The organism is Azospirillum sp. CT11-132 (assembly GCF_047302835.1).
In the GTDB taxonomy this organism is placed as follows: domain Bacteria; phylum Pseudomonadota; class Alphaproteobacteria; order Azospirillales; family Azospirillaceae; genus Azospirillum.
This window is the reverse complement of the sequence record NZ_JBGLZA010000008.1, coordinates 206,069-318,793: the sequence shown is the minus strand read 5'-3', so window position 1 is coordinate 318,793 and position 112,725 is coordinate 206,069. Positions and strand designations below refer to the sequence as shown.

The following is a 112,725-nucleotide window of genomic DNA, read 5'->3' as shown; positions in this document are numbered from 1 at the left end:
CCTGAATCTGCGAATGGGTCTGGGTGGCTGCGGCGCTGCCGTTCTTCTGCGTGCTCTGCTGGCCGGTGGACGACTGCGCGAAAGCCGGCGTGCCGGCGGTCAGGGCGAGGCCGATGACGGGAATGAGCATTGCGATACGCATGGCATGTCCTTTTGTGTTTGCGTTTCCTGCAGGGCGTGCCTGCGCAGGGCCAACTCCCGCCGCCGGATCTGCTCCCGCCGCCGGGGTCCGCGCATTGGTGGAAGACTGCCTATTTCTGCGGCGGCACCAGAATCCGGAACTCGTGCTGGGGATTTCGGGGAAACGGACCCTGACCAAGATGAACGCCTGCGCCGCCTGTTCGTCCGTCCAATCGGCGGGCAGGCGCACCTCCGCACCGTAGCTCGCCCAATTGCGGGTGGAGGCGCCGGTGGTGTGGCCGGCCCGCGCCAGATCGAGCGTGTCGGGAAAGAACGGCAGGTCATCGAAGCGGATCTCCGCCGACAGGCCCGACCCGCGGCAATCTCCAGCATATGGCCGAGCAGGCCGTACCCCGTCACGCTGGACGGCATGCACCCCGTCCAGCGTGGCCAGCGCCCCGCCGGCGACCGGGACGCCTACGGCGGCGCAGGCGGATTGCCCGCCTTCCAATCACACGGGAGGTGCGGGGACGCACCGTCGCTTGTGGTTCCGCCGTCCGGATCGGAAAGGTCATGACGGTGATCGGGACCGGGCAACTGATCTGTCGGTGGAGGTCCCGACGGGGCTCTACGTCGAAAGCGGATAGCCCCCTGATGAAGTGCTGTTCCAATGGCTTGGCCGCATGGTGCCAAGCGCCCGGAGCAGTCGGGCTAGCCCGACCGAAGCCATGGAACCGGATCGCGGATGGGGGACTTGTACGGATGAACGCCAACCCCGATGCCGTTCCCTCGCCCCGTTCCTCGTCCCGGTCGAGCCCACACGATGCCGGGCCGGAAAATAGGGAGACACAGCCATGGACCGACGCCGCTTCTTCAAAGCGGCCGCAGCAGCCGGACTGGTGGCTGCCGCAGGACCGACGCGCATCGCGCAACCTGTCGAAAATCTCTGGGAACTGCCGGCGTGACGGGGGATTGAACCGTGCCGGGAGTCTTCAGCCCCACCGCCAACATCGCGACCAAGCTGGTGCTCTACACGCTGCTGGCCGGACTGGTCACGCTGGTCGGCGGCGCGTGGTTCTTCCCCAGCACCACCTATGCGACACGGCAGGGCATCGTGCAGCCGCAGCCGGTGCCCTTCAGCCACGAGCATCATGTCGGCGGTCTGGGGCTGGACTGCCGCTATTGCCACACCTCGGTGGAGGAGTCGCCCAGCGCCGGGCTGCCGCCGACCCACACCTGCATGACCTGCCATTCGCAGATCTGGACCAACGCGGAGCTGCTGGCCCCGGTCCGCCAAAGCCTCGCCACCGGCACGCCGATCCGCTGGAACCGCGTCAACACGCTGCCCGACTACGTCTTCTTCAACCACAGCATCCATGTCGCCAAGGGCGTGGCCTGCACCACCTGCCATGGGCCGGTGGACACCATGCCCCTGACCTGGAAGGGAGCGAGCCTGCAGATGAGCTGGTGCCTGGACTGCCACCGCGACCCTGCCCCGAACCTGCGCCCGAAGGAGGCGGTCTTCGACACCGACTGGAAGCGGACTGCGGCGACGCCGTCCGGCAAGCAGTTGATGGCGCGCTACCACATTCATCCCGAAACCCTGTCCGACTGCTCGGTGTGCCACCGATGACGGAGCGGCGGGAGGAGCTGGCCCGGCGGATCGAGGGCCGATTGGCCGGGCGGAGCGGCCGGGCGCTGTGGCGCAGCCTGGAGGAGCTGTCGCGCGAGCCGGCGGTGGTGGAGTTGCTGCGCGCCGAGTTCCCCGGCCTGCCGGATCTTGCGGAGGCGCGGGTCGGCCGCCGCCGGCTGCTGGAACTGATGGGCGCCTCCTTCGCGCTGGCCGGGCTGTCTGGCTGCGGGCCGGGAGAGGCGGCGGGAGATGCCACGGATCAGGCAATTCCCTATGTAGCGATGCCGCCCGGTCTCGTTCCCGGCGTCGCCCGCCATTTCGCCACCGCCGTCACACGCGGCGGCTATGCCGACGGTGTGCTGGCCATCCACCAGATGGGGCGCCCGGTCCAGCTGGAGGGCAATCCGGAGCATCCCGCCAGCCTCGGCGCGCTTGACCCAATCATCCAGGCCAGCATCCTCGACCTCTACGACCCCGACCGCTCGCGCACGGTGCTGACCGCCGGCCGGGCGGCCAGCGTCAATGGACTGGTCAAGGCGCTGGTCGACCGCTTGCCCGCTCTGGGCGCGCGCGGCGGCGACGGGCTGCGGCTGCTAACCGGCACCGTCACCTCTCCCACGCTCGCCGGGCAGATCGCCGCGTTGAAGCAGCGCTTTCCAGCGCTGCAATGGCACCGCTGGGAAGCGGACGGGCGTGACACGGTGCGGGCCGGGGCGATGCTGGCGTTCGGGCGACCGGCGGATACGGTTCTGCACCTCGACCAGGCGAAGACGATCCTGGCGGTGGAAAGCGATTTTCTTGACAGCGCGCCCGGCCATCTGCGCTACGCCCGCGACTTCGCCCGTCGCCGCCGGGCAGCCGAGGAGGGGCGGCCGGAGGAAATGAGCCGCCTCTATGCGGTGGAAAGCGTGCCGACCCTGGCCGGCGCCCGCGCCGACCATCGCTTCGCCGCCCGCCCGGACGAGGTGGAGGCGGTGGTGCGCGCGCTCGCCGCCGAGCTTGGCGTCGGGCCAGCAGAGTGGCGCCAGGGGATCCCCGGCTGGCTCGGCGCCGTCGCCCGCGACCTATCCGCCAACCGCGGCGCGGCGCTGGTCCATGCCGGGCCGGCGCAATCTGCGGCGGTCCATGCGTTGGTCCACGCCATCAACGGAGCGCTTGGCGCACCCGGCCATACGGTGAGCTATATCGAGCCGGTGGAGGCCGATCCGGTCCACCATGGCGAGTCGCTGAAAGGACTGGTCGCCGACATGGCGGCCGGACGGGTCGACACATTGCTGATCCTGGGCAGCAACCCTGTCTTCACCGCGCCCGTCGACCTCGATTTCGCCGGGGCGTTGGGAAAGGTCCCGTTGTCTGTCCATCTCGGCACCGCGGTGGACGAGACCGCCATGCTCTGCACATGGCATGTGCCGGAGGCGCATGAGTTGGAACGCTGGGGCGACGCGCGGGCCTTCGACGGCACCGTCACCATCCAGCAGCCGCAGATCAAGCCCTTATGGGGCGGCTGGTCGCCACACGAGCTGTTGGCGGTCTTCACCGGCGAGACGCGGCCCGATGGTTACGCCATCCTGCGCGCTGCCTGGATCGAAAGATTCCAGGGCAAAGGCGATGGGGAGCGGCTGTGGGCCGACGCCCTGCGCACCGGCGTGGTGCCGGACAGCGCCGCTGCACCGGTTTCCGTTTCGCCTGCGTCCGATCTCGCAACCCGGCTGCCGCCGGCGCCGGCACGACCGGACGGCGGGACGCTGACCGCTCTGTTCCGGCCGGATCCGTGGCTGCGCGACGGGCGGTACGCCAATCTCGGCTGGCTGCAGGAGCTGCCGCGCCCCTTCACCACCTTGACCTGGGACAACGCCCTGCTGATGGCGCCGGCAACCGCGGAGCGGCTGGGCCTGCAGAATGAGGATGTGGTGGAGGTGCGCACCGCCGCCGGCCAACTCCGCGCGCCGGTCTGGCGGGTGACCAATCATGCCCCCGACTGCGTCACCCTGCCCTTCGGCTTCGGCCGCAAGGTGGTGGGCCGGGTCGGGCGCGGCGTCGGCTTCGGCTTCGACGCCTTCCGGCTGCGACCGCTCGACCATCTCTGGCAACTGCCGGGGGTGGAGCTGCGCAAGACCGGCGAGACCTACCGGCTGGCCGCCACCCAGCACCACCAGTTGATCGACAGCCCCGACGTGGTCCGTCACGCCACGCTGGACGAGTTCCGCCAGGATCCCGGCTTCGCCAAGCGCAAGGAGCCGGAACACTCGCTCTATCCCGATTACGAGTATCCGCGGAACGCCTGGGGCATGGCGATCAACCTTAACTCCTGCATCGGCTGCAGCGCCTGCACCGCCGCCTGCCAGGGGGAGAACAACATCGCCGTCGTCGGCAAGGAGCAGGTGCTGCGGAACCGCCAATTGCACTGGATCCGCATCGACACTTGGTACGAGGGCGAGGCGGAGGCGCCGGATCAGACCTATTTCCAGCCGATGCCCTGCATGCATTGCGAAAACGCGCCCTGCGAGGTGGTCTGCCCGGTCGGGGCGACCATGCATGACGCCGACGGTCTGAACGTGATGGTCTACAACCGCTGCGTCGGCACCCGGTTCTGCTCCAACAACTGTCCCTACAAAGTCCGGCGCTTCAACTACTTCAACTATTCGGCGGACGACAACCGGCTGTCGCAATCCTGGAATCCCGACGTTTCCGTGCGGGCGCGCGGCGTCATGGAGAAATGCACCTATTGCATCCAGCGAATCCGCAACGCCCGCATCACCGCCGACCGCGAGGACCGGCCGATCCGCGACGGCGACGTGAAGACCGCCTGCCAGCAGGCCTGCCCGGCCGAGGCCATCGTCTTCGGCGACCTGAACGACAAGGACAGCGCGGTCAATCGCCGCAAGGCGAGCCCGCTGGACTATGGCGTGCTGACGGAGTTGAACACCAAGCCACGCACGACCTACGAGGCGCGGCTGCGTAACCCCAACCCGGAAATCCAGGAGGTGTGAGGCGGTGAGCGCATCTCCCGAAACCGAGCAGGAGCTGAACAGGGTGGTCGAACCCGGCGTGACCGCCCTGTCGGTGACCGTCCATGTCAGTGACCTCGTGCTGGAACGCCGCACGCCCCTGTGGTGGTGGGTCGGCTTCGGGCTGTCGCTCGGGCTGCTCGGCCTGTTCGTGGTGGCACTCGGCTGGCTGTTCATCCGCGGCGTCGGTATCTGGGGCATCGACTGGCCGGTCGCCTGGGGATTCGCCATCGGCAATTATGTCTGGTGGGTCGGTATGGCCAGCGGCGGGACGCTGATTTCCGCCCTGTTCTTCCTGACCCGGTCGGAGTGGCGCAGCGCCACCAGCCGCATCGCCGAGACCATGACGGTGTTCTGCGTCGCCTGCGCCGGAATCATGCCGATCATCCATCTCGGGCGCTGGTGGTATTTCTACTGGCTGTTCCCCTATCCCAACACGATGGCGCTGTGGCCGCAGTTCCGCAGCCCGCTGCATTGGGATTTCGTCGCCATCCTGGTCTATGTCGCCGGATCGATGCTGTTCTGGTATGTCGGGCTGCTGCCCGACCTCGCCACCCTGCGCGACCGGGCGCGGCGGCGCTGGCAGCGGGTGCTGTATGGGCTGCTGGCGCTGGGCTGGCAGGGATCGTCGCGGCACTGGCGCCAGTTCAAGATCCTGTACGGCCTGTTCGCGGCATTGATGGCGCCGCTGGTCTGTTCCATCCACAGCATCGTCGGGCTGGATTTTGCCGGCGGCCTGACGCCGGGATGGCACGAGACGCAGTTCCCGCCCTATTTCGTCTTCGGCGCCGCGCTGTCCGGCTTCGCCGTGGTGCTGATGCTGGTCATTCCGCTGCGCCGGGCGCTGGATCTCACCGGCGTCATCACGTTGCGCCACATCGACGTGCTGGCGCGGCTGATGCTGACTGCCAGCCTGCTGCTGTCCTACTGCTATCTGATGGAGGTGTTCATGCCCTTCTACCGGGGGGAGGAGCACGAGATCACGGTGGTGATGTCGGAACTCGGCGGCTATTACGCACCCTGGTACTGGGCGAAGATCATCCTGAACGGTGTCGTGCCGCAACTGCTGTGGATCCGGCCGCTGCGGCTGAACCGGCCGCTGCTGTTCCTGATCGCGCTGTGCGTGGTGGTCGGCATGTGGATCGAACGCTACGTCATCGTCGTCGGCGGCCTGCACCGGAACTACACGGAATCGAGCTGGTTCGTCTTCATGCCGACCTTCTGGGACTGGGCGACGCTGGCCGGGTCGGTCGGGCTGTTCCTGACCGGCTTCTTCCTGGCGCTGCGCTTCATCCCGATGGTGTCGATGTTCGAACTGCGCGAACTCCTCCACAAGAAGAAGGCGGAGGGCGGGCGATGAGCGCGCATCGCGGCACCGGCCACACAATCCGCGGCACACTGGCCGCCTTCGACAGCCCCGATGCGATGCTGGAAGCCCTGCGCCGCCTGCGGCAGGAGGGGTTCACCGGGCTGGAGGTCTACAGCCCCTATGCGGTGGAGGAGGTGGACGAGTTGCTGGGCCGCAAACCACGGGCCTTGCCGCTGATCATCGTGGCGGCCGGCGTGGTGGGTGCGGTCGGCGGCTTCCTCCTGCAATATTGGGGCATGGTGCTGAGCTATCCGCTGAACATCGGCGGACGGCCGCTGAACAGCTGGCCAGCCTTCAGCACCACGACGTTCGAACTGGCGGCGCTGGCCATCCTGCTGGTCGGCTTTTTTGCCTTCTGCAAGTTCTGCCGACTGCCGCGCCTCTACGATCCGATCTTCGATGCGCCCGGGTTCGAACATGCCTCGCAGGACCGGTTCCTGATCTGGATCGCGGAGCGGGAGGGGCGCGACGACAGCGACCTGTTGCAACGGCTGCTGCCCCATGGCGAAGGCGTAAAGATCGACGGGGTGCCGGCATGATCCGGCTGTTTCCCCTCGCCCTTCTGCTGAGCGCAGCGGCACTGCTGGGGGCCTGCGATAACATGGCAAAGCAGCCGCGCGACAAGACCTGGACGCCCGCCAATGCCAACTCAGGCAGCCGGGCTTGGCCGCCGGAGCCGGCGCCCAACACCGTCGCGCGCGAGGACCGGCCGCAACCGGCCCCGGCATTGACGGCGGCCCTGCTCGACCGTGGCAAAGAGCGCTACGAGATCTATTGCACGCCCTGCCACGGCTATCTCGGCGACGGCAACGGCATGATCGTCCAGCGCGGCTTCCCGCATCCGCCCTCCTTCCACAGCGAGGCGTTGCGCAACGCCCCAACCCGGCATTTCTACGACGTCGCCACCAACGGCTGGGGAGCGATGTATTCCTATGCCGACCGCGTCACTCCTGACGACCGCTGGGCCATCGCCGCCTATATCCGGGCGCTGCAGGCAAGCCAGAACACCGCCGCGGCAGAGTTGCCGGACGATGTGCGGGGGACGCTGCGATGAGCCGGCGCCCGCTTTCCGCCGCCATCGGCACGGCTCTGGCCGGTGGTGCGGTCTGCGCCATCGGCGCTCTGGTCGATCCGCAGGCCGTGCTGCGGGGCTGGCTGGCGTCCTTCGCCTTCTGGATCGGGCTGCCGCTGGGCGCCATGATGATGCTGTTCGCCTATGACCTGACCGGCGGACGCTGGGGTTCGGTCGTGGTGCCGCCCCTGCGGGCGATGGTCGCCGTGCTGCCGCTGGCGCTGCTGCTTCTGGTGCCGGTGCTGATCCTGCTGCCGGAGCTGTACCCCTGGGCAAAGGCGGCGGAGGCCGCGCATCTGAAGAACCGCTTTTACTTGAACACCCCCTTCTTCTACGGGCGGGCGGCGGTCTATGCCGTGGTCTGGCTCGGGCTGGCCCTGGCGACGCTGCTGCGCTCCGGCCGGGGCCGCAACCCGCTGGCGGCGCCGGGGCTGATCCTGCTGGGGCTGACCGTCACCTTCGCCTCCTTCGACTGGTTCATGTCGGTGGAGCCCGATTGGGGGTCCAGCATCTACGGGATGATGATCGTCAGCGGTCAACTTCTTGGTGCCCTGGCGTTGGCGACGCTGGCGGCAATCCTGGGCGGACGGACGGACGCGGGGCAGAGGAGGGATCTTGGCAGCCTGCTGATCGCCGCCATTCTGCTGTGGTTCTACCTGTCCTTCATGCAGTTCCTGATCGTCTGGCAGGAGAATCTGCCGCACGAGATCACGTGGTACGTCGCACGCCTGTCCGGCGGCTGGGGCTGGATCGCGGTGCTCGGCGCGCTGGCGCAGGGAGCATTGCCGTTCGCGGCCCTGATCTGGTGGCCGGTGAAGCGCAGCCGGGGCGGCTTGGCGGCCATCTGCCTGCTGCTGCTGGCCGCGCATCTGCTGGAATGCTGGTGGCTGATCCTGCCGGGGCTGGAGGGCGGCTTCACCTGGTTCGCCCCCGCCGCGACACTGGCGATGGGTGGCGCCGGCATGGCGGTGTTCCTGTGGCGCTTGGGCGCCGACCGGCGACACTCGGGCCGGAGCGGGCACGTCACCCGCGCCGACGACCTGATGGCGGAAGGCGTTCGCCATGGATAAGGCCACACGCTTCAACCGGCCCGGCATCGCCGGGACCGCGGCGGCGATGTTGTTGGGCTGGACGCGGCTGGGACGCGGCCGTTCGCCGAAGCGGCCTGACCCGGAGGGCCGCAATCCCGACACGCGCTTCGAGAAGCGGGACACGCCGCCCTGGCTGTTCGTCCTGCTCGGCGCGCTGGCGGCCGGCCTGATCGGGACGGTCGTGGTCTCGCTGATGCTGATCTTCCCCGATGCGACCACCGACCGGAACCGCGGCCTGACGACGCCGATGCCGGAACCACGCCTGCAGACCGATCCACCCGCCGACTTCAAGCTCTACAAGGAGCGATCTTTGGAACGGCTGACCGGCTATGGCTGGGCCGACCGAGAGCGCGGCATCGCCCACATTCCTATCGACGAGGCGATGCGCCGCGTCGCCGAGCACGGAATTCCCGACTGGCCGGCGGACGCAAGGCAGGAGGGGCAGCGATGAGACGGCTCGCCATCGCCACCCTGATCGGCCTTCTGCTGGCTCTGCCCGTGACAGGTGCGCACGCCTCTCCGACGGCCCTGCTGCCGTCCAGCTTCAAGGATTTCGCCTTCGACCAGCATCTGGGAACGCAGTTGCCGCGCGACATCCGGCTGCGCGACGAGGCCGGCAAAGCCGTCACCACCGCGGCGCTGTTCGACAAGGGGAAGCCGCTGGTTCTGGTCTTCGACTATTTCCGCTGCACGACGCTGTGCGGCGTGGTGCTGGGCGATCTGTCGGCGGCACTCAAACAGGTGCCGCTGACGCCGGGCAAGGATTACGCGGTGATGGCGGTCAGCATCGATCCAAATGACAGCCCGGCTGACGCGGCGGCGATGAAGGCACGGCATTTCGAACGCGATCCGGCACTGGCCGGCGCCATCCACGCGCTGGTCGGCGACCCGGCCGATCAGGGGCGAGACGTGCGCCGCCTCGCCACCGCAGCCGGCTTCCCCTACAAGCTGGACGAGGCCAGCGGGCAATATGCTCATCCCGCCGGCGTGGTGCTGGTCTCGCCGGGCGGGACGGTCTCCCGCTACATCCTGGGAATCGGCTACGACCCCACCGACCTGCGGCTCGGGCTGGTCGACGCCTCAAAGGGGGCCGTCGGTTCGGTGGCCGACCATCTGCTGCTGCTCTGCTACGGCTACGACCCGGCGCAGGGCAAATACAACGCCGAGGTGGGCCGCCTGATGCAGGCGACCGGCGCCGTCTCGGTCCTGGGCGTCGGGCTGCTGGTGTGGCGCGCCACCCGCCGGCCGGGAAAGGGGTGAGGCCGGCCATGGGAAGCATGCAACTCCTCCCCCCCACCGCTTCCGCCCATGCCGCCGACATGGATTGGCTGTTTGCCGCCCTGATCGGCACCAGCGCCTTCATCCTGCTGCTGGTCTTCGGGCTGATGATCGGTTTCTGCGTCCGTTACCGGAAGGGCAGCAAGGTGGAGCGCGGCAACCGGCTGGGCCGCACCTGGAGGGTTGAGACCGCCTGGACGGTCGCCACCTTCATCGGTTTTCTCGGCCTCTATTTCTGGGGAGCGGACCTCTATGTCGGCATCCACAGCCCGCCCAAGGACGCCACCGACATCTATGTCGTCGGCAAGCAGTGGATGTGGAAGATCGAACATCCCGGCGGCCAGCGCGAGATCGACACGCTGCATGTCCCGGTCGGCAAGCCGGTGCGGCTGGTGCTGACCTCGCAGGACGTGATCCACGACTTCGCCATCCCCGCCTTCCGCGTGCGTCAGGACGCCGTCCCCGGCCGGTACGAGGCGCTGTGGTTCACGCCGACGAAGGTCGGCGAGTACCGCCTGTTCTGCGCGGAGTTCTGCGGCACCTGGCATGCCCGGATGGGCGGCAGCGTCGTCGTCATGGAGCCGTCCGACTTTCAGCGCTGGCTGGACAGCCAGGACCCCGGCCCCAGCCTCGCCCAGGAAGGGGAGGCGCTGTTCCGCAGCTATGGCTGCAGCGGCTGCCACGGCACCGCCAGCACCGTCCACGCGCCAAAGCTGGAAGGGCTGTTCGGCCGCCCGGTGCCGCTGGAGGACGGCCGCACCGTCATCGCCGACGACCGCTATATCCGCGATTCGATCCTGAAACCGAAGTCGGAGATCGCCGCCGGCTATCCACCGGTCATGCCCTCCTTCGCCGGGCAGATCGGCGAGGACGATCTGCTGAAGCTGGTCGCCTACATCAAATCCCTGGCCGACAAGACGGCTGAAAACTCCCAAACCGGCCAATCGGCCGGTAGCGCGGAAAGGCCCGCCCAATGACCACCGCGACCGTGACCGGAAAGCCGGACGAGCCCGTCGTCGCCACCAGGAACTACCTGACGGAGGAAGGCGTCACCCTGCGCTCATGGCTGCTGACCAAGGACCACAAGCGGATCGCCATCCTCTACACCCTGTCGATCACCTTCTTCTTCTTCGTCGGCGGGCTGGCGGCGACGCTGATCCGGCTGAATCTGGTGACGCCGGCCGGCATCTTCACGCCGGACATCTACAACCGCCTGTTCACGCTCCACGGCATCGTGATGGTCTGGTTCTTCCTGATCCCATCGATCCCCAACACCATGGGCAACTTCCTGATCCCGCTGATGATCGGCGCCAAGGATCTGGCGTTCCCGCGCCTGAACCTGCTGAGCTGGTACCTGTATATGGGAGCAGGCTTCCTGGCGCTGTTCGCCATCCTGATCGGCGGGGTCGATACCGGCTGGACCTTCTACACGCCGTTTTCCTCGCTCTATTCCAACGGCTATGTGGTGCTGGCGCTGGCCGCCGTGTTTGCCGTCGGCTTCTCCTCCATCCTGACCGGGCTGAACTTCATCGTCACCACCCACCGGATGCGGGCGCCGGGGATGACGTGGTACCGGCTGCCGGTGTTCGTCTGGTCGAACTACGCCACCTCCGTCATCATGGTGCTGGCGACGCCGGTGCTGGCGATCACGCTGGTGCTGGTGGCGGTGGAACGGCTGCTGCGGGTCGGCATCTTCGACCCGGCGCTGGGCGGCGATCCGCTGCTGTTCCAGCACCTGTTCTGGTTCTACTCCCACCCCGCGGTCTACATCATGATCCTGCCGGGCTTCGGCGTGATCAGCGAGATCGTGCCCTGCTTCGCCCGCAAGCCGCTGTTCGGCTACAAGTTCGTGGTGTGGTCGAGCATCACCATCGCGATCATCGGCTTCTTCGTGTGGGCGCACCACATGTTCGTCGCCGGCATCTCGCTCTATGCCGGGCTGGTCTTCTCGCTGCTCAGCTACGTCATCGCGGTGCCGTCGGCGATCAAGGTGTTCAACTGGACCGCCACGCTGCACAAGGGCTGGATCAGCTTCGACGCGCCGATGCTCTATGCCCTGGGCTTCATCGGGCTGTTCACCATCGGCGGGCTGACCGGGCTGTTCGTCGCCAACCTCGCCTTCGACGTCCATGTCACCGACACCTATTTCGTCGTGGCGCATTTCCACTACATCATGGTCGGCGGCATGGTCAGCGCCTATTTCGGCGGGCTGCATTACTGGTGGCCCAAGGTGACGGGGCGGCTTTATCCGGAATGGTGGGCGCGCATCGCGGCGCTGCTGATCTTCTTCGGCTTCAACCTGACCTTCTTCCCGCAATTCATCCTGGGCTATCTGGGGATGGAGCGGCGTTACTATTCCTATCCGCCGGAATTCCAGGTCTGGAACATCTTTTCGTCCGCCGGCGCGTCGGTGCTGGCGGTCGGCTATGCACTGCCCTTCTTTTATCTCGGCTGGTCGCTGTTCCGCGGCAAGCGGGCAGGATCCAACCCGTGGGCGGCGACCGGGCTGGAATGGCAGACCTCCTCCCCGCCGCCCGCCCACAATTTCGACAAGACGCCCACCGTCACCCGCCCGCCCTACCAGTACCGGCCGGAACCGGAGCCGCAGGATGTCTGACGCACCCGTCATCCCACAGCCCGAACCGCAATACGCGACGGCGGAACAGCAGGCGGAGACCGCAACCTTCGGTATGTGGGTGTTCCTGGCGACGGAGATCCTGTTCTTCGGCGGAATGCTGCTGGCCTACACATGGCTGCGCACCACCTACCCGGAAGGCGTGGCGGAGGCCGGGCGCCATACCAAAATCGTCATCGGCTCCGTCAACACCCTGGTGCTGCTGACCAGCAGCTTCACCATGGCCTGGGCCGTCCATGCGGCGGAGCATGGCCGGCGCCGAATGTTGACCCGGCTGCTGGCTGTCACGGCCCTGCTCGGGCTGCTGTTCCTCGGGCTGAAGGGCTACGAATACCACAAGGAATGGACCGAACATCTGGTGCCGGGGCTGAATTTCCACGAGGACAGCGTGCATGCCCAGACGATCGAGCTGTTCTATTTCCTCTATTTCCTGCTGACGGGAATCCACGGCATCCACGTCACCATCGGCATCGGTCTAATCGCGGTGATGGCGGTGCGGGCGCGGCGCGGCGCCTTCTCCTCCCGCCATTACACGCCGGTGGAGGTGACGGGGCTGTACTGGCACTTCGTCGACATCGTCTGGATATTCCTCTACCCGCTGATCTATCTGGTCGGACGGAGCGGACCATGAAGGCGCCTCCCCTCCCGCTGCTGTTGACCTGGGCGGCGCTGCTGGCTTTGCTGGCGGCGACGCTGGCACTTGCCTATGTGCCGATGCCGGGGCCGATGAACGTCGTCGTCGCACTCGGCATCTCGGTGGCGAAGGCGCTTCTGGTGCTGGCGCTGTTCATGAAGCTGTTCCGCGCTCCGGCGCTGACCCGCGCAGCGGCGGCGGCGGGCCTGTTCTGGCTGGCGGTCCTGTTCGCGCTGTCGGCGACGGACTACCTGACCCGCAAAGTGGAGCATGCGGGCGACCTGCCGGCGCCCACGGGACGCGAACACCAGCCGGGCAACCGCTGATCCGGCAAAGGAGGAGGCAGACGCGATGCATTCAGACGCCACCAGCCGGCTGGTCGATGCCGTGGTCCGCACCCGCCACATGCTGGACGCCGCACGGCGCGAGGCCATCGAACATTTCGGCGAAGGCCCGCGCGACAGCCGCAAGGTGACGGTGCTGAAGGACATCCGCGACCTGCACGACCGCATCATCCGGCCCATTACCGACTCCCGGCAGCCGATCGTCCGCGAGGTCGGCACGGTGTGGTTCCAGGAGGACATCGACCTCGTCCACGAGATGCCGCGCGCCATCGTCCATTTCACCTCGCTCGACACTGGGATGGATGCCCCGCGCGCCTATATGACCTTCCATGTCGGAGAGGACGGCACGACCTCGGTGTCCGAGAATTTCCTGACGCCGGTGAAGACGACAGACGTGCTGACCTGCCGGCTGGACGATCTCGACAGCGAGACCGTCGCCGGGATGATCGACAGATTCCTGGCCAAGGCGATACAGGGATGAAGAGCGACATGACCCTGCCCGCAATGCGCAAGCTGCCGTAGACGCTCCCCGCCGCGACGATCTGCAGTCCCGGGTGTTCACACAAAGTTGGTTTTCCATAAACCATGCGCCTTGACTCCGGCGCTGGATTTGTGTGCAGTGCAACATAATTCCCCGTGCATGAACCTGGACGGCCGCCGTCGAATCAAGGCGCCCAACCGAGGTCGCCCCAACATCCATGACGGCTGGAGATGTCATGATCGAGTTGTTCCTCGTGGTCTGCCTCGTTTCCGATCCCGACCGCTGCACTGTCGAACGCCCCGCATTCCAGGAACCGTTCGTCAATGTGATGGCCTGTTCGCGCAACGGTATGTTCCGGGCCGCCGAATGGGCGGAACAGCACCCGAAATACACAGTCCGTCGCTGGAAATGCGGACAGCGCCAGATCTGATACGGGTGAGCCGGCAAGGGGCGGGTGGTTTTCGGTGCGTCCGCAATGCGCCCGGGCATGATGCCGCGCGGCCACCCCGAAAGACACCCACTCCTTTTGAGTGGCCCAATTCCATCCGCATCCGTGATTGTTATATAGAGCAATCATTGCTGAACCATGGGACCGTCCTCCCCGGCACGCGCCCATGGGTAAGATGGGAGAATTCCGGCCATGTCTGTTCGCATCGCGTTTGTCCTCGCGGCGGCCCTGCTGTCGGCGGGTTCTGCCGCCGCCAGCCCGGCGAACGACTATCCAACGGCGGCGCGGGCCGATTATGTGATCGCCTGCATGGCGTCCAACGGGCAGTCGCACATCGTCATGGAGAAATGCGCCTGCAGCATCGACGCCATCGCCGACCGCATCAGCTATGACGACTACACGGCCATCGAGACGGTGAAGGTGATGGCCGACCAACCGGGCGAGCGCGCCGGAATTTTCCGCAGCGCGGGCTGGGCCAAGGACCTGATGGACCGCTTCCGCCAGGCCCAGGTCGCCGCCGACCGCCAGTGCTTCTGACCAATGCTTCCGAAAGGATCGCGGCCGGCGGCTAAAGCGCCGGCTCATCCTTGCGGCTTCCGGCCGTCAGGGGAACGGTACGGGTGAAGGTGGCACCCTTGGTGTCGTGGGCGACCACCTCCAGGCTCCCGCCCTCCACCGGAACGAAACTGAAGCGGAGGTTCGGGTCTTCGCTGATGGAGATGTCGGTGTCCGCCTCCAGCACCGTCTGCCCGCCGACCCGGATGGCGATGGATTGGACATAATGGGCCGGGATATAGGTACGGCTGACCTGATCGAACTGCAGACCGCTGCTGTTGGGATGGCTGATCATGACTTGGGCCGTCGCCGGGCTGCCGGGAGTCAACGTCTCCGGCAGTTTCACCTTGATGCGGCCGAGGCGCGCCATCGCCTCCTGCGGGTCCTTGACGGCGGGGGCGGAACAACCGCCGGCCGCCTTGACGTAGGCTTCGGTCATCAGCAGCCGGCCGTCCTGGGTCTCCCCCACCGCGCGGACATTGGTGTATTCGTTGACGCGCACACGGGTCTCGATGCCGCCGCCGGCACTGGCCGGGCCGAAACGGAAGGTGGCGGCCAGCGGCACCGGGTTCTTGTCGACCAGCAGCGACAGCGTCTTCAGGCGAAGCGACGATTCGACCTCGACCCGCACCGGAACCAGCGCAGCGTCATAGGCGCGGGCCGGCGCGTCGATGCGGATGCGGTCGCCGGCCTCCTCGATCGGGCGGTCCTTGAAGTACATGTCGTGCAGCACGTCCCAGCGCGCCGAGTCGTCAGCCGCATCCCCGGCGGCGAGCACAGGCGTGGACAAGACGACCAAAAGCCCCATCAGTGGCCCCGATAGCGGATATCGCGTCATCGCTCCCTCCCTGGATTTGTCCCGTGGCGTCCGCTCCTATTCCCATTCCAGCTCGGCGAAGGTCGCCGTGACGTTGCGCGGGTTGTATGCATCGAACAACAGCCAGCGGTCGCGTTCGTCCTCCGCCACGCTTGCAACGGCATCCTGGATGCTGCCGCCGGCCTTCAGCACCCGCCGCACCCCTTCCACCAGCACAGTCAGGTAACGCCGTTCGGCGTCCAGCGCGCCCGGCCAATCGACGACCGCAGGACCATGGCCGGGAACGGCACGCACCGCCGGCACCCGCTCCAGACTGTCGATCACCCGCAGCCAGCCAAGCGCGTTGCCGTCCACCGCCGGAAGATGATCGACGAACAGCAGGTCGCCGGCGAACAGCGTCCCGGTCTTGCGGTCGAAGACGGTCAGGTCGTTGTTGGTGTGCGCCGTGGGATAGGCCGTCAACACGACGATGCGGTTGCCGAGGTCGATCCGCACCTCCTCGGCAACCGGCCGGTCGACCCGGACCGGGGCGATGCCGGCAGCCGCATCCTCCCCCAACTCGTCGGCCAGACGCTGCCGATAGACCTCCTGCCGGGCAGCCAGCGCATCCCGGAGATTGGCATGGCCGGTGATCGGCACGTCGGAGAAGGCGGCGTTGCCGAAGACATGGTCGGGGTGCATGTGGGTGTTGATGACGACCACCGGCTTTCTGTCGGTGCGGGCGGCGATGGCCTCGCGCAGGCGCCGCCCCAGTTCCGGCGTGCCGCCGGTGTCGATGACCGCCACCCCGCTGTCGCCGACGATGAAGCCCATGTTGGCGGTATCGCCGTGGTTGTCCGGCGCCGGTTCGGCGATGACGCCCTGGTGGACGAAGACGCCGGGCGCCACTTCCGTCACCGCCAACGGCTCCGCCGATGCGGACGCGGTTGCCACCATGAGGCACAGCGCGGCGGCCAGCGTCTGGCGACGGCCGATGTCGAGACCAGCGGTCATGCCCGTGTTCCTGTGTGGGCGTCTTCCCGTTTCTCCAGCCAATGGGCGAAGAGGCTGGCGACGGTGAGGTCGGCGGAGGTGCCGGGGTTGATGCCCTGCCATTTCAGTCGCGCATCGAAAACGAACAGATGCTCGCGCCGAAGGGCTGCCGACGATGCCGCCACCTGCCTGCGCACATCGCGGGCTTCGGTCAGCACGGCCACGGCAATCACCTCCCCATGCTTGCGCAGGATGTGGCTGTCGGGGAAGGAGGTCAGGAATTCCAGGTAAACGGCTTCGGCCAGCGACACCGCATCGGCGTCCGCCGCCGACCTGCTCGCCAGCGACCGGGCGCAGGCGACACCGATGTCGAAAACGTCGCGGTAGCCGTCGGCATATTGGGCGGCGATACGGTCGCGCGACCGGGCGGCTGCCATCGCCTCGCGCAGGTCCACCGTCGCCGGGCCGGCGACGTCATGCTCCGGCGCTTGGCCCAGCCCGCCGGGCGAAGCAAGGCGGATCGCCGCGAACGCAGCCTCGGCATCCTCCACAGTCAGCGTTCCCAGCACATCGCCCACCCGATCCCGCAGAGGGCGCACGGCCGGCATCTCGGCGGCGTAGGCCAGCGGGGCGCACAGCAGCAGGATGCCAAGGTTGGTGTTGCAGCCCACCACCGCCCGGGTCGCCTGCACCGCCCGCAGGATGCGTTCGCCGACCGGGGCATGCGCCCGTGCGATCTCCGGCGCGGCGGCCTCCGCCGACCGCAGGAAGTCCTCCACCGTCATGCCATGGCCGGCGGCATGCACATGGACGTTGCCGGGCTTCAGCGCCATCACCTCCGTCCGGCAGACGGCCATGAACAGCTCTGCCACCGCGGCGCTCATCCTCCTGCCCCTTTGGCCCCCGCCCCTCCTGCCCCCGTCCCGCTGAAGGAGCGGTCGAGCATGTCCGGCGCAAGGCGTCCGCCGTGGAAACTGCGCCCACTGTCGAGCGCCGTCACCACCACGCGGGCCGGCGCGAACAGCAGCGGATCGATGGCGTAGAAATCCTTGTTCACCGCCGCGAACACCTCGGCGAAAGGACGCCCGTAGTCGCGGGATTCCATGCTGGGCAGGCGTTGCGCCAGATCGGCGGCGGCATCCTCCGGCCCGGTGACGAAAAGCTGAACGGTACCGCCGAACAGGATGGCGTCATTGGTCCTCCCCATCGCCTCGACGAAGCCCTTGCCGGGCGGCGGCAGGGGGGCCACGCCGATGCCGTCGGCGACATGCTCCAGCGGGAAGCCCAGCGCGTGCACCTTGTGCAGCGCCACCTCCAGCACGCGGGCGACGATCTGCACCGTGCCGGCAAGGCTTGCCGTCGGCGTCAGCACCAGCGTCAGCCGCTCCGGCGCCACCCCGCAGTCGGCCGCGATCCGCTCGACCAGCGCTGCCGGCGGGACGGTTCCGCTTTCGAGCACCAGTACGGCATGGTCGCCGCTGTCGCCATAGCCAAGCTCGTCGAACAGCGTCTCCTTGCGGGACAGCGCGCGGCCGGGACCGGAGCCGAGCGCGAAGAAGGAGCAGCCCTCGTCCTTGTGCGACAGGCTCCAGCCGGCATATTGGCTGCCCAGGCAGGCGAGCACCGGATCGGTGCTGTGCACCGCCACCTGGAAAGGCCAGCGGCCGGACTGGGTGTCGGCCTGGAGCGTCACCCGGCCCAGACCGCCCATGCACAGCTCGGCGATACGCCGCCCGGCCTCCAGACCGCCGGAGCGGGCGATTCCGCCATCGACGATCGTCGCGCCGGCCAAACTGTCGATGCCGAGCCGCAACTGTGCCGCATCGGCGACCAGGGCGGCGGCGAGCGGGCCGGCAAGGGCCGACAGGCTGGGGCGCTGCTGCATCACTTGGCCTTTCCCGCAATGGTCCGCGCCGCGTCCATCGCGTCCTGGAAATCGAAGGCGACGGCGGTGCCGCCGGTCTGCATCCGCTCCAGCAGATGGTGCTGGACCTTGAACTTGACGTTGCCGACGGTGAGCGCGCCGATGCCGACGGCCCCGGAATGGCCGGGCAAGGGCACACCGTCATCCTGCACGCCGACTCCTTCCACCCCGGCCGGCGGCACGGCGTTGACATCGGCAGCGACGCGCAGGCGCTTGGCCGCGCGCAGATCGTCGGCCGTCAGCACCGTGACCCCGGCCTTGCCGCAGGCCAGCACGACCTCCGCCCGGTCCATCAGCGCCGCCTTGCCGCCCGTGGACGTGTCGGCGCAGGACAGCGTGACGCCATAGCGCCGGCCGAACTCCTCCGCCTTGCCCTGCACGGCCGAAACGCCGCGATGGCTGACCAGGGTGACGTTGCCGCCGGCCTGTGCGGCGATCAGCCCGGCGATGCCGCCGACCACGCCGGTGGCGCCATAGACCTGGACATCCAGCCCGGTTAGGCCATCCACCCCCGACCGCCGCAGGGCGCGCTCGACCACCGCGACCATGGCGGCGGCGGTTGTGAAGGCGCCGGACGGGTCGGCGAAGACCGAGATTTGGAAAGGCGGGAACATCGCCTTGCGCGCGACGTCGAGCATGTCCAGCGCCATCGCCGCGTCGCGCCCGCCGATGAACAGGCCGGTGCGCGCCGCGTTCTTCGGATCGCGGGAGAACATGGCGTCCTGGGTCAGCGCCTCGACCTGGGCGGTCTCGATGCCGGTATAGGGGACCACCGTGTCGATGCCGGCATCCACCGCCATGTTGACGTCGAACGGGCTGACATTCGCCAGCGGCGTGATCATGTGCAGCACGTAAGGGGCGCCCATGCCTGCCTCCATTTCAGTCGTTCACCGGCCAATTGTCGGCCAATTGTTCAACAGCGCGCTCATTCACCCGCGGCGCGCCGGATCGGGAGCGCCGGTTCCGCATCGGCCGACAGGTTCCGTACCGTCGCGCCGACATTCCGCCCGCGGCAGACCATCACCTCCAGCGGCGAACCGGCCCAACGCACGCGCATCTCGCTGGCAAGCCTTTCCGCCAGCGCCGCATCGCCGACGATGGCGAAGCAGGTCGGCCCCCAAGAGCTTTGCCCGACTCCGGCGATCCCCTGCGCCTCCAGCCATGCCAACGCCTCGGCCACCAAGGGGCTGGTGAAGCGCCCACCCTGGGCCGGGGCGAAATGGTCGCCGACCGTGCGCTGAAGCTCGCCGATGGCCTGTCCGAACCGATCCACATCGCGTTCGGCCAGCGCCGGCAGCGCGACCATCAGCATCAGCCGGCAAAGATGGGCCGCGGCGTCGGGCGGAAAGGGCGGCAGCCGGCGGAAGGCTTCGACTTCCGGTGCGCCGTGCAAGCCGTGGCCGCCGCGATGGAGCAGCAGCAGGATGCGCCAATCGTCGGGGAAGGGCGCCCGCGCGATCACCGGCGGTGCGGCGTCCAGCCCGCCCCGGCCACCGTCCAGCAGCACCCCGCCCTGCTCGAAGGCAGCCAGCCCAATGCCGGAGCGTGCCCCCCGCTCTAAGGCGCGGGCCAGATCGCGGGCGGCGGTGCCCCGCCCCTCCAGGCAGGTGAGCGCCGTAGCGACCGCGAGATCCGTTTGAGTGCCGGAGCCCAAGCCAACATGGGGCGGAATCTCCTCCTCCACCATCACGTCGACGGCATCCGGCAGGCCTGCTTCCCGGCCCAGCCGTTCGATGCTGCGGCGGACGCGGTCGGCCGATGGCCCGCTGACCGTCAGCCTGTCGGCCGGGCGGGCGCGCAGGACGATGGCCGGCCGGTCGATGGCGATGCCAAGACTGCCGAAGCGGCGTCCCAACCCGCCATTGAGATCGACGAAGCCGGCATGCAGGCGTGCAGGCGCACGGACCCATACCTCTCCTATCCGATTGCGCTGGTGGCTCATCTGCATTCCCTTTGCGCGGGTCACCGCACAATGTTAGCGTTACGAACAAAATTGTCCGTAGCGCGAACGAGTATCCACGCGCGGTAACCCAAACGGGGCACGGAAACACAGGGAGGAAAACGGGCATGACCGGACCGCTCTGCCTGCCGATGATCGACCATGGCCGAATATTGTCGACTCTATTCCGGGCCTTGTGCTTGAGCGCCCCCTGGCGAAGACCGCCACTCTTCTCGAACTAGTCGGATTGACTGCGTTTTTCTGCAAAAGCGACTTTCCGCTCAGCCGAATTGGGGGCCATGACCTTCCACCCCGACATTCTCTGTCCGTTCTGCGGCCTCGGCTGCGGTGACATCGGAATCGACCAGGACGATTCCGGCATCGCTCCCCGGCCCAGCGGCTGTCCGCAAGCCGACCGGCTGTTCCGCCGATCCGCGGCGGTGCCGACGGACGCCCGCATGGCCGGAGCCGCCGTTTCCATCGACGATGCCGTTGCCGAGGCAGCCCGGCTGCTGGGCGCCAGCCGCGCACCGCTGATCGCCGGGCTGGCGACCGATGTGGATGGCGTGCTTTCCGCCCTGACTCTGGCCGAACGCATCGGCGCGACGGTGGACCATGAGCGGTCCGACGCGCTGTTCCGCAATCTGGCGGTCCTGCGCCGCTTCGGCTGGTCGACCACCACGCTGGCAGAGCTGCGCAACCGCTGCGACCTCGTCCTCGTCATTGGCCCGGACCCAGCCGCCGCCTTTCCCCGCCTGTGGGAGCGCTGGGTGGTCCCGGAACCGGCCTTCGTGCCCAACGGAGCGCGGAGCGTCGTTTTCCTGGGTGGGAAGCCCATGCCGGAGACGGCGCAACTCCTGGGCGGGCAAATCGAAACGATCGATCCGGGGGCCGCGGATCTCGCCACGCTGGTCGCCGGGCTGCGGACGGCCCTGGCCGGCAGGGCGGCGGCTGGCGACCCGATGACCGGACTGGCGGCCCGGCTGCGCGCTGCCCGCTATGCGGTGGTGGTCTGGGCGGCGGGTCTGTTCCAGGGGCCGCAGCCGGACATGGTCGTGGAAGGGTTGGTCCGGCTGATCCGTACCGTGGACGGCACCACCCGCTGCGCCGGGCTTCCGCTGTCCGGTGCCGACAACGTGATCGGCGCCAATCAGGCCTCCGGCTGGCGCACCGGCTTTCCCTTGCGCACCGGCTTCGACGGCGGCGTGCCGACGCACGATCCGGAACGATTCGACTGGCGCCGCCGCCTGCAGGATGCCGACGTGACGCTATGGATTTCCGCCTTCCGCCCGGAGATGCCGGAATTCAGCACCAACGGCGCCGTCATCATGCTGGCGCCGCCGGAAATGGCCATGACTCCCGAACCGGCGCTGTTTATCCCGGTGGGAACGCCGGGCATCGATCATGCCGGCGACGTGTTCCGCGCCGACAGCGTGGTGGCGCTGCATGCCGGAATGCTGATCGACCGCGGCCTGCCCAGCGTTGCCGACGTGATCGGCCGCATCCTGGCAGCGCTGGACCAGACCGCCACAGTCAAGGAGACCGCCGGATGCTGACCAAGCTTGCCGGCGGGCGCGTGTTCGACCCGGCCAACGGCCGCCACGGCGAGGTCGCCGACCTCTGGCTGCGCGACGACCGCGTCACCGCCGATCCGGGGCCGGGCGCCACGCCCGACGCGGTGTATGACGTGACCGGCAAAGTGGTGATGGCCGGCGCCATCGACATCCACAGCCACATCGCCGGCGGCAAGGTCAACCTCGCCCGCATGCTGATGGGCGAGGAGCACGACCGACACCGCTTCGCCGGCAGCGCCTGCGGCTGCGACAGGATTGGAGGCGGCAGCGGCATCGCCACCCCCTCCACCCACACCACCGGCGCCCGCTATATCGAGATGGGATTCACCGCCGCCTTCGAGCCGGCGATGCTGGGGTCCAACGCCCGGCATGCGCATCTGGAGATGAGCGACATCCCCTATATCGACACCGGCGGCTATCTGGTGCTGGGAAACGACGATTTCCTGCTGGACCTGATCGCCACCAACGCCGGGCAGGCGGCGGTCAACGACTATGTCGCCTGGATGCTGACGGCGACACAGAGCCTTGCCGTCAAGGTCGTCAATCCCGGCGGCATCAACGCCTTCAAGTTCAACGCCCGCAAGCTCGACCTCGACGAGGCCGGGCCGCACTACGGCGTCACGCCGCGCACCGTCCTGACCGTGCTGGCCCGCGCCGTGTACGAATTGGGGCTGCCCCACCCGCTGCATGTCCATGGCTGCAACCTGGGCATTCCCGGCAACGTGGCGACGACACTCGACACCATCCAGGCGGCGTCGGGCCTGCCCATGCACATGACGCACATCCAGTTCCACAGCTATGACACGGCGGGCGACCGCAAGTTTTCCTCCGGCGCCGCGGCGCTGGCGGAGGCGGTGAACCGGACGCCGACGCTGTCGGTGGACATCGGGCAGGTGATGTTCGGCCAAACGGTAACCGCGTCGGCCGATACCATGGCGCAGCGCCACACCGCCCCGCTTGCCCATCCCCGCAAATGGCTGGCGATGGACATCGAATGCGAGGCGGGATGCGGCGTGGTGCCCTTCCGCTATCGCGATAATTCCTATGTCAACGCGCTGCAATGGGCGATCGGGCTGGAGCTGTTCCTGCTGCTCGACGATCCATGGCGGGTGTTCCTGACCACCGACCATCCGAATGGCGCACCCTTCACCTTCTATCCGGAGCTGATCCGGCTGTTGATGGACCGCGATTACCGTCTGGCGAAGCTGGCGGAGATCCATCCCGACGCGCCGGCCCACACCACGCTGGGCTCCATCACCCGCGAATACACGCTCCCCGAGATCGCCATCATGACCCGCGCCGCGCCGGCCCGCATCCTGGGGCTCGCCGACCGCGGCCACCTGGCGCCGGGTGCGTCGGCCGACGTTACGGTCTACAGCGATCTGCCCGACCGCCGTGCCATGTTCGAGCGCCCCGATCTGGTCTTCAAGAGCGGCCGGCTGGTGGTGCGGGACGGGGCGTTGGTGGCGATGGCGCAGGGCTGCACCCATGTCGTCCGTCCCGGCTTTGACGATTTGATCGAGCGCCGCATCGCCCGCTATTTCGACGAGCGCATCGGCCTGCCGATCAAGCATTTCCGCATCCAGGACGCGGAGATCCGCCACGGAGCCGGTCCGCAGCTTCACCCCTGCCGGCGGCGGGAGGTGCCGTGATGGCGGAGATGCAGATCAACGGCGTACGCATCGAGGACACCTTCGCCGAGGCGTTCCCGATGACCTACACACGGCTGGTCATCACCGCCGACACGCCCGCCTGGGTCGATGCGGCAACCTCCAGCCTGACCGGCTTCGCCACCTCGGTCATCGGTTGCGGCTGCGAGGCGGCGGTGGAACGCCTGCTGACACCGGAGGAGACGCCGGACAGCCGGCCGGGGGCCGCGGTGATGATCTTCGGCATGTCCACCGGTGACCTCGCCAAGCTTGTCGTCAACCGCGTCGGGCAATGCATCATGACCTCGCCGGGGTCGGCCTGCTATGCCGGGCTTCTCCAGGGGACCAAGCGCATCCCGCTCGGCAATGGACTGCGCTACTTCGGCGACGGGCACCAGATCTCCAAGAAGTTCGGCGACCGCCGCTTCTGGCGCCTGCCGGTGATGGACGGAGAGTTCGTCTGCGAAGACAGCGTCGCCGTGGCCAAGGGGATCGGCGGCGGCAACTTCCTGATCCTGGCCGCCAGCCACCGCCAGTGCCTCGTCGCGGCGGAAGCGGCGGTCGCGGCGATCCGGTCGCTGCCGGGCGTCATCCTGCCCTTCCCCGGCGGCGTGGTGCGCTCAGGCTCCAAGGTCGGATCGAAATACAAGGCGCTGATCGCCTCCACCAACACGCGCTTCTGCCCGACCCTGCGGGCAGTCGAGCCTGAAACCCTGCTCTCCCCGGACGTCGAGGCCGTGCTGGAACTGGTGCTGGACGGCACAGACGAGGCGGCGATCCGCGCCGGCATGCGGGCCGGCATCGCAGCCGCCGCAGCCGGCGGCACGGCGGCCGGCGTGCTGGCGATCACCGCTGGGAATTATGGCGGGAAACTCGGGCCGCACCACTTCCACCTCCACGAGGTGATGGCATGAGCGGCCTAACCCTGACCTTCCGCGGCGATGCCGGAACGATTGTGGACATGTCCTCCCTGCTGCCGGAACGGCTGGCCGGCCAGACGGCGGAGGACATCGCCGGACTGCCGCTTCCCTGTGGTGGGGGAGTGACGATGCTCGGCGAGATGTTCGAGCTTTCAGCCGGCGATGCGGCCGAAGCGATGCTGATCCGGCCGGGGGAGGCCGTTCTGCAACGGGTCGGTGCCGGCATGGCGTCCGGCCGCATCCTGGTCGAGGGCGATGTCGGAAGCCACGCCGGGGCCGGGATGAGCGGCGGCCTGCTGCGCATTACGGGCAATGCCGGCGACGCGCTGGGCGGTGCCCTGCCCGGCCTGCCGCTTGGGATGCGGGGCGGGCTGATCAGCGTCGGCGGCAGCGCCGGGGACCGCACGGCCGAGCGGATGAGGCGGGGGATCGTCGTCGTCGACGGCACGGTCGGCGCCTATGCCGCCGGCTTCATGGTGGCCGGAACGCTGGCAGCCGGAGGGGGATGCGGCCCGCATCCGGGCTTCGGCATGCGGCGCGGCACGCTTCTGCTGGGTCGGCGGCAGGATGCGGTGCCCGATGGCTTCGCCGATGGCGGTACGCGTGACTGGCTGTTCCTGCATCTGCTGCGGCGTGGATTGGAGGGGACCGGAAGCTGGTTCGAGCGTGCGGGAACCACCCGCGCCCATCGGTTCATCGGCGACCTTGCGGAAGGAGGGCATGGTGAAATTCTGGCGATGGCCTGAACGACGATCCCGCTTATCGATGTGCCGCCTTGCGGCTGTGGTTCTGCCGGCCATCGGCTTGCTTGCCCTTGCATCGCCGGCCATGGCCCAGGGGACCGGTCGGCAGGACGCCGGCACGAAGGTGATGCTGATCGGCTATCTCGCCCGCCAGGAGGACCCGCGCACGCCGCTGAGCTTCCTGGAGCCGGTCGCCACCGACGAGGGGCTTCAGGGCGCACGGCTGGCGCTGGCCGACAACAACACCACGGGCCAGTTCCTCAACCAGAGCTACCGGCTGGTGGAACAGGTGCTGCCGCAGGATGGCGACATCTCCGCCGGGGTGAAGGCGCTGGCCGACGAAGGGGTGCGGTTCGTCGTTGCCGACCTGCCGGCTGACGCGCTGCTCGCCGCCGCCGACCGGCCGGAAGCGAAGTCCATGCTGTTGTTCAACGCGCGCGCCACCGACGACGCGCTGCGCAACGACCAGTGCCGGGCCAACATCCTGCACACCGCCCCCAGCCGGCGCATGCTGGCCGACGCGCTGGCGCAATATCTCGCCTGGAAGAAATGGACGCGGTGGAGCCTGCTGACCGGCCGCGATCCCGGCGATGCGCTCTATGCCGAGGCCGTCCGCCGCGCGGCCAAGCGCTTCGGCGGCCGGATCACCGACGAGAAATCCTGGACCTTCGACACCGGAAACCGGCGCACCGACACGGGCGTCACCACCATCCAGTCGGACATCCCGCTCGCGACCCAGGGGCCGGACTATGACGTGCTGATCGTCGCCGACGAGGCGGGCGATTTCGGCGACTATCTCGACGGCCGCACCTGGTATCCGCGCCCGGTCGCCGGCACCCAGGGGCTGACCGCCACCGCTTGGTCGCGGGTGAACGAGCAGTGGGGCGCCACCCAGTTGCAAAACCGCTTCGAAAAGCTGGCCGGCCGCTGGATGACGCCACGTGACTATGCCGCCTGGCTCGCCGTGCGCAGCATCGGGGAGGCCGCCGCCCGCACCAACGCCACCAGCTTCGACGACCTGACCGCCTATCTGCACAGCCCCGATTTCGAACTGGCCGGCTTCAAGGGCGAGGCCCTCTCCTTCCGCGCCTGGAACGGGCAGATGCGCCAGCCCATCCTGATCGCCGGGCCGCGGATGCTGGTTTCGGTGTCACCACAGGAGGGATTTCTGCACCCCGTGACACCTCTCGATACGCTCGGCGACGATGCGCCGGAAAGCAAATGCCGTCTCAACCGATAGGGCGGGCCACTCCATGCGATTCCTGCTGTCCTACACCCTGCTTCTTCTCGCCGGTCCGGTCATGTTGGCCGAGCCCGTGTTCGCCGAAACCATCTTCGTGTCCAACGAGAAGGACAACCAGATCGCCGTGGTCGACGGCGACAGCCTGCAAATCAAGAACAAGATCAAGGTCGGCCGCCGACCACGTGGCATCACGCTGAGCGCCGATGGGACGCAGCTCTTTGTCTGTGTCGGCGACGACAATCGCATCGACGTGGTGGACATCGCCAGCGGCAAGGTCGTCCACACCCTGCCCTCCGGGCCGGATCCGGAGCTGTTCGTGCTGTCTCCGGACGGCAAGAAGCTCTATGTCGCCAACGAGAACGACAACATGGTGACGGTCATCGACGTCGCCGACCGGAAGGCCATCGGCAACATCCAGGTCGGCGTCGAGCCGGAGGGAATGGGGATCAGCCCGGACGGCAAGATCCTGGTCAACACCTCCGAAACCACCAACATGGCGCACTTCATCGACACGGAGAAACACAACGTCATCGGCAATGTGCTGGTGGACAGCCGGCCGCGCGTCGCCCGTTTCACCGACGACGGCAAACAGGTTTGGGTGTCGAGCGAGATCGGCGGCACGGTCAGCGTGATCGATCCGGCGGCGCTCAAGGTGATCAAGAAGATCAAGTTCGAGGTCACCGGCGTCCGGCGCGAAGCCATCCAGGCGGTGGGCATCCAGATGACCAAGGACGGCAAGCGCGCCTTCGTGGCGCTGGGACCGGCCAACCGGATCGCCGAGATCGACACCGGCAGCTTCGAGGTGAAACGCTATTTCCTGGTCGGGCAGCGTGTCTGGAACCTCGCCTTCTCCCCCGACGAGAAGCGGCTCTACACCACCAACGGCATCAGCAACGACCTGTCGGTGATAGACCTGGAGCGCAACAAGGTGATCAAGAGCATTCCGGTCGGCGGCGCGCCCTGGGGCATCGTTGTCAAGCCGTGAGCTGACGGAACCCGGAACCGGAACGCCCGGTTGATGGGGGATGGCCGGGTGCGTCGGCGACCTTGGCCGACGGCCCGACGCGGCGCGCGGCAGGGACCTACGGGTCCTGATCCGCCGTGCCGGAACCGTCCATTCCCGGAGACATGCGATGAAGCACTTCACGACCCTGCCCCTGACCGGCCTTGCGTTGGCTGCCGGCCTCGCCATTGCCGCAATGCCCGCTTCGGCCCAGACCGGCAGCAACTCGAACGACAACTCCACTGGCACCACCACCCAGAACGCTCCGGCCGGGACCAGCGGACAGCTGCCGCCCGACTCCCTGCCCGGCAAGCGCCAGGGCGCCATCGGTGGTGCGCCGGTGTCGCAGGGCAGTTCCGGCTCCTCGACCGAAGGCACCACCTCGCCGACCGGAAAGCTGCCAGACGATTCCCTGCTGAAGGAGCGTCAGGGGACGATCAGCGGGCATCCGGTCACCCAGGGCGGCTCGGGCCAATCGGATGACAAGAAGGACGAGCAATAGCCGGCACCTCTCGCCCGGCTTCGTGACGTGATCGCGGCCGCTGCCACCGAAGATGGGGTAGCACTGTCCGAAAGGCCGTGCCATCCCGGTCAGGACCAGCGAAGCGGGAAGGCGGCGGCTGCGATTTCAAGTTACTCCGAACCTCTTTTGAGAGTTTGTTAGCAAAACAAACAAGATGCCATAATGGCTGCCGTGACCGACGCCGTGCCCGCAGGTATCCAGTGAACAGTCATGCTGGATCCGTGTGGCCGGCGTGCCCCGCATGACCTGCGGCGGTCCTCCAATGATTTCAAAATGCATGGGAGAAAGCGGCGATGGGCATGTGGCAGGGGTCATCCCCGAAAATCAATCGTGTGCTGGTGGGCGAATCGCTGGTCGGCGACGGCAATGAGGTCGCGCATATCGACCTGATCATGGGGCCGCGCGGCAGTGCCGCCGAAACCGCCTTCTGCAATGCGCTGACCAACAACAAGGACGGCTTCACCAGCCTTCTGGCGGTCATCGCCCCCAATCTGCAATGCAAGCCCTCGACCATCCTGTTCAACAAGGTGACGATCAAGGGCGCGGAGCAGGCGGTGCAGATGTTCGGCCCGGCCCAGCACGGCGTCGCCAAAGCGGTCGCCGACTGCGTCGCCGCAGGAACCATCCCGCAGGACGAGATCGACAACATCTTCATCTGCGTCGGTGTCTTCATCCATTGGGAGGCCAAGGACAACGCCAAGATCCAGGATTACAATTACCGCGCCACCAAGGAAGCGATCGAACGCGCGGTGTCGGGATTCCCGACCCTCAAGGATCTGCTGAACCAGAAGGATTCGGCAAAGCATCCGTTCGCCGCCGGCTAAAGGCCGATAGCGCCCAACCGGATGGCGGCGGCCGTGATGCGGTCGCCGCCCTTCCGGTGCTGTTGCAGGGTCGGCCGCATTTTCCGGCCACGGTCGAGCGATGTCAGCCAATCGCCCTCGATCCGAGCGATAGGGTGGACTCCGGCGGACGGATTCATGCCGCGCCCTGCCGATCGGCAGGAAAGGACGGAATACCTTCAGTTCACTGGACATTTTTGCGATCGCCATAGCTGGCGGATCTCACGTCAAGCGGTCCAGGCCGAACCCCACGGGATTTTACGAAACTCCACAACTCTTTCAACATCGTGCCAGATCAGCGGCTATTTCATAGAATTATTCCAGTTCCAATGAAGGAACCGCGCAACGACCATTTCGCGCCGCACAAAGAACTAGCCATAATTCTCACGACACTATCCGTTGGGGTTATGGTCGCTCCATGGCGGCACGGGTACAATTTCCTAGTGGGCTCCACCCGGCAATCCTGCCTGATCGCCCATTTCAGCGGAGGAAGCAGACATGAAGACTTGGCGCAAGCCGACGATTGTCGAGATTTCGGTCGGGACCGAGATCAACGCCTACGCCTGCGCCGGTTTGTAACCGGCGCATCCAATTGGCAAGGGTGACCCTTCCCTCAAACATCCGTCCACGCTTTCCACTCATGATGTTCCACTCAGGCCGGCCGCGGCTCGAAATGGGCGAAGAACTGCCCGGTGCCGTCAGGTGCGCTCGCATCATAATGCAACGCGCAGAGCCGCAGCCGGCCGGCATCGCCCAACTCCGGGCCTGACAGCATGCTGTGAAAACTCTCTCCACCGAGCAGGCGATGCGCGATGGTGAGATACAGCCGCGAAAGCCTGCCGTCCCGCAACATGGTGTCGAGCATCCGCGGTCCCGTCAGCAGATAGAGGCTGCGGAAGCCCATGCTGCCCAGTTCGCGGACCAATGGCCCACCGTCCACCGACATTCCCGCTCCAGCAACCAGCACCTCGTAACCGGCGGCGCGCCAGTTGGCGACCCGGTCGGGCGGCGCCCCGGCACCGGTGGCGATGATTACGCGCTGACCATGGCGCGCCGGCGAGTCCGGCATCGGGAACTCCAGGCTGGCACTGGCGACGACCACGGCCGGCTGCGGCGGCAGGCCGTTGTCCCCGCGCCACTGCGCAAGCTCCCGCGTCGCCTCCTGCACACCGACCTGCAGAACATCGTCCAGCCGCCCGGCCGCGAGGTCGCGCAGATAGCCGCCATGGGTGACGAGACAATCCGCCTGTGCCTGAAGTTCGAGGAACAGCCGGAAGTCGTTGCCGCTGACCAGCCCGGCCGGCAGCCGACTCTCCCCGGTGACGGGATCGTGCAACGCGATGCGTCCGTCCAGACTGCCGACGAAGCTGGCATAGACGAAGGGAGCATCGGCACTCCCCCGCTCATGCAGACGGTGGGCGAGATAGGCGCCGGGAAGCGCGATTTCCTCCGGTGCGCCGGGAAAGAGGCGGAGCATGCGTGCGGTCATCGCGGCCCTCCCGGCACGGCGGCATCGACCCGGCGAAGGAAATCCGCGGCAAGCGCATCGGCGATGTCGATTTTGCTGACCGACTGCAATCCCTGCCAAGCGGGCATCGAGTTGACTTCCAGCACCAGCCAGCGGTTTTCGTCGCCGGGAGCGGGAATGAGATCGACGCCGGCATAGTCCGCGCCGACCGCGGCGGCGGCCCGCACCGCCAGATCGGCGACGGCACCTTCGGGGATCAACGCCTCGCAGCTTGCACCCTGATGGACATTCGTGATCCAGCTGCGGCCATGGCGGATCATCGCCGCCACCGCAACGCCGCCCACCACGAAGACCCGGCAGTCGCGCCATTCGCCCTCCCGGCGCGGCGGCACGAAGGGCTGCAGGTAATAGACGCCGGCGACGGCTTCGGGCTCCGGCACCTCGTCCGGCCGCGACAGGCGGCGCAGACCGCGCCCTTGGGCGCCGAACAGCGGCTTCAACACGCAATCCGGCAAGTCGGCCACCGCGGCGCGGGCCAGTTCGGCGGACTGGACGGCCACGGACGGTGGCGTCGGCAGGCCGGCATGGGCCAGCAGGAAGCTGGTGGTGCTCTTGTCCACACAGCGCTCGATGGCGCGCGCCGTATTGTAGACCGGCACCCCCAGACGATCCAGCGCATGGAGCACCCCCAGCCGCAGGGTCACCTGTTCGAAACTGCCCTGCCCGACCACGCGCACGAAGGCACCGGACGGCAGCGTATCGCCGAACCCCGGCAGCAGAAGCCCCGTCTCGGTCCGTCCGACGGCGAAGCCACAGCCGTTCAGCGGCACGCGCCGGCATTCGACTCCCCGGCGTGTGATCGCCCGCTCCAGCCGCGCCGCATGCCAGTCGGCCCCGTCGGTGAACAAAGCGACCACATCGGTCATGCTGCCTCCGCCAAAGCATGGTGCATATACAGCTCACGCGCACGCCGGCCGGCAAGGCGGCGGGCTTTCTTCATATCGGGTCCATCTGCAATCACGGTACAAAGCGGAGAGCCCGCAGGAATGCGCGCGGGCGTGCGCGGACGGTCGGCGGTCCAATCCGGCCAGCACAAGCCATCCTGAAGCAGGATCGGCGCGGCGCTGTAGACCACCAGGGCGGCGCGGCAGCCGGTGAGCGGCGGCAACCCCGAAGGCAACGTCCCAGCGCAGGCGGCCAGATGCAGGCTGAACAGGCTGGGCATCGGCGGCCGGTCGAACAGGTCGAGCGTCGCACCCGGCCGCGGATTGATCTCCAGCAGGCACCAGCCGGCCGGTCCCGCCAGGAAATCGGCGCTGTTGAGCCCGACCAGCCCCACCGCGGCGGCGATCCGCGACACCGCATCGATCATCGCCCCGGCGGTCCCGCCGGAAGCCGGCATGGGGCCGACCGCCCCGCCATAGCGGTAGGGTTGGCCGGGAGCCGGCGCCACCCATTGCCGGCTGAATCCGATTGGCAGCACACGGCGGCCATCGGCCAGGAACAGCAGGGACACCGGACGCCCGGCGCTGCGGCGCTGAGCATAATGGCCGGCCGTCAATCGCGAGGAGGCCGGCCGGATGTGAGCGCCACCGCTGGCGCCCGCACGCTTCATCAGCCAGCCCCCGGCATCGGCCGGCGGCGCCGTGGCGACCTCCGGATGCGGAATGCCGAGGCCGGCAAGCAGGTCTGCGAAGGCGAACGGGTCCTTCAGCCGCGCCACCGTTTCCGCCCGATTGCCGATCACCGGCCGGCTGCGCGCCAGTGCCGTCAGCAGTTCGGGCCGATCCTCAAACCCGGCGCCACAGACCAGCGGCAGCCGGGACAGATCCGGCGCGGCCAGCGCCCGCCGCAATGCCGCAGCGGGAATACGCAGCTGCCGTGACGGCAGGGTCCGGCAAGGATCGGCCATGGCGGCTGTATCGGTATCGGCGAACAGGTCCAGGGCAGCGACGCTCCGCCCGCCGCGGCAGGCGCTTGCCACCAGTGCCCGCGCCGACAACGACACCACCACGAATTCCGGGACTGCCGTCGCGGTCAAGCTCCGCTCCCCCTGCGAAAGCATCTTGAACATTCATTTGCAATCCCAACAATCATGCGCAGCAGCCATCTTTGCAATGACCCTTCCGAACAACGGCCCGTGCCGCCCGCCCGATGCCGCCAAGGGATCGCTGCTTGGGTCCGGAGCAGGGTACCCGCCTGGGGGAAGACTGGATGTACGAAGCCGTGATGCCTGCGGACCCTCCATCGATTCCCGCGATCCACGGCCCTCCCGCCTTGGCCGTGGAGGAGCTGAGCCACAGCTTCGGCAAGCGGGTGGCGCTGGACCACGTGTCCTTCGCCGTGCAGTCGGGTGGCTTCACCATGCTGCTCGGTCTGAATGGGGCGGGAAAGACCACGCTGTTCTCCCTGATCACCCGGCTCTATTCCAACCGCACCGGCGCCATCCGCATCTTCGGATTCGACCTGCGGCGCCAGCCGACCCGCGCACTGGAGCGGATCGGCGTGGTGTTCCAGCAGCCGACGCTCGACCTCGACCTGACCGTCCGTCAGAACCTGCGCTACCATGGCGGCCTGCATGGAATGGCGCCATCCGACTGCGAAGCCCGTGCGCGGGAGGAGTTGGCCCGCATCGGACTGGCGGAGCGCGCCGACGACAAGGTCCGGGCATTGTCCGGCGGCCAGCGGCGGCGGGTGGAGATCGCCCGCGCCCTGATACACCGGCCGAACCTGCTGCTGCTCGACGAGCCGACGGTCGGTCTGGACACCGAATCGCGCCGTCAAATCCTTGGCCATGTCCGCGCACTCTGTCGCGAGCAGGGGCTGGCGGTGCTGTGGGCCACCCACCTGTTGGACGAGGCGAGGGACGAGGATTCCGTCGTCATTCTGCATCAGGGACGGCTGCGCGCCTCCGGCAGCGTGCGCGCGGTCTGCGCCGGGTCGGGCGCCGCCACCCTGCCCATCGCCTTCGCCGCATTGACGACCGGGGAGCGCCGGACATGAGCGCCGCCACCTATTGGTACTGCCTGCGCAGCATCATCGTGCGCGAGGGGCTGCGCTTCCTGCACCAGCGCGAACGGTTCTTCGCCGCACTGGTCCGGCCGCTGGTCTGGCTGGCGATCTTCGCCGTCGGTTTCCGCGCCGTGCTGGGCGTGTCGATCATCCCGCCCTACGAGACCTACATCCTCTACGACGAATATGTCGTGCCCGGCCTCGTCGCGATGATCCAGCTGTTCAACGGCATGCAGAACTCCCTTTCGATGGTCTACGACCGCGAGATGGGGAGCATGCGGACGCTGCTGGTCAGTCCGCTGCCGCGCTGGTACCTGCTGGTCGCCAAGCTGCTGGCCGGCGTCGCGGTGTCGATCGCGCAGGTCTATGTTTTTCTCGGCATCGCATGGCTGTGGGGGGTGGAGCCGCCGCCGCTGGGCTATCTCGCGGCCTTGCCGGCACTGCTGCTCAGCGGGCTGATGCTGGGAGCGCTCGGCCTGCTGCTGTCATCCTTCGTCAAACAGCTGGAGAATTTCGCCGGGGTGATGAATTTCGTGATCTTCCCGATGTTCTTCGCCTCCTCCGCCCTCTATCCGCTCTGGCGCATCAAGGAGGGCAGTCCGACGCTGTACCAGATCGCCGCCTGGAACCCCTTCACCCAGGCGGTCGAACTGATCCGCTTCAGCCTGTATCTCCGAGTCGACGTGACGGCGCTGCTGTGGGTGACCGGCTGTCTGGCGCTGTTCCTGGGAGCGGCCGTTCTGGCCTACGATCCCGGGCGCGGCTTCTGGGCGCGGCGGGGTGGGCCGGCCGAACAGACCTGATACTGCGAGCTGAAGCTCTGCCGCTCCCACCAATTGGGTAACGCTTCTGCGCCGTCCCTTCCGTTATTTCGCTTCTTCCAAAAACTTTCGAACGGTAGCGGAAAATAATCTTCACAGCCTATCTTTGTTTAAGCACACTGAATGTCAGCGTCGCCAACATAGTGCGGGGCAGTTTAGAACCCCGCCAACGGTCGTGATCCGGCATTTTCGACCGGCGCGCCTGCGATGCCGCAGCAGTTTGAATGCGGAGCGTCGGTGATCCATTCGCCCGACGCTCCCGGCCTACGTCACGCATCGATCGTCGAGGGAGAACGCCCTCTCAAAGACCGCATTTTACCAAAGCAGCCGCCTGCCGCCGCACAGTCCCTGGGACAACCGCCAAAAAACGGGAGGAAACATATGAACCCCTTTGTGCGCTGTCTGCTCGTCACCGCCGCGATCCAGGCGGCCACCATCACAGTCGCCACCGGCGCTTTCGCCAACGACGACATCATGAAGAACCAGAAGGATCCGGCCAACTGGGCGTTGCAGCTCGGCAACTATGCCGGCCAGCGTTACAGCACGCTCGACCAGATCACCCCCAGCAATGTGAAGAACCTGCGGCCGGTGTGGCAGTTCTCGACCGGTGTGCTCCGCGGTCACGAAGGCGGTCCCATCGTCGTCGGCGACACGATGTACATCTCCACGCCGTTCCCCAACATCGTCTACGCGCTCGACCTCAACGACAACGGCCGCATCAAGTGGAAGTATGAGCCCAAGCAGGATTCATCCGTCATCCCGGTGATGTGCTGCGACACCGTCACCCGCGGCGTCGCGGTGGCCGGCAACAAGCTGTTCCTGGGACAGGCCGACAACACGCTGGTGGCGCTGGACACCGAAACCGGCAAGGTTCTGTGGTCGGCCAAGAACGGCGACGCCACCAAGGGCGAGACGCTGACCGCCGCCCCGCTGGTGGTGAAGGACAAGGTCTATGTCGGCATCAGCGGCGGCGAGTTCGGCGTGCGCGGCCATCTGACGGCATACGACATCAACACCGGCAAGATGGTGTGGCGGGCCTATTCGACCGGTCCCGACAAGGACGTGATGATCGACCCGCAGAAGACGATGATGCTCGGCAAGCCGATCGGCGAACCTGACCTGGGCGTCAAGACCTGGCCGGCGGACCAGTGGAAGATCGGCGGCGGCACCACCTGGGGCTGGTACACCTACGATCCCGAACTGAACCTGATCTATTACGGCACCGGCAACCCGGGAACCTGGAACCCGACGCAACGCGCCGTCGACAAGGAACGGGCCAAGAGCGACAACAAATGGTCGATGACCATCTTCGCCCGCGATGCCGACACCGGGCAGGCGAAATGGGTGTTCCAGAAGACGCCCTTCGACGAATGGGACTATGACGGCGTCAACGAGAACATCCTGGCCGATGTCACCATCGGGGGAGCCAAGCGCAAGGCCCTGATCAACTTCGACCGCAACGGCTTTGCCTACACCATCGACCGTACCAACGGCGAACTGCTGGTCGCGCAGAAGTACGATCCGTCCGTCAACTGGGCGAGCGAGATCGACATGAAGACCGGCAGGCCGAAGGTGAACGACAAATACAGCACCTTCGCCCAGGGCGAGGATCACAACACCACCGGCATCTGCCCGGCGGCGCTGGGATCCAAGGACCAGCAGCCGGCGTCCTACTCGCCGGACAGCGGCCTTATCTATGTGCCGACCAACCACATCTGCATGGATTACGAGCCGTTCAAGGTCGAGTATTCCGCCGGACAGCCCTATGTCGGCGCGACGCTCAGCATGTATCCGGCTCCGAATTCGCATGGCGGCATGGGCAATTTCATCGCCTGGGATCCGTCGGCCGGCAAGATCGTCTGGTCGAAGCCCGAGCGCTTCGCAGTGTGGAGCGGCGCCCTGTCGACCAAGGGCGGCGTTGGCTTCTACGGGACTCTGGAAGGCTATCTGAAGGCGTTCGACCTGAAAGACGGCAAGGACCTGTACAACTTCAAGACCTCGTCCGGCATCATCGGCAACGTCAACACCTACATGCACAAGGGCAAGCAGTATATCGCCGTGCTGTCGGGCGTCGGCGGCTGGGCCGGCATCGGTCTGGCGGCCGGACTGACCGGCGAGCAGGAAGGCCTGGGCGCGGTCGGCGCACACAAGGCGCTGGGCGAATACACCCAGCTGGGCGGCACGCTGACCGTCTTCGCGCTGCCCGACAACCAGTGATGTGCCGGCAGAGATGAACAGGCAGTGATGCACAGGCGGGCGCCGGTTTCCTCGAGGGCCGGAGCCCGCCCTTTTCCAAGCTGATGGTGCCTATGCATGAAGGCAGTGGGGAGAATGAGCAAGATGCCCAAATACCTGATCGGGCTGTGCGCCGCCGTCGGGTTCACCGCGACCCTGACCCTCGGTACCGCGTTCGGCCAGCAGGATGCCGCACAGAAGCCAACCCAGAGCCAGGCATCGCCGGACGGAAAATCGACACAAGAGGCGAAGGCCGCCAATCCGGAAGAGCTGATGGATGACCAGGGCGTGCCGCTCTACATGGTCAAGGACGGCAAGGTGGATAAAGGGACCTACAACGGTTATCGGCGCTACGCCTCCTCCTGCCATGTCTGCCATGGACCGGACGGGCTCGGCTCTTCCTTCGCGCCGTCACTGGTCGATTCACTCAAGCGGATGGACTATTGGCAGTTCACCGACGTGGTGACCAACGGCCGCACCAATATGGGCGCCACCGGCGACAAGGTGATGCCGACCTTCGGGTCCGACCCGAACGTGATGCTGAACCTCGCCGACATCTACCGCTATCTCAAGGCCCGGTCCGACGACAAGCTTGGCCGTGGCCGGCCCGAGCGGATCAAGTCGGCATCGTGAGCCCGGCATGACCCGCCTGCCCGCTTTTCCTTCCCGTGCCCTGCTGCTGGCCGTCGCGCTCTGCGCGGCGGCCGTGCCCGCCCGGGCGGCATCGGGGCAGGCGGAGGGCATTCCCACCGACGTGCTGCGCGTCTGCGCGGATGCCAATCTGCTGCCCTTCTCCAACGACCATGGCGAGGGGTTTGAGAATCGCATCGCCCAGCTGATCGCCGACGATCTGAAGGTGAAGCTGGCCTTCACATGGTGGCCGCAGACCATCGGCTTCGTCCGCAACACGCTGCGCACCCGCCAATGCGATCTGGTGATGGGGACCGCGGTCGGCGAAGAGCTGATGCAGAATACCAATCCCTATTATCGATCCACCTATGCGCTGATCTACCGGAAGGATTCCGGGATCACCGCCAGGACCCTGGCCGATCCGTCCTTGCAAGGGGCGCGGATCGGTATCGTCGCCCGCACGCCTCCATCCACCGTGATGCTGCGCCACGGGCTGACCAACCTGGAGCCCTACCAGCTCGACACCGACACGCGCGCCCACCACCCGGCCCAGCGGGCGGTGGAAGACGTCGCGGAGGCGCGTACCGACGCGGCCATCGTCTGGGGTCCCATCGCCGGCTATTTCGCCGCCCGGCAACAGGTGCCGATGGCGGTCGTGCCGCTGATGGACGAGCCGGGAACCACGCCCTTCCAATACATGATCTCCATGGGCATCCGCCCGGATGAGCCGGACTGGCGGCACTGGCTGAACAATTTCATTGTCCGCCGCCAGAGCGACATCGACCGCATCCTGGCCGAATACCATGTCCCGCTCGTCAATGCCGACGGCACCATCCGGGCGGAGGTGGCGGAACCCGACGGCTATCGCATGGCCGACTACCGGGGCCCGACACCGCCCGGTCTGCGCGGCGCCGAAACGGTGGGTCCGGCGGAGGTCGAACGGCTGGCGCAGGACGGCGCCATCCTGATCGACGTTCTGCCGACACCGCCGAAGCCCGAAGGCCTGACATCGGAGAGCCGGTGGGTGCCGCCGCCGCATCGCAGCCTGCCCGGCGCGCACTGGCTGCCCAATGTCGGCTATGGCGCGCCGTCGGCGGAGCAGGAGGCCTATTTTCGCACGAGTCTCGAAAAGTTGACCGCAGGCGACCGCAAGCGCCCGCTGGTGGTGTTCTGCCAGCCGAACTGCTGGATGAGCTGGAATGCGGCCAAGCGCGCGGTGGCCCTGGGATATGAGGCGGTCAAATGGTATCCGGCCGGCACCGAAGGCTGGAAGGCCGCGGGGCACGAACTGGTCACCATCGAACCGGAACCCCAGTCCGACTCCCAGCCGACATCCAAGGTGGCGAACTGAGCGATGGGCTCAGGACAGCAGCGCCGACAGCATCCGGGCGATCTGGCCGAGCCGTTGTTCGATCAAGGCCGGCTGCTCGCACACCGCGCCCTGCGCCCGCCGGCGGTCGTCGAGAATGCGGCGGTCCCAGGCGATGGCATCCTTGATCTCCTTTGCCCGGGCCGGATCGCCCGACACGGTATCGAGATCGCGCAAGGCCGCCGCGATGCGCTCGCGCAAGGCCCGCTGGTGCTGGGCATAGCGCTCGATGGATGCGATGGCGGCGCTGCGCCGGCGGTCCAGCGTCTGGAAGGTGCCGGCGAAAGCCAGGGCGATCCGATGGTCCCGTTCCGGCGAAGCCCCCTGCTTCTCCGGTCTGGCCAGCGCCTCGGCCTCCGGTTCCAGGGTGGCAGGGTCGACGCTGTCGTCGGACGCGCGCCGCACCAGGGTGGCGACCGCCGGGTCACGCTGCCATTCGTCCCCCAACCCATCGACCGACGGACCGTCCCAGATGGACGCCGGCGACAGGGTCGGGACCAGGATCTGCTGACAGGGCCAATCGGGATTCTTCGGGTCCTGCGCCCGGCCGGCGGCAGGCAACCCGACGAACACGGTTGTGGCGAAAACCGCGGCGAGGGCGGTTCCGAGGGTGGAGGAATATCGTTGCATGGCAAGAATGATGGCCTCGCCAACGATTGGACGCAATCGGAACCGGTGCGCAAAAGGGGATGCCCGATGGATCATGTGGGGAGGTGGAACGGAGCCGCTATCATCGCACTGGTGACACTGGTTCTGGCGGCATTCGCGGCGGCAGCCCCCGCATCGGCACGGACGCTGGTCCTGGACCTCGAACTGGAGGACAGCAGCGGCGAGCCCCCAGCCGCGGATCATGCGGAACGGTTGAAGCGGGTCAGCGCGGAGCTGCGGCATGCCTTGGACGCCAAGGGTTATGATGTGATCGACGATGCCGCCACGGCGCAGCTGACGGCGAGGCTGGTGCCGCCGGGGACGGCGATCCACTCATGCAACGGCTGCGAACTGGACATCGCGCGGGCCGCCGGTGCCGATCTGGTCGTCTACGGCATCGTCCGCAAGGTCAGCAGCCTGATCCTGTGGATCGGGCTGGTCGTCGAGGATGTCGCCACCGGGCGCGTGGTGACGACGGCACGCGGCGACATCCGCGGCGACAACGAGACCTCATGGTCGCGCGGCGTCGGCTGGCTGGTCGACCATCGGCTGGCGGAGCATGCGCCGGGAAAACGCTGAGCGGGCATGGACCGTCCGACGGACGGCCGCCGCAACAAACGACCGCCGGACAGGCGGCGGGGAGGACCGAGAGATGCCGGACGAGTCCCAGAGCGGCTACAGCAGCATCATGAATGTCCTGCGGCCACCGCCGCCGCGCACCGCCGCGGTGATGCGCCGGTACGATCTGGTGCTGCGCGATTATGTCGGCGAGTTCCGCATCGGCGTCTGGGATCACGAGAAGACCCGGACCCAGCGCGTGCGCGTCAGCCTGACCGTCACCGTCGAGGTGCCGAACCGGCCCTTCGTCGACGACCTCGACGCCGTCGTCTCCTACGAATACCTGATCCAGGGGGTCGAGGCCTTCACGCGGAGCCCCCACATCCAGCTTCTGGAGGTCCTGGCCGAAAAGCTGCTGGCGCTGTGCCTGTCGCCGCCGCAGGCGGTCTTCGCCCGGGTGCAGGTGGAAAAGCTGGAAATCGTCCCGCAGGCGGCCGGCGTCGGGGTGGTGCTCACCGGTGCAAGGGACCCGGTGCAATGACCGGGCTGACAGGCAGGATTTGGGTCGAGCGGGAACGGGAGGCGGCATGGCCCGGCACATCCTGTTCCTGACCGGCTCCCTGGCGGAGAACCGACTGCAGCAGGTTCTGCACTCGCTGGCCCCCCTGCCCTTCGAGGCGACCATCGTCAACCTCGGCGTCAAGGTCGCGGCACTCGCCACCACCGAGATCGTGCTGCGGCGGCTGGACTCCGCACATGGCGCCGACCTGATCCTGCTGCCGGGCCGCTTCCGCGGCGATCTCGACATTCTCGCCGCCCATTTCGGCACGGCCGTCGAGCGCGGCCCCGACGAGCTTGAGGATCTGCCGCAGTATTTCCAACGACAGGCCCGCCCCCTCGATCTCAGCCGCCACGACACCCGCATCTTCGCCGAGATCGTGGATGCGCCATCGCGCGACACCGCCGCCATCCTCGCCAAGGCGGCGGAGCTCCGCCGGGACGGCGCCGACGTCATCGACCTCGGCTGTTTGCCCGATACCCCCTTTCCCCATCTGGAGGAGGCGATCGGCGCCCTGCAGGATGCCGGCTTCAGCGTCAGCGTCGATTCCCTGAATGCGGACGAGCTGTGTCGCGCCACCCGGGCCGGCGCGGACTATCTGCTCAGCCTGACCGAGGAGACGATCCATCTCGTCGACGAGGGGGAGGCCGTCCCGGTGCTGATCCCGACGGCGCCGCAGGACCTCGACAGCCTGGGACGCGCCGTCGACGCCATGAACCGGCGCGGGCGGCGTTTCCTGGTCGATCCGATCCTGGAGCCGATCCACCATGGCTTCACCGATTCGCTGCTGCGCTACCGCACGGTGCGCGAGCGCTGGCCCGATGCGGAGATCCTGATGGGGATCGGCAATGTGACCGAACTGACCGACGCCGACACGCCGGGCGTCACCGCCGTTCTGATGGGAGTGATCTCAGAACTGCGGATCGGCAACGTCCTGGCGGTGCAGGTCAGCCCGCATTGCCGGCGCGCCATCCGCGAGTTCGACGTGGCGCGGCGCCAGTTCTTCGCCGCCCGCGCGGCGCACAGCATGCCGCGCGGCTTCGGCACCGGGCTGCTGTGCCTGCGCGACCGCCGGCCCTTCGTCCGCAGCGCCGAGCAGATCGCCGAGACCGCGGCACAGATTCGCGATCCCAATTACAGGGTGGAGGTCAGCGACGAGGGGATCCATCTCTACAACCGCGACGGCCACCATCGCGCCTCCGATCCCTTCGACCTGTTTCCGAAGCTGGATCCCGGCATCGACGCCGGCCATGCCTTCTATCTCGGGGTGGAACTGGCCCGGGCACAGATCGCGTGGCAGCTCGGCAAACGCTATGCCCAGGACAGCGAATTGCGCTGGGGGGCCGCGACGGACGAACCACAGGACGATCCCACCGGCTTCCACGCCGTCGGCCCGACCAAGCGAGGCGGCTGAGCCATGCCCATGATCCGCGAGACCATCATCACCACCACCGGCGCCGACGGGGGGGCCCATGTGGCGCCGATGGGCGTGACGGTGGAGCCGGACGGCGAGGGCGAGCGCTTCATCCTGGCCCCGTTCCGGCCGTCACGGACGCTGGACAATCTGTTGGCCCGGCGCTGTGCCGTCGTCAACCACACCGACGACGTGCGTGTCTTCGCCGGCTGCATCAGCGGACGCCGCCGCGACTGGCCAACCGTTCCGGCGGACCGGATCGACGCGCCCCGTCTGGCCGACTGCCTGTCGCACGAGGAAATCACCGTCGTGCAGGTGGAGGACGACCCGGTTCGCCCACGCTTCCACTGCCGCGCCATCCATGTTGCGACGCACGCCCGCTTCCGCGGCTTCAACCGGGCGCAGGCGGCGGTGATCGAGGCGGCGATCCTGGTCAGCCGGCTGCACATGCTGCCCATGGACAAGATCGCGCGGGAGGCCGACTATCTGTCCATCGCCATCGGCAAGACCGCCGGCCCGCATGAGCTGGAAGCCTGGGATTGGCTGATGGCCCGCATCGCCGCTCACCACGCGGGGGAGGACACATGACCGGATGGCTGGCCAGCGTCGCGGACGCGGCGGAAATCTCCCTGGTCCTGCCAGCGGGACCCGACATCCTCGACCTGAAGGATCCCGGCGCCGGAGCGCTCGGCGCCTGGGATCCGGAGGATATCGCCTTGGTGGTTCAGGACATGGCGAACATGCCCCGGCGGCCACGGCTGAGCGCCACCATCGGCGACCAGCCGATGCGGCCCGACGCCGTGGTGCCGGCGGCACGCCGGATCGCCGGCACCGGCGTGGATTTCGTCAAGATCGGCTTCGCACCCGATGGCGCGCCCGACCGCTGCATCGATGCGCTGGCGCCACTGGCGGCGGAGGGAGCAAAGCTGATCGCCGTGCTCTTCGCCGACCTGTGGCCCGGCGATCCCTGCTGCCTGCCGATCGACAGGCTGGCCGCCGCCGGCTTTCGCGGGGTGATGCTGGACACCGCCGGCAAGCGCCAAGGCCTGCGCCACCATTGGCAGGATGACCAATTGGGCTCTTTCGTGTGCTGCGCACGGGCGCACCGGCTGCTGACCGGGCTGGCCGGGTCGCTGCGGGTCGCAGACATCCCGGCCCTGATGGCCCTGTCGCCCGACTATCTCGGCTTCCGCGGCGCACTGTGCGGCGGGCAGCGGACCGCCGGCATCGACCCGCAGGCGGCCTCAACGGGCGCCGCCGGCGTGGCCGGGTTGCCGACGGCTACTCCGCCGCCTCGGCAACCTGAGCCCGTTCGATCTTGATCGCGCAGTATTTGAACTCCGGGATCTTGCCGAACGGGTCGAGCTGCGGGTTGGTCAACACATTCGCCGCGGCTTCCGCGTAGGCGAAAGGAATGAAGACCAAGCCCACCGGCATGCGGTCGTCGATGCGCGCCTTCAGCCTGATCGTGCCGCGGCGGCTCGACACCAGCATGTAGTCGCCGCTCCTCATCCCGGCGCGGGTGAGGTCGTGCGGAGAGACATAGGCGACCGCCTCCGGCTCCACCGCATCCAGAACGCTCGACCGCCGGGTCATCGACCCGGTGTGCCAGTGCTCCAGCTGACGCCCGGTGGTGAGCACCAGCGGGTAGTCGAGGTCCGGCGTCTCCGCCGGATTGATCGGCCGCGCCGGCACGAAGCGCCCGCGGCCGGACTTGGTCGGGAAGCCGTTGCCGAAGACGATGTCGTGGCCGGGCTCGTCGGGGCCGTCGACCGGATAGGTGACGGAGCCTTCGCGCTCCACCCGCTCCCAGGTGATGTTGGCGAGCGACGGCATGGCGCCGACCATCTCCGCGAACACCTCCGACACATGGGTGTAGTTCCAGTTCAGGCCGAGACCGCGCGCCATGTCCTGGATGATCCACAGATCCTGGCGGGCTTCACCCGGCATCGGCACCGCCGCGCGGCCCATCTGGACCTGACGGTTGGTGTTGATGACGGTGCCGTCCTTCTCCGGCCAGGCCGAAGCCGGAAGCACCACGTCGGCGTATTTCGCCGTCTCGGTCAGGAAGATGTCCTGCACCACCAGATGGTCCAGCATGCCCAGCGCCTCGCGGGCGTGGGTCACGTCGGGGTCGGACATCGCCGGGTTCTCGCCCTCGATGTAGAGCCCCTTGATCCGGCCGTCATGGATGGCGTCCATGATCTCGACCACGGTCAGGCCGCGCTTGCCGTCCAGCTTGGTGCCCCAGTAGTTCTCGTAGAAGGACTGGACCTCCGGATCCTCGACCGACTTGTAGTCGGGGTAGAACATCGGGATCAGGCCGGCGTCGGAGGCGCCCTGGACGTTGTTCTGGCCGCGCAGCGGGTGCAGGCCGGTGCCGGGGCGGCCGATCTGGCCGGTGACGAGCGACAGCGCGATCAGGCATCGGCTGTTGTCGGTGCCGTGGATGTGCTGCGACACGCCCATGCCCCAGAAGATGATCGACGCCTTGGACCGGGCGAACAGCCGCGCCACCGTGCGCAGGGTCGCGGCAGGGATGCCGCAGACCTTCTCCATCTCCTCCGGCGGGTAATCCTTGACCGTCTCGGCCAGCGCCTCGAAATCCTCGGTGTTGGCCTGGACATATTGGCGGTCGTACAGCCCCTCCGCGATGATGGTGTGGAGGATGGCATTCAGCATCGACACGTCGCGGCCCGGTGTGAACTGCAGCATGTGCGTGGCGTGGCGCGCCATGGCGAGCCCGCGCGGATCCATGACGATCAGCTTCGCCCCGCGCTCCGCCGCGTTCTTGAAGAAGGTCGCGGCGACGGGATGGTTCTCCGTCGGGTTGGCGCCGATGATGACGATGACCTCGGCGTCCTCCGCCGCCATGAAGGGCGCCGACACCGCTCCCGACCCGACGCCCTCGATCAGCGCCGCCACAGACGAAGCGTGGCAGAGACGCGTGCAATGGTCGACGTTGTTGGTGCCGAAGCCAGTGCGGACCAGCTTCTGGAACAGGTAGGCTTCCTCGTTCGACCCCTTTGCCGACCCGAAGCCGGCCAGCGCATTGCCGCCGCGCTCGTCGCGGATCTTGCGCAAGCCCCCGGCCGCCACCGCCAGCGCTTCGTCCCAGGTCGCTTCGCGGAAATGGGTGAAGGGGTTCATCGGATCGATGTCGACGTCATGCTTGGACACGCCTTCCTTGCGGATCAGCGGCACGGTCAGGCGGTCGCCGTGATGGGCGTAATCGAAGCCGAAGCGGCCCTTGACGCACAGGCGGTTCTGGTTCGACGGGCCGTCGCGGCCATCGACGGCGACGATCTTGTTGTCCTTGACCTTGTAGGTCAGCTGGCAACCGACGCCGCAATAGGGGCAGACCGAGTCGACCTCGCGGTCGGGCGCGTTGGTGTAGACGCCCTGCTGGTCCACCAGGGTGGCCGGCATCAGGGCGCCGGTCGGGCAGGCCTGCACGCACTCGCCGCAGGCGACGCAGGTGGACTGGCCCATCGGGTCGTCGAAGTCGAAGACGATCTTTTCCAGATGCCCGCGCGCCGCCATGCCGATGACGTCGTTGACCTGAACCTCGCGGCAGGCGCGGACGCACAGGTTGCAATGGATGCAGGCGTCGAGCTGGACCGCCATCGCCGGATGCGACATGTCGTCGGTCTTGGTCGGCCGGTCCACGGTGGGGAAGCGGCTGCCGGCGATCTCGACTTTGTCGGTCCATTTCCAGAAGGTGGAGTTGGGGTCGTGCGCAGTCTCCCGCTCCGGCTGGTCGGCCAGCAGCAGTTCGAAGACCAGCTTGCGCGACGCCTTGGCCCGCTCCGACGCGGTGCGCACCGTCATGCCGGACTTGGGCTTGCGGATGCAGGAGGCGGCGAGCACGCGCTCGCCCTCGATCTCCACCATGCAGGCGCGGCAGTTGCCGTCCGGGCGGTAGCCCGGCTCCGGGCGGTGGCAGAGATGCGGGATCTCGGTGCCCACACGGGTGGCGACCTGCCAGATCGTCTCGCCGTTGCGTGCCTCGACTTCGGTGCCGTCCAGGGTGAAAGTGATGCCGTTGGACATGTCGGTCTCCTTACCCCTGCGACCCGGTTGCGCCCTGGGCAGTGCCCTGGCGCGACACGAAGTCTTCACGGAAATGCTTCATCACCAGCTTGATCGGATTCATTGCCGCCTGCCCCAGGCCACAGATCGAGGCATCGCCCATCACGGTGGCGAGCGCCGCCAGCAATTCCTCGTCCCATTCCGGCTCGCTGATCAGGCGCACGGCCTTCTCGGTGCCGACCCGGCAGGGGGTGCACTGGCCGCAGCTCTCATCCTCGAAGAATTTCAGCAGGTTGAGCGCCACGTCGCGCATGTTGTCCTTGTCGGACAGCACGACGACGGCGGCCGAGCCGATAAAGGAACCGTGCGGTTCCAGCGTGCCGAAATCGAGCGGGATGTTCGCCATCGACGCCGGCAGGATGCCGCCCGATGGGCCGCCGGGCAGATAGCCCTTCAGCGTGTGGCCGTCGGCCATGCCGCCGCAATACTGCTCGATCAGTTCCAGCAGCGTGATGCCGGCCGGGGCCAGCTTGACCCCCGGCTCCTTCACCCGTCCGGAGACCGAGAAGGTGCGCAGTCCCTTGCGCCCGTTCGCTCCGTGGCTGGCGAACCAAGACCCGCCCTTCTCCAGGATCTCGCGGACCCAGAACACCGTCTCGATGTTGTTGATCAGGGTCGGGCGGCCGAACAGGCCGACCACCGAGGGGAAGGGCGGCTTGTGCCGGGGCAGGCCGCGCTTGCCCTCGATGCTTTCCAGCATCGCCGATTCCTCGCCGCAGATATAGGCGCCGGCGCCGCGCCGCAGATGGATGCGAGTATGGCGGGCCAGGCCGGCGGCCTCGACCTTCGGGATCTCGCGCAGCAGGATTTCCCGGCATTGCGGGTATTCGTCGCGCAGATAGATGTAGACGTCCGTCGCCTCGACCGTCCAGGCGCCGATCAGCATCCCTTCCAGGAAGCGGTGCGGGTCGCGCTCCAGATGGAAGCGGTCCTTGAAGGTGCCGGGCTCGCCCTCGTCGCCGTTGATCGCCATCATGCGCGGCCCCGGCTCCGCCCGGACATAGCGCCATTTCAGGCCGGTGGGGAAGCCGGCGCCGCCCAGGCCGCGAATGCTGGAATCCTCCAGCATCTTCAGCACGGCATCGACGTCGCGCGCGCCGTCCAGGCATTCGGCCAGCATCTTGTAGCCGCCGCCGCGGATATACTCGTCGAAGCCCAGATAGTTGGGGATGTCGGGGTGGGTATGGCCGTGGGCGACGGCGTCGAGCACGCTTTCGACCGTCGCGTTCTCGTGCGGGGCATGACCGATCGCCACGACGGGCGCGTTGTTGCAGCCGCCCATGCAGGGCGCGCGGACGACGCGGACCTCGCTCTCGTCGACGCCGGCCTTCAGCGCCTCGTGAAGCTGCTCAGCCCCGGCGAGCGCGCAGCTCAGCGAGTCGCAGACGCGGATGGTGAGCTTCGGCGGTGCAGGCTCGCCGTCCATCACGATGTCGAAATGGGCGTAGAAGGACGCCACCTCGAACACCTCGACCAGCGCCAGCCGCATCTCCTTCGCCAAGGCGGCGAGGTGACGGGCATGCAGGCAGCCGTAATGGTCCTGCAGCAGGTGGAGATGTTCGATCAGCAGGTCGGCCTGACGGGAGCGGTCGCCGAGAAGCGCCCGCACCTCCTCCAAACTGACGGGATCGACCTGACGTCCCTTCTGCTGGTCGCGCGTCTTGCGGCGGCCGGAGCCGGGATGGATGCTGCGGGCAGGAACGCCGCCGGGCGGCGTCGCGCTGATGATCGGTGGGAATGCGGTCACGGCGGTTCTGGCCTCTGCTGGATGGTCCGCGCTTCTGGTTGTCGCGATCCCAAGTTCCTGGTGTCTCGTATACCAGATGCCACGATAACGCATCTGCTGCTGAATGTCAGCATTCTAAATCATGTTCGGCAGCGACCGGATGGGAATGTCGGATGGGTTGTCGGGAAGATTTCGGCGGACGGCCTCCAGCGCGTCCGGAAGGTCGGTAAAGCGATGGATCAAGCGGTCGGCGGGAAGATCGGCCGGGTTGCCGCGGGCGTACCCATAGGAAACGAGGATGGAGGCGACCCCGGCGGCGCGGGCGGCGGCCACGTCATTGGGACCGTCACCCACCATCACAGCGGCAGAGGTCGGGGCGCCAGTGGTCGGTCCGTTCAGCGCAGCCAGCACCGCCAGCAGGGGTTCCGGGGCCGGTTTGCGCTGGGGCAGGCTGTCGCCGCCGACGATGGCGCCGAAGAACGGCAGAAGCCCCAGTTCGGCCAGCAGGCTGCGGGCGATCGCCTGGGGTTTGTTGGTGCACAGGCCGATGGAGTGGCCGGCGTCGGCCAGCCGCGCCAACGTCTGAGGCACGCCGGGATAGATGCTGCCAGGATCGGCGGGAAGTGCGGCGTAGAGGTCGAGGAAGCGGGCGAAGGCCGGACCGACCTCGGCCGCCGGCAGCGCCCGGCCGGTGGCGGCGAAGCCGCGCTCCACCAGCGGCCGGGGACCGTCGCCGATGAAGCTGCGCAGCATCTCCCCGGTCACCGCCGGTCGGCCCCGTTCGGCGAGCAGGCGGTTGAGGGCGTGGCCCAGATGCGGCGCGCTGTCGATCAGCGTTCCATCGAGATCGAAGATCACCGGTGCCGGCTTGCCCAACGTCCCCTCCGTCAGCCGGAGGCCATCAACGCCGGGGATCGCCGCTCCATCGCCGCGAACTCCAGTGCCGCGGCGCGGGCGGCCATGCGTTCCAGCGGAAGCGGGACGATCCGCTCCGCCTGCCCGGCGGTCCCGAAGGCCTCGAACCGCTCGCGGCAGAGGGTGCGGGCGGCCTTGGTCGCCTCGGCCAGGAATTTGCGCGGGTCGAACTCCTCGGGCCGCGTCATCATCGCGCGGCGCAGGCTGCCGCTCATGGCGAGGCGGATGTCGGTGTCGATGTTGACCTTGCGCACGCCGTTGCGGATGCCCTCGCGAATCTCCTCGACCGGAACGCCGTAGGTTTCGCGGATGCTGCCGCCATGGGCGCGGATGATCTCCAGCCACTCCTGCGGCACGCTGGACGATCCGTGCATCACCAGATGGATGTCGGGGATGCGGTGGTGGATGGCGCGGATGCGGTCGATCGCCAGCACCTCGCCATCCGGGCGGCGGCTGAACTTGTAGGCGCCATGGCTGGTGCCGATGGCGATGGCGAGCGCGTCCACCCCCGTCCGCGCCACGAAATCCGCAGCCTGCTCCGGGTCGGTCAACAGTTGGTCGCGCGACAGCGTCCCGACCGCGCCGGAGCCGTCCTCCTCCCCCGCTTGGCCGGTCTCCAGCGAGCCGAGGCAACCCAGCTCGCCCTCCACCGAAACGCCGACGGCGTGCGCCTGCTCCACCACCTGCCGGGTGACGCGGATGTTGTAGTCGTAGCTTGCCGGCGTCTTCATGTCGTCCAGCAGCGAACCGTCCATCATCACGCTAGTGAAGCCGGAGCGGATCGCCTGCTGACAGACGGCCGGGCTGGCGCCATGGTCCTGGTGCAGGCAGATGGGGATGTGCGGCCACATCTCCACCGCCGCCTGCACCATATGGCGCAGGAACGGCTCGCCGGCATATTTGCGCGCGCCGGCGGACGCCTGCAGGATCACCGGGCTGGCGCAGTCGTCCGCCGCCTGCATGATCGCCTGGATCTGTTCCATATTGTTGATGTTGAAAGCCGGCACGCCATAGCCATGCTCGGCCGCATGGTCGAGGAGCTGTCGGAGGGAGATCAGGGCCATCGCAGGAAGTCTCCGGTTCAGAACTGGGGGGAGCAGAGGCGTTGGGCGCGGTCGGCGACCGCCTCCGCAGTGATGCCGAAGTGGCGGTAGAGGTCGCCGGCGGGGGCGGATTCGCCGTAGCGGTCGAGGCCGACCACGTCGCCGTCCAGCCCGACAGTGGCGCGCCACAGCCCGGTCGCCCCGGCCTCCACCGCCAGCCGGGGAACGCCGTCCGGCAGCACGCTGCTGCGCCATGCTTCGTCCTGCAGGTCAAAGATCTCGCAGCAGGGCATGGAGACGACCCGGGCGGCGATGCCGCGGCCGGCGAGAAGACGCCGTGCCTCCATCGCTATTGGCACCTCCGATCCGGTGGCGATCAGCACCACATCGGGCCGTCCGCCATCGGCCAGCACATAGCCGCCGCGGGCCGCGTCATGAATCCGGTCCGTGCCGGATTGGCCAGCTCCTTGGGCCGGCAGGGTCTGGCGCGACAGCAGCAGGGCGGTCGGCCCGTCCGCCCGTTCGACCGCTGCCCGCCAGGCGATGGCGGTCTCCAAGGCGTCGCAGGGGCGCCAGACATCGAGGTTCGGCATCAGGCGCAGGCTGGCTGCATGCTCGACCGGCTGGTGGGTCGGGCCGTCCTCGCCCAGGCCGATGCTGTCATGGGTGAAGACATAGACAACGCGCAGCCCCATCAGCGCCGACAGGCGCAGGCCGTTGCGGGCATAGTCGGAAAAGACCAGGAAGGTGCCGCCGAAGGGAATGACGCCACCATGCAGCGCCATGCCGTTCATCACCGCGGCCATGCCGAACTCCCGCACGCCGTAATGGAGATGGCGACCGGCGCCGCCCGGCCAGTCGGTGAGGGTGGAGCCGGTCAGATCCGCCGATCCACCCAGCAGTTCGGGCAGCAGGCCGGCCAGCACCTGGATGGCCTGCTGGGACGCCTTGCGCGTCGCCATCGGCTCCGCCCGCTCCGCAACCGCGGCGATCCAGGCATCGGCCGCTCCGGCGAATCCCTCCGGCAGCTCGCCACGCATGCGCCGCAGGAACTCGGCCGCAGCCTCTGGGTGGGCGTCGGCATAGGCGTCGAAGCGGGCCTGCCAATCGGCCTGCGCCGCGGCACCGCGCCGCCGGGCGTCCCAGCCGGCGCGTACCTCGTCCGGCAGTTCGAAGGGCGGAAAGGTCCAGCCGAGCGCGGCCCTGGTTGCCGCGACCTCTCCGGCGCCGAGCGGTGCGCCATGCACATCGGCCGACCCGGCACGGGTGGGGGAGCCGTGGCCGATCACCGTCCGGCAACAGACCAATATCGGCTTGCCGCAGGAAGTCAGCGCCTCGTCGATGGCGGCGTCGAGTGCGTTGGAATCGTGGCCGTCGACCTCGCGGATCACGCGCCAGCCATAGGCCTCGAACCGCCGCGGCGTGTCGTCGGCGAACCAGCCGGTGACGGGGCCGTCGATGGAAATACCGTTGTCGTCATAGAAGACCACCAGCTTTTCCAGTCCCAGCGTGCCGGCCAGCGAGCAGGCCTCGTGGCTGATCCCCTCCATCAGGCAGCCGTCGCCGACGAAGCAGAAGGTCCGGTGATCGATGATCCGGTGCCCAGGCCGGTTGAACTCCGCCCCCAGCAGCCGTTCGGTCAAGGCCATGCCGACGGCGTTCGCAAGGCCCTGCCCCAGCGGCCCGGTGGTCGTCTCCACCCCCGGTGTGACCCCATACTCCGGATGGCCCGGCGTGCGCGAACCGAGCTGCCGGAAACGCCGCAGTTCCTCCATCGGCAGATCGTATCCGGTCAGGTGAAGCAGCGCGTAGAGCAACATGGAGCCGTGCCCGTTCGACAGCACGAAACGGTCGCGGTCGGGCCAGCGCGGGTCGGCCGGATTGTGGCGCAGATGACGGTGCCACAGCGCCTCGGCGATGTCGGCCATGCCCATCGGCATGCCGGGATGGCCGGAGTTCGCAGCCTCCACCGCGTCGATGGCGAGCATGCGCAGCGCGTTCGCCAGCATACGGCGGCCGGAGCCGTTGTCTGGACTCTCATCGGGAATATCGGCTGGCGGCATGGCAAGCCGGTCCTGTTCGCGGACCTCTTGGGCCGCGGTCATCGACGCAGTCATGGCTGGTGTCCTCCCCGGTATCGGCTTTCCGGCGCCCTTCAGAACGCCTTCTTCTTGCGGTCGGCGAGTTGCCAGATCATCGGCGTGAAGATGAGCTGCATCGCCAGCGCCATCTTGTCGCCCGGACAGACGATGGTGTTGGGCCGGGTCATGAAGCTGTCCTTCAGCATCGACAGCAGATAGGGGAAGTCGATGCCCTTCGGCCGGGTGAAGCGGATGACCAGCATGCTCTCATCCGACGTCGGGATGTCGCGGGCGATGAAGGGATTGCTGGTGTCCACCGTGGGAACACGCTGAAAATTCACGTCAGTGCAGCTGAATTGCGGGCAGATGTATTTCACGTAGTCGGGCATGCGCCGCAGGATGGTGTCGACGATGGCTTCTTCCGAATAGCCCCGCATGTTGCGGTCGCGGTGGATCTTCTGGATCCATTCGAGGTTGACGATGGGAACCACGCCGATCTTCAGGTCGGCGTGACGGGCGAGGTCGACGCGGTCGGTGCGAACGCAGCCGTGCAAGCCCTCGTAGAACAGCAGATCGGTGCCGGGTTCGATCTCCTCCCATGGCGTGAAGGTGCCGGGCTCCTGGCCATAGGGTTCGGCCTCCTTCTCGTCATGCAGGTACTTGCGGGTCCGGCCGCCGCCGGTCTCGCCATAGCTGCGGAACAGGTCGTCCAACTCCTCGAACAGGTTGGCGTCGGGTCCGAAATGGCTGAAGGTGGAATGGGGCTCCTCCTGCGCCTCGGCGACCTTGGCGCGCATCTCACGCCGGTCGTAGCGGTGGAAGCTGTCGCCCTCGACGATGGCGGCGGAAACGCCCTCCCGGCGGAAGATCTGCTGGAAGGTGCGGGTGACGGTGGTGGTCCCGGCGCCGGAGGAGCCGGTGACGACGATGATCGGATGACGGGCCGACATGGTGTGTTCCTCCCTCAACCAAGTGCCGCGGACTCAGGCGCCAGGAACAGCGACCGGCTGCCGAACAGCGGCGCATGAAAGGACAGTTCCTCCCCCCGGTCGTAGGCGGCGTGATAGGCGACCAGCCGCTCCACCTCCGCCTTCGACCCCAGGATCACCGGCACGCGCTGGTGCAGGGCCATCGGCTTGATGTCGAGGATGCGCTGCCGTCCGGTGCTGGCCGCCCCGCCCGCCTGTTCCACCAGCATGGCAATGGGGTTCGCCTCGTAGAGAAGCCGCAGCCGTCCCGGCTTGTGGGTGGGACGGGCATCGCGCGGATAGAGGAAGACGCCGCCGCGGATCAGGATGCGGTAGACCTCCGCCACCAGCGACGCGATCCAGCGCATGTTGAAATCCGCCTCGCGCGGGCCGGAGCTGCCCTTGATGCATTCCTCGACATATTGGCGCACCGGCGGTTCCCAGAAGCGGGCGTTGGAGCTGTTGATGGCAAATTCGCAAACATTATCGGGAATGCGCATATTCGGATGGGTCAGGGTGTAGGCGCCGATCTCGCGGTCCAGCGTAAAGCCGTGCACGCCTTCGCCGAAGGTGGCGATGATCATGTCGGCCGGACCGTAGAGGGCGAAACCCGCCGCCACCTGCTGGGTGCCGGGCTGGAGGAAATGCTCCACCTCCGGCTCCTCCACGCCGTCGGGCGCCTTGAGGATGGAGAAGATGGTGCCAACCGTCAGGTTGACGTCCACATTCGACGAACCGTCCAGCGGGTCGAAGGCCAGCAGATAGCGGCCGCGCGGATATTCGCGGGGGATGCGGTAGGGCTCCTCCATCTCCTCCGACGCCATGCCGCAGAGCTTGCCGCCATATTCGCAGGTGCGCAGCATGATCTCGTTGGCGATCAGGTCCAGCGGCTTCTGCGTCTCGCCATGGACGTTGACGCCGGGTTCCGGAGCCGGGGCGGCAGGCTGGCCAGCGGCAGGCTGCAGCGACCCGCGGGCGGCGGCGCTGGCGATGAACTTGCACGCGGTCTGCACGTCGTTGAGCAGCGCGGTCAGGTCGGTGTCGGCCCCGCCGCGGCGGCGCTGGTCCTCGATGATGAATTTGCTGAAGGTCGTGTGACGGTGCGGCATCGGTTCCCCCTCTCTCGGTGTTATGTGCGGCCGGCTTGTTGCCGGCCTATTGTGTGAAGACGCGGCTTTGGCGGATGTCCTCCTCGGCGATGGTCAGCAGGTCGGCGGCGCCGATGACGCTGCTGCGCGCCTCGAACAGGCGGTTGGCCTGACGCAGGCGGGCGCGGTCGAGCGCATTGCGGATGGAGCGGGCGTTGGCGAAGCGCGGCTGCGCCATGCGGCAGCGGATGTAGTCGCCCATCGCCCGTTCCGCCTCCGGCGCAAAACGGTACTGCATGCCGGCTGTCATCAGCCGGGCGATCTCCAGCAGTTCATCCGCTTCATAGTCGGGGAAATCGACATGGTGGGCGATGCGCGACGCCATGCCGGGGTTGGAGCGGAAGAAGGTGTCCATGCGGTCACGATAGCCGGCGAGGATCACCACGAGGTCATCGCGGTTGTCCTCCATCACCTGGAGCAGGATTTCGATGGCTTCCTGGCCATAGTCGCGCTCGTTCTCCGGCCGGTAGAGGTAATAGGCCTCGTCGATGAACAGCACGCCGCCCATGGCGCGCTTCAGCACCTCCTTCGTCTTGGGTGCGGTGTGGCCGATATACTGGCCGACCAGATCGTCGCGGGTGACGCTGACCACATGATCGCGACGGATGTAACCCAGCCCATGAAGAAGCCCGGCCATCCGCCGCGCGACCGTGGTCTTGCCGGTGCCGGGATTGCCGGTGAAGCACATGTGCAGCGATGGCGGCTCCGCCCGAAGACCGATGCTGCGGCGGGCGCGTTCCACCAGCAGCAGGGCGGCGATCTCGCGGATGCGGGTCTTCACCGGCGTCAGCCCGACCAGCTCGCGGTCCATCCCCGCCAGCATCTCGCCGATGCCGGAGTCGCGGTAAAGCGCGTCGAGATCGACGGAGGGGGCATCGGCCGGGCGGTCACATGTCTCCAGATCGAGAAGGTCGGCTGCTTCGCTCATGCCGCCCTCCATTCCGGTTCGGTCATCAGGGCGGCCCGCATGCGCCCTACCACGCCGCGATAGCCGCCGTCGGCGTCCGCCGCCCCGAAGATTGCCGAACCGGCAACGAAGACGTCGGCTCCGGCGGCGGCGACGGCGCGGATGTTGTCGGGCTTGATGCCGCCGTCCACCTCCAGCCGGATGTCGCGGCCGGTGCGCTCACGGTGGCGATCGATGCGGTGGCGAACCTCGGCGATCTTGTCGAAGGCGGAGGGGATAAAGGACTGGCCGCCAAAGCCGGGATTGACCGACATGACGACGATCAGGTCCAGCCGGTCCATCACATGGTCCAGATGCGCCAGAGGCGTGGCCGGGTTCAGCGCCAGCCCGGCACGGCAGCCCTGCTCGCGGATCAGCGCCAGAGTGCGGTCGGGGTGGTCGGACGCCTCCGGGTGGAAGCTGATGATGTCGGCGCCGGCGTTGGCGAACAGCGGCACCAGCGCATCGACCGGGCGCACCATCAGGTGAACGTCGATGATTGCGCGGGTGCGGGGGCGGATCGCGGCGCAGACCAGCGGACCGATGGTCAGGTTGGGGACGTAGTGGTTGTCCATCACGTCGACATGGACGACCTCGCAGCCGGCCTCCACCACCCGCTCCACCTCCTCGCCCAACCGCGCGAAGTCGGCGGACAGGATCGAGGGGGCGAGAAGGTATCCATGTCCCAGCTCACGTTCCCCCGGTTCACGTTCCATGACGGGTCTCCCCGCCATATCGTTCGCCGGACGGGCGGCCGGTGGCATAGCTACGCACCGTATAGCCGATGCGCCGCCCCGGCCCCTCGGCACGCAGCAGCTCGAAACCGGGCTCCACGGCCGGACGGTTGACCAGGTAGGACATGCGCACCGTCTCGAAGCCGTGCGAGCTGTCGAAGGCAAGGACCTTCACATACTGGTCGGGATGGGCGGTGCGGCAGGCATCGATCTCCATCATCACGCCCTTGGCGTCGCGCAGGTCGAACATGGGGTTGCCCCACATCGTCCAATAGCTGTTGCGCGGGTGCGGGTCGTCGGTGAACTCCACCGCCACCGCCCAGCCCTGGTCGAGGGCATATTGCACCTGTTTCGTGATCTCCTCGTCCGTCAGGTCCGGCAGGAAGGAGAATTGGCCCTGGGTCAAATGCATGGGAATCGCTCCTTCACATCGCCGCGGTGGGGGTGGGGACGTAATCGACGCTGTCGGTGGAGGCATAGTCGAAGGTGACGTCCTTCCAGGTGTCGAGCGCCGCGCGCAGCGGTGTGCACCAGCGGGCGGCGTCGCGCAGGATCTCCGGCCCCTCGTTCCAGATGTCGCGCCCTTCATTGCGAGCCTTGACCATGGTTTCCAGCGCGACGCGGTTGGCGGTGGCGCCCGCCTGGATACCGTCGGGGTGGCCGATGGTGCCGCCGCCGAACTGCAGGATCACGTCCTCGCCCAGGTATGTCAGCAACTGGTGCATCTGTCCGGCATGGATGCCGCCGGACGCCACCGGCATCATCCGCTTCAGCCCGGCCCAGGGTTGGTCGAAGAAGATGCCGTGCTGCAGGTTCTGCGGGACGTGGGTCTCGCGGCAGGTGTCGTAGATGCCGCGGATGACGTTGGGATCGCCCTCCAGCTTGCCGACGACGGTGCCGGCATGGATGTGGTCGACGCCGGCCATGCGCATCCACTTGGCGATCACGCGGAAGGACACGCCGTGGCTCTTCTGCCGGGTGTAGGTGGAATGGCCGGCGCGGTGCAGGTGCAGGATCATGTCGTTGCGCCGCGCCCACTTCGCCATCGACTGGATGGCGGTGTAGCCGATCACCAGATCGATCATGATGATGACGCTGCCCAGCTCCTTGGCGAACTCGGCCCGCTCGTACATGTCCTCCATGGTGGCGGCGGTGACGTTCAGGTAGGTGCCCTTGATCTCTCCAGTCTCGGCGGTGGCGCGGTTCACCCCCTCCATGCAGTAGAGGAAGCGGTCGCGCCAATGCATGAAGGGCTGCGAGTTGATGTTCTCGTCGTCCTTGGTGAAGTCGAGCCCGCCTTTCAGCGCCTCGTACACCACGCGGCCATAGTTGCGGCCGGAAAGACCCAGCTTCGGTTTCATGGTGGCGCCCAGCAGCGGCCGGCCGAAATTATTGAGCCGCTCGCGCTCCACCACGATGCCGGTCGCCGGCCCCTGGAAGGTCTTCAGATAGGCGACGGGGATCCGCATGTCCTCCAGCCGCAGCCCCTTCAAAGGCTTGAAGCCGAAGACGTTACCGATGATGGACGCGGTGAGGTTGGCGATTGACCCTTCCTCGAACAGGTCGAGTTCATAGGCGATGTAGGCGAAATACTGGCCGGGCGTGCCCGGCACCGGATCGACGCGGAAGGCCTTGGCGCGATAACGCTCGCAGTCGGTCAGGCGGTCGGTCCACACCACGGTCCAGGTGGCGGTGGAGCTTTCACCGGCGACCGCCGCCGCCGCTTCCTCCGGATCGACGCCGTCCTGCGGTGTGATGCGGAAGACAGCGAGCACGTCGGTGTCCTTCGGTTCGTAATCCGGTTCCCAATAGCCCATCTGCCGGTATTTCAGCACGCCCGGCCGGTAGCGGGCCTTGGGGTCGCTCACCACCCCGTTGCTGGCTTCCTGGCTGCTGGGGAGCGTCGTCGATACGTAATTCATCGTCTTCACCTCGCCGGTGGCGTTCGGTTCGTTCGATGAAAATGTTAGCCGCACGTACTGTTGAGGAAAATTCAAATACACAGCATAATATGGCTAGGGATCCCTGATGAATGGGCCGGCCGATGACCATCCAGCACGCCACCCTGCGCCAGCTTCAGATCTTCACCGCCGCTGCCCGCAGCCTGTCTTTCGCACGGGTGGCAGAGCAGTTCGGCCTGACCCCCGGCGCGGTCTCGTTCCAGATCAAGCAGGTGGAGGGCCATTGCGGTTTTCCGCTGTTCGAGCGGGTGGGCCGGCGCGTCGTCCTGACGGAGGCCGGGCGCGACCTGCTGGAACATGCGACGCTGATCCTCCAGGCGCTGGACAATGCCGACCGGCGGATGCAGGCGCTGAAGGGGGTGACCGGCGGCAACGTCACCATCGGACTGGTCAGCACCGCCAAATACATCGCCCCGCACATGGTCTCCCGCTTCCAGGCGGAGCGGCCGGGCGTGTCGATCCACCTCCAGGACGGCAATCGGCGGGAGGTGAATGCGATGGTCGCCAAGGGCGAGGTCGACCTCGCCATCATGGGCCGCCCGCTGGACGGGGAGGAGTTGCTGGCCGAGCCCTTCGCCCGCCATCCCAGCATCATCATCTGTGCGCCGACCCATCCACTGGCCGATGCCCCGGCCCTGCGCCTGTCCGATCTGGCCGGCAGCGGCTTCATCGCCCGGGAGGAAGGCGCCGGCACGCGGGCGCTGACCGACGCCTACTTCAATGGCCGCGGCTTCACCCCCCACATCGTCATGACCTCCAGCAGCAACGAGACGATCAAGCAGGCGGTCATGGCCGGCATCGGCGTCGCCCTGCTGTCCCGCCACACCGTGGATTTGGAACTGGCGCTGGGGATGCTGCGGGAATTGAAGGTGGAAGGGCTGCCTTTGATGCGGTCCTGGTACATCGCCCACCGCCGCAGCCTGCCGCTGCTGCCGGTGCATGCGCAGTTGCGCAGCTATCTGCTGGAACGCGGGCAGGCGATCATCGACAGCATCCAGGCCAGCCATCGGGCGCTGGTGCTCGGCACCTGAACCCAGGCGTCATGTCAGCACGATGTGCACCCCGGCAGCGGTCAACCGCTCGGCCCGCACACTGTCCAGCCCGTTGTCGCAGCACAGGAAACCGAAGCTGTCGAGCTTGGCGAAGAAGGCCGGCTTGACCTGATCGAACTTGCTGCTGTCGATCACCAGCGCCTTGGTCACGGCGTTGGCGATGGCGGTCTGCTTGATCTCGACCTCGTGGAAGTTGGAGCAGCTGATCCCCAGCGACTCATGCACGCCGCCGGCCGAGATGAAGGCGGTGTTGATGCCGATGCCGCGTAGCATCTCCAGCGACTCCGGACTGGAAAAGGACGCCGAGGAGGCGTGATAGAGCCCGCCCAGCATGACCACGCGCACGCCCGGCTTCTTGCAGACGATCTCCGCGATGTTCATCGCGTAGCAGACCACGGTGATCTGGCTGTCGGCCGGGATGCGGCTGGCCAGATGGGTGGTGGTGGTGCCGCAGTCGATGAACACCGTCTCACCCGGCTTCAGCAGGGTCGCCGCCGCCTCGCAGGCGGCCCGCTTCATCTCGATATGGGCGTCCCGCTCGCGGTCCAGGATGTAGCCCATGCCGCCGGCGCTCTCCAGCCCGCCGGCGATGTAGCCGCCGAGATAGGCAAACCGCCCGCCGCAAGACGCGATGTCGCGCCGCACCGTCATTTCGGAAACGTCCAGCAGCCGCGCCGCATCCTTCAGCCGGAGATAGCCGCCAGTATCCAGCGCGGACTGCAACCGGTTCAGACGCTCGGCCCTTCTCATCGACATGTCCGCATCCCGCACCGTTTCCGCCCATCCTGCGCGCGGCCGCACCATACAATCCAGACGGGTTAATCCCAATGGCGCAAACCAATAAGCGGGATCGCCGTGGCCAGGATGACAAGAGCATGCATTGATCTTGACACAGCGCGCGACCACGTGAAACTATCCTTTCAGAAAATGTTAGGATGTTAACATCGCAACGACCTCCGAAGCGGTGTCGGCAATCCGGCGACAAGGTGGAGAGACCCCAAGGGACAAGGGGCTCCCCGGGAGGACCAAGATGCCCTTGCCCAGCGTTCCGACCGAGCCGGCCGGTCTGGCTCCATTCATCGACCACACCATTTTGCGACCGGACGCGCAGCCGGCGGATGTCGAACGGTTGTGCGATGAAGCGCGCACGCACGCCTTCAAGACGGTCTGCGTCAACCCTGTCTTCATTCCGCTGGTGACCGAACGGCTGGCCGGATCGCCGGTGGCGCCCTGCGCCGTCATCTGCTTCCCCTTCGGTGCCGATCCCACGGCGATCAAGGCGGAGGAGGCGGAGTGGGTGGTGCGTCACGGCGCCCGCGAAGTCGACATGGTAATCCCGATCGGCCTGCTGAAAGCGGGACGGACGGCGGAGGTGCGCGACGACATCGCCGCGGTCAAGCGGGCCTGCGGCGACGCCCTGCTGAAGGTCATCATCGAGACCTGCCTGCTCAGCGATGAGGAGAAGGTGCTGGCCTGCCGCTTGTCGCAGGAGGCCGGGGCCGACTTCGTCAAGACCTCCACCGGCTTCGCCGGCGGCGGTGCCACCGTCGAGGATGTGGCGCTGATGCGCCGGACCGTCGGCGACGGCATGGGCGTCAAGGCGTCGGGCGGCGTGCGGACCACCGAGGATGCCCGCCGCATGATCGCGGCCGGTGCCTCGCGCATCGGCGCCAGCGCCAGCGTGGCCATCGTCGGCGGCTGACCCCACCGGCGGCACGCACGCCGCACAGCGTGCCGGTCGGGCGGGAGTTCCGTCCGTCCCAACTGGCACGGCATTGCGAAAAACGGAACGCAGAACGGGTGGCAAACACCCCGGCGCCGACGGTGGGTTGCGGATTCCCGTCTCTGCCGTGCTGCGCGAATCGCCTCTCATGGGAGTCACGCCAACATGAAGAAGTTGCTGTCTTCGCTCATCGTCGCCGCGTCGCTGGTCGCCGGGCCGGCGATGGCTGCTGATCCGGTCCCGACCCCGGATGCCGTCAAGACGCTGAAGTCCGACGTCACCAAGAAGAAATACACCATTGCCACCGTGGTGAAGGTCGACGGCATCGCCTGGTTCGACCGCATGCGCGAAGGCGTGAAGCAGTTCGCCGCCGACACCGGGCACGACACCTGGATGGTCGGGCCGAGCCAGGCCGATGCCGCGGCGCAGGTCCAACTGGTTGAGAATCTGATCGCCCAGGGCGTGGACGCCATCACCATCGTCCCCTTCTCCGTCGAGGCGGTGGAGCCTGTGCTGAAGAAGGCGCGCGACCGCGGCATCGTGGTGATCGCGCATGAGGCGTCGAACATCCAGAACGCCGACTATGTGCTGGAGGCTTTTGACAACTTCGCCTACGGCGCCAAGCTGATGGAAGTGCTGGGCAAGGCGATGGGCGGCGAGGGCAAGTATGTCTGCACGGTCGGCAGCCTGACGTCCAAGTCGCAGAACGAATGGATCGACGGCGCCATCGCCTATCAGAAGGAACATTTCCCGAAGATGCAGTTGGCGACCAACCGTCTGGAGACCTATGACGACGCCAACACCGACTACAACAAGCTGAAGGAAGTCCTGACCACCTATCCCGACCTGAAGGGCATCATCGGCGGCCCGATGCCGACCTCGGCCGGTGCCGGGCGTCTGATCGCCGAGCGCGGGCTGAAGGGCAAGCTGTCCTTCTCCGGCACGGGTCTGGTGTCGGTGGCCGGCCAGTATCTGGCCCAGGGCGACATCCAGTACATCCAGTTCTGGGATCCGGCGGTCGCCGGCTATGCCATGAACATGCTGGCGGTGATGGCGCTGGACGGTAAGAAGGACCAGATCAAGGCCGGCCTGAACCTCGGCTTGCCCGGCTACACCGACCTGACCACCCCGAAGGGCGCGAAGCCGAACCTGCTCTACGGCCAGGGCTGGGTCGGCGTCACCAAGGAGAACATGGGCTCCTACGACTTCTGATGACCCCGGGGGCGGGCGCCGATGGCCGGCAACGGCTGCCGGCGCCCGCGTCTTCATCCTTTCCTCGAACCGCCGGGCGGAAGACATGTCAGACGGTTTCATCGAACTCCGGAACATCCGGAAGGTGTTTTCCGGCGTCGTCGCGCTGGACGCCATGTCGCTGGTCATCAGGCCGGGCGAGATCCATTGCCTGGCCGGAGAGAACGGGTCGGGCAAATCCACCGTCATCAAGATCATGTCCGGCGTCTATCAGCCGGACGGCGGCGAAATCCTGATCGACGGCAAGCCGGTGACCGGCATGACGCCGATCGACGCCATCGGCCGTGGCGTCCAGGTCATCTACCAGGACTTTTCCCTGTTCGGGAATTTGACGGTCGCCGAGAATCTGGCGATGAACGTCCATCTGGGCGAGAAGCGGCGCCTGATGAACTGGCGGCGCACCCGCGCCATCGCCCGCGAGGCGGTGGACCGGCTGGGCGTGGAACTGGACCTGGATGCGGAGGTCGCCTCGCTGCCGACCGCCGGCAAGCAGCTGGTCGCCATCGCCCGCGCCCTGATGTCCGACGCCCGCCTGATCATCATGGACGAGCCGACCACCGCCCTGACCCGCAAGGAGGTCGAGACGCTGTTCCGCATCGTCCACGACATCCAGGCGCGCGGCATCGCCATCCTGTTCGTCAGCCACAAGATGCGCGAGATGCTGGAGATCAGCGAGCGCATCACCGTCATCCGCAACGGCCGCAAGGTGGCGGAGGGGCCGACCGGCGACTTCGACGAGGCGCTGATCACCCGCCACATGACCGGCGGCGACATCCTCAACGAACCTTATGTCTGGACCCCGCCGCCCGGCACGCAGGTGCCGCCCCGGCTGGAAATCCGCGACCTGACCGTCCCCGGCAAATGCGAAGGGCTGAACCTCGCCATCCGGCCGGGTGAGATCGTCGGGCTGTCGGGCCTGCTGGGGTCCGGCCGCACCGACCTGGCGCTGGCGCTGTTCGGCATGGTCCCGAACCACCGTGGCGAGATCCTGATCGACGGGAAGCCGGCGCGGCTGCGCACGACCCAGGAGGCCATCGCCGCCGGCATCGCCTATGTGCCGGAGGACCGCCTGACTGAAGGACTGTTCCTGCCGCAGAGCATCAAGCGCAACATGCTCGCCACCTCCTATGAACGGCTGGCACCCAAGCTGGTGATCGACCGCGACCGGGCCGAGGAGATGACGCAGGGCATGGTCCGCGCCATGCAGATCGCCACACCCACCGCCGAGAAGCCGGTGATGCAGCTGTCCGGCGGCAACCAGCAGCGCGTGGTTCTGGCCCGCTGGCTGCTGACAGACGCCCGCGTGCTGATCCTGAACGGCCCGACGGTGGGCGTCGATGTCGGATCGAAGGCGGAAATCCATGCCAAGATCCGGGAGCTGGCGCAGCATCACGGCCTCGCCGTCCTGATGATCTCCGACGACGTGCTGGAGCTGGTGCAGAACTGCAACCGCATCGTGCTGATGCATCGCGGGCGCTTCATCGACGATCTGCCCGCCACCGACATCACCGAAGAGACGGTCAGCGACCGGCTCAAGACCTTTACCTGAGGGGAGGAACCGATGGCCCTGCTCCGCCGGTCGGAAACGGTCATCGCGGGCATCCTGCTGCTCGCCATGGTCCTCATCGGCACGATCAACCCTGCCTTCTGGCAGCTCGACAACCTGTTCAGCCTGATGCGCAGCAACGTCATCATCGGCATCATGGCGATGGGCGTGCTGCTGGTGCTGATCTCCGGCGGCATCGACGTGTCGTTCCCGGCCTTCGCCGTCGCAGCCATGTATCTGACGATCAAGGGTATGCTGGCGCTGGGATACAACGGCGTCGTCCTGCCTCTGCTGGCCGCCACCGTCATGGGGTTGCTGTTCGGCGCGGTGAACGGCTTCTTCGTCTATAAATTCCGCATGATCCCGCTGATCGTGACGCTGGGCACCAGCGCCATGGTGCGCGGCTTCCTGCTGGGGGTCGTCGGCACCAGCATGATCAACATCAACAAGATGCCGACCGCGCTGATCGACTTCGCCCGCACCGAGGTGGTCAGCGTGACCAAGGCCGACGGCACCACCTATGGCCTGACGGCGATGGTGCTGATCTATCTGGGACTGGCGGTCCTCATCCATCTGGTGCTGCGCTACACCATGATCGGCCGCAGCGCCTACGCGCTGGGCGGCGATCCGGAAGCGGCGCGGCGGGCCGGCTTCGACCTGCGCAAGACCATTTTCTTCGTCTACTGCGTCGCCGGGGCGCTGGCCGGCTTTGCCGGTCTTCTGCACAGCGGCATGATCTGGCTGGCCAACCCGCGCGATTTCGTCGGTCTGGAACTGGACGTGATCGCCGCGGTGGTGCTGGGCGGGGCGTCGATCTTCGGCGGCCGGGGCAGCGTTCTCGGCACCATGCTCGGCGTTTTCATGCTGGTAATGGTCAAGAACAGCCTGATCATCATGCGCGTGGACACCACCTGGCAGCTCGTCGTCGTGGGGTCGATCGTCATCGTCGCGACCGCCCTGTCGGCTTGGCGCGACCGTCGCCGGACGGCGTGAGGAGGCGGGAGCATGAAGGCACAAATGAACATCCGCAGTCTGGTCAACCGCGACAACAACATCGTCCAGCTGCTGGTGATGACGGTGCTGATCTTCGTCGTGATGACGGCGCTCAGCCCCGACAAGTTCCTCCGTTACTACAACTTCGAATCCCTCACCTACATCTTCCCCGAACTGGGCCTGCTCTCCATCGCGATGATGATCGCCATGCTGACCGGCGGCATCGACCTGTCGGTGGTGGGGGTGGCCAACCTGTCGGGCATCCTGGCCGGCGTGCTGTTCCACAAGATGGCGGGGGCGGCCGGCATCGCCGACACCGGGATCCTGACCGTCCTGCTGGGCGGGGTCATCGCGCTCGGCACCGGGCTGGTGGCGGGGACCGTCAACGGGCTGCTGATCACCCGGCTGGGCATCACACCGATCCTGGCGACGCTGGGGACAGGGCAGGTCTTCACCGGGCTTGCCATCGTGCTGACCGGCGGGCCGGCCATCGTCGGCTTTCCCGCCGCCTGGGCCTTCGTCGGCAATGGCAAGATCCTGGGGCTGGCGACGCCCTTCGTGCTGTTCGCGGTGATCGCGGTCCTGATCGCCTTCCTGCTGACCCGCACCGCGCTCGGCATCAATCTGATGCTGATCGGCACCAACCCGAAGGCGGCGCTGTTCGCCGGTCTGAAGCGGGAGCGGATGGTGCTTTACAGCTACATGCTGACCGGCGTTCTGGCGTCGGTCGCCGGGATCATCCTGTCGGGGCGGACCAACGCGGCCAAGTCGGACTATGGCAACTCCTACCTGTTGCAGGCGGTGCTGATCGCGGTGTTGGGCGGCACCAACCCGGCTGGCGGCCGGGGAACGGTGCTGGGGATCACCATCGCGGTGGTGGCGCTGATGCTGCTGTCGAGCGGTTTCCAGATCCTGCGCTTTTCCAACCACCTGATCGACTTCATCTGGGGCGCGTTCCTGCTGCTGGTCATCGCCATCAACGCCTACAAGAACCGCACCCGCTAGACGGCCTTCCAGGGAGGACATCACATGAGCGTCCGAACCGCCATCCATTTCCGCAAAAGCTTCTTCGGCGAAGCGGAGCGCCCGGTCGCCGAGGCGCACGGCATGACCGCCAGCCTGTTCCGCTATGACAGCGGGATCGAGGCGGTGCGGCTGTCCAACCGGCGCGGGCATCTGGTGGTGCTGCCCTATTACGGCCAGATGGTGTGGGATGCCGTGTTCGACGGCGTCGACCTGACCATGGCGAACATGTTCGACATGCCGCGCCCCGCCACCGAGATCGTCGGCACCTACGGCTGCTTCGCCTTCCATTCCGGGCTGCTGCGCAACGGCTGCCCCGGTCCGCAGGACAGCCACCTTCTGCATGGCGAGATGCCCTGCGCGCCGATGGATGCCGCCGGGCTGGAGGTGGGGGAGGACGACGAAGGCCCCTACATGGCGGTCACCGGCCGGCGCGAGTATGTGATGGGCTTCGGCGCCCATTACGCCGCCCGCCCGCGGGTGGTGCTGCGTCCCGGCTCCGCCCTGTTCGACATCCGGATGGAGGTGGAGAACCTGTCGGGCGCGGCGATGGACCTGATGTACATGTGCCACGTCAACTTCGCCTTCGCCGAGGGCGCCCGCATCGTCCAGCCGGCTCCCTTCACGCCGGAGGCGACGGCGGTGCGCACGGTGGTGCCGGCCCATGTGCCGCGCAGCCCAGCCTATGACGCGCTGCTGTCCGACCTTGCCCGCGATCCCGCGGTGATGGAGGTGCTGGACGAGCCCGAGCGCTACGACCCCGAGCAGGTCTTCTACATCCGCGGCCTGCGCACCGACGAGGAGGGCGGCACCGCGGTGATGATGCGGCGGCGCGAGGGCGACGCCTTCCACATCGCCTACAGCACGCGGGAGTTCCCCAAGACGGTGCGCTGGGTGCTGGTCAACAGCGACCAGAAGGTCTGCGCTTTCGCCCTGCCCTCCACCTGCGAGCCGGAGGGCTATGCTGCGGAGGCGATGAAGGGCAATGTCCAGAAACTGGCGGGCGGCGAGACGCGGCGCTTTTCCGTCCGGCTGGGCTATCTGACCGCCGACGAGGCCGAAGCCGAGGAATGCGCCATCCGGGCGCTGTGAGAGGAGATACCGAAGATGGGCAAGATCGCCGTGGTCGGCAGCAACATGGTCGACCTGATCACCTACACCGCCCGCATGCCCGGCCCCGGCGAAACCATCGAGGCGCCGCGCTTCGAGATGGGCTGCGGCGGCAAGGGCGCCAACCAGGCCATTGCCGCCGCCCGGCTGGGCGCGGAGGTGATGATGGTCACCAAGGTCGGCGACGACATCTTCGCCGACAACACCATCCGCAACTTCGAAGCGTCGGGCATCGACACCCGCTATGTCGAGCGGGTGCCCGGCACCTCCAGCGGCGTCGCCCCGATCTTCGTCGAGCCGTCGGGCGAGAACAGCATCCTGATCATCAAGGGCGCCAACGCGCTGCTGTCGCCGGCCGACGTCGACCGCGCCGCCGAGGATCTGAAGGGCTGCGACCTGATCGTCATGCAGTTGGAAGTCCCGCTGGAGACGATCTACCACACCATCGAGTTCGGCGCGCGGCATGGCATCGAAACCCTGCTGAACCCGGCCCCGGCGCCTGCTGACCTCGACCCCAAGCGGATCGAGCAGGTGACCTTCCTGGTGCCGAACCAGACGGAGCTGGCGACCATCTCCGGTCTGCCCGTGACCTCGGAGGCGGAGGCCGAGACGGCGGCGAAGTCGCTGATCGAGCGCGGCATCCGCACGGTCATCGTCACGCTGGGCGCGCGAGGGGCGCTGTTGGTGACGAAGGGCGAGGATACGCGGCGGATCGAGCCGGTGCGGGTCACGCCGGTCGACACCACCGGGGCCGGCGACGCCTTCATCGGCAGCTTCGCGCGCTATTATGTGGAGAACCGCGACCTCGACGCCGCACTCCACATGGCGGTGCGCTATGCCGCCGACAGCATCACCCGGCCGGGCACCCAGAAATCCTATGCCAGCCGCGAGGCGTTCGAGGCCTTCTGCGCCAGCCTTTAGCTTTTTTGATTTTCCGTGCGATTCACGCTTCAGACGATTCCGTCTGAAGCGATCGCACTCCAAGCGTCGGACGGAGGACACGCCATGACGCGCGCCGTGATCGGAGTCGATGTGGGGACCGGCAGCGCCCGCGCCGGCATCTTCGACCTTGCCGGACGCCAGCTTGCCGCGGCGTCCCGCCCGATCCGGATGTGGAAGCCCGATCCGGAATGGGCGGAGCAGTCCTCCGACGACATCTGGGCCGCCGTCTGCGCGGCGGTGCAGGAGGCGCTGGCCGCTTGCGGCGAACGGCCGGAGGTGGTCGGCATCGGCTTCGACGCCACCTGTTCGCTGGTGGTGCTGGACGCCACCGGGCGGCCGGTTACGGTCGATCCGGAGGGCGACGATTCCCGCAACGTCATCGTCTGGATGGACCACCGTGCCATCGAGCAGACCGACCGCATCAATGCCGGCGGGCACGAGGTTCTGCGCTATGTCGGCGGGCGGCTGTCGCCGGAGATGCAGACGCCCAAGCTGCTGTGGCTGAAGGAGAATCTTCCGCAAAGCTGGGGCCGTGCGGCGCATTTCTTCGATTTGCCGGACTTCCTGACTTGGCGGGCGACCGGGGCGACGCGGCGGTCGCTGTGCTCCTTGGTGTGCAAGTGGACCTATCTGGGGCATGAGGGGCGGTGGGACGACGGCTATCTCCGCGCCATCGGGTTGGGCGATCTGGTCGATGAGGAGCATGCCCGCATCGGCACCGATGTCGGCGAGGTCGGCAGCGCCATCGCCGGCGGGTTGACCGCCGAGGCGGCGCGCGAGCTTGGCCTGACGCCGGGCATCGCGGTCGGCACATCGCTGATCGACGCCCATGCCGGCGGGATCGGGGTGATCGGGGTGCCGCTGGAGGCGTCTGACGGCGTCGATTTCGACCGGCGGCTGGCGCTGATCGGCGGCACGTCGAGCTGCCATATGGTGATGAGCCCGGCCGCGCCGCGCTTCATCCCCGGCGTCTGGGGCCCCTATCATTCGGCCATGCTGCCGGGGCTTTGGCTGAACGAGGGCGGGCAGTCGGCGACCGGGGCGCTGATCGACCATGTTGTGCAGGACCATCCGCGCCATGGCGAGCTTGCCCTTGAGGCGCAGCGGCGCGGGACCACCGTCTACCAACTGCTGAACGACGAACTGGCGGATCTTGCGGAGCGCAGCGGTGGGCCGGTGGCGATGCTGACCCGCGACCTGCATGTGCTGCCCGACTTCCACGGCAACCGCTCGCCGCGGGCGGATGCCAGTTTGCGCGGCGCCATCAGCGGGCTTCGCCTGTCGGATGGGTTGGAGGATCTGGCGCTGCTCTATCTGGCGACGGTGCAGGCGGTGGCCTATGGCACCCGGCACATCGTGGCGGCGATGAACGAGCGGGGCTATGCCATCGACACCATCCTGGCCTGCGGCGGCGGCACCAAGAATCCGGTGTTCCTGGAGGCCCATGCCGACGCCACCGGCTGCACCCTGGTCCTGCCGGAGGAGCCGGAGGCGGTGCTGCTCGGCGCCGCGGTGCTGGGCGCGGTGGCGGCGGGCGCCTTCACGGACATCGCCGCCGGCATGGCCGGGATGAGCCGCGCCGGCCGCAGCATCCGGCCGGCCGAGGGGCGGATGCGGGCCTACCACGACGCCAAATACGCCGTGTTCCTGCGGATGCACGAGGACCAGATGGCTTACCGGGCCCTGATGGAGATGGGGATGGAGGGTGCCCGGTAACGCTCACATCACGCACTCGCAGGCGCCTTCCCGTTCCATCACCGGGGCCTTCTGCTTTTCGCACAGATCGCCCGGCAGCTCCTCGCCCTGGAGCAGGGGGCAGCGTTCGAACAGTTCGGCCAGCCAGTCGACGAAGACCCGCACCTTCGGCGACAGGTGCCGGTTGTGCGGGTAGACGGCGGAGATCGGGATGCGGGGCGGCCGCCAGTCGCGCAGGATCTCGCGCAGGGCGCCGCTGCGCAGGTGCGGCAGCACCATGAAGCGGGCGGGCTGCAGGATGCCCTGCCCTTCCAGCCCGCAGGTGACGTAGGCGTCGGCGTCGTTGACGGAGACGACGCCCTTCATGGCGACCTCCTCCACCGCGCCGTCGCGCTGGAAGCAGAACTCCATGTTCCGCCCGGTGCGGTTGCTGAAATAATTCACCGCGATGTGGCGCTCCAAATCCTCGATCGTCTTCGGCTCGCCATGCTCGGCGAGATAGGCCGGGGTGGCGCAGGTGATCTGCTGCATGGCGCCGATGCGCCGCGCCAGCAGGCTGGAATCCGCCAGCTCGCCGATCCGGACCACGCAATCCACCCCTTCCTGCACCAGATCGATGGGACGGTCGCCCAGACCCAGCATCAGCTCGATGTCCGGGTATTTGGCGTGGAATTCGTGGATCGAGGGGATGATGACCAGCCGGCCGATGGAGCCCGGCATGTCCACCCGCAGCCGGCCGCGCGGCGTCTTGCGCGCGCTGGTGAATGTGGATTCGATCTCGTCGATTTCCGACAGGATGCGGGTCGCCCCCTCCAGATAGGCGGCGCCGTCCAGCGTCAGGCTGAGCTTCCGGGTGGTGCGCTGGAGCAGGCGCACGCCCAGCGCCGCCTCCAGATTCTGGACCGTCGTCGTCACCGAAGCGCGCGGCAGCCCCAGCGTTTCCGCCGCCTTGGTGAAGCTGTTCGCTTCGACCACCCGGATGAAGACGCGCATCGCATGCAGCTTGTCCATACGGATCCCGTCCTTTCCAACCACGGCCAGCGCCGGGCGCGGCCCCCATCAAGCGCGGAGAGTGTCCGCCGAAGATACGCGAATAGCAACCGGCAGAGTCCCCTCTCCCCCCCGGGAAGAGGGAGATTGGTTCGGAAAGGGGCGGTGGGATGGAACAGCGTGGAACAGTTTCCGGCGGGTGTTCCATCTAGCGGCGGCGGGAGAAGGCGCCGGCACCGCGGCGGGGCACCGGGCCGGGGTTGAGGTTGGGATAGGGCTCGTACTGGTTGACGGTGAAGGGGAAGACGCCCTTCGGGCCTTCGGACTCCGGACGGGCCAGGATGGCGGCGATCATCTCGGGATCGGGCGGCATGCGCTCGCGCAGGGCACCGGGGAGATCGTCGTCCAGTTCGGGAACGGTGACGGCGGGCGGGTCTTCAGGTGTGGGGGCGGGCTTGGGAGCGGCTTTGCCGGCCGGAGCGTCCAGGCCGGCGAACAGGCCAAGCCGTTCGGCCAGCCAGCGGACGGTGGAGGGGTCGCCGGCCGAAACCAGCCGTTCGATCTGCTCGGCGACCAGGGCGCGGAGGGAGGAGAGGCGGAGTTCGGCCTCGCGGTTCAGCGCCTGACGCTCCCACCAGACCCTGTGACGGAAATCCTTCGATCCGTAATAGGCGCGCCAGAGAGTCGTCCGGCTGCAGCCCATGGCGCGGGAGACCTGGAGAAAGCTGTTGCCGCGGGCCAGCATGCCGGCGGCCATGATCCACTGCTCCTCGTGGAATTGGGAACCGGGGACCAGGGAGCCTTCGGAGGGGACCGGCGGCTCTTCCGCCCAGCAGGGGAAACGCTCGGCGGCGAGGGTACGGCTGTCGAGGGGCATGGTCTTTCTCCGCAGGTTGGTGGGGCTTTGCGGAGAGGTTATGGGACTTTAGTCCTGATGTGGCGGGTTTTTTGAAAAAACGGGACTTGCCGGTGATGGTCGTCACCGGCAAGGCCGGGAAGGCGCTCTCCCAGGGTTTCAGCGTCAGTGCAGAGTGGTGGCCGCCGGCTGGGACGCGGTGCGGGCGGTCTCGCGCGCACGGCCGATGCCGAGCAGCTGGTAGAGGCCGATCGCCGCGATGGTCGCGGTGCCGATGCCGCCGATGGAGAAGCCGCCGGTGGAAATGGTGAAGTTGCCGGCGCCGAGCACCAGCGTCACGCCGACGGTGATGAGGTTGCGCGGATCGGAGAAGTCGACGCGGTTGTCGACCCACAGCCGCACCATCGCCGCGGCGATCAGGCCGAAGACGACGGTCGCCAGACCACCCAGCACCGGCGCCGGGATCGTCCGCAGCAGGGCGCCGAACTTCGGCGAGAAGCCCAGCAGGATGGCGGCGATGGCGGCAACGACGAAGATCAGGGTGGAGAAGACGCGGGTGACCGCCATCACGCCCATGTTCTCGACATAGGTGGTGACGCCGGTGCCGCCGCCGCTGCCCGAGACGATGGTGGCGATGCCGTCGCCGATAAAGCCGCGGCCGATGAAACGGTCGAGGTTGCGCCCGGTCATGGCGCCGATGGCCTTGATGTGGCCGAGATTCTCGGCGACCAGGATGAAGGCGATGGGGGCGACCAGGGCCATGGCGCCGGCGTCGAAGGTCGGTGTGCGGAAGGCCGGCATGCCGAACCACGGGGCGGTGGCCAACTCGGCGAAGCTGACCGGCGGCAGCAGGCCGAAGCCGTTGGCGAGGATGAGATAGAAGACATAGCCGGCGGCGATGCCGGCGAGAATCGAGAGCCGCCGGATGGCGAGCGGCGCATAGACCGCGATGACGGCGGTGGCGACCAGGGTGAACAGGGCGACGAGGGTGTGCGGACCGCTGCCCTCGATGCCCTTGACGGCGACCGGCGACAGGTTGAGGCCGATGGCCGCGCCGACGGCGCCGGTCACCGCCGGCGGCATCAGCCGCTCGATCCAGCCGGTGCTAGTGTAGCTCACCAGCAGGCCGATGAGGACATAGAGCACGCCGGCCGCGATGATGCCGCCCAGCGCCGGCCCGATGTTCGGGTTGGGCCCCTGGCCGGTGTAGCCGGTGACCGCGATCACCACGGCGATGAAGGAGAAGGAGGAGCCGAGATAGCTCGGCACCCGCCCGGCGGTGAGCAGGAGGAACAGCAGCGTGCCGATGCCGGAAAACAGCACCGCGAGGTTCGGATCGAACCCCATCAGCAGCGGCCCGAGGATGGTCGAGCCGGACATGGCGACGAGGTGCTGGATGCCGAGCGTCAGCGTCGAGCCCCAGGGAAGGCGCTCGTCCGGCTGGACGACGGGGCCGGCCGCGAGCGGCCAACGCGGGAAGTAATCTGCCATGAAGGTTCTGTCCGAAGATGGGTGGAACGGCGCTGTTGCCGGGGGGTGAACGTCGCCCGCTTTTTGGCGTTTGCGGAGGCGTTGCGCCACATTTTTGTGCGGAGTGGGCGTGGCCGCGAGGGAGCGGCTCCGAGATGCAAATCGGCAAGACCATGGATGAAGTTCCGGATCTTGCGGTCGGTCACGTCAATGTCGAGGCCGGGAACTCTGTAGCGCGAAGACCGAAGTTGGCGCCATGGCCTTCCCATGCCACCACCTTATCGGTGGTTTCCGAGTGCTTCATACAATCGAAGCTATACCAACCATGACGCCAGAGCAGAACGGGCACCTTGTCCCATCTTCCAGACGCAGCTTGGTGCGCCCGTACAGCGGAGCGGCAAGCGGCACGGCGGACACCACCTGCGTGAAGCCCGCGTCGAACCATGCACGGAAACGAGAGTTGTATCTAGGGCTCAAACTGATTTACACAGATCGCGCTTGTGATCCTCCATCAAAACAGGATGTTTCGCGACCATGCTGCGATTTTTAGTCTCTCTTTTTGGATCTGCAATCGTGCTTACCGCCATCACCACGGTAGTGATATACTACTTCCAAACTGATTTACCTACTTGGTTGCCCGCGCACCCAATCGAATCTAGTCACGATGCAAGGGAAATCGCTGAAGCGCTATCCACACCCCCTACACATCTTTCGAGTGTAATGCGCTTTAATCTCTATCATTGGCAAACATTGATAGCGGGGTTCTTTGCATTCTTCGGCGGACTTAGCGCTCTCGTCGCAGCATACATGGGCGCACAAGCTCTGAGAGAACAAACAGCATCAAGTCAAAGATTAGCTCAAAGAGAAATCATAAGACAAAGAGGAATTAGGAATCACGATAGAAATCAGAAGGAACGGCAATTTGCTGCCGCTATCTACTGTGAAATTTCCGATCTGGTTAATAGTATGAAGGCGGCACACAATGGAGGGAATATTGCAATTATTGAAGGTGAGATTAGCTGTAGAGCTTTTATTGACAATGTGAAAACTCAAGAGGAAATTCACCCAATATTCGATGCCATCAGGGCGGATATAGGGATAATGCCTGTGAATATCAGCACAAATGTTATTAGGTTTTACAGCAAAGAAAGATGGATGGTTCGAAGAATTTTAGAAATAAAATCTGATGCATCCAGATCACTGGTTACGGGTCCTAGAATAATTGAATTAGCCAATGAGATGGTGTATAGAATTGGAGAAGTTTTAGAATCAGGAGATATCACCCTATCCGCGCTAGAGGCTAAATTCCATCTAGAAAGTGAAACATCGGTACAGCAGGTTGCTTAATTATCTACTGCCATATATTTCAAACATTGCTTTCTGCGCCAGCCGACCGCCGCGACAGGGAGCCCCGCAGCCCATGCCGGTAGGTTGTACATGATGCCTTGGAACTCGGCGACGCCCCGTGCCCTTCCGGGGGCTCGGTGACGACTTCGTCATGGACAGTCAGCAACACCGGGTAGCCGGCACGCTCGGTACTGACATCCCATTGCTCTTAAGGTCGCAGGCGGTGGCCTGGACGGCGCTTTCGGTATACAGACCGCCATAGCCATTCTGCTTACTCCAATTCCGGGTTTTGCTGTCCACGTCCCAGATGGTCACCGCCTCCTTCATGGCGGATCGTTCGACGAGGGCGTGGCGGCAGACAGGGACAAACTCCAAGTACGCGTCGCCATAGAGGAAGAAGGTCTCGCCTCCGGTTTCGCTGGGCACTCAGCCCTCGTCCATCCACGGCATCTCCACGCGCTCGGCCTTGGCCGAGGCGTAGGCCTGGGGCCAGCCCGACGGCAGGATGACCCACATGAAGCCACCCTTGACACTGGGGGAGCCATAGCTTTCGTCCGCCTCCCGACTATCCCATCTCCCGCGAACACCCACCCCCACCCCACCCCGATTGTTCGTCCCGGCTGAATTCTGTTCCCAGCCGCAGCAGCTTTATCCCACCCGGACGCTTGCACATTATCCCTCTTGCCGCATTGCAGGAGGGGCGCCAGGGCGCCGGATCGGGATGGAACGTTCACGCACGTCGCTGAGGGTGGAGGGCCGCGAGGTCCCGCTGTGCCTGTATCGGCCGGCGCTTTCCGGGCCGTTGCCGGGCGTGCTGTATTTCCATGGCGGCGGCTTCACCTCCGGGTCGGTCGAGGATGTCGAGGTGCCGGCGATGGCGCTGGCGGAGAGCATTCCGGCGCTGGTGGTCGCCGTCGGCTATGCGCTGGCTCCCGCCCATCCCTTCCCTGCTGCCGTCGAGGATGCCCATGCCGCGGCCCTCTGGCTGGCGGAGCGGGCCGGGCCGCTGGGGGTCGCCGGGCATGATGCCGGCGGGCATGTCGCAGTGTCGCTCACCCTGCTCGCCCGCGACCGCGGCGGGCCGGAGATCGCGGCGCAGGCGCTGCTCGGGCCGATGCTCGATCCGAGTTTGACGCGCGTGGGGGACGGCGAAGGCAGCGTGACGGACTGTGCGCGCTGTTACCGCGCCTATCTGCCGGAGGCGGCGCTGCGGCTGCATCCCTATGCCGCGCCCCTGGAATCACGCCGGCTCGGCCGGCTGCCGCCGATCATGATCGCCACGGCGCAGAACGACGTGCTGCGGCCGGAGGCGGAAAGCTATGCCGCCCGGCTGATCGACGCCGGGGTGCCGACCGAGGTCACCCGCTTTGCCGGCGTCAGCCATGCCGGCCTCGCCCAACACGCGCCGGCGCTGGCCGCCGCCGCCGATTTCTTCCGGCGCCGCCTGACCGGCGCCCATTCCGACACTTCGAGCCACAGGTAAGACCCATGTCCCGCAAGACACTTTCCCTATTGATCGCGGCCGGCGTGTCCGTGGCGGCACTGACCGGCGCCGTCACTTTGCGCAGCCCGGCCGAGGCACAAACGGCCTCCGAAACTCCCGCCCCGCCGCCGGCCGAGGTGGATGTCGCCACCGTGCTGGCCCGACCGGTGACGGACTGGCAGTCCTATTCCGGCCGGCTGGAGGCGGTGGACCGCGTCGATATCCGGCCGCAGGTGCCCGGCACCATCGTCGCCGTGCATTTCCGCAACGGCGCGCTGGTGAAGAAGGGCGACGTGCTGTTCACCATCGACCCCCGTCCCTATGAGGCGGAGGTGGCGCGGGCCGAGGCGCAGGTCGCCGCGGCGCAGGCGCGGGTGAAGCTGACCGCCGCCGACCTCGACCGCGCGCAGAAGCTGGTGCGCGACGACACCATCTCGCGCAGCACCATGGACCAGAAGGACAATGCCGCCCGCGAGGCGACCGCCAACCTGAAGGCGGCGCAGGCGGCGCTGGAGATCGCGCGGCTCAATCTGGGCTACACGCGGGTGACGGCGCCGGTGTCGGGCCGGGTGTCGCGGGCGGAACGGACGGTCGGCAATGTGGTGGCCGCCGGTGCCGCCGCGGAGCCGCTGACGACTCTGGTGTCGGAATCGCCGATCTACGCCTCCTTCGATGTCGATGAGCAGACCTATCTGCGCCACATCGCGCCGATGCGCGATTCCGGGGCGATCCCGGTCCGGCTCGGCCTTGCCAACGAGGAGGATTACTCGCGCGACGGCATGGTGGAGTATGTGGACAACCGGCTGGACAGCGTGTCCGGCACCATCCGCGTGCGCGCCCGCTTCGACAATGCCGACGGCGTGCTGGTGCCGGGGCTGTATGCGCGGGTGAAGGTGGGAGGCACCAAGCCCTATGACGCGCTGCTGGTCGATGACCGCGCCATCGGCACCGACCAGGACAAGAAGTTCGTCCTGGTGGTGACGCAGGAGAACAAGGTGGAGTACCGGCCGGTGAAGCTCGGCGCGCTGCAGAACGGGCTGCGCGTGGTGACCGACGGGCTGGCGGCCGGCGAGCGCGTGGTCGTCAACGGCACCCAGCACGCCCGGCCGGGCATGGCGGTCACGCCGAAGATGGTCGCCATGGGGACTGAGAAGACCCAGACGGCGGCGCGGTAAGAAACAACAAGGGCATGCGCGTTGGCTGGCCCTCCTCGCCTGATGCGGGGAGGGATGGGGAGCGTGCAGCCTGGGAGACCCCAGATGAACATCTCGAAATTCTTCATCGACCGGCCGATCTTTGCCGGCGTGCTGTCGGTGGCGCTGTTCCTGGCGGGGGCCATCGCGGTGTTCCGCCTGCCGATTTCGGAATATCCGGAGGTGGTGCCGCCGTCCGTCGTGGTGCGCGCGCAGTTCCCCGGCGCCAACCCCAAGGTGATCGCCGAGACCGTCGCCTCCCCGCTGGAGGAGCAGATCAACGGCGTCGAAGGCATGCTCTATATGCAGTCGCAGGCCAACAGCGACGGCAACATGGCGCTGACGGTGACCTTCAAGCTCGGCACCGACGCGGACAAGGCGCAGCAACTGGTGCAGAACCGCGTGGCGCAGGCGATGCCGCGGCTGCCGGCCGACGTGCAGCGGCTGGGCGTCACCACGGTGAAAAGCTCGCCGACGCTGACCATGGTCGTGCATCTGCTGTCGCCCAACGACCGCTATGACATGACGTACCTGCGCAACTACGCGGTGCTGAACGTCAAGGACCGGCTGACCCGCATCGCCGGTGTCGGCGAGGTGCAGGTGTGGGGCGCCGGCGACTATGCGATGCGGGTGTGGCTCGACCCCGGCAAGGTGGCGCAGCGCGGGCTGACCGCCACCGACGTGGTCAATGCCATCCGCGAGCAGAATGTCCAGGTGGCGGCCGGCGTGATCGGCGCCTCGCCCTCGCTGCCCGACGTGCCGATGCAGTTGTCGATCAACGCGCGCGGCCGGCTGAAGACCGCCGACGAGTTCGGCGACATCGTGCTGAAGACCGGCGAGGACGGCGGCGTCACCCGCCTGCGCGACGTGGCGCGGGTGGAGCTGGCGGCGGCGCAATATGGGCTGCGCTCTCTGCTCGACAACAAGCCGGCGGTGGCGCTCGGCATCACCCAGACGCCGGACGCCAACGCGCTCGCCATCTCCGACGAGGTGCGCAAGGTGATGGCGGAGCTGAAGGGCGACATGCCGGAGGGGGTGGATTATTCCATCGTCTACGACCCGACGCAGTTCGTCCGCTCCTCCATCGAGGCGGTGGTGCACACGCTGCTGGAGGCGGTGGCGCTGGTCGTGCTGGTGGTGATCATCTTCCTGCAGACCTGGCGGGCGTCGATCATTCCGCTGCTGGCGGTGCCGATCTCCATCGTCGGCACCTTCTCGCTGCTGCTGGCCTTCGGCTTTTCGATCAACGCGCTGTCGCTGTTCGGCATGGTGCTGGCCATCGGCATCGTCGTCGACGACGCCATCGTCGTGGTCGAGAATGTGGAGCGCAACATCGCGTCCGGCCTGTCGGCCCGCGACGCCACCATCCGTGCCATGCAGGAGGTCAGCGGGCCGATCATCGCCATCGCCCTGACGCTGGTCGCCGTCTTCGTGCCGCTGGCGGCGATGACCGGCCTGACCGGCGAGTTCTACAAGCAGTTCGCGATGACCATCGCGATCTCCACCGTGATTTCCGCCTTCAACTCGCTGACGCTGTCGCCGGCCCTGGCGGCGGTGCTGCTGCGCGGCCATGACGAGCCGCAGGACTGGCTGACCCGTGCGATGAACCGGGTGTTCGGCGGCTTCTTCCGGCTGTTCAACCGGGTGTTCCACCGGGCGTCGGAGGGCTATGGCCGCGGTGTCGGCGGGGTGGTGCGGCGCAAGGGCGTGATGCTGGCGGTCTATGCGCTGCTGATCGGCGCCACGGTGCTGCTCGGCCGCACGGTGCCGTCGGGCTTCGTGCCGATGCAGGACAAGGAGTATCTGATCAGCTTCGCCCAGCTTCCCAACGGCGCCTCGCTCGATCGGACGGAGGCGGTGATCCGCGAGATGACCGACATCGCGCTGAAGCGCCCCGGCGTGCAGAGCGCGGTGGCCTTTCCGGGGCTGTCGGTCAACGGCTTCACCAACAGCTCCAGCGCCGGCATCGTCTTCGTCACGCTGAAGCCCTTTGCCGAGCGCAAGGATCCGTCGCTGTCGGCCGGGGCCATCGCCATGGATTTGCAGAAGCGCTATGCCGGGCTGAAGGAAGCCTTCGTCGCCATCTTCCCGCCGCCGCCGGTGATGGGTCTGGGGCAGCTGGGCGGCTTCAAGATGCAGTTGGAGGACCGCGGGAACCTGGGCTATGAGGCGCTGAGCGGCGCGGTGAACGCCTTCGTCAAGCGGGCGGCGCAGACGCCGGAACTGGGGCCGACCTTCTCCGCCTACCAGATCAACGTGCCGCAGCTGGACGTCGATCTCGACCGGGTGAAGGCCAAGCAGCTGGGCGTCAATGTCGCCGAGGTGTTCGACACCATGCAGATCTATCTGGGGTCGCTGTACGTCAACGACTTCAATGCCTTCGGCCGCGTCTATCAGGTGCGGGTGCAGGCCGACGCGCCGTTCCGCGACACCGCCGACGACATCGGGCTGCTGAAGACCCGCAACGCGGCGGGGACCATGGTGCCGCTGTCCTCGCTGGTCACCGTGCAGCCGGGATACGGGCCGGAGATGGTGGTGCGCTACAACGGCTTCACCGCCGCCGACGTCAATGGCGGGCCGGCGCCGGGCTTCTCCTCGGGACAGGCGGAAGCGGCGGCGGAACGCATCGCGGCGGAGGTGCTGCCGCGCGGCGTCAAGCTGGAATGGACCGACCTGACCTATCAGAAGATCCTGGTCGGCAATGCCGGGCTGTGGGTCTTCCCGATCAGTGTGCTGCTGGTCTTCCTGGTGCTGGCGGCGCAGTACGAGAGCCTGACGCTGCCGCTCGCCATCCTGCTGATCGTGCCGATGAGCGTGCTGTCGGCGCTGTTCGGCGTGTGGCTGACGGGGGGCGACAACAACATCTTCACGCAGATCGGCTTTATGGTGCTGGTCGGGCTGTCGGCGAAGAACGCCATCCTGATCGTCGAGTTCGCCCGCGAACTGGAGCATGAGGGGCGCAGCGTGGTGCAGGCGGCCATCGAGGCGAGCCGGCTGCGGTTGCGGCCGATCCTGATGACCTCCATCGCCTTCATCATGGGCGTGGTGCCGCTGGTCACCTCCACCGGCGCGGGGGCCGAGATGCGGCATGCGATGGGCGTGGCGGTGTTCGCCGGCATGATCGGGGTGACGCTGTTCGGTTTGGTGCTGACCCCGGTGTTCTACGTGCTGCTGCGCAAGCTGGCTGGGGCGGAGCGTCGGGCGGAAGCGCCGGCGCAAGGCGGGGTGCAGCCGGCGGAGTGGAGGATGGGCTGATAGCTCCCTCTCCCCCGCTCACGCGCAAACTTCGTTTGCGCTGACGCGACAGGCGGATCGAAGATCCGCCGAAAGCGAGGAGAGGGTCGGGGTGAGGGGGATGCGTTGCGGAGCGCCGGTGACAGTGCCGGCGCTCCGTTTTCTTTGAAAATCCTCGCTGTGCATCCCCCTCACCCTAACCCTCTCCCCGGGGGGGAGAGGGGATTATCCCCGGGGCGGGAAAGTGCGTTAATTCCGTCCTCTATTCATCCGGCAGCATGTTCTTGGGCAGGTTTTCGCGGAAGATCACTTCCGCTCTCGGGCTTTCCACCCCCTGCATGGGCGGCCGGCCGGCGCGGAGGTTGGTGAAGATGCCGACGCAGGCCGACAGGGTGTTGCGCGGATCCTGGGTGATCACCGCGTCCAGCGCCCCGTCGATCAGCAGGCCGCGCGTCTCGGTGGTCAGGCCGTGGCCGATGAAGACCATTTCGCGCTCCCGCCGGGTTTCCTTCAGCGCGCGGGCCACCCCCTCCGCCCCGCCGCCGATGTTGTAGACGCCGGCAAGGTCGGGGTGCAGGCCCAGCAGCATGCGGGTCTGGCGGTAGCTTTTCCCCTCGTCGTCATGGCCTTCGCGCAGGCCGACCACCTCGATGTCGGGGGCGGTTTCCTTCAGGACGTGGAGGAAGCCCATCTCGCGGTCCTCATGCGCGCGGTAGCTGAGGCTGCCGGCGATCATCGCCACCTTGGCCGGGCGATGCTTCAGGAAGCGCGCAATCAGGTAGCCGGCGGTGCGGCCGGCCGCGCGGTTGTCCAGCCCGACATAGCCGGCGCGCCGGCAGTTCAAAATGTCGGAGATCAGCGTCACGCTCGGCACGTTGCGCTCGGCCAGCGCGTCCACCGCCTCGCGCACCGCCGGATGCTCCAGCGCCATGAAGGCGACGCCGTCGGCGCGGCGGCCGTGCTGGAACAGGCTGCGCGCCAGCAGTTCCGGATTGAAGCTCTTGATGAACTCCACCTGCGCCTTCACGCCGTGCGGGGCGAGGGTGGCGTCGGCACGCCTGATCATCTCCCCCAGACCGGTGAGGAAGCGGTTGTTGCCGGCGGGCAGCAGGAAGGACAGCCGCATCGGCTTCTGTGCCGCAGAAGCATAAAGGTCGGAGTCCGGCAGATAGTCGAGTTCCGCCGCCGCCTTCAGCACGCGCTGCACGGTGGCGGCGCGCACCCCCGGCCGGTGGTTCAGCACGCGGTCGACCGTGGCGGTGGACACGCCCGCAGCCTGCGCGATGTCGGCCACACGCGGCAGGCCGCGCGGGGCCGCAGCGGTTTCCGGATCGTCCTTCAGTGAAACCATCAAAAACCATCAATTTCGGCGTTTGACACGTGTCGGTGCTGGACATACCGTCCATCCAACAATCATCAATTGACATCAGATCACATCAGAAACGCAAGGCCGGAAACAGCAACGTCGGCCGGTAATCCATGGGAGGTTTGAAATGACCAGTCTGACCCGCCGCACGATGCTGAAGGCCATCGCCACCGCGCCGGCGATCGGGGCCGCCGGTGCCGTCATCGGCATGCCGCACATCGCGCGTGCCGCCGAGTTTGAGCTGAAATACGGCAACAACCTGCCGCTGAGCCATCCGCTGAACATCCGCGCCCAGCAGGCGGCGGATCGCATCGCCAAGGAGACGAACGGCAAGGTCGAGGTCAAGATCTTCCCGAACAACCAGTTGGGCGGCGACACCGACATGCTGTCCCAGGTGCGCAGCGGCGGCCTGACCTTCTTCACGCCGTCGGCCCTGGTGATCGCCACGCTGGTTCCGGTCGCCGCGATCAACGCGGTCGGCTTCGCCTTCTCCGACTACGATCAGGTGTGGAAGGCGATGGACGGCAAGCTGGGCGCCCATGTCCGCAACGCCATCTCCAAGGTCGGGCTCTATGCCTTCGACAAGATGTGGGACAACGGCTTCCGCCAGATGACCAGCGGCGACAAGCCGATCAATTCCGCCGCCGACATGGACGGCTTGAAGATCCGCGTGCCGGTCAGCCCGCTGTCCATCGCCATGTTCAAGGGCCTGGGCGCCTCCCCGACCAGCCTGCAGTTCAGCGAGGTCTATTCGTCGCTGCAGACCCGGATCGTCGATGCGCAGGAAAACCCGCTGCCGATCATCCAGGTCGCCAAGCTGTTCGAGGTGCAGAAATACTGCTCGCTGTCGAACCACATCTGGGACGGCTTCTGGTTCATCGCCAACGGCCGCGCCTGGAAGGGCCTGCCGCCGGACATGCAGACCATCGTCGCCAACGCGATCAACGACGCCGGCATGGCGCAGCGCGGCGACATCAAGGCGCTGAACCAGTCGGTCCGCGCCGACCTGGAATCGAAGGGGCTGACCTTCAACCAGCCGGCACCCGACAGCTTCCGCGCCAAGCTGCGCGACAGCGGCTTCTACGGCGAATGGAAGGGCCGCTTCGGCGATGAGGCCTGGGGCCTGCTGGAGGAGGCGGTCGGCAAGCTCGCCTGACCGCATCCCCCGCCCTTTCAGGTCCTGTCCGATGAAGGAACCCCCCGCCATGTCCCACATGTCCGAACCGGTCCACGGCTACGTGGACGCTCCCGGCGGCGTTGCCGTCGGCGGCGGCGCTTCGCTGCTGCGCAGGATCGACCACGGCCTGTCCGTCGGGGTCGAGGTCGTGGCGGGCCTTCTGGTGCTGGTCGAGATTGTCGTCCTGCTGGCCGGCGTCACCGCCCGCTACCTGTTCCACACCCCGCTGGTGTGGTCGGACGAGTTGGCCTCGATCCTGTTCCTGTGGCTGTCGATGCTGGGCGCGGTGGTTGCGCTGCGCCGGGGCGAGCATATGCGGATGACCGGTCTGGTCAGCCGCGTCGGCCCGCAGGTGCGCAGCCTGCTGGAATGCATCGCGATCACCGCCCCCATCGCCTTCCTGGCGCTGATTCTCTATCACGCCGTCGATTACGCGATGGAGGAGCAGTTCATCACCACCCCGGCGATGGAGGTCTCCAACGCCTGGCGCGCCGCGGCGCTGCCGGTCGGGCTGGGGCTGATGCTGGTGGCGGCGCTGTTCCGGCTGCTGCGCGTCGCCCGGCCGCTGACCGTGCTGGCGGCGGTGGTGGTGACCGGCGCCATCGTCGCCGGCTTCTGGGTGGCGGGGCCGGTGCTGAAGCCGCTGGGGCAGCTGAACCTCGTCATCTTTTTTGTCGGGCTGGTCGCGGCCAACGTCTTCGCCGGGGTGCCGATCGCCTTCTCCTTCGCGCTCGCCACCTTCGCCTATCTGGCGCTGACCACCTCCACGCCGCTGCTGGTGATGGTCGGCCGGCTGGACGAGGGAATGAGCCACCTGATCCTGCTGGCGGTGCCGCTGTTCGTCTTCCTCGGCCTGCTAATCGAGATGACCGGCATGGCCCGCGCGATGATCCAGTTCCTGGCCAGCCTGCTGGGCCATGTGCGCGGCGGCCTGTCCTATGTGCTGATCGGGGCGATGTATCTGGTCTCCGGCATCTCCGGATCGAAGATCGCCGACATGGCGGCCATCGCGCCGGTGCTGTTCCCGGAGATGAAGAAGCGCGGGGCGCCTGCCGGCGATCTGGTGGCGCTGCTGTCGGCGACCGGCGCGCAGACCGAGACCATCCCGCCCAGCATCGTGCTGATCACCATCGGCTCGGTCACCGGCGTGTCGATCGCGGCGCTGTTCACCGGCGGCATGCTGCCGGGCGTGGTTCTGGGCGCTTGCCTGTGCTTCGTCGTCTGGCGGCGCTACCGCCGTGAGGATCTGAGCCATGTCGAGCGCACCCCCGGCCGTGAGATCGCACGGCTCGCCATGGTGGCGCTGCCCGCCATCCTGCTGCCCTTCGTCATCCGCGCCGCGGTGGTCGAGGGCATCGCGACGGCGACCGAGGTGTCGACCATCGGCATCGCCTATTCCACAATCGTCGGGCTGCTGATCTACCGCCAGTTCGACTGGCGCCGGCTGAAGCCGATGCTGATCGAGACGGCGTCGCTGACCGGGGCCATCATCTTCATCGTCGGCTGCGCCACCTCGATGGCCTGGGGCCTGACGCAATCCGGCTTCTCGTCCGATCTGGCGCGCTTCATGGCCGGCATTCCCGGCGGTGCCTACGGCTTCCTCGCCATCTCCATCGTCGCCTTCATCATCCTGGGCAGCGTGTTGGAGGGCATCCCCGCCATCGTGCTGTTCGGACCGCTGCTGTTCCCCATCGCCCGCGCCGCGGGGGTGCACGAGGTGCACTATGCGATGGTCGTCATCTTCGCCATGGGCATCGGCCTGTTCGCCCCGCCCTTCGGCGTCGGCTATTACGGCGCCTGCGCCATCAGCAAGGTCAACCCCGACGACGGCCTGAAGCACATCTGGGGCTATGTCGGCGCGCTGCTGGTCGGGCTGGTGATCGTCGCCGCCATTCCCTGGATTTCGACCGGGTTCCTGGCGCGCTGACGCCACCGGTTTTATTCGATCCCCTCTTATCCGGAGTTCCTTCAATGAGCCGATTCTTCGGCCAGATCCGTCAGGCTGGCTACGTCGTGCGCGACATCGAGGCCGCCATGGACTATTGGAGCCGCACGCTCGGCATCGGTCCCTGGTTCTACAACGAGCGGGTTCCGATCCGGAACTACACCTACCGCGGCGAATCCTACGAGGTTCACAATTCGGTGGCGCTGGCCAACTCCGGCCCGTTGCAGATGGAGCTGATCCAGACCCGCAACGACGCGCCGTCGATGTACCGCGACTTTCTGCAGGCGGGGAACACCGGGCTGCAGCATGTCGCCTATTGGACCGAGGATTACGACGCCGACCTGGAACGGCTGCTGGCGCAGGGCTTCAAGCCGGTGATGAGCGGTGAGGTCGGCGAGAAGGGGCGGTTCATCTATTTCGACACCGAGTACCATCCCGGCACGGTGATCGAGCTGTCGGAGGTCGCGGGGCCGAAGGGCAAGATGTTCGACCTGATCCGCGAGGCGTCGATGGGCTGGGACGGGTCCGATCCGGTGCGGCCGTTTCCGGATTTGAGCAAGCTGTGAGGGGCCGTCAAGGTTAGACCCCCACCTAACCTCCCCCGCTGGGCGGGGGAGGGACTGCCGCTGAGCGCCGACAAAGCTCCAGTCCCCCTCCCCCGCCCAGCGGGGGAGGGTTGGGGTGGGGGCAATAGGCAGCAGCGCACCACCTGATTAAAAGGCGCTCCCCATGCACGCCGACCGCATCGAAGCCACATACCTGATCGAAACCCCCCTCGCCCCGGCCAAGGTGGCGGAGGTGATGGCAGGGGAGCAGTCCTGCGGCACCTTCACCCGCGTCCATGGCGAGACCGACGACCTGCGCGCCCGTGCCCGCGCCATCGTCGAATCCGTTGAGAAGCTGGACGTCGCCGACGCCCCTGCCCTGCCCAACACCTGGCTGGAACGCCAGCGCAATCCCGGCCCATGGCAGCGGGCGCGCGTCACCATCTCCTTCCCCACCGCCAACATCGGCGCCAATCTGCCGACGCTGGCGGCGACGGTCGCCGGCAACCTCTATGACCTGGGCGAGGTGACGGGGCTGCGGCTGGAAAGCCTGCGCATCCCGCAGGCCTACCGCGCGCAGTTCGACCTGCCGCGCCACGGCGTCGCCGGCACCCGGCGGCTGACCGGGGTGGCGGACGGGCCGCTGGTCGGCTCGATCATCAAGCCGAATGTCGGGCTGTCGGCGGAGGAGACCGGCGAGCTGGTCGGCACGCTGTGCGCCGCCGGGCTGGACTTCATCAAGGACGACGAGATCTGCGCCGATCCGGCCCATGCGCCGCTGGCCCAGCGCATCCCCGCCGTGATGGAGCGGGTGCGCCGGCATCAGGACCGCACCGGCAAGCATGTGATGGTCGCCTTCAACATCACCGACGAGACCGACGCCATGCGCCGCCACGCCGATCTGGTGGAGCGCGAGGGCGGGTCCTGCATCATGGTCAGCCTGAACTGGTGCGGCTATTCGGCGGTGCAGACGCTGCGCCGGCACAGCGGACTGGCGCTGCACGGCCACCGCAACGGCTTCGGCGCCCTGTCGCGCCATCCGCTGCTGGGCATCGGCTTCGACGCCTATCAGGCGCTGTGGCGGCTGGCGGGGGTGGACCACATGCATGTCCACGGGCTGAACGGCAAGTTCGCCCAGCCGGACGAGGAGGTGATCGACGGGGCGCGGGCCTGTCTGGCGCCGCTGGCGGAGGATGCGGCGGACGGCGCCGACGCCGTGATGCCGGCCTTCTCGTCGGGCCAGTGGGCCGGCACGGTGCCGGTCACCTGGGAGGCGGTGGGGACTGCCGACCTGATGTTCATGTCCGGCGGCGGCATCATGGCCCATCCCGACGGGCCGGCGGCCGGCGTGCTGAGCATCCGGCAGGCCTGGGACGCCGTGCGGGCCGGGCGGACATTGGACGACGCGGCGAGGGAGCTGCCGGAGCTGCGGCGGTCGCTCGACTTCTTCGGGAAGAAGGGCTGAGCGCGATGGCGGCGGGACCGAAGCTCGGCTGGTACGGCGACGACTTCACCGGGGCGACCGACACGCTGGCCACCCTGGCGAAAGCCGGGCAGCGGGCGCTGCTGTTCCTCGACGTGCCGTGCGTCGCACGGTTGGGGGAAGCCGGGCCGCTCGACGCCGTCGGCATCGCCGGGGCGGCGCGCAGCATGACGCCGGACGCGATGCGGGCGGAACTGGAGCCGGTCGGCCGTTTCTTCGCGGCGCTGGGCGTGCCGGTGATGCATTACAAGTGCTGTTCCACCTTCGACAGCGCGCCCGGTGTCGGCAGCATCGGCGAGGCGGTGCGGACACTGGCGCCGCATTTCCCGAACCGCTTCCGGCCGGTGGTGGGCGGGCAGCCGAACATCGGGCGCTATTGCCTGTTCAGCACCCTGTTCGCCGCGGCGGGCACCGGCGGGACCGTTCATCGCATCGACCGCCACCCGACGATGAGCGTCCATCCCGTCACCCCGATGGCGGAGGCGGACTTGCGCCGTCACCTCGCGGCGCAAGGGCTGGAGGGGGTGGCGGCGCTGCATTTTCCGGACTATGGGCTGGGCGGCGAGGCGCTGGACGGGCGGCTGGCGGAGGGAGCGCCGGCGGTGCTGCTGGACGTGTCGCGCGGTGAGGATCTTGCCGTCATCGGGCGGCTGATCTGGGAGCGGGCCGGACGCGAGCCGCTGCTGGCGGTCGGGCCGAGCAGCGTGGCGCAGGCGCTGGTCGCGCATTGGGCGATTGGCTCTGGTACTCGGACTGAAGAGGTGCCGCTCGGTGCGGCGGACTCGCCGGTGTTTTTGATGGCGGGCAGCCTGTCTCCGGTGACGCGGCGGCAGGTGGAGGCGGCGGGGTCCTACACGCGCATCCAGGCCGATGCGGCGTCGCTGTGCGCCGATGCCGGCTATGCGGAGGCGTTGTTGGGGGAGGTGGCGGCGTCATTGCGCGCCGGGCGCCACACGCTGGTCTGGACCGCGCCGGCGGAAGCCGGAACGGCGGACACCGCGCAGGCCGGGCGGGTCGCGGCGGCGACGGCGGAGTTCGTCGCGGCGGTGCTGCGGAGCGTGCGGTTGCGCCGGGTCGGGATTGCCGGCGGGGATACGTCCAGCCTCGCGGTGCGGGCGCTGGGGTGCTGGGGGTTGTCCTATGGCTGCACGCTGGCGCCGGGGGTCACCGTCAGCCGCACCCATGCCGACGATCCGGCGGTCGATGGGCTGGAGCTGATGCTGAAGGGCGGGCAGATGGGCGGCGAGGATCTGTTCGAACGGTTGCTGGGGTAGGCCCTCTCCCGCCCCGGGAGAGGGAGGGGACCCACGCCGCAGGCGTGGGGAGGGTGAGGGGTGGGGCGAGAATCCGGAAGCCCATGGTTCCTTGCACTCCCCCTCACCCTTCCCAAGCTTCGCTTGGGCCCCTTCCCTCTCCCGGGGCGGGAGAGGGAGCCTTCTTCAGTCGCCGATCACACCGCGGCGGTGACGACCACTTCGATCAGGATTTCCGGCTTGCCGAGGTCGGCGACGCCGATGGTGGCGCGGGCGGGGAGGTCGTTGCCGTCCAGCCAGGACAGCCAGGCGTCGTTCATCTCGTCCTTCAGGCCCATGTTGGTGATGAACAGCTGGGCGGACAGCAGCTTGGTCTTGTCGCTGCCGGCCATCGCCAGCACCTGGTCGAGCTTGCCGCAGATCTGCGTGACCTGGCCGCCCATGCCGACGCTGACGTCGTCGGCGATGATGCCGCCGAGATAGGCGGTGCCGTTGTTGACGACGACGCGGTGCATGATCTTGGTCTTCTCGATGCGCTTGATCACGGGGAACTGCTCCTTGGTTTTTTTAAAAGAACTCAGGGGGTGATGGAGAAATCGACGTAGCGGGCGGCGATGCGGGCCAGCGTGCCGTCCTGGACGACCGCGCGGATCGCCTCGTCGAAGGACTGCTTCAGCGCGGTGTCCTCCTTGCGCAGGCCGACGCCGATGCCGGGGCCGAACACCTCGGCGTCGATCACCGGCTGGCCGACCAGCTTGACCGACTTGCCGCCGTCGCCCTTCACCCAGTCGGACGCGGTGGCGCCCGTCGTGATGGCGGCGTCGAGCCGCCCGGCCTTCAGGTCGGCCAGCAGGTTCGAGGCGGTGTCGTAGGTCTTCAGCGTCGCGTCGCTGCCGAGATGCTTCTCGACATAGCGGGAATGGGTGGTGGAGACTTGGGCGCCGATGGTCTTGCCGCGCAGGCTGGCCGGCGAGCCGTCGATGGTCGACTTTGCCGGCGCCACGAAATAGGCCGGCACCACCATGTAGGGGGTGGAGAAGCCGATGGCCTTCGCCCGCTCCGGCGTGATGTTCATCGTCGCCATGATGGCGTCGTACTTCTTCGCCAGCAGCCCCGGAATGATGCCGTCCCATTCCTGGGCCACGACGGTGCAGGGACGCTTCATCCGCTCGCACAGCGCATGCGCGAGGTCGACCTCCAGCCCCGCCACCTTGCCGTCGGGCTGGGTGAAGTTGAAGGGCGGGTAGGCGCCTTCGGTGGCGATGCGGATCTCCTGCGCCGCGGCGATGCCGCCGGACGCAAGCAAGAAGAGGGCGGCAACGCCCGAGGTGAGGCGCTTCATGGCAGGCTCCGGCAGGGGGGAAGGGGTCAGCGCCCGGCGATGACGACGATTTCGACCAGGATGGACGGGTCGGCCAAGCGGGCCTCCACCGTCGCGCGGGCCGGCGGGTTGGCCTTGTCGACCCAGGCGTCCCAGGCGGCGTTCATTTCCGGGAAGGTGGCGATGTCGGCGAGATAGACGGTGGCGGTCAGGATGCTGCTTTTCGACGTGCCGGCCTCGGCCAGCAGGGCGTCGATCTGGCGCAGCACGTCGCGGGTCTGCGCCTCCACGGTGGTCGATCCGTCATCGACGATCTGGCCGGCGAGATAGACGGTGTCCTTGTGGATCACCATGTCGCAGAGCCGCGGGGTCGGGTGAAAGCGCTGGATCGTCACGGGATGATGCTCCAAAGGTCAGGCGGCGAAGCGGCCGATGCGGAAGGGGTCGATGGGCAGGTCGGTGGACCCGGCCGTGATGAGGTCGGCGGTGATCCGCCCGACGATGGGGCCGAGCTGGAAGCCGTGCGCCGAGAAGCCGAAGGAATGGTAGAGGTCCGGTTCGGTGCCGCTGGGGCCGATCACCGGAATCTGGTCCGGCATCCGCGCCTCGATCCCCGCCCAGGAGCGGACGATGGTGGCGCCGCGCATGCACGGGAACAGGTCCCACACCGTGCGGGCGTTCACCGACACCTGCGAGAAGTCCAGCTCCGTCCGGTTCTCGTCGCGCACCGCCCGGCCGAGCAGCCCGCCGCCGATCAGAACGGTGCCGTTGGGGAACTGCTTGAAGGACAGGGTGCGGCCGGTGGCGCCGACCACCGGCTTGATGAAGGGAGCCACGCGGGCGGTGATCATCAGCATCGGCGCGATGACCTCCAAGGGCACCGGTTCCCCCACCTGCGCGGCGATGCGGTCCGCCCAGGCGCCGGCGGCGTTGACCACCACCGGTGCCTCGAAGCGGTTGCCGTCCGCCGTTTCGACGGTCCACAGGCCGCCCTGGCGGGCCAGCCGCGTCACCGCCCCGCCCTCCTGGAAGCGGGCGCCGAGAGCGATGGCCTTGCGGCGGAAGGCGAAGGTGGTGCGGAAGGGGATCGCCGCGCCGTCGCCGCGCGACACCAGGGCGCCGACGCAATGGTCGGCGATGGCCGGCACCAGCGACCGCAGCTCGTCCTGCCCGATCACCTCCTCGTGGGTGAAGCCCAGCGCGCCCAGTTCGGCGACGCGGGCACGCACCGTCTCAAGCTCCGCCTCGGTCTCCGCCACCTTGATCTGGCCGTGGCTTTCGAAGCCGCAATCGTCGTCCACCAGATCGCGGATGCCGTGCCACAGCGCCATCGAGGCGACGGACAGCGGCACCTCGGCGACATGGCGACCGAGCTGGCGCACGCCGCCCGCATTGACGCCGGAGGCGTGGCGGGCGACATGGTCCTTCTCCAGAACCAGCACGCGGACGCCGCGCATCGACAGGTGCAGCGCAGCGGAGCAGCCGTGCAGGCCGCCGCCGATGACGATGACGTCTGGTTTGGGGGAAGCGGTTGCGGTCATCGCGCGCCTCCGGTCAGTGCTTGAGGACGGCGTCGATGTCGGCGTCGGTCTTCGGCAAGGCGGCCAGTTCGGCCAGCGTGATCGGCTTCACCGGCGGACGCAGGCGGTAATAGCCGACCTCCGCCGGGGAGACGCCGCGTTCCGCCGCGATGACCTCGGTCACCGTCGGGCCGCAGAGCCGGCCCTGGCACGGGCCCATGCCGCAGCGCAGGAAGCTCTTGGCCTGATTGGGGCCGGAACAGCCGAGCCGCACCGCCTCGCGCACCGCGCCGGCGGTGATCTCCTCGCAGCGGCAGACGATGGTGTCGTCGGCCGGCACGCGGAAGGCTTCCGCCGGGGTGTAGAGCGTGTCGAGGAAGGCGCGGCCGGTCAGCGCGCGGTCGAGCGCGGCGCGGAACGGGGCGGCGGACTGGTCGCGCTGCTCCCGCCCGATGCGGCCCAGCCGGTGCAGCGCGTCGAGCGCCGTCAGACGGCCGGCCTCTTCCGCCGCGCGGGCACCGCCGATGCCGGCACCGTCGCCGGCCAGCGACACGCCCTCGACCGAAGTCGCGCCCCACTCGTCGGTGGTCGGGCGCCAGCAGCGCTGCTGCTCGTCCCAGCGCTGGGCGCAGCCGGTGGCGTTGGCGAGGTTCAGGTTGGGGATGACGCCCTGATGCAGCAGGAGCGTGTCGGCGGGCAGCCGGTGTTCGGTGCCGTTGCGGGTGTAGACGACGCTTTTCAACGTGCCCCCGCCGGCAAGGCCGCCTTCGGCGCGGAGCGCGGTGACGTTGCCGATGACGGTCAGCTTGCGCCGCACGTCGAGCATCAGCTTCATGCCCTTGCCGAGATAGGGCGAACGCAGGAAGCCCGGCAGCAGCGGCAGGGCGGCGCGCCAGTTCTCACGAGGCGTGGTGTCGAGGATGGCGTCGATGCGGGCGCCGGCCTGCAGATACTGCCAGGCCAGCAGCCAGAGCAGCGGGCCGCTGCCCGCCATCACCGTGGCGCCCGACGGCACGAGGCCGGAGGTCTTCAGCAGAACCTGCGCCGCACCGGCGCCCAGCACGCCCGGCAGGGTCCAGCCGGGAATCGGGAAGGGACGCTCCAAGGCGCCGGTCGCCAGGATGACGTGGCGCACGGTCAGCATCGACGCCGCACCGTTGCGCGACAGGCCGATCTGGATGGGACGGGACCCGTCGGGAGCATCCTCGCGCGGGCGGGCGACGCTCCAGACCGTGGTGCCCGGCCAGTGGACGGCGCCGCTGTCGCGCAGCGGACCCAGCAGCTCGGCGCCATGCCAATAGTCGGGGCCGAGCACCTTGCGGTCGCGCACCGGGGTTTCGGTGACGGCGCGGTAGATCTGGCCGCCCGGCTCCACCTGTTCGTCGAGCAGGACGACCGACGCGCCCTTGGAGGCGGCCAGCGCAGCGGCGGCGAGGCCGGCCGGGCCGGCGCCGACGACGGCGATGTCGAAGTCAAAATTGGATTTGGGGGGGCTCACCGCTCCACCTCGCGCTTGCCGTTCTGGGTTTCCACCGCCATGCCGGGGGATACCCGGACTTGGCAGCCCTGGCGGTTGCCGGTGCCGTCGATGGTGACGAGGCAGTCGAAGCAGACGCCCATCATGCAGTAGGGACCGCGCGCCGCGCCGCTGACGGGGGTGTTGCGGCAGACGGTGATGCCGTTCGCCAGCAGGGCGGCGGCGACGCTGTCGCCGGCCCGCGCGTTGGCCGGACGGCCGTCGATGGTGAAGGAAACCGTTTGCCCAGCGGTCTGGGAGGCGGTCTCGATCTCAGGCAGCCTGCGGAACATGGAACCTCCGGGCGCTGAAGGGCTTGAAGCGGTCGCCGAGGCCGCCGGCCGCGATCAGCGGCGCCAGCGTCAGCGCATGGTTGGCGGCAAGGGTCACGCCGCTGTGGCAGGTGGCGACGAAGGCGCCGGGCGCCGTCGTCGATTCCTCGTAGATCGGGAAGCCGTCCGGCGTCAGCACGCGCAAGGCCGCCCAGCTGCGCACCACGTTCAGCTTGCCCAACAGCGGGAAGAAGCGGATGGCGCGCTGGGCAATCGCCGACGACACGCCGGGTTGCAGCGTGGTGTCGAAACCGGCCTCCTCGAAGCTGTCGCCGATCATCACCCCGCCCTCGTCGGTCTGGCGGACATAGACGGTGGGGTGGTGCAGGAAGGGCGCCGTCTTCTCGGTGACGATGACATGGCCGCGCTGGGGACGGACGGGGGCGGACAGCCCGACCATTGGCGCCAGCCGGGCGCTGTCATGGCCGGCGGCCAGCACGATCTTGCCGGCCCGAATTTCTCCGCTGGCTTCGCCATTCGCCGTGGTCATGCGGAAGCCGCCGTCGCGATGCTCGATGCTCTCCACCCGGTGGTTGGGGCGGTAATCGACACCCAGCAGGCCGATGCCCTTGTGCAGGGTGCGCAGAAGCCGCAGCGAGTTGCAGTGGCCGTCCAGCGGGCAATAGGTGCCGCCGACCACGTCGGGGCCGATGAAGGGCAGCTCCTTGCGCAGGGTCTCGCGGTCCATCACCTCGTAGGGGTAAGGGATCATGTCGGGCTGGTTGTGCAGCCGCATCATGGTGTTGGCGCGGGCCTGCAGATCCTCCTCCGACAGCATCGGCATGAAGCCGCCGGGGCGCCGGTAGGCGACGTCGAGACCGGTCTGCTCGCGCAGCAGGTCGGCGAAGCCGCCCCAGTCGTCGGAAGACTGCTTGGTCCAGCCGGCGTATTCCGCCATGCCGAGACCCTTGCCCTGCACCCAGACCAGGGCGAAGTTGCCGCGCGACGGACGGACGGCGATGTCGCCCTCGTCCAGCATCGCCACCGTCTGGCCCGACCGGGCGAGGCCCCAGGCCAGCGCCGACCCGACCAGCCCGCCGCCGATCACGGCGACGTCGTATTCTCCGCCCCGAGTGGGCTGCGTCATCGTCTCCACTCCCGCCGCCGGCGCCGCACCGTTTCCCGTGCGCACCGGCCGCCGCCGTTATCGTGTGGCGCGCATCGCCGCTCCCGGCACCCGCATACAGTGCCGAATACTTGGCGATGCCGCGCATATCCTTGTGGGCACGCCGGATCCGCCGGCGTTACACATGGATGGATTGCGAACTGCAGGGTTTTCTTTGGCGAAGCGCCGCGGGATGCTGCCCGACGACCCACCGCCGCTCCTCGATCCTTGCGACAGCATCGGCAGCCAACCTATAACTGTCAAATCAGATCGAAGGGGTGTTTCATGACCGAATGTTATGTGGCAGTGGGAGGCTCCGCGTTTCCGGAGGCTGTCTTCGGCGATTATGTCCGCGATCTCCCTCCCCCCCCGGGGAGAGGGGCGGGGTGAGGGGGATGCACAAGGGTGGATTCTCGAGAATCCTCGCCGTGCGTCCCCCTCACCCTAACCCTCTCCCCGGGGGGGAGAGGGGATTACACCCGATTTGGGCTATGGGACGGGCGCCATGATCAATCCGCGCCAGATCGAGGCTTTCCGCGCCGTGATGGTGACCGGCGGCATCACCGCCGCGGCGGAGCTGCTGAACATCTCCCAGCCCGCGGTCAGCCGGCTGATCGGCGATCTGCAATATGCGCTGAAGCTGACGCTGTTCGAACGGCGCGGGCCGCGCATCGCGCCGACCAGCGAGGCGATCTCGCTGTATCAGGTGGTGGACCGCGCCTTCGTCGGGCTGGAACTGATCGAGCAGACGGCGCGCGACCTGACCGCGCGGCGCAGCGGGGCATTGCGGGTGGCGGCGATGCCGGCGCTGGGGGTTGGATTCCTGCCGCGCTACGTCGCGCGCTTCCTCGCCGAGCGGCCCCGGGTGGACATCGCGCTGCGCGGCAGCACGTCGCCCACCATCCTGGATTGGGTGGCGACCGGACAATGCGAGCTGGGCTTCGCCCATACGCCCATCGACCACGCGGCGGTGGTGACCGAGAAGATCCACGGGATCCCGGCTGTCGCCATCCTGCCCCCCGGCCACCCGCTGGCCGCCAAGGAGGTGCTGGTCCCGAAGGATTTCGAAGGCGAAAGCTTCATTTCCACCACCCCGCCGGCCCTGCTGCGCTCCCGCATCGATACCGCCTTCGCCGACCATGACGTGGCGCGGGTGATGCGGGTGGAAGCCCAATTGACCATGAACGCCTGCGCCATGGTGGCGGCCGGCTATGGCGTGTCGGTCGTCGATCCCTTCACCGCGCAGGATTATGTCCCGCACGGGCTGATCGTCCGCGCCTTCGAACCGCGCATCGGCTTCGACATCGCCATCCTGCGCTCCGCCCAGGTGCCGCTGTCGATGATCGCCGAGGACTTCCTCAACGGCTTCATGGAGGAGGCCACGCGCTTCCGCGACAGCCTGATCGGAACGGGCGATGGAACCGAAAGCGGGCCCCAACTCGTTCGGAACACGGAATTATAACATTAACGGATGAATGATGGCGCGAATTCGATTTGACGGTTATGTGACTGCGCCATCACCCTTGATCCATGTCCGAGCCGGGACCTTCACGAAAAACAGCCCCGAAAATGGGCGGCCGGCAAGGTGACGGACGTAAAGGCGGCGATCCGGACCGCTGTTCGCGATGCGGTCCGAAGATCAGCCCCAGACGAACCCCCAGGCCATGACCTGGGAGCCCGATGAACAGGGACCCTGCCAACAGGGATCAAGGCTCTAGAGGAGAATGACGATGCGCTCCGTGATGTGCGGGTTGATGGCGACGGCGGCCCTGTGGTGCGGCATGGCCGCGGTCCAGACGGCTGAGGCCCAGGACAAGACGCTCTATGTCGCCGCCTATGGCGGTTCCTTCGAGCAGACCATGCGCAAGGACATCATCCCGGCCTTCGAGAAGGCGACGGGGATGAAGGTCGAGTATGTCGCCGGCAACTCCACCGACAATCTCGCCAAGCTGCAGGCCCAGAAGGGCAACCAGCAGATCGACGTCGTCATCCTGGACGACGGCCCGATGTATCAGGCGGTGGCGCTGAACTTCTGCGCCGACCTGGAGAAGGCGCCGGTCTACGACCAGCTCTATGATCTGGCGAAGATGCCGTCGGGCAAGGCGATCAACTTCGGCGCCGTCGGCACCGGCATCGTCTACAACAAGGCCTATTTCGACGAGAACAAGATCCCGGCCCCGACCTCGTGGAAGGACATCGAGGATCCGCGCTTCAAGAAGAAGCTGGTGGTTCCGCCGATCAACAACAGCTACGGCCTGCACGCGCTGGTGATGATGGCGCGCCTGAACGGCGGCGGCGAGACCAACATCGAGCCGGGGTTCAAAGAGTTCAAGGACAAGATCAACCCGAACGTGCTCGCCTATGAGCCGTCGCCGGGCAAGATGACCGAGCTGTTCCAGAGCAACCAGGCCGTCATCGCCGTCTGGGGTTCGGGCCGCGCCAAGGCGCTGGCCGACACCGGTTTCCCCGCCACCTTCGTCTATCCGAAGGAAGGCGGCATCGTGCTGGGCTCCGCCGCCTGTCAGGTCGCCGGCAGCAAGAACGCGACCGAGGCGCAGAAGTTCATCCAGCACATGCTGGGCGTCGAGGCGCAGACCGCGCTGGCGGTCAATGCCGGCTTCGGTCCGGTCAACAAGACGGTGGAGCTGCCTGCCGAGAAGCAGGTCGGCATCCCCTATGGCCCGGAGCAGGTCGGCAAGCTGCTGGTGGTGGACTGGGACACCATCAACAAGAACCGCGAGCAGTGGAACCGTCGCTGGACCCGCGAGATCGAGCGCTGAGTTAGTCCCCTCTCCCGCCCCGGGAGAGGGAAGGGGCCCGCCGCAGAGCGGTGGGAAGGGTGAGGGGTTAGGCACGGAGCCATGCGGTTCGGGTTCCTTGGGTCACCCCTCACCCTCCCCACTTCGTGGGTCCCCTCCCTCTCCCGGGGCGGGAGAGGGCGTTAATGGGAGAGGGAGACGACGGCATGGCTTATCTGGTTCTCGACCAACTGACCAAGCGCTTCGGAAACTGGACGGCGGTCGATCATGTCTCGCTGACGGTGGAGAAGGGCGAGCTGATTTCACTGCTGGGGCCGTCGGGCTGCGGCAAGACCACCACCTTGCAGATGATCGCCGGCTTCCTCGACGCCGATGGCGGGCGGGTGACGCTGGACGGCCAGGACCTGCTGGCGAAGAAGCCGAACGAGCGCGGGCTGGGCATCGTCTTCCAGAGCTATGCCCTGTTCCCGCACATGACCGCGGCGGAGAATGTCGCCTTCGGGCTGGAGATGCGCAAGATCAACCGGGCCGACCGCGACCGCATGGTGGCGGACGCGCTGAAGCTGGTCGGGCTGGAGCAGTATGGCGACCGCCACCCGCGACGGATGTCGGGCGGCCAGCAGCAGCGCGTGGCGCTGGCGCGCGCGCTGGTCATCAAGCCGAGCCTGCTGCTGCTGGACGAGCCGCTGTCAAACCTGGACGCCAAGATGCGCGAGGAGATGCAGATCGAGCTGCGCCGCATCCAGCGTACCGTCGGCACCACCATGATCCTCGTCACCCACGACCAGTCGGAGGCGATGGCGCTGTCCGACCGCGTGGTGGTGATGAACAAGGGCCGCATCCAGCAGGTCGCCACCCCGCAGGAGGCCTACGACCGGCCGGCCAACGCCTTCGTCGCCAACTTCCTCGGCCGCACCAACCTGCTGCCGGGCATGGTCGGCAGCGGCGCGGGCGGCGGCACCGTCATCACGGTGGCCGACAGCGTGTGGCCGGTGTCGCAGCCGGTGCCCGTGGGGCCGGGGGCGCTGGCCGTGCGGCCGGAGAAGGTTGGCTTCGTCGATGCCGGCGGGCTCGGCGGCACCGTGCTGGCCCGCGTCTTCCAGGGCACGCAATGGCTGTTCGAGATCGAGACCGCCGCCGGCCGCCTGATGGTGATCCGCCAGCATGACGGCTCTCCCCTGCCGGCCGAGCGCGAGCGGGTGATGGTCGGGTGGCGGCCCGACGACATGGCGGTGATGCCCGCCGATCGGGAGGCGGCATGAGCATGGCGGCCTCCACCGATACCCAAATGCAGGCGAATGGCGCCAACCCGGCCGCTCACGCTCCCCCGCCGCGCCGGCCGCGCCGCTGGCCCTGGGCACCCTATCTGCTGAGCGCGCCGGGGCTGGCGCTGTTCGCGGTGCTGCTGCTGGTGCCGCTGGTGATGACGTTCCTGTTGTCGCTGAACAGCTTCAGCTTCTATGGCGGCATCGAGAATGTCTGGCAGCTCGGCAACTATGCCGACATCATCGCCGACAGCTATTTCCACGAGGTGTTCCTGCGCACCTTCCGCATCGCCGCCCTGGTGACGCTGCTGTGCGCGGTGTTCGGTGCGCCGGAGGCCTACATCCTGCGCCGGATGAAGTCGCCGTGGCGCGGGCTTTGCCTGCTGATCGTGCTGGGGCCGCTGCTGATCTCGGTGGTGTCGCGCACGCTGGGCTGGGCGCTGCTGTTCGGTTCCACCGGCCTCGTCAATCAGGGGCTGATGGGGATGGGGCTGATCGCGACGCCGATCGAGTTCATGTACACGGAAACCGGCGTCGTCATCGCGCTGACCCATGTGCTGGTGCCCTTCATGGTGCTGTCGGTGTGGGCGTCGCTCCAGCGGCTCGACCCGCAGGTGGAGAATGCGGCGCTGTCGCTGGGCGCCGGACCGCTGACGGTGATGCGCCGTGTGGTGCTGCCGCAGATCGTGCCGGGCATCCTGTCGGGGTCGATCATCGTCTTCGCGCTGGCGGCCAGCGCCTTCGCCACCCCGGCGATCATCGGCGGGCGGCGGCTGAAGGTGGCGGCGACTCTCGCCTATGACGAGTTCCTGAACACGCTGAACTGGCCGTTGGGCGCCACGGTGGCGGTGCTGCTGCTGATCGCCAACATCGTCATCATCGTCGGCTGCAACCGGCTGGTCGAACGTCGCTACAAACAGGTGTTCGAATGAACCGCAACGGCCCGATCGCGCTGATCTTCCACGTCCTGTTCCTGGGCTTCCTGCTGGCGCCGATCCTGATCGTCTGCGCGGTGGCCTTCACCTCGCAGGGCTATCTGTCGCTGCCGACCGAGGGGCTGTCGCTGCGCTGGTTCCGCGCCATCGGCGACAATCCGGAGTTCATCCGCGCCTTCAAGGACAGTTTGCTGCTGGGCGCGGTGTCCTCGACCCTGGCGATCCTGGTGGCGGTTCCGGCGGCGCTTGCCATCGCGCGCCACCAGTTCTTCGGCCGCGAGGCGATCCAGGCGCTGTTCCTGTCGCCGCTGATGGTGCCGCACATCGTCCTCGGCATCGCCTTCCTGCGCTTCTTCACCATGATCGGGCTGGGCGGCACCTTCGCCGGGCTGGTGCTGAGCCATGTCATCATCATCCTGCCGTTTGCCCTGCGGCTGATCCTGGCGGCCTCGACCGGCATGGACCGGGCGGTGGAGAATGCGGCGGCGTCGCTCGGCGCCTCCTCCTGGACCTGCTTCCGCCGGGTGACGCTGCCGCTGATCCTGCCGGGCGTGGCGAGCGGCTGGGTGCTGGCCTTCATCAACAGCTTCGACGAGGTGACGATGACGGTCTTCATTGCCTCGCCGGAGACCACCACCCTGCCCGTCCGCCTGTTCCTTTATATCCAGGACAACATCGACCCGCTGGTCGCGGCGGTGTCGGCGGTGCTGATCTTCCTGACGGTGGCCGCCATGCTGGTGCTCGACCGCGTCTATGGCCTGGAACGGCTGCTGGTCGGCAAGGGCCGCGACTGAGACGACGATCCTTCTTCGAGTTTCCTCCCCAGACTGATCGCCCCGCACGTCCGCGTGCGGGGCGTTTTTCTTTTCAGTGAATGATTCTGTCCTTCTCGAAAGACTTGGCGACAGATGAGGTCGTGAAACTGCGCCTTGTTCGAGCAATGGACCGGCATCGGGAGAGTTACCCCTACACCAATCGTGGTGTCTATCTCCGCTTATGCTGGGTAATCAGTTCCAGATATTGCCCAGTGATCGCAGGAAAGTAACAGGATTTACCACCAATTCGTTTGTTCCCGGAAAAATGCCTCACCAATGCCCCAGCCGTCTGGCCATGGTGGCGCCGCATCGCAACCGCCAAGGATACGGACCAATGGCCACGACCTCCGGGAACTCGACCATCACCGTGAACGCGAAGGGGACCCTCGACGCGCATTTCAACCTGCTGGTCGACGGCAAGCAGATCGGTGAGGGCACCACGGGTGCCACGGCCAAGGACTTCGTCTTCAAGACGGATATCGCCGAGAACCAGGGCCACAAGATTCAGGTCCAGTACGACAATGACGGGATCTTCAACGGCACCGACCGCAACCTGATCGTCAACGAGGTCACCATCAACGGCAAGTCGGTCCTGCCGACCGCCGACCATGTCACTTACGACAAGGGCGCGCTGGACGGCCATGACGTCGCCGACGGGCAGGCCGGCATGTGGTGGAACGGCGCGCTGGTCGTCGATGCCGACAAGAGCTATTTCACCGCGGACGGCGTGACGACCCCCACCACGCCGGCCCCCACCACGCCGACGCCCATTCCGCCTGTTAGCGAGGCGCCCGATCCCACGCCGAGCGCCCCCACCCCGAGCGTGCCGCAGCCGACCGGCCCCGGATTCTACGTCGCCACCAACGGCAAGGACAGCTGGTCGGGCAAGCTGGCCGCCCCCAACGCCGACGGCACCGACGGTCCCTTCGCCTCGCTGCAGAAGGCCCAGACCGCCATGCGGTCGAGCGACATCGACACCACCTATGTCCGCGGCGGCGATTACCACCTGAACAGCCCGGTCTGGCTGACCGGCCAGGATTCCGGCGTCACCTTCACCGGCTATGGCAACGAGAAGGCGGTGATCCACGGCGGGTCGCAGGCATCCGTGTCGTTCGGCGTCAGCGGCGCCCAGAACGTCACCATCGAAGGGCTGACCTTCACCGACGGCGTTGCGAACGGCCACTATGTCTTCGCCGACAAGGCATCCGGCCTGACCTTCGCCAACAATGAGGTGAAGGGCGGCGGCTACGGCATCACCGTGCAGAACAGCACCGACAGCAAGGTCGTCGGCAACCAGTTCGACAGCACCGGCGCCGAGTCGATCTTCGTCAAGGCCGGTTCGAACTCGACGGTCGTGTCCGACAACCACATCACGCATCCGAACGCCGCCAACCGTGGCGACGCCGGCATCTGGGTCAACGGCAGCTCCGACGTCCAGGTCACGCACAATCTGGTGGAGCATTCGCCGGAGAAGGCCATCGCCGTCGGCTCGGTCCAGACGGACGGCAGCGACGCCTCCCACCGGGTGACCGTCGCCTTCAACAAGGTCGTCGACGCCAATCTGGAATCGAATGACGGCGGCGGCATCTACCTGATCAACCGCCAGCAGGACCTGACCGGCCACACCGTCGTCAACAACGAGGTGACCGGCACCACCGCGACCAACCCGACGGGTCAGGTGGCGAGCTGGGGCATCTATCTCGACGACTGGACCAGCGGCGCCACGGTCAAGGGCAACCTCGTCCACGGCAACATCGGTGGCGTGTTCCTGCATGGCGGCTGGGATAACAAGGTCACCGAGAACGTGATCGCCGACAACAGCGGCGCCCAGATCGGCCTGCAGCAGCCGGTCGGCTGGAGCGGCTGGAAGGGTCACGAGATGAGCGGCAACGACATCTCCGGCAACGTGGTCGACGTCAGCGACGGCACCGCCGTCCACATCTACGGCCCGGCCAATGTCGGCAACATCCATGACAACTTCTACAGCCACCTGAACACGTCGCAGGACATGTTCGACGTCTGGCCGCAGGTGATGGCGGGCGGCGGCAAGGGCAATCTGGGCGAATGGCAGGCCGCCGGTTACGACAAGGGATCGACCATGGTCGATCCGGGCTTCGTCAATCCCGGCGCGCACGACTACAGCCTGTCGTCGGATTCGTCGGTCTATGCCCATGGCTTCGACCACATCCCCACCCACGACATCGGCCTGATCGGCTGATCGGCCTCGACCCGGCCGAACACGTGTTTTGACTGCGGGCCGCCCGGCGACGGGCGGCCCGTTCGCGTTTGCGGGCAGCGGGTGGGCAGTGGGAGGGCGAAATCGTTCTGATCGCAAATGATCCGTTACCACCATTTTCTGTGTTGACCGCAGGGGTCGGCAGCCGTACTTTTAACCAGCCGGTTAAAACATCGCGGCCGCCCCGCCGCCCGAGCCCGCCGGCCGGAGGAGACGCATGGAACCCCGCTCTCGCTCGGGCGCAGCGTTGCGCCTGCTCAATTCCGACTGGGTCCGCCCCATCCTGCTGATCGTGATCCTGCTGGTTCTGTGGGATCTGTCGGTCCGTATCTTCGGGGTGCCCGCCTATCTGGTGCCGAAGCCCGGCGACGTCGTGCTGGCGATGATCGACGAATGGCCGCGGCTGCTGTCCGAATCCGTCCCGACCTTCACGGCGACTCTCGGCGGCTTCGCGCTGTCGGTGCTGTTCGGCATTCCCATCGCGATGCTGATCGCCGGATCGCGCACGGTCGAAGCCTATGTCTACCCGCTGCTGGTCTTTTCGCAGTCGATCCCCAAGGTCGCCATCGCGCCGCTGTTCGTGGTGTGGTTCGGCTTCGGCCTGATGCCGAAGGTGATCGCCGCCTTCCTGCTGGGCTTCTTCCCGGTCGTCGTCTCGGCGGTCCAGGGCTTCAAGTCGGTGGACGGCGAGATGATGGATCTGGCGCGATCCATGAAGGCGTCGCGGCTGCAGACCTTCCAGATGGTCAGCCTGCCGCATGCGCTGCCGGCGATCTTCGCCGGGCTGAAGGTCTCCATCACGCTGGCGGTGGTGGGGGCGGTGGTCGGCGAATTCGTTGGCTCCAACTCCGGCATCGGCTTTGTCCTGCAGCGCTCCATCGGCAATTTCGAACTGCCCTTGATGTTCGCGGCGCTGACCGTGCTGGCGCTGATGGGCGTCGTGCTGTTCTGGGTCATCGACATGGTCGAACGCTTCGCCATCCCCTGGCACGCCAGCCAGCGCGACAAGTACGGCCCGGCCGCGTGAAAGGCTGTGAGTTCTCGTTCCGATTGTCGGCCGTCATCCCCGCGAAGGCGGGGATCCAGGCTACCGGTTCAAGCGCTTGAAAAGGCTGGATTCCCGCCTTCGCGGGAATGACGGTCGAGAGGCGGGAATGTCGGCCGAGAGACTCGCTTGATGTGATCCGACACCGCAGTTTTGAAGATGTGGTCCCGAAACCCGTTCATCGACAAGAACCCCGGTGCCGGACACCGCCGGCCGACGGGGCGATCCACCACCCATGGGAGGACACCGGTCGTGATGAAGAAAGCCATCGTCGCGGCGCTTTGCGCCTTTGCCGCCTCAACCGCCATCTCCACTTTGCCGGCGCAGGCCGCCGACAAGGTGACGCTGATGCTGAACTGGTATGTCTATGGCGAACACGCGCCCTTCTATTACGGCAAGGACAAGGGGCTGTACGAGGCCGAAGGCATCGACCTGGAAATCCAGGAAGGCCGCGGATCGGCGGTGACGACGCAGCTGGTCGCCAGCAAGGCGGTCACCTTCGGCTATGTCGACGTGCCGACGATGATCAAGGCGGCGATGAAGGGCGCGCCGGTGTCCTCGCCGGGCGTGCTGCTGCAGACCAGCCCGATGTCGGCGATGGGCTTCAGCGAGAAGAACATCCGCAAGCCGGAAGACATCAAGGGCAAGATCGTCGCCATGACGCCCGGTGACAGCATGTCCCAGATCTGGCCGCTGTTCCTGAAGAAGACCGGCCTGAAGGAACGTGATTTCGAGGTGGTGTCGGGCGACGCCCAGACCAAGCTGAACGCCGTCATCAACGGACAGGCCGACCTGCTGCTGGGCTATGTCATGGACCAGAGCATGAAGATCAAGGACGCCACCGGAAAGTCGGTGACGCCGATCCGCTTCGCCGATTACGGCGTCAACATGGTCTCCTCCGGCATCATCGCCAACACCGACACGCTGAAGGAGAACCCCGACCTCGTCCGCCGCTTCATGGCCGCCACCACCAAGGCGGTGGAAGAGGCGGAAAAGGCGCCGAAGGAGGCTGCCGCCGCCATCCTGAAGGCCAACCCGAAGGGCGGCAAGCCCGACACGCTGCAGGAAGGCTTCGAGCTGACCATCCCGCTCTACCGCACCAAGGAGACGGAGAAGATGCGGCCCTTCCAGGTCACCGACGCCAACATGAAGGAGACGGTGGATCTGCTGGTCGAATATGGCGGGCTGGACAAGTCGGCCAAGGACAACCCCAAGCGCTTCTACACCCGCGAGTTCCTGCCGGCCGACCCTGCGGCGAAGGCGATGAACGCCGCCGCCAAGTAACGGACCACATGCCCGCACGGAGCGACGAGGAGAGCATGGCACAGCCACAGTTGAAACTGGTCGGCGAGGCGGAGACGCAGCGTCTGTCCGGCGAGCCGCTGATCCGCATCGACGGCGTGACCAAGACCTACCGCACCCGCGACGGCGAAGTGCCGTCGCTCCGCCCCATCACCTTCGACGTGCGGCCGGGCGAGTTCCTGGTGGTGGTGGGACCCTCGGGCTGCGGCAAGTCCACCCTGCTGAAGATGCTGGCGGGCCTGCTGCCGGTCACCAGCGGCACGATCCGGATCGAAGGCGATACGGTGACGGAGCCGCACGACGACACCGGCATCGTCTTTCAAAGTCCGACGCTGCTGGCGTGGCGGTCGGTGCTGCGCAACATCATGCTGCCGGTGGAAATCCGCCGCCTGCCGCGCGACCGCTATCTGGAACGCGCCCACAAGCTGGTCGAGATGACCGGGCTGAAGGGGTTCGAGCACAAGTATCCGTGGCAGCTGTCGGGCGGCATGCAGCAGCGCGCCGCGCTGTGCCGGGCGCTGGTGCACGACCCGAAGATCCTGCTGATGGACGAGCCGTTCGGCGCGCTCGACGCCATGACGCGGGAACGGATGAATGTCGAGTTGCAGCGCATCCAGCACGAGACCGGCAAGACGGTGATCCTGATCACCCACTCCATCCCCGAAGCGGTGTTCCTGGCCGACCGGGTGATGGTGATGTCGGAACGGCCGGGCACCATCGCCGCCACCTACGAAGTCCCGCTGGAGCGCCCGCGGACGCTGGACGTCATGGGCGACCCGGTGTTCATCCAGCTGACCCAGACCATCCGCAAGCATTTCGCGGCGCAGGGGCATTTGGATTAGGGGCGCGATCAGGACGCTCAGTTAGACCCCCACCCTAACCCTCCCCCGCTGGGCGGGGGAGGGGACTCCGCCCCCCGTATGCAAAGCTCCTGTCTCCCTCCCCTGCCCAGCGGGGGAGGGAAGGGGCCCATGCGCCAGCATGGGAAGGGTGGGGGCAAGACTCGAAGGATCTTCATCATGCCCGCCCCCCGTCTCCGCATCCGCGCCATCGAGCTGTACGAGCGGCCCGTCCGTTTCGTGAAGCCGTTCCGCTTCGGCGCGGTGACGGTGGAGGCGGCTCCGCAGGCCTTCGTCCGCGCCCTGATCGAGGTCGAGGGACAGGGCGAAGCCTGGGGCGCGACGGCAGAGATGATGATGCCGAAATGGTTCGACAAGCGCCCGGACCGCAGCCCGGCCCAGACGGTGGACGGCTTGCGCCGCTCGCTGGTCGAAGCGCGGGAAGCTTATCTGGCGGACAGCCGGCTCGACACCGCCTTCGGCCATCACGCCGCCTTCACGCCGACGATGGAGCCGAAACTCGCTGCAGCCTTCGGGCCGGCGCAGATCGACAAGGCGGTGCTGGACGGGCTGCTGCGGGTGCTGGGGTTGAACGCGTTTCAGGGGCTGGGCGCCAATGTCGCCGGGCTGGACGCGCGGCTGGCGCCCGACCTCGCAGGCTTCGATCTGGACGGGTTCCTCGGTGGACTCTCTCCGCTTGCAGAGGTGGAATTGCGCCACACCGTCGGGCTGCTCGACAAGCCGGAGGACTTGGCAAGGCACGCGCATCTGCGCTGGTTCAAGATCAAGCTGGGCGGCGACGTGTCCGCCGATGTTGCGAGGCTCACCGAACTGGCCGACGTGCTGGAGCGGAGCGCCCCCGGCTATCGCGCCACGCTGGACGGCAACGAGCAGTATCGCGATGCACCCCATGTCGCGGAGCTGCTCGACCGCATCGACGCCTCCCCTGCCCTGGCCGGCTTCCGCAAGGCGCTCGCCTATCTGGAGCAGCCGATCGCGCGGGAGGCGGCGCTTGCCCGGCCGCTGGGGGCGGTGGCGGAACGGGTGCCGGTCATCATCGACGAGTCCGACGACGGGTACGACGCCTTCCCGCAAGCCCGCGTCCTGGGCTATCGCGGCGTGTCGTCGAAATCCTGCAAGGGCCTCTACAAGGCGATGCTCAACCGCGCCCGTTGCGCGGCGTGGGGGGCGCCGCACTTCATCTCCGCCGAGGATCTGACGTGCCAGGCCGGGCTGTCGGTGCAGCAGGACACCGCCCTGGTCGCTTTCCTCGGCATCCCGCATGCCGAACGCAACGGGCACCAGTATGGCGGGGGCTTCGGCAGCGAGGCGGAGGGTGCGGCCTTCCTCGACGCCCATCCTGGTTTCTACGAACGCCACGCCGACGGGACGGTGCGGCTCGCCACCGGCAGCGGACGGCTGGCGACGGCGCCGCTGTCCGGCCCCGGCTTCGCTCATATCGCCGACCCCGACTGGTCCGGCCTTTCACCCCTTTCAAACCCGACATCAGCGCTTTCCGAAGGAGTTCCCCCATGAGCACCAAGCGCCTTGGCCTCATCATGCACGGCGTCACCGGGCGGATGGGCATGAACCAGCACCTGATCCGCTCGATCCTGGCGATCCGCGCCCAAGGCGGCGTCACCCTGTCGGACGGCTCGCGCGTCATGCCCGATCCGATCCTCGTCGGCCGCAATGCCGAGAAGATGCAGGAACTGGCCCGCCGCCACGGCATCGAGCGCTGGAGCGACAATCTCGACGCGGCGCTGGACAATCCGGACGATGTGATCTTCTTCGACGCCGGCACCACCCAGATGCGCCCCACCCTGCTGGAAAAGGCGATCCGCGCCGGCAAGCATGTCTATTGCGAGAAGCCGATCGCCACCAACCTGGACGAGGCGCTGCGCGTCGTCCGGCTGGCGAACGAGGCCGGGGTGAAGAACGGCACGGTGCAGGACAAGCTGTTCCTGCCGGGCCTGGAGAAGCTGCGCATGCTGCGCGACAGCGGCTTCTTCGGCCGCATGCTGTCGGTGCGCGGCGAGTTCGGTTATTGGGTGTTCGAGGGCGACTGGCAGCCGGCGCAGCGCCCGTCCTGGAACTACCGCGAGGAGGATGGCGGCGGCATCATCCTCGACATGATCTGCCACTGGCGCTATGTGCTCGACAACCTGTTCGGACAGGTCAAGAGCATCTCCTGCCTGGGCGCCACCCACATTCCGGAGCGCTGGGACGAAAAGGGCAAGCCCTACAAGGCGACCGCCGACGACGCCGCCTATGCGATGTTCGAGCTTGAGGGCGGGGTGATCGCCACCATCAACTCCTCCTGGTGCACGCGGGTCTATCGCGACGATCTGGTGACCTTTCAGGTCGACGGCACAAACGGTTCGGCGGTCGCAGGATTGACCGACTGCGTGATCCAGCCGCGCCAGGGCACGCCGCGCCCGGTGTGGAACCCCGACCAGAAGCAGACCATCGACTTCTACGACACCTGGCAGCCGGTTCCCGACAACGCCGTGTTCGACAACGGCTTCAAGGTGCAGTGGGAGTCCTTCATCCGCCATGTGGTGGAGGATGCGCCCTACAAGCACGGTCTGATCGAAGGCGCCAAGGGCGTCCAGCTGGTGGAATGCGCGCTGCAGAGCTGGCGCGAACGCCGCTGGGTGGATGTGCCGGCGATCGGGGGGTGAGGCTGCGGCTTCGAATGCCCCCACCTAACCTCCCCCGCTCTCGCGGGGGAGGGACTGCCGCCACTCTCCCGCCTGAGCACCTGCCCCCTCCCCCGCGAGAGCGGGGGAGGGTTGGGGTGGGGGCAAGTGGCCACGACCTACCCAGGAACCCATCCCATGCCGACCATCCGCCTCCCCCGCGCCGACCGCAGCATCGAGAGCTACACGCTCGCCCCGCCGCGCGGCTTTCCCGCCCGCACGGACCGGCCGCTGACCCGCATCGCCTTCGCCGCCGCCCATATGGTCGCCGATCCGCTGGCCGAGGGCGATCCGTGGCTGGCACCGGCCATCGACTGGGACCGGACCATCGCCTTCCGCGAGCATCTGTGGAACCTCGGCCTCGGCGTTGCCGAGGCGATGGACACGGCGCAGCGCGGCATGGGGCTGGACTGGCCGACCTCGCTGGAGCTGATCCGGCGGTCGCAGTCGGCGGCCAAGGCACGCGGCGGTGTCATCGCCTGCGGCGCCGGCACCGACCATCTGCCGCCGGAGAACGCCCGCAGCATCGACGACGTCATCCGCGCCTATGAGGAGCAGATCGAGGCCATCGAGGCGCTCGACGGCCGCATCATCCTGATGGCGTCGCGCGCGCTGGCCCGCGTCGCCAAGGGGCCGGAGGATTACATCCGCGTCTATGGCCGCATCCTGTCGCAGGTGAAGCAGCCGGTGATCCTGCATTGGCTGGGCGACATGTTCGATCCGGCGCTGGCCGGCTATTGGGGCAGCAGCGACATCGACACGGCGATGGACACCGCGCTGTCGATCATCGGCGACTTCGCGGCCAAGGTGGACGGCATCAAGATCTCGCTGCTCGACAAGGACAAGGAGATCGTCATGCGGCGGCGCCTGCCGGAGGGCGTGCGCATGTATACGGGGGACGATTTCAATTATGCGGAGTTGATCGCCGGCGACGGGCAGCATCATTCCGACGCGCTGCTCGGCATCTTCGACGCCATCGCGCCGGCTGCCGCCGCGGCGCTGGCCCATCTGGCCGACGGCGACGAGGCGGCGTTTCACGACATCCTGGCACCCACCGTGCCGCTGTCGCGCCACATCTTCAAGGCGCCGACCCGCTTCTACAAGACCGGCGTCGTCTTCATGGCCTATCTGAACGGCCATCAGGACCACTTCACCATGGTCGGCGGGCAGGAGAGCACGCGCTCCACCCTGCATCTGGCTGAGCTGTTCCGGCTGGCCGACAAGGCCGGGCTGCTGTCCGATCCGGACCGCGCGGCGCAGCGGATGGCGGCGGTGCTGGCAGTAAGAGGGATTTCGTGATGCGGGGGATTTCGTGATGCGCGACTTTTCCGGAGACCATCGCTGGCTGTCGATCAACACGGCCACCGTCCGCAAACAGGGCGATCTGGTCGGGATCCTCGACGCCTGCACCCGCCGCGGCATCCGCGCCGTCTCGCCCTGGCGCGATCAGGTCGCGGCGGTGGGGCTCGACGCCACGCTGCGGGCGGTGCGGGCGGGGGAACTGGCTCTGTCCGGCTATTGCCGCGGCGGCATGTTCCCGGCCGATCCGTCCAAGGCGGCGGAGGTGCGCGACGACAACCGCCGCGCGGTGGACGAGGCGGCGGCGCTGGGTGCGGCCTGCCTGGTGCTGGTGGTCGGCGGGCTGCCGCAATATTCCCGGCCCGGTTCGGTGGTCAGCAAGGACATCGCGCTGGCCCGCGCGCAGGTGGAGGACGGCATCGCCGAGCTGCTGGACTATGCCCGCAAGGCGGGGATGCCGCTGGCGATCGAGCCGCTGCACCCGATGTATGCCGCCGACCGCGCCTGTGTGAACACGATGGCCCAGTCGCTGGACATTTGCGACCGGCTGGATCCGGAGAAGTCGGGGGCGCTGGGGGTGGCGGTCGATGTCTATCATGTCTGGTGGGACCCGGATCTGGAGGCCCAGATCCGCCGCGCCGGCAAGGAACGGCTGCTGGCCTTCCATGTCTGCGACTGGCTGGTGCCGACCACCGACCTGCTGCTGGACCGCGGCATGATGGGCGACGGCGTCATCGACATCCCGCGCATCCGCGGCTGGGTCGAGGAGTGCGGCTTCGCCGGCTATTCGGAGGTGGAGATCTTCTCGCAAAACATCTGGTGGGAGAAGCCGATGGGCGAGGTGCTGGACACCTGCATCGACCGCCACCGCAGCGTGGTTTGAAATCGCCCTGGTTTGAATTTTCTGGCCGACGCTCTACCATGGGGGGAAGACCGCCCCCTACCCCGGACCGCAGGAGCCGGCTTCCCGCATGGACAGCCTGACCGACGCACCCGACGCACCCGAACCGGTGCCGCCTTCTCCCAGCCAAAGCGCCGCGCCGGTCAAGGTGACCCGCGACCCGGAGGGCACGCGGGCGCGCATCATGGCCGCCGCGACGGAGGAGTTCGCGCGCTACGGGCTGGGCGGCGCCCGCGTCGACCGCATCGCCGAGCAGGCCGGCACCAACAAGCGCATGCTCTATTACCATGTCGGCAACAAGGAGGAGCTGTATCTGGCGGTCCTTGAGGACGCCTATGCCCACATCCGCGAGACCGAGCGCACGCTGAACCTGGACAAGCTGGCGCCACCCGAGGCCATCGCCCGGCTGATCGGCTTCACCTGGCAGTATTTCATCGACCATCCCGAATTCATGGCCCTGCTGAACACGGAGAATTTGCACCGGGCCGAATTGCTGAAGACTTCCGGTCAGGTGCAGTCGATGCACTCCCCCTTCGTGCAGATGATCGCCGACGTGCTGGCGCGCGGGGTGGACCAGGGGGTGTTCCGGGCCGGGGTCGATCCGGTGCAGCTCTACATCTCCATCGCCGGGCTGTCTTACTTCTACCTGTCCAACGTCCACACCCTGTCGGTGATCTTCGGGCGCGACCTGCTGGCCGATCCGGCGAAGGAGGAACGGCTGGCCCATATGGTGGAGCTGGTGCTGCAATCGCTGCGGCCCTGACCATCGTCCTTCCGGGAACCGGAAGCGCTGCGGCGAGTTGGAAGCTGGCGGGGGGCGCGGAAGGAAGGAAGACCGAATGGCTTCGCGGATCGAGGATTATGCCCTGCTCGGCGACTGCGAGACGGCGGCGCTGGTGTCGCGCGAGGGGTCCATCGACTGGCTGTGCTGGCCGCGCTTCGATTCCGATGCGTGCTTTGCGGCCTTGCTGGGCACGCCGGAGCATGGCCGCTGGCTGATCGCGCCGGCCGACCCGGACGCGCGGGTGACGCGGCGGTATCGCGGCGACACGCTGATCCTGGAGACCGATTTCGAGACGGCCGACGGGGCGGTGACCGTCATCGACTTCATGCCGCCACGGGACCAGGCATCGGACGTGGTGCGGATCGTCGTCGGGCGCCGGGGCCGCGTCGTCATGCGGACCGAACTGGTCATCCGCTTCGGCTATGGCTGCGCCGTGCCCTGGGTGACGCGGCTGGAAGACGGCACGCTGCGCGCCATCGCCGGGCCGGACATGCTGCATCTGCGCACCCCCGTCGAGCTGTGCGGTCGGAATCTGACCACCGTCGGCGACTTCACGGTGGAGGCCGGCGAGCGGGTGCCCTTCGTGCTGACCTACGCCCCCTCCTGCGATCCCATGCCGGCGGCGATCGATCCGGAGCAGGCGTTGTGCGACACCGGGCGGTTCTGGCAGGACTGGATCGGCCGTTGCACGTATGACGGCCCGTGGTCGGAGGCGGTGCGGCGCTCGCTGGTGACCTTGAAGGCGCTGACCTATTCGCCGACCGGCGGCATCGTCGCCGCGGCGACCGCGTCGCTGCCGGAACAGCTGGGCGGCATCCGCAACTGGGATTACCGTTATTGCTGGCTGCGGGATTCGACCTTCACGCTGCAGGCGCTGATGAACGCCGGCTATTACGACGAGGCCAACGCATGGCGCGGCTGGCTGCTGCGCGCCACCGCCGGCCATCCGGAGCAGCTGCAGATCATGTACGGGCTGGCGGGCGAGCGCCGGCTGATGGAATGGGAGGCGGACTGGCTGCCCGGCTATGAGAGCGCCCGGCCGGTGCGCATCGGCAATGCCGCATCGACGCAGCTTCAGCTCGATGTCTATGGCGAGCTGATGGATGCCCTGCATCAGGCGCGGCGCGGCGGGCTGGGCGCCAACGACACGGGCTGGCAGCTTCAGCGGTCGCTGCTGGCCCATCTGGAAACGGTTTGGGACCAGCCGGACGAGGGCATCTGGGAAACCCGTGGCGGGCGGCAGCCCTTCACCTTCTCTAAGGTGATGGCCTGGGTGGCGGTTGACCGCGCGATCAAGAGTGCCGAGCAGTTCGCCATGGACGGTCCGGTCGAGCGCTGGAAGGATCTGCGCCGGCGCATCCATCAGGATGTCTGCGCCAACGGCTATGACCGGGAAATGGGGAGTTTCGTCCAGTCCTATGGCAGCAAGCTGGTGGACGCGTCGCTGCTGCTTCTGCCGGTGGTGGGCTTCCTGCCGGCCCATGATCCGCGCATCGCCGGCACGGTGGCGGCGGTCGAGCGCCAGCTGTTGAAGGACGGCTTCGTCAAGCGGTACGACACCGGCCGGGTCGAGGACGGGCTGCCCCCCGGCGAGGGCAGTTTCCTGGCCTGCAGCTTCTGGCTGGTCGATGCCTTCGTCCTGCAAGGCCGCCGCGACGAGGCGACGGCGCTGTTCGAACGCCTGCTGGCCCTGCGCAACGACCTGGGCCTGCTGTCGGAGGAGTATGATGCGCAGGCCGGGCGGCTGGTCGGGAATTTCCCGCAGGCCTTCTCCCACATCGCGCTGATCAACTCCGCCATCAACCTGAGCCGCAACGCCCAGGCGGCCAAGCAGCGCGCCAACGGTGCGGGCGGTGGTGCGTGATCGATCTTTCAGAGGTTGTGAGTTTTTGGAGGCGCAGGAAAGGTCCCCTCTCCCCCCGGGGAGAGGGTTAGGGTGAGGGGGGCGCGCGGCGAGGATTCTCGGAATGGCCACGCGGTGCATCCCCCTCACCCCGACCCTCTCCCCGGGGGGGAGAGGGAGATCCTTCCACGGAGGACGCTGTGTAATACCCGCAGGCTTTCAGCCGGCGAAGGCGATGACGCTGAGCAGGGCGTTTTCCGCCTGCCGGCTGTCGAGGCGGGTGAGTTGCACCACCACCGGCCCATCGGCCTCGACGACCGTGGAAAAGGGCTGGCCGAGCGGGACCGGCTCGGGGTCGTCGAGCAGGTTCATGCGGACATGGTTGGTGCGGCGGGCGCCGACCTTCACCTTGTACGGCCCGGCCGGCTCGCGGTCGGTGAAGTAGAGGGTGATGCGCACCTCCACCTCGCGGTCGCCGGTGTTGAGGATCGACAGCCCTTCGTGGCTGGCCAGTTCGGGTTCGGGGCCGTGGCTCCAGGACGGGATGTAGTTGTCGGCAATGGCCCAGCGGGTGTGTCCGATCGGTGCCTTGGCCATGTGGGTCTCCTGGGTCTGGGTCATTTGCCGGCGGGTTGGTGTGATGTGCGGCGGCGCAGGGCGTCGCGCAAGACCTCGGCCAGGGTCAGCGGGTGCCGGCCGGTCAGCTGCTCCACCTGCTCGCGGCAGGAGAAGCCGTCGGCGATCAGCAGGGTGTCGGGGGGTGCCTGCCGCAACGTGGCGCCGAGCCCCTGGTCGAAGATCGCCAGCGACACCGGGTACTTGTCCTCCTCGTAGCCGAAAGCGCCGGCCATGCCGCAGCAGCCGTCGTCGAGGATGCGGGCGTCGAGGCCGCTCTTGCGGATCTGCGCCGCATCGCAGGCCATGCCGAACACCGCCTTGTGGTGGCAGTGCCCATGCACCAGCGCCAGGCCGGACAGCTTGGGCGGGTCGAAGTGGGCCACCTTTTCCAGAAATTCGGCCAGCAGCATGCTACGGCTGGAGAGGCGTTTCGCCTCCGGATCATCGGGGAACAGGTTGGGCAGTTCGTCGCGGAACACCGACAGGCAGCTCGGCTCGACGCCGACGACATAGGCGCCGGCGTCCAGCTCGCGCCGCAGGCCGGCCATGGTCTGCTTCAGCGTGCGCTTGGCGTCGTCCAGCCGGCCGAAATCGTAATAGGGCCGGCCGCAGCACAGGTTCGTACGCGGGATGGTGACCGCATAGCCGGCGGCGTCCAGCACCTCGGCGGCGGCGAACAGCGGCTCCGGCGTGAAATGGTTGTTGAAGCTGTCGGTCCACAGCACCACCGGCGGCCGGCCGCGGTCCGGCCCGGGCTTCCAGGAGC

Annotated in this window: 104 protein-coding genes (2 of these 104 only partly in view); 68 read left to right on the top strand and 36 right to left on the bottom strand. The window is 67.4% G+C overall.

What is annotated here, in order from left to right:
• Nucleotides 1-142, bottom strand: partial view of a hypothetical protein gene (locus ACCD06_RS30105; RefSeq protein ID WP_109155894.1) — the beginning only. 248 nt of this gene lie to the left of the window's left edge; only the first 142 of its 390 coding nucleotides appear in the window; its start codon is at nt 140-142; its stop codon lies off the left edge, out of view.
• A gap of 832 nt (nt 143-974) precedes the next feature.
• Between ACCD06_RS30105 and ACCD06_RS30100 the strand changes: the two genes are divergently transcribed.
• The 16 genes from ACCD06_RS30100 to ACCD06_RS30025 all read left to right on the top strand — a co-directional run bounded on the left by ACCD06_RS30100 (nt 975) and on the right by ACCD06_RS30025 (nt 14,650).
• Nucleotides 975-1,085: a twin-arginine translocation signal domain-containing protein gene (locus tag ACCD06_RS30100; RefSeq protein ID WP_109155893.1), complete on the top strand. Its 111-nt coding sequence runs from the start codon at nt 975-977 to the stop codon at nt 1,083-1,085.
• A 14-nt stretch (nt 1,086-1,099) separates the two neighbouring features.
• Nucleotides 1,100-1,753, top strand: coding sequence for a cytochrome c3 family protein (locus ACCD06_RS30095; RefSeq protein ID WP_413345724.1), 654 nt, complete (start codon nt 1,100-1,102; stop codon nt 1,751-1,753).
• Entirely contained in the window at nt 1,750-4,743 is a 2,994-nt protein-coding gene (locus ACCD06_RS30090) for a TAT-variant-translocated molybdopterin oxidoreductase (protein WP_413345722.1), read from the top strand. Before ACCD06_RS30095 ends, ACCD06_RS30090 begins: the two co-directional genes overlap by 4 nt.
• Nucleotides 4,744-4,747: 4 nt before the next feature.
• Nucleotides 4,748-6,121: an NrfD/PsrC family molybdoenzyme membrane anchor subunit gene (nrfD, locus tag ACCD06_RS30085; RefSeq protein ID WP_413345720.1), complete on the top strand. Its 1,374-nt coding sequence runs from the start codon at nt 4,748-4,750 to the stop codon at nt 6,119-6,121.
• Nucleotides 6,118-6,669: a DUF3341 domain-containing protein gene (locus ACCD06_RS30080; protein ID WP_413345718.1), complete on the top strand. Its 552-nt coding sequence runs from the start codon at nt 6,118-6,120 to the stop codon at nt 6,667-6,669. The genes nrfD and ACCD06_RS30080 overlap by 4 nt, the downstream gene beginning before the upstream one ends.
• Complete coding sequence (locus tag ACCD06_RS30075; protein WP_413345716.1) at nt 6,666-7,184, top strand: c-type cytochrome; 519 nt, start codon at nt 6,666-6,668, stop codon at nt 7,182-7,184. The genes ACCD06_RS30080 and ACCD06_RS30075 overlap by 4 nt, the downstream gene beginning before the upstream one ends.
• Nucleotides 7,181-8,272, top strand: a complete 1,092-nt coding sequence (locus tag ACCD06_RS30070; protein ID WP_413345714.1) for a hypothetical protein — start codon at nt 7,181-7,183, stop codon at nt 8,270-8,272. Before ACCD06_RS30075 ends, ACCD06_RS30070 begins: the two co-directional genes overlap by 4 nt.
• Complete coding sequence (locus tag ACCD06_RS30065; RefSeq protein WP_413345712.1) at nt 8,265-8,744, top strand: hypothetical protein; 480 nt, start codon at nt 8,265-8,267, stop codon at nt 8,742-8,744. The genes ACCD06_RS30070 and ACCD06_RS30065 overlap by 8 nt, the downstream gene beginning before the upstream one ends.
• Nucleotides 8,741-9,553, top strand: a complete 813-nt coding sequence (locus ACCD06_RS30060) for an SCO family protein (RefSeq protein WP_413345710.1) — start codon at nt 8,741-8,743, stop codon at nt 9,551-9,553. Before ACCD06_RS30065 ends, ACCD06_RS30060 begins: the two co-directional genes overlap by 4 nt.
• Nucleotides 9,554-9,570: 17 nt before the next feature.
• Nucleotides 9,571-10,548 carry a cytochrome c oxidase subunit II gene (coxB, locus tag ACCD06_RS30055; protein ID WP_413345708.1) on the top strand — a complete coding sequence of 326 codons (978 nt, stop codon included), beginning with the start codon at nt 9,571-9,573 and terminating at the stop codon, nt 10,546-10,548.
• Entirely contained in the window at nt 10,545-12,188 is a 1,644-nt protein-coding gene (gene ctaD / locus ACCD06_RS30050; RefSeq protein ID WP_413345706.1) for a cytochrome c oxidase subunit I, read from the top strand. Before coxB ends, ctaD begins: the two co-directional genes overlap by 4 nt.
• Nucleotides 12,181-12,837, top strand: a complete 657-nt coding sequence (locus ACCD06_RS30045) for a cytochrome c oxidase subunit 3 family protein (RefSeq protein ID WP_413345704.1) — start codon at nt 12,181-12,183, stop codon at nt 12,835-12,837. Before ctaD ends, ACCD06_RS30045 begins: the two co-directional genes overlap by 8 nt.
• Nucleotides 12,834-13,166 (top strand): cytochrome C oxidase subunit IV family protein, encoded by a 333-nt coding sequence (locus tag ACCD06_RS30040; protein WP_413345702.1) that lies wholly within the window; start codon nt 12,834-12,836, stop codon nt 13,164-13,166. The genes ACCD06_RS30045 and ACCD06_RS30040 overlap by 4 nt, the downstream gene beginning before the upstream one ends.
• 25 nt (nt 13,167-13,191) lie before the next feature.
• Nucleotides 13,192-13,665: a hypothetical protein gene (locus ACCD06_RS30035; protein ID WP_413345700.1), complete on the top strand. Its 474-nt coding sequence runs from the start codon at nt 13,192-13,194 to the stop codon at nt 13,663-13,665.
• Between the two features lie 235 nt (nt 13,666-13,900).
• Nucleotides 13,901-14,095, top strand: coding sequence for a hypothetical protein (locus ACCD06_RS30030; protein WP_109075760.1), 195 nt, complete (start codon nt 13,901-13,903; stop codon nt 14,093-14,095).
• Nucleotides 14,096-14,305: 210 nt separating this feature from the next.
• Nucleotides 14,306-14,650 (top strand): hypothetical protein, encoded by a 345-nt coding sequence (locus tag ACCD06_RS30025; protein ID WP_109075761.1) that lies wholly within the window; start codon nt 14,306-14,308, stop codon nt 14,648-14,650.
• A gap of 31 nt (nt 14,651-14,681) precedes the next feature.
• Here the strand turns inward: ACCD06_RS30025 and ACCD06_RS30020 are convergent, their stop codons facing one another.
• The 6 genes from ACCD06_RS30020 to ACCD06_RS29995 all read right to left on the bottom strand — a co-directional run bounded on the left by ACCD06_RS30020 (nt 14,682) and on the right by ACCD06_RS29995 (nt 20,323).
• Nucleotides 14,682-15,458 carry a quinoprotein dehydrogenase-associated SoxYZ-like carrier gene (locus ACCD06_RS30020; protein ID WP_413345698.1) on the bottom strand — a complete coding sequence of 259 codons (777 nt, stop codon included), beginning with the start codon at nt 15,456-15,458 and terminating at the stop codon, nt 14,682-14,684.
• 84 nt (nt 15,459-15,542) lie between these two features.
• Complete coding sequence (locus ACCD06_RS30015) at nt 15,543-16,478, bottom strand: quinoprotein relay system zinc metallohydrolase 2 (protein WP_413345696.1); 936 nt, start codon at nt 16,476-16,478, stop codon at nt 15,543-15,545.
• On the bottom strand, nt 16,475-17,341 hold the full coding sequence (locus ACCD06_RS30010; RefSeq protein ID WP_413345694.1) for a triphosphoribosyl-dephospho-CoA synthase: 867 nt from the start codon (nt 17,339-17,341) through the stop codon (nt 16,475-16,477). Before ACCD06_RS30010 ends, ACCD06_RS30015 begins: the two co-directional genes overlap by 4 nt.
• Nucleotides 17,338-18,342, bottom strand: coding sequence for a methenyltetrahydromethanopterin cyclohydrolase (gene mch, locus ACCD06_RS30005; RefSeq protein WP_413345692.1), 1,005 nt, complete (start codon nt 18,340-18,342; stop codon nt 17,338-17,340). Before mch ends, ACCD06_RS30010 begins: the two co-directional genes overlap by 4 nt.
• Nucleotides 18,342-19,247: an NAD(P)-dependent methylenetetrahydromethanopterin dehydrogenase gene (locus ACCD06_RS30000; RefSeq protein ID WP_413345690.1), complete on the bottom strand. Its 906-nt coding sequence runs from the start codon at nt 19,245-19,247 to the stop codon at nt 18,342-18,344. Before ACCD06_RS30000 ends, mch begins: the two co-directional genes overlap by 1 nt.
• Before the next feature lie 59 nt (nt 19,248-19,306).
• Nucleotides 19,307-20,323 (bottom strand): beta-ribofuranosylaminobenzene 5'-phosphate synthase family protein, encoded by a 1,017-nt coding sequence (locus ACCD06_RS29995; protein WP_413345688.1) that lies wholly within the window; start codon nt 20,321-20,323, stop codon nt 19,307-19,309.
• Nucleotides 20,324-20,619: 296 nt separating this feature from the next.
• Between ACCD06_RS29995 and ACCD06_RS29990 the strand changes: the two genes are divergently transcribed.
• The 9 genes from ACCD06_RS29990 (at nt 20,620) to pqqA (ending at nt 29,396) form a co-directional block, all read left to right on the top strand.
• Nucleotides 20,620-21,876 carry a formylmethanofuran dehydrogenase gene (locus ACCD06_RS29990; protein WP_413345686.1) on the top strand — a complete coding sequence of 419 codons (1,257 nt, stop codon included), beginning with the start codon at nt 20,620-20,622 and terminating at the stop codon, nt 21,874-21,876.
• Nucleotides 21,870-23,546, top strand: a complete 1,677-nt coding sequence (locus ACCD06_RS29985; RefSeq protein WP_413345684.1) for a formylmethanofuran dehydrogenase subunit A — start codon at nt 21,870-21,872, stop codon at nt 23,544-23,546. The genes ACCD06_RS29990 and ACCD06_RS29985 overlap by 7 nt, the downstream gene beginning before the upstream one ends.
• Entirely contained in the window at nt 23,546-24,457 is a 912-nt protein-coding gene (gene fhcD, locus ACCD06_RS29980) for a formylmethanofuran--tetrahydromethanopterin N-formyltransferase (RefSeq protein WP_413345682.1), read from the top strand. The genes ACCD06_RS29985 and fhcD overlap by 1 nt, the downstream gene beginning before the upstream one ends.
• Complete coding sequence (locus tag ACCD06_RS29975; protein ID WP_413345680.1) at nt 24,454-25,209, top strand: formylmethanofuran dehydrogenase subunit C; 756 nt, start codon at nt 24,454-24,456, stop codon at nt 25,207-25,209. Before fhcD ends, ACCD06_RS29975 begins: the two co-directional genes overlap by 4 nt.
• Nucleotides 25,210-25,291: 82 nt before the next feature.
• Nucleotides 25,292-26,446, top strand: a complete 1,155-nt coding sequence (locus ACCD06_RS29970) for an ABC transporter substrate-binding protein (RefSeq protein WP_413345678.1) — start codon at nt 25,292-25,294, stop codon at nt 26,444-26,446.
• 13 nt (nt 26,447-26,459) lie between these two features.
• Nucleotides 26,460-27,434, top strand: a complete 975-nt coding sequence (locus ACCD06_RS29965) for a PQQ-dependent catabolism-associated beta-propeller protein (RefSeq protein ID WP_109075771.1) — start codon at nt 26,460-26,462, stop codon at nt 27,432-27,434.
• 148 nt (nt 27,435-27,582) lie between these two features.
• Entirely contained in the window at nt 27,583-27,954 is a 372-nt protein-coding gene (locus tag ACCD06_RS29960) for a hypothetical protein (RefSeq protein WP_413345676.1), read from the top strand.
• Nucleotides 27,955-28,268: 314 nt separating this feature from the next.
• Nucleotides 28,269-28,799 (top strand): formaldehyde-activating enzyme, encoded by a 531-nt coding sequence (gene fae / locus ACCD06_RS29955; protein ID WP_282183574.1) that lies wholly within the window; start codon nt 28,269-28,271, stop codon nt 28,797-28,799.
• 516 nt (nt 28,800-29,315) lie between these two features.
• Nucleotides 29,316-29,396 carry a pyrroloquinoline quinone precursor peptide PqqA gene (gene pqqA, locus ACCD06_RS29950; protein ID WP_085083035.1) on the top strand — a complete coding sequence of 27 codons (81 nt, stop codon included), beginning with the start codon at nt 29,316-29,318 and terminating at the stop codon, nt 29,394-29,396.
• A gap of 73 nt (nt 29,397-29,469) precedes the next feature.
• Here pqqA and ACCD06_RS29945 read toward each other — a convergent pair whose 3' ends face one another.
• The 3 genes from ACCD06_RS29945 to ACCD06_RS29935 are packed head-to-tail and all read right to left on the bottom strand — an operon-like array spanning nt 29,470 to nt 32,359.
• Nucleotides 29,470-30,306, bottom strand: a complete 837-nt coding sequence (locus ACCD06_RS29945) for a RibD family protein (RefSeq protein WP_413345674.1) — start codon at nt 30,304-30,306, stop codon at nt 29,470-29,472.
• On the bottom strand, nt 30,303-31,211 hold the full coding sequence (locus ACCD06_RS29940; protein ID WP_413345672.1) for a RimK family alpha-L-glutamate ligase: 909 nt from the start codon (nt 31,209-31,211) through the stop codon (nt 30,303-30,305). Before ACCD06_RS29940 ends, ACCD06_RS29945 begins: the two co-directional genes overlap by 4 nt.
• A complete protein-coding gene (locus ACCD06_RS29935; protein WP_413345670.1) occupies nt 31,208-32,359 on the bottom strand; it encodes an ATP-grasp domain-containing protein in 1,152 nt (383 codons plus the stop codon). Before ACCD06_RS29935 ends, ACCD06_RS29940 begins: the two co-directional genes overlap by 4 nt.
• A 140-nt stretch (nt 32,360-32,499) precedes the next feature.
• Here ACCD06_RS29935 and ACCD06_RS29930 point away from each other — a divergent pair, with 140 nt between their 5' ends.
• The 5 genes from ACCD06_RS29930 to ACCD06_RS29910 all read left to right on the top strand — a co-directional run bounded on the left by ACCD06_RS29930 (nt 32,500) and on the right by ACCD06_RS29910 (nt 38,334).
• A complete protein-coding gene (locus tag ACCD06_RS29930) occupies nt 32,500-33,288 on the top strand; it encodes an ABC transporter ATP-binding protein (RefSeq protein ID WP_413345668.1) in 789 nt (262 codons plus the stop codon).
• Nucleotides 33,285-34,100 carry an ABC transporter permease gene (locus ACCD06_RS29925; RefSeq protein ID WP_109075777.1) on the top strand — a complete coding sequence of 272 codons (816 nt, stop codon included), beginning with the start codon at nt 33,285-33,287 and terminating at the stop codon, nt 34,098-34,100. The genes ACCD06_RS29930 and ACCD06_RS29925 overlap by 4 nt, the downstream gene beginning before the upstream one ends.
• A 399-nt stretch (nt 34,101-34,499) precedes the next feature.
• Entirely contained in the window at nt 34,500-36,335 is a 1,836-nt protein-coding gene (locus ACCD06_RS29920) for a methanol/ethanol family PQQ-dependent dehydrogenase (protein WP_413345666.1), read from the top strand.
• A 114-nt stretch (nt 36,336-36,449) separates the two neighbouring features.
• Nucleotides 36,450-36,986, top strand: a complete 537-nt coding sequence (locus tag ACCD06_RS29915; RefSeq protein ID WP_413345664.1) for a c-type cytochrome — start codon at nt 36,450-36,452, stop codon at nt 36,984-36,986.
• A 7-nt stretch (nt 36,987-36,993) separates the two neighbouring features.
• Nucleotides 36,994-38,334 (top strand): quinoprotein dehydrogenase-associated putative ABC transporter substrate-binding protein, encoded by a 1,341-nt coding sequence (locus ACCD06_RS29910; RefSeq protein ID WP_413345662.1) that lies wholly within the window; start codon nt 36,994-36,996, stop codon nt 38,332-38,334.
• Nucleotides 38,335-38,343: 9 nt separating this feature from the next.
• Here ACCD06_RS29910 and ACCD06_RS29905 read toward each other — a convergent pair whose 3' ends face one another.
• Nucleotides 38,344-38,982: a hypothetical protein gene (locus ACCD06_RS29905; RefSeq protein ID WP_413345660.1), complete on the bottom strand. Its 639-nt coding sequence runs from the start codon at nt 38,980-38,982 to the stop codon at nt 38,344-38,346.
• A gap of 111 nt (nt 38,983-39,093) precedes the next feature.
• On the opposite strand from ACCD06_RS29905, the gene ACCD06_RS29900 reads away from it, so the two are divergent.
• The 5 genes from ACCD06_RS29900 (at nt 39,094) to ACCD06_RS29880 (ending at nt 42,853) form a co-directional block, all read left to right on the top strand.
• Nucleotides 39,094-39,579 (top strand): DUF3280 domain-containing protein, encoded by a 486-nt coding sequence (locus ACCD06_RS29900; protein ID WP_413345658.1) that lies wholly within the window; start codon nt 39,094-39,096, stop codon nt 39,577-39,579.
• A 73-nt stretch (nt 39,580-39,652) separates the two neighbouring features.
• Complete coding sequence (locus ACCD06_RS29895) at nt 39,653-40,099, top strand: dihydroneopterin aldolase (RefSeq protein ID WP_109075781.1); 447 nt, start codon at nt 39,653-39,655, stop codon at nt 40,097-40,099.
• Between the two features lie 46 nt (nt 40,100-40,145).
• Nucleotides 40,146-41,531, top strand: coding sequence for a DUF6513 domain-containing protein (locus tag ACCD06_RS29890; RefSeq protein WP_413345656.1), 1,386 nt, complete (start codon nt 40,146-40,148; stop codon nt 41,529-41,531).
• A gap of 3 nt (nt 41,532-41,534) precedes the next feature.
• Nucleotides 41,535-42,119 carry a DUF447 domain-containing protein gene (locus ACCD06_RS29885; RefSeq protein ID WP_199231986.1) on the top strand — a complete coding sequence of 195 codons (585 nt, stop codon included), beginning with the start codon at nt 41,535-41,537 and terminating at the stop codon, nt 42,117-42,119.
• Entirely contained in the window at nt 42,116-42,853 is a 738-nt protein-coding gene (locus ACCD06_RS29880) for a (5-formylfuran-3-yl)methyl phosphate synthase (protein WP_413345653.1), read from the top strand. The genes ACCD06_RS29885 and ACCD06_RS29880 overlap by 4 nt, the downstream gene beginning before the upstream one ends.
• On the opposite strand, the gene fdhF is transcribed toward ACCD06_RS29880, so the two are convergent.
• The 11 genes from fdhF to ACCD06_RS29825 all read right to left on the bottom strand — a co-directional run bounded on the left by fdhF (nt 42,813) and on the right by ACCD06_RS29825 (nt 57,106).
• Nucleotides 42,813-45,584 (bottom strand): formate dehydrogenase subunit alpha, encoded by a 2,772-nt coding sequence (gene fdhF, locus ACCD06_RS29875; RefSeq protein ID WP_109075784.1) that lies wholly within the window; start codon nt 45,582-45,584, stop codon nt 42,813-42,815. The two genes, ACCD06_RS29880 and fdhF, sit on opposite strands and share 41 nt — an antisense overlap.
• Before the next feature lie 10 nt (nt 45,585-45,594).
• The gene (locus tag ACCD06_RS29870; protein ID WP_247871347.1) at nt 45,595-47,370 is read right to left on the bottom strand and encodes an NAD(P)H-dependent oxidoreductase subunit E; all 1,776 of its coding nucleotides are present in this window, start codon (nt 47,368-47,370) and stop codon (nt 45,595-45,597) included.
• A gap of 114 nt (nt 47,371-47,484) precedes the next feature.
• Nucleotides 47,485-48,225 carry a phosphoglycolate phosphatase gene (gene gph, locus ACCD06_RS29865; RefSeq protein ID WP_109075785.1) on the bottom strand — a complete coding sequence of 247 codons (741 nt, stop codon included), beginning with the start codon at nt 48,223-48,225 and terminating at the stop codon, nt 47,485-47,487.
• Nucleotides 48,226-48,236: 11 nt separating this feature from the next.
• A complete protein-coding gene (gene fba, locus ACCD06_RS29860; RefSeq protein WP_109075786.1) occupies nt 48,237-49,328 on the bottom strand; it encodes a class II fructose-bisphosphate aldolase in 1,092 nt (363 codons plus the stop codon).
• Between the two features lie 17 nt (nt 49,329-49,345).
• Complete coding sequence (tkt, locus tag ACCD06_RS29855) at nt 49,346-51,424, bottom strand: transketolase (protein WP_413345650.1); 2,079 nt, start codon at nt 51,422-51,424, stop codon at nt 49,346-49,348.
• A gap of 38 nt (nt 51,425-51,462) precedes the next feature.
• On the bottom strand, nt 51,463-52,338 hold the full coding sequence (locus ACCD06_RS29850) for a phosphoribulokinase (RefSeq protein ID WP_413345648.1): 876 nt from the start codon (nt 52,336-52,338) through the stop codon (nt 51,463-51,465).
• Between the two features lie 14 nt (nt 52,339-52,352).
• Nucleotides 52,353-53,465, bottom strand: a complete 1,113-nt coding sequence (locus tag ACCD06_RS29845) for a class 1 fructose-bisphosphatase (protein ID WP_109075788.1) — start codon at nt 53,463-53,465, stop codon at nt 52,353-52,355.
• A 46-nt stretch (nt 53,466-53,511) separates the two neighbouring features.
• Nucleotides 53,512-54,432: a CbbX protein gene (cbbX, locus tag ACCD06_RS29840; protein ID WP_413345646.1), complete on the bottom strand. Its 921-nt coding sequence runs from the start codon at nt 54,430-54,432 to the stop codon at nt 53,512-53,514.
• Complete coding sequence (gene rpe, locus ACCD06_RS29835) at nt 54,429-55,166, bottom strand: ribulose-phosphate 3-epimerase (RefSeq protein ID WP_109075790.1); 738 nt, start codon at nt 55,164-55,166, stop codon at nt 54,429-54,431. Before rpe ends, cbbX begins: the two co-directional genes overlap by 4 nt.
• Nucleotides 55,156-55,596: a ribulose bisphosphate carboxylase small subunit gene (locus ACCD06_RS29830; RefSeq protein ID WP_109075791.1), complete on the bottom strand. Its 441-nt coding sequence runs from the start codon at nt 55,594-55,596 to the stop codon at nt 55,156-55,158. The genes rpe and ACCD06_RS29830 overlap by 11 nt, the downstream gene beginning before the upstream one ends.
• A gap of 13 nt (nt 55,597-55,609) precedes the next feature.
• Nucleotides 55,610-57,106: a form I ribulose bisphosphate carboxylase large subunit gene (locus tag ACCD06_RS29825; RefSeq protein WP_109075792.1), complete on the bottom strand. Its 1,497-nt coding sequence runs from the start codon at nt 57,104-57,106 to the stop codon at nt 55,610-55,612.
• A 122-nt stretch (nt 57,107-57,228) separates the two neighbouring features.
• On the opposite strand from ACCD06_RS29825, the gene ACCD06_RS29820 reads away from it, so the two are divergent.
• Nucleotides 57,229-58,176: a LysR family transcriptional regulator gene (locus ACCD06_RS29820; RefSeq protein ID WP_247874484.1), complete on the top strand. Its 948-nt coding sequence runs from the start codon at nt 57,229-57,231 to the stop codon at nt 58,174-58,176.
• Between the two features lie 9 nt (nt 58,177-58,185).
• Here the strand turns inward: ACCD06_RS29820 and ACCD06_RS29815 are convergent, their stop codons facing one another.
• Nucleotides 58,186-58,953, bottom strand: a complete 768-nt coding sequence (locus ACCD06_RS29815) for a DeoR/GlpR family DNA-binding transcription regulator (protein ID WP_413345643.1) — start codon at nt 58,951-58,953, stop codon at nt 58,186-58,188.
• A 274-nt stretch (nt 58,954-59,227) separates the two neighbouring features.
• Between ACCD06_RS29815 and deoC the strand changes: the two genes are divergently transcribed.
• The 8 genes from deoC to ACCD06_RS29775 all read left to right on the top strand — a co-directional run bounded on the left by deoC (nt 59,228) and on the right by ACCD06_RS29775 (nt 68,501).
• Nucleotides 59,228-59,899: a deoxyribose-phosphate aldolase gene (deoC, locus tag ACCD06_RS29810; RefSeq protein WP_413345641.1), complete on the top strand. Its 672-nt coding sequence runs from the start codon at nt 59,228-59,230 to the stop codon at nt 59,897-59,899.
• 186 nt (nt 59,900-60,085) lie between these two features.
• Nucleotides 60,086-61,132, top strand: coding sequence for an autoinducer 2 ABC transporter substrate-binding protein (locus ACCD06_RS29805; protein WP_413345639.1), 1,047 nt, complete (start codon nt 60,086-60,088; stop codon nt 61,130-61,132).
• 85 nt (nt 61,133-61,217) lie between these two features.
• A complete protein-coding gene (locus ACCD06_RS29800; protein ID WP_413345637.1) occupies nt 61,218-62,720 on the top strand; it encodes a sugar ABC transporter ATP-binding protein in 1,503 nt (500 codons plus the stop codon).
• 12 nt (nt 62,721-62,732) lie between these two features.
• Nucleotides 62,733-63,710 (top strand): ABC transporter permease, encoded by a 978-nt coding sequence (locus ACCD06_RS29795; protein WP_109075797.1) that lies wholly within the window; start codon nt 62,733-62,735, stop codon nt 63,708-63,710.
• Between the two features lie 12 nt (nt 63,711-63,722).
• Nucleotides 63,723-64,715 (top strand): ABC transporter permease, encoded by a 993-nt coding sequence (locus tag ACCD06_RS29790; protein ID WP_109075798.1) that lies wholly within the window; start codon nt 63,723-63,725, stop codon nt 64,713-64,715.
• A 24-nt stretch (nt 64,716-64,739) separates the two neighbouring features.
• Nucleotides 64,740-65,825 (top strand): aldose 1-epimerase family protein, encoded by a 1,086-nt coding sequence (locus ACCD06_RS29785; RefSeq protein WP_413345634.1) that lies wholly within the window; start codon nt 64,740-64,742, stop codon nt 65,823-65,825.
• A gap of 15 nt (nt 65,826-65,840) precedes the next feature.
• A complete protein-coding gene (gene rbsK, locus ACCD06_RS29780) occupies nt 65,841-66,764 on the top strand; it encodes a ribokinase (RefSeq protein WP_413345632.1) in 924 nt (307 codons plus the stop codon).
• 84 nt (nt 66,765-66,848) lie between these two features.
• Nucleotides 66,849-68,501, top strand: coding sequence for an FGGY-family carbohydrate kinase (locus ACCD06_RS29775; protein WP_413345630.1), 1,653 nt, complete (start codon nt 66,849-66,851; stop codon nt 68,499-68,501).
• Between the two features lie 3 nt (nt 68,502-68,504).
• Here the strand turns inward: ACCD06_RS29775 and ACCD06_RS29770 are convergent, their stop codons facing one another.
• From ACCD06_RS29770 to ACCD06_RS29760, 3 genes are all read right to left on the bottom strand, one after another.
• A complete protein-coding gene (locus ACCD06_RS29770) occupies nt 68,505-69,491 on the bottom strand; it encodes a LysR family transcriptional regulator (RefSeq protein WP_413345628.1) in 987 nt (328 codons plus the stop codon).
• Between the two features lie 187 nt (nt 69,492-69,678).
• The gene (locus tag ACCD06_RS29765; RefSeq protein ID WP_413345626.1) at nt 69,679-70,347 is read right to left on the bottom strand and encodes a hypothetical protein; all 669 of its coding nucleotides are present in this window, start codon (nt 70,345-70,347) and stop codon (nt 69,679-69,681) included.
• A 144-nt stretch (nt 70,348-70,491) separates the two neighbouring features.
• Nucleotides 70,492-71,817 (bottom strand): solute carrier family 23 protein, encoded by a 1,326-nt coding sequence (locus ACCD06_RS29760; RefSeq protein ID WP_413345624.1) that lies wholly within the window; start codon nt 71,815-71,817, stop codon nt 70,492-70,494.
• Between the two features lie 552 nt (nt 71,818-72,369).
• Between ACCD06_RS29760 and ACCD06_RS29755 the strand changes: the two genes are divergently transcribed.
• From ACCD06_RS29755 to ACCD06_RS29740, 4 genes are all read left to right on the top strand, one after another.
• Complete coding sequence (locus ACCD06_RS29755) at nt 72,370-73,143, top strand: hypothetical protein (RefSeq protein WP_413345622.1); 774 nt, start codon at nt 72,370-72,372, stop codon at nt 73,141-73,143.
• A 721-nt stretch (nt 73,144-73,864) separates the two neighbouring features.
• The gene (locus ACCD06_RS29750; protein ID WP_413345620.1) at nt 73,865-74,626 is read left to right on the top strand and encodes an alpha/beta hydrolase; all 762 of its coding nucleotides are present in this window, start codon (nt 73,865-73,867) and stop codon (nt 74,624-74,626) included.
• Between the two features lie 5 nt (nt 74,627-74,631).
• The gene (locus tag ACCD06_RS29745; protein WP_413345618.1) at nt 74,632-75,801 is read left to right on the top strand and encodes an efflux RND transporter periplasmic adaptor subunit; all 1,170 of its coding nucleotides are present in this window, start codon (nt 74,632-74,634) and stop codon (nt 75,799-75,801) included.
• A gap of 84 nt (nt 75,802-75,885) precedes the next feature.
• The gene (locus ACCD06_RS29740) at nt 75,886-79,074 is read left to right on the top strand and encodes an efflux RND transporter permease subunit (protein ID WP_413345616.1); all 3,189 of its coding nucleotides are present in this window, start codon (nt 75,886-75,888) and stop codon (nt 79,072-79,074) included.
• Between the two features lie 241 nt (nt 79,075-79,315).
• Here the strand turns inward: ACCD06_RS29740 and ACCD06_RS29735 are convergent, their stop codons facing one another.
• Entirely contained in the window at nt 79,316-80,404 is a 1,089-nt protein-coding gene (locus ACCD06_RS29735; protein ID WP_413345614.1) for a LacI family DNA-binding transcriptional regulator, read from the bottom strand.
• Between the two features lie 142 nt (nt 80,405-80,546).
• Here ACCD06_RS29735 and ACCD06_RS29730 point away from each other — a divergent pair, with 142 nt between their 5' ends.
• From ACCD06_RS29730 to ACCD06_RS29710, 5 genes are all read left to right on the top strand, one after another.
• Entirely contained in the window at nt 80,547-81,575 is a 1,029-nt protein-coding gene (locus ACCD06_RS29730; RefSeq protein WP_413345612.1) for a TRAP transporter substrate-binding protein, read from the top strand.
• Nucleotides 81,576-81,624: 49 nt separating this feature from the next.
• Entirely contained in the window at nt 81,625-83,523 is a 1,899-nt protein-coding gene (locus ACCD06_RS29725) for a TRAP transporter large permease subunit (protein ID WP_413345610.1), read from the top strand.
• Between the two features lie 44 nt (nt 83,524-83,567).
• Nucleotides 83,568-84,107: a VOC family protein gene (locus ACCD06_RS29720; protein WP_376963700.1), complete on the top strand. Its 540-nt coding sequence runs from the start codon at nt 83,568-83,570 to the stop codon at nt 84,105-84,107.
• Between the two features lie 163 nt (nt 84,108-84,270).
• Nucleotides 84,271-85,551: a ribulose-bisphosphate carboxylase large subunit family protein gene (locus tag ACCD06_RS29715; protein WP_413345608.1), complete on the top strand. Its 1,281-nt coding sequence runs from the start codon at nt 84,271-84,273 to the stop codon at nt 85,549-85,551.
• 5 nt (nt 85,552-85,556) lie between these two features.
• Nucleotides 85,557-86,843: a four-carbon acid sugar kinase family protein gene (locus ACCD06_RS29710; RefSeq protein WP_413345606.1), complete on the top strand. Its 1,287-nt coding sequence runs from the start codon at nt 85,557-85,559 to the stop codon at nt 86,841-86,843.
• Between the two features lie 176 nt (nt 86,844-87,019).
• Here the strand turns inward: ACCD06_RS29710 and ACCD06_RS29705 are convergent, their stop codons facing one another.
• The 7 genes from ACCD06_RS29705 to ACCD06_RS29675 are packed head-to-tail and all read right to left on the bottom strand — an operon-like array spanning nt 87,020 to nt 92,598.
• Nucleotides 87,020-87,367: a RidA family protein gene (locus tag ACCD06_RS29705; protein ID WP_109075814.1), complete on the bottom strand. Its 348-nt coding sequence runs from the start codon at nt 87,365-87,367 to the stop codon at nt 87,020-87,022.
• A 32-nt stretch (nt 87,368-87,399) separates the two neighbouring features.
• Complete coding sequence (locus ACCD06_RS29700) at nt 87,400-88,164, bottom strand: transporter substrate-binding domain-containing protein (protein ID WP_413345603.1); 765 nt, start codon at nt 88,162-88,164, stop codon at nt 87,400-87,402.
• 26 nt (nt 88,165-88,190) lie between these two features.
• A complete protein-coding gene (locus tag ACCD06_RS29695) occupies nt 88,191-88,538 on the bottom strand; it encodes a RidA family protein (RefSeq protein WP_413345601.1) in 348 nt (115 codons plus the stop codon).
• Between the two features lie 18 nt (nt 88,539-88,556).
• Complete coding sequence (locus tag ACCD06_RS29690) at nt 88,557-89,684, bottom strand: NAD(P)/FAD-dependent oxidoreductase (protein ID WP_413345599.1); 1,128 nt, start codon at nt 89,682-89,684, stop codon at nt 88,557-88,559.
• A 13-nt stretch (nt 89,685-89,697) separates the two neighbouring features.
• Complete coding sequence (locus tag ACCD06_RS29685) at nt 89,698-91,161, bottom strand: FAD-dependent oxidoreductase (RefSeq protein WP_413345597.1); 1,464 nt, start codon at nt 91,159-91,161, stop codon at nt 89,698-89,700.
• Complete coding sequence (locus tag ACCD06_RS29680) at nt 91,158-91,472, bottom strand: (2Fe-2S)-binding protein (RefSeq protein WP_413345595.1); 315 nt, start codon at nt 91,470-91,472, stop codon at nt 91,158-91,160. The genes ACCD06_RS29685 and ACCD06_RS29680 overlap by 4 nt, the downstream gene beginning before the upstream one ends.
• Nucleotides 91,453-92,598, bottom strand: a complete 1,146-nt coding sequence (locus ACCD06_RS29675) for an NAD(P)/FAD-dependent oxidoreductase (protein ID WP_136702053.1) — start codon at nt 92,596-92,598, stop codon at nt 91,453-91,455. The genes ACCD06_RS29680 and ACCD06_RS29675 overlap by 20 nt, the downstream gene beginning before the upstream one ends.
• A 523-nt stretch (nt 92,599-93,121) precedes the next feature.
• Between ACCD06_RS29675 and ACCD06_RS29670 the strand changes: the two genes are divergently transcribed.
• From ACCD06_RS29670 to ACCD06_RS29600, 15 genes are all read left to right on the top strand, one after another.
• Nucleotides 93,122-94,078, top strand: a complete 957-nt coding sequence (locus tag ACCD06_RS29670) for a LysR substrate-binding domain-containing protein (protein WP_252140582.1) — start codon at nt 93,122-93,124, stop codon at nt 94,076-94,078.
• 268 nt (nt 94,079-94,346) lie between these two features.
• Complete coding sequence (locus ACCD06_RS29665; protein ID WP_413345592.1) at nt 94,347-95,396, top strand: ABC transporter substrate-binding protein; 1,050 nt, start codon at nt 94,347-94,349, stop codon at nt 95,394-95,396.
• Between the two features lie 185 nt (nt 95,397-95,581).
• Nucleotides 95,582-96,637 (top strand): ABC transporter ATP-binding protein, encoded by a 1,056-nt coding sequence (locus tag ACCD06_RS29660; RefSeq protein WP_413345590.1) that lies wholly within the window; start codon nt 95,582-95,584, stop codon nt 96,635-96,637.
• Nucleotides 96,634-97,572 carry an ABC transporter permease gene (locus ACCD06_RS29655; RefSeq protein WP_413345588.1) on the top strand — a complete coding sequence of 313 codons (939 nt, stop codon included), beginning with the start codon at nt 96,634-96,636 and terminating at the stop codon, nt 97,570-97,572. The genes ACCD06_RS29660 and ACCD06_RS29655 overlap by 4 nt, the downstream gene beginning before the upstream one ends.
• Nucleotides 97,569-98,369 (top strand): ABC transporter permease, encoded by an 801-nt coding sequence (locus ACCD06_RS29650; protein ID WP_109049671.1) that lies wholly within the window; start codon nt 97,569-97,571, stop codon nt 98,367-98,369. Before ACCD06_RS29655 ends, ACCD06_RS29650 begins: the two co-directional genes overlap by 4 nt.
• 355 nt (nt 98,370-98,724) lie before the next feature.
• On the top strand, nt 98,725-100,608 hold the full coding sequence (locus ACCD06_RS29645) for a right-handed parallel beta-helix repeat-containing protein (protein ID WP_413345585.1): 1,884 nt from the start codon (nt 98,725-98,727) through the stop codon (nt 100,606-100,608).
• A gap of 235 nt (nt 100,609-100,843) precedes the next feature.
• Nucleotides 100,844-101,653: an ABC transporter permease gene (locus ACCD06_RS29640; RefSeq protein ID WP_413345583.1), complete on the top strand. Its 810-nt coding sequence runs from the start codon at nt 100,844-100,846 to the stop codon at nt 101,651-101,653.
• A 273-nt stretch (nt 101,654-101,926) separates the two neighbouring features.
• Complete coding sequence (locus ACCD06_RS29635) at nt 101,927-102,955, top strand: ABC transporter substrate-binding protein (RefSeq protein ID WP_413346213.1); 1,029 nt, start codon at nt 101,927-101,929, stop codon at nt 102,953-102,955.
• A gap of 35 nt (nt 102,956-102,990) precedes the next feature.
• The gene (locus tag ACCD06_RS29630; protein ID WP_413345581.1) at nt 102,991-103,815 is read left to right on the top strand and encodes an ABC transporter ATP-binding protein; all 825 of its coding nucleotides are present in this window, start codon (nt 102,991-102,993) and stop codon (nt 103,813-103,815) included.
• A gap of 177 nt (nt 103,816-103,992) precedes the next feature.
• Nucleotides 103,993-105,348 carry a hypothetical protein gene (locus ACCD06_RS29625; protein ID WP_413345579.1) on the top strand — a complete coding sequence of 452 codons (1,356 nt, stop codon included), beginning with the start codon at nt 103,993-103,995 and terminating at the stop codon, nt 105,346-105,348.
• Entirely contained in the window at nt 105,345-106,496 is a 1,152-nt protein-coding gene (locus ACCD06_RS29620; protein WP_413345576.1) for a Gfo/Idh/MocA family protein, read from the top strand. Before ACCD06_RS29625 ends, ACCD06_RS29620 begins: the two co-directional genes overlap by 4 nt.
• 156 nt (nt 106,497-106,652) lie before the next feature.
• On the top strand, nt 106,653-107,813 hold the full coding sequence (locus ACCD06_RS29615) for a dihydrodipicolinate synthase family protein (RefSeq protein ID WP_413345574.1): 1,161 nt from the start codon (nt 106,653-106,655) through the stop codon (nt 107,811-107,813).
• A 16-nt stretch (nt 107,814-107,829) separates the two neighbouring features.
• Nucleotides 107,830-108,696, top strand: coding sequence for a sugar phosphate isomerase/epimerase family protein (locus ACCD06_RS29610; RefSeq protein WP_413345572.1), 867 nt, complete (start codon nt 107,830-107,832; stop codon nt 108,694-108,696).
• A gap of 88 nt (nt 108,697-108,784) precedes the next feature.
• Complete coding sequence (locus tag ACCD06_RS29605; RefSeq protein ID WP_136702066.1) at nt 108,785-109,477, top strand: TetR/AcrR family transcriptional regulator; 693 nt, start codon at nt 108,785-108,787, stop codon at nt 109,475-109,477.
• A gap of 76 nt (nt 109,478-109,553) precedes the next feature.
• Entirely contained in the window at nt 109,554-111,362 is a 1,809-nt protein-coding gene (locus ACCD06_RS29600; protein ID WP_413345569.1) for a glycoside hydrolase family 15 protein, read from the top strand.
• Between the two features lie 198 nt (nt 111,363-111,560).
• On the opposite strand, the gene ACCD06_RS29595 is transcribed toward ACCD06_RS29600, so the two are convergent.
• Complete coding sequence (locus ACCD06_RS29595; protein ID WP_413345567.1) at nt 111,561-111,938, bottom strand: sensory rhodopsin transducer; 378 nt, start codon at nt 111,936-111,938, stop codon at nt 111,561-111,563.
• 20 nt (nt 111,939-111,958) lie between these two features.
• Nucleotides 111,959-112,725, bottom strand: the end of a protein-coding gene (locus tag ACCD06_RS29590; protein ID WP_413345565.1) for an FAD-binding and (Fe-S)-binding domain-containing protein. Its footprint extends 2,131 nt past the window's final position; only the last 767 of its 2,898 coding nucleotides appear in the window; its start codon lies beyond the right edge, outside the window — the gene reads right to left on this strand; it ends in the stop codon at nt 111,959-111,961.

What these genes read in the sequence shown, in the direction of transcription:
- ACCD06_RS30100 (WP_109155893.1), top strand. Translation starts at nt 975, where the DNA reads ATGGACCGACGCCGCTTCTTCAAAGCGGCCGCAGCAGCCGGACTGGTG.
- ACCD06_RS30090 (WP_413345722.1), top strand. Translation starts at nt 1,750, where the DNA reads ATGACGGAGCGGCGGGAGGAGCTGGCCCGGCGGATCGAGGGCCGATTG.
- ACCD06_RS30080 (WP_413345718.1), top strand. Translation starts at nt 6,118, where the DNA reads ATGAGCGCGCATCGCGGCACCGGCCACACAATCCGCGGCACACTGGCC.
- ACCD06_RS30075 (WP_413345716.1), top strand. Translation starts at nt 6,666, where the DNA reads ATGATCCGGCTGTTTCCCCTCGCCCTTCTGCTGAGCGCAGCGGCACTG.
- ACCD06_RS30070 (WP_413345714.1), top strand. Translation starts at nt 7,181, where the DNA reads ATGAGCCGGCGCCCGCTTTCCGCCGCCATCGGCACGGCTCTGGCCGGT.
- ACCD06_RS30065 (WP_413345712.1), top strand. Translation starts at nt 8,265, where the DNA reads ATGGATAAGGCCACACGCTTCAACCGGCCCGGCATCGCCGGGACCGCG.
- ACCD06_RS30060 (WP_413345710.1), top strand. Translation starts at nt 8,741, where the DNA reads ATGAGACGGCTCGCCATCGCCACCCTGATCGGCCTTCTGCTGGCTCTG.
- coxB (WP_413345708.1), top strand. Translation starts at nt 9,571, where the DNA reads ATGCAACTCCTCCCCCCCACCGCTTCCGCCCATGCCGCCGACATGGAT.
- ctaD (WP_413345706.1), top strand. Translation starts at nt 10,545, where the DNA reads ATGACCACCGCGACCGTGACCGGAAAGCCGGACGAGCCCGTCGTCGCC.
- ACCD06_RS30045 (WP_413345704.1), top strand. Translation starts at nt 12,181, where the DNA reads ATGTCTGACGCACCCGTCATCCCACAGCCCGAACCGCAATACGCGACG.
- ACCD06_RS30040 (WP_413345702.1), top strand. Translation starts at nt 12,834, where the DNA reads ATGAAGGCGCCTCCCCTCCCGCTGCTGTTGACCTGGGCGGCGCTGCTG.
- ACCD06_RS30035 (WP_413345700.1), top strand. Translation starts at nt 13,192, where the DNA reads ATGCATTCAGACGCCACCAGCCGGCTGGTCGATGCCGTGGTCCGCACC.
- ACCD06_RS30030 (WP_109075760.1), top strand. Translation starts at nt 13,901, where the DNA reads ATGATCGAGTTGTTCCTCGTGGTCTGCCTCGTTTCCGATCCCGACCGC.
- ACCD06_RS30025 (WP_109075761.1), top strand. Translation starts at nt 14,306, where the DNA reads ATGTCTGTTCGCATCGCGTTTGTCCTCGCGGCGGCCCTGCTGTCGGCG.
- ACCD06_RS30015 (WP_413345696.1), bottom strand. Translation starts at nt 16,478, where the DNA reads ATGACCGCTGGTCTCGACATCGGCCGTCGCCAGACGCTGGCCGCCGCG.
- ACCD06_RS30010 (WP_413345694.1), bottom strand. Translation starts at nt 17,341, where the DNA reads ATGAGCGCCGCGGTGGCAGAGCTGTTCATGGCCGTCTGCCGGACGGAG.
- mch (WP_413345692.1), bottom strand. Translation starts at nt 18,342, where the DNA reads ATGCAGCAGCGCCCCAGCCTGTCGGCCCTTGCCGGCCCGCTCGCCGCC.
- ACCD06_RS30000 (WP_413345690.1), bottom strand. Translation starts at nt 19,247, where the DNA reads ATGGGCGCCCCTTACGTGCTGCACATGATCACGCCGCTGGCGAATGTC.
- ACCD06_RS29995 (WP_413345688.1), bottom strand. Translation starts at nt 20,323, where the DNA reads ATGAGCCACCAGCGCAATCGGATAGGAGAGGTATGGGTCCGTGCGCCT.
- ACCD06_RS29990 (WP_413345686.1), top strand. Translation starts at nt 20,620, where the DNA reads ATGACCTTCCACCCCGACATTCTCTGTCCGTTCTGCGGCCTCGGCTGC.
- ACCD06_RS29985 (WP_413345684.1), top strand. Translation starts at nt 21,870, where the DNA reads ATGCTGACCAAGCTTGCCGGCGGGCGCGTGTTCGACCCGGCCAACGGC.
- fhcD (WP_413345682.1), top strand. Translation starts at nt 23,546, where the DNA reads ATGGCGGAGATGCAGATCAACGGCGTACGCATCGAGGACACCTTCGCC.
- ACCD06_RS29975 (WP_413345680.1), top strand. Translation starts at nt 24,454, where the DNA reads ATGAGCGGCCTAACCCTGACCTTCCGCGGCGATGCCGGAACGATTGTG.
- ACCD06_RS29970 (WP_413345678.1), top strand. Translation starts at nt 25,292, where the DNA reads ATGGCCCAGGGGACCGGTCGGCAGGACGCCGGCACGAAGGTGATGCTG.
- ACCD06_RS29965 (WP_109075771.1), top strand. Translation starts at nt 26,460, where the DNA reads ATGCGATTCCTGCTGTCCTACACCCTGCTTCTTCTCGCCGGTCCGGTC.
- ACCD06_RS29960 (WP_413345676.1), top strand. Translation starts at nt 27,583, where the DNA reads ATGAAGCACTTCACGACCCTGCCCCTGACCGGCCTTGCGTTGGCTGCC.
- fae (WP_282183574.1), top strand. Translation starts at nt 28,269, where the DNA reads ATGGGCATGTGGCAGGGGTCATCCCCGAAAATCAATCGTGTGCTGGTG.
- pqqA (WP_085083035.1), top strand. Translation starts at nt 29,316, where the DNA reads ATGAAGACTTGGCGCAAGCCGACGATTGTCGAGATTTCGGTCGGGACC.
- ACCD06_RS29945 (WP_413345674.1), bottom strand. Translation starts at nt 30,306, where the DNA reads ATGACCGCACGCATGCTCCGCCTCTTTCCCGGCGCACCGGAGGAAATC.
- ACCD06_RS29940 (WP_413345672.1), bottom strand. Translation starts at nt 31,211, where the DNA reads ATGACCGATGTGGTCGCTTTGTTCACCGACGGGGCCGACTGGCATGCG.
- ACCD06_RS29935 (WP_413345670.1), bottom strand. Translation starts at nt 32,359, where the DNA reads ATGTTCAAGATGCTTTCGCAGGGGGAGCGGAGCTTGACCGCGACGGCA.
- ACCD06_RS29930 (WP_413345668.1), top strand. Translation starts at nt 32,500, where the DNA reads ATGTACGAAGCCGTGATGCCTGCGGACCCTCCATCGATTCCCGCGATC.
- ACCD06_RS29925 (WP_109075777.1), top strand. Translation starts at nt 33,285, where the DNA reads ATGAGCGCCGCCACCTATTGGTACTGCCTGCGCAGCATCATCGTGCGC.
- ACCD06_RS29920 (WP_413345666.1), top strand. Translation starts at nt 34,500, where the DNA reads ATGAACCCCTTTGTGCGCTGTCTGCTCGTCACCGCCGCGATCCAGGCG.
- ACCD06_RS29915 (WP_413345664.1), top strand. Translation starts at nt 36,450, where the DNA reads ATGAGCAAGATGCCCAAATACCTGATCGGGCTGTGCGCCGCCGTCGGG.
- ACCD06_RS29910 (WP_413345662.1), top strand. Translation starts at nt 36,994, where the DNA reads ATGACCCGCCTGCCCGCTTTTCCTTCCCGTGCCCTGCTGCTGGCCGTC.
- ACCD06_RS29905 (WP_413345660.1), bottom strand. Translation starts at nt 38,982, where the DNA reads ATGCAACGATATTCCTCCACCCTCGGAACCGCCCTCGCCGCGGTTTTC.
- ACCD06_RS29895 (WP_109075781.1), top strand. Translation starts at nt 39,653, where the DNA reads ATGCCGGACGAGTCCCAGAGCGGCTACAGCAGCATCATGAATGTCCTG.
- ACCD06_RS29890 (WP_413345656.1), top strand. Translation starts at nt 40,146, where the DNA reads ATGGCCCGGCACATCCTGTTCCTGACCGGCTCCCTGGCGGAGAACCGA.
- ACCD06_RS29885 (WP_199231986.1), top strand. Translation starts at nt 41,535, where the DNA reads ATGCCCATGATCCGCGAGACCATCATCACCACCACCGGCGCCGACGGG.
- ACCD06_RS29880 (WP_413345653.1), top strand. Translation starts at nt 42,116, where the DNA reads ATGACCGGATGGCTGGCCAGCGTCGCGGACGCGGCGGAAATCTCCCTG.
- fdhF (WP_109075784.1), bottom strand. Translation starts at nt 45,584, where the DNA reads ATGTCCAACGGCATCACTTTCACCCTGGACGGCACCGAAGTCGAGGCA.
- fba (WP_109075786.1), bottom strand. Translation starts at nt 49,328, where the DNA reads ATGGCCCTGATCTCCCTCCGACAGCTCCTCGACCATGCGGCCGAGCAT.
- tkt (WP_413345650.1), bottom strand. Translation starts at nt 51,424, where the DNA reads ATGACTGCGTCGATGACCGCGGCCCAAGAGGTCCGCGAACAGGACCGG.
- ACCD06_RS29850 (WP_413345648.1), bottom strand. Translation starts at nt 52,338, where the DNA reads ATGTCGGCCCGTCATCCGATCATCGTCGTCACCGGCTCCTCCGGCGCC.
- ACCD06_RS29845 (WP_109075788.1), bottom strand. Translation starts at nt 53,465, where the DNA reads ATGCCGCACCGTCACACGACCTTCAGCAAATTCATCATCGAGGACCAG.
- cbbX (WP_413345646.1), bottom strand. Translation starts at nt 54,432, where the DNA reads ATGAGCGAAGCAGCCGACCTTCTCGATCTGGAGACATGTGACCGCCCG.
- rpe (WP_109075790.1), bottom strand. Translation starts at nt 55,166, where the DNA reads ATGGAACGTGAACCGGGGGAACGTGAGCTGGGACATGGATACCTTCTC.
- ACCD06_RS29830 (WP_109075791.1), bottom strand. Translation starts at nt 55,596, where the DNA reads ATGCATTTGACCCAGGGCCAATTCTCCTTCCTGCCGGACCTGACGGAC.
- ACCD06_RS29825 (WP_109075792.1), bottom strand. Translation starts at nt 57,106, where the DNA reads ATGAATTACGTATCGACGACGCTCCCCAGCAGCCAGGAAGCCAGCAAC.
- ACCD06_RS29820 (WP_247874484.1), top strand. Translation starts at nt 57,229, where the DNA reads ATGACCATCCAGCACGCCACCCTGCGCCAGCTTCAGATCTTCACCGCC.
- ACCD06_RS29815 (WP_413345643.1), bottom strand. Translation starts at nt 58,953, where the DNA reads ATGTCGATGAGAAGGGCCGAGCGTCTGAACCGGTTGCAGTCCGCGCTG.
- deoC (WP_413345641.1), top strand. Translation starts at nt 59,228, where the DNA reads ATGCCCTTGCCCAGCGTTCCGACCGAGCCGGCCGGTCTGGCTCCATTC.
- ACCD06_RS29805 (WP_413345639.1), top strand. Translation starts at nt 60,086, where the DNA reads ATGAAGAAGTTGCTGTCTTCGCTCATCGTCGCCGCGTCGCTGGTCGCC.
- ACCD06_RS29800 (WP_413345637.1), top strand. Translation starts at nt 61,218, where the DNA reads ATGTCAGACGGTTTCATCGAACTCCGGAACATCCGGAAGGTGTTTTCC.
- ACCD06_RS29795 (WP_109075797.1), top strand. Translation starts at nt 62,733, where the DNA reads ATGGCCCTGCTCCGCCGGTCGGAAACGGTCATCGCGGGCATCCTGCTG.
- ACCD06_RS29790 (WP_109075798.1), top strand. Translation starts at nt 63,723, where the DNA reads ATGAAGGCACAAATGAACATCCGCAGTCTGGTCAACCGCGACAACAAC.
- ACCD06_RS29785 (WP_413345634.1), top strand. Translation starts at nt 64,740, where the DNA reads ATGAGCGTCCGAACCGCCATCCATTTCCGCAAAAGCTTCTTCGGCGAA.
- rbsK (WP_413345632.1), top strand. Translation starts at nt 65,841, where the DNA reads ATGGGCAAGATCGCCGTGGTCGGCAGCAACATGGTCGACCTGATCACC.
- ACCD06_RS29775 (WP_413345630.1), top strand. Translation starts at nt 66,849, where the DNA reads ATGACGCGCGCCGTGATCGGAGTCGATGTGGGGACCGGCAGCGCCCGC.
- ACCD06_RS29770 (WP_413345628.1), bottom strand. Translation starts at nt 69,491, where the DNA reads ATGGACAAGCTGCATGCGATGCGCGTCTTCATCCGGGTGGTCGAAGCG.
- ACCD06_RS29765 (WP_413345626.1), bottom strand. Translation starts at nt 70,347, where the DNA reads ATGCCCCTCGACAGCCGTACCCTCGCCGCCGAGCGTTTCCCCTGCTGG.
- ACCD06_RS29760 (WP_413345624.1), bottom strand. Translation starts at nt 71,817, where the DNA reads ATGGCAGATTACTTCCCGCGTTGGCCGCTCGCGGCCGGCCCCGTCGTC.
- ACCD06_RS29750 (WP_413345620.1), top strand. Translation starts at nt 73,865, where the DNA reads ATGGAACGTTCACGCACGTCGCTGAGGGTGGAGGGCCGCGAGGTCCCG.
- ACCD06_RS29745 (WP_413345618.1), top strand. Translation starts at nt 74,632, where the DNA reads ATGTCCCGCAAGACACTTTCCCTATTGATCGCGGCCGGCGTGTCCGTG.
- ACCD06_RS29740 (WP_413345616.1), top strand. Translation starts at nt 75,886, where the DNA reads ATGAACATCTCGAAATTCTTCATCGACCGGCCGATCTTTGCCGGCGTG.
- ACCD06_RS29735 (WP_413345614.1), bottom strand. Translation starts at nt 80,404, where the DNA reads ATGGTTTCACTGAAGGACGATCCGGAAACCGCTGCGGCCCCGCGCGGC.
- ACCD06_RS29730 (WP_413345612.1), top strand. Translation starts at nt 80,547, where the DNA reads ATGACCAGTCTGACCCGCCGCACGATGCTGAAGGCCATCGCCACCGCG.
- ACCD06_RS29725 (WP_413345610.1), top strand. Translation starts at nt 81,625, where the DNA reads ATGTCCCACATGTCCGAACCGGTCCACGGCTACGTGGACGCTCCCGGC.
- ACCD06_RS29720 (WP_376963700.1), top strand. Translation starts at nt 83,568, where the DNA reads ATGAGCCGATTCTTCGGCCAGATCCGTCAGGCTGGCTACGTCGTGCGC.
- ACCD06_RS29715 (WP_413345608.1), top strand. Translation starts at nt 84,271, where the DNA reads ATGCACGCCGACCGCATCGAAGCCACATACCTGATCGAAACCCCCCTC.
- ACCD06_RS29710 (WP_413345606.1), top strand. Translation starts at nt 85,557, where the DNA reads ATGGCGGCGGGACCGAAGCTCGGCTGGTACGGCGACGACTTCACCGGG.
- ACCD06_RS29700 (WP_413345603.1), bottom strand. Translation starts at nt 88,164, where the DNA reads ATGAAGCGCCTCACCTCGGGCGTTGCCGCCCTCTTCTTGCTTGCGTCC.
- ACCD06_RS29690 (WP_413345599.1), bottom strand. Translation starts at nt 89,684, where the DNA reads ATGACCGCAACCGCTTCCCCCAAACCAGACGTCATCGTCATCGGCGGC.
- ACCD06_RS29680 (WP_413345595.1), bottom strand. Translation starts at nt 91,472, where the DNA reads ATGTTCCGCAGGCTGCCTGAGATCGAGACCGCCTCCCAGACCGCTGGG.
- ACCD06_RS29675 (WP_136702053.1), bottom strand. Translation starts at nt 92,598, where the DNA reads ATGACGCAGCCCACTCGGGGCGGAGAATACGACGTCGCCGTGATCGGC.
- ACCD06_RS29670 (WP_252140582.1), top strand. Translation starts at nt 93,122, where the DNA reads ATGATCAATCCGCGCCAGATCGAGGCTTTCCGCGCCGTGATGGTGACC.
- ACCD06_RS29665 (WP_413345592.1), top strand. Translation starts at nt 94,347, where the DNA reads ATGCGCTCCGTGATGTGCGGGTTGATGGCGACGGCGGCCCTGTGGTGC.
- ACCD06_RS29660 (WP_413345590.1), top strand. Translation starts at nt 95,582, where the DNA reads ATGGCTTATCTGGTTCTCGACCAACTGACCAAGCGCTTCGGAAACTGG.
- ACCD06_RS29655 (WP_413345588.1), top strand. Translation starts at nt 96,634, where the DNA reads ATGAGCATGGCGGCCTCCACCGATACCCAAATGCAGGCGAATGGCGCC.
- ACCD06_RS29650 (WP_109049671.1), top strand. Translation starts at nt 97,569, where the DNA reads ATGAACCGCAACGGCCCGATCGCGCTGATCTTCCACGTCCTGTTCCTG.
- ACCD06_RS29645 (WP_413345585.1), top strand. Translation starts at nt 98,725, where the DNA reads ATGGCCACGACCTCCGGGAACTCGACCATCACCGTGAACGCGAAGGGG.
- ACCD06_RS29640 (WP_413345583.1), top strand. Translation starts at nt 100,844, where the DNA reads ATGGAACCCCGCTCTCGCTCGGGCGCAGCGTTGCGCCTGCTCAATTCC.
- ACCD06_RS29635 (WP_413346213.1), top strand. Translation starts at nt 101,927, where the DNA reads ATGAAGAAAGCCATCGTCGCGGCGCTTTGCGCCTTTGCCGCCTCAACC.
- ACCD06_RS29630 (WP_413345581.1), top strand. Translation starts at nt 102,991, where the DNA reads ATGGCACAGCCACAGTTGAAACTGGTCGGCGAGGCGGAGACGCAGCGT.
- ACCD06_RS29625 (WP_413345579.1), top strand. Translation starts at nt 103,993, where the DNA reads ATGCCCGCCCCCCGTCTCCGCATCCGCGCCATCGAGCTGTACGAGCGG.
- ACCD06_RS29620 (WP_413345576.1), top strand. Translation starts at nt 105,345, where the DNA reads ATGAGCACCAAGCGCCTTGGCCTCATCATGCACGGCGTCACCGGGCGG.
- ACCD06_RS29615 (WP_413345574.1), top strand. Translation starts at nt 106,653, where the DNA reads ATGCCGACCATCCGCCTCCCCCGCGCCGACCGCAGCATCGAGAGCTAC.
- ACCD06_RS29610 (WP_413345572.1), top strand. Translation starts at nt 107,830, where the DNA reads ATGCGCGACTTTTCCGGAGACCATCGCTGGCTGTCGATCAACACGGCC.
- ACCD06_RS29605 (WP_136702066.1), top strand. Translation starts at nt 108,785, where the DNA reads ATGGACAGCCTGACCGACGCACCCGACGCACCCGAACCGGTGCCGCCT.
- ACCD06_RS29600 (WP_413345569.1), top strand. Translation starts at nt 109,554, where the DNA reads ATGGCTTCGCGGATCGAGGATTATGCCCTGCTCGGCGACTGCGAGACG.
- ACCD06_RS29595 (WP_413345567.1), bottom strand. Translation starts at nt 111,938, where the DNA reads ATGGCCAAGGCACCGATCGGACACACCCGCTGGGCCATTGCCGACAAC.